The following is a 115,343-nucleotide window of genomic DNA, read 5'->3' as shown; positions in this document are numbered from 1 at the left end:
TAACAGCAGGTACCTGGCTGCTCGTACTGGGCTTATAAAAAGCTGGCTGGAGATAGCGCCGCAACTGATATAATTAGTGCAGTTGCTTTAGCACACCGGCTTTCAGGATAGCCACTGCGGCGGCGGCCTCTTTAGGTGTAAGATGCCCGAAACCTAATCTCATCGCGGATAAATTCTTATGCTGATACAATAAGGTTTTAGGTATAAAGAGATTATTTTTTGCACACTCTTTGCTGAGCTGCATGAGATTTACCGGTTGTTTCCATCGGGTCCATACGGCGAGGCCGCCTGCAGGTTTTTTAAATGCGATGTAGTCATCCAGTTGCTCGCTAAGAAGATCAGTGAAATGATCGCGGCGCTCCTGGTATACTTTCAGTGATTTTTTCAGGTATCGATGTATCTCTCCTTCTTCTATCATCTCTCCTAATACCTGCTCCATCAGCACATCTCCTTGTCTGTCTATAATGCCCAGGTGCTTACGCATCTCTATCATCAGGTCTTCCGGGGCAACGATAAAGCCTGTACGAAATCCTGGAGCCAGCGATTTTCCAAATGCTCCGATATAGATTACCATACCGTTTTTATCTGCGCTGGCTAAAGGTAATACGGGGCTTTTATCGTAGTGAAAGTCATAGTCATAGTCATCTTCCAGGATAACAAAGCCGAATTCCGCTGCCAGACTTAATAATTCCAATCTACGTGTAGCGCTGAGGGTTACTGTGGTAGGATAATGGTGATGCGGTGTGATATATAGCATTCGGATGGTGTGCTGCTCGCAGATTTTGCGCACCGCAGTTACATCGATGCCTTCTTCATCGATAGGTACCGGCATTATACGCGCCCCTGATTTCTGGAAAATCATATTTACAGAGAAGTAGCTCAAAGAGCCTACCAGTACAATATCTCCAGCCGATAACAATATTTCCGAAGTAATATATACACTCATCTCTGTACTCCTGGTAATGAGGATATTATCATTGGAGATATGTAGTCCGCGGGTGAGATTGAGGTAATTGGAAAGATGTCTTTTAAAGAATTCGCTACCATCGTGATTATAGTAGCCTAACTTTTTGTGGTTGCTTTTCCTTTTGAGGTTGGCGCTGTACAGGCTAGACAGGTGATCTACCTGTGTAAGGCGTATATCTGGCGTACCATCGTTGAAGACATATTCGCAGGAAGAATGTTCGAATGGATTATCTAGCAGGCTTGACTTACGGAAGGCGAAGCCGGTGGTTTTAGGGTAGGCATCCAGCTGTAGTGGCGCTGCTGTGCGAATTTTATGAGGTTTGGCCGCAGATTTTGCCAATACGAAGGTGCCGGTATTGGGTTTGGTTTCTACCCATCCCTGGGCGTCCAGTTCTTCGAAAACTGCTACGATGGTGTTACGATGAACATTGAGTAGTTCGCTGAAGCTGCGGGTGCCGGGCAGTTTGGCGCCTGTGGGCAGGTAGCCACGCTGGATCGCGTTGATCAATTGATTCGCGATCTGCAGATATACCGGGGTCGCTGAAGACCTGTCTATCTGGACAAAACTCTTATAAGGCACCGTTGCCGGACTACTCATTTCCCTGGATTTATGCTATATTTTTTATCACGCCGGCAAGATAACAAATAAACCGGACTAGCAACAATATAAAATCCGGCACATACCGACCATCCGGCAAGCGCTTACATTTGAATCGAAACTTAGTATCATATGTATCAGCTACTTCAAGGAATAGTAGGACAACCAGCCCTACACAGCAAATGGTTAAACACCCTGTCGTTTATGGAGAATGCAGGCGCCCGGAAGATCTCGGCCTGTGAGCATTCCTCGCTGGTAGACCTCATCCAGCTGAAACATGCCGCAGAAGAGCATAGACACGCCTTCTACCTGAAAAAACAAATCCTCAAACTAGATCCTGAAGCCTGTAAAACATACCAACGCCACGAATTGCTGGCACCGGACTATACCCGTTATTACCTGCAGCAGCTGGACATCCAGACCTGCCGCTACCTGAAACATCATTTCCGCCTTAGCGGCCCAGCACTGAAACATGCCGCCTACCTCTATGTCACCTATGCCATAGAAGTCAGGGCCGACGAGCTATACCCCGTATACCAGCAAGTGCTGGACGAAGCAAAAAGCAAAGTTATGGTAAGGTCCATCATCCTCGAAGAAGAAGGACACCTCGAAGAAATGATCCATCAGCTTCGGTTATTTAGTCCGCAATGGGAAATTCATGCCCAGCAAGTGCAGCAGCTGGAACAGCAACTGTTCGATTCATGGACCGCCGCCCTGGAAGCAGAAGTCAACATCTACGCATAAAAATATTAAAATCTATAAGGAAGCATGACAACAACAATCCGACATGACTGGACCAAAGCAGAGATCCAGGACATTTACAACCTGCCTTTAATGGAACTGGTTTATCGCGCCGCAACGGTGCATCGTGAATTTCATGCAGCAGATAAAGTACAGGTATGTACGCTTTTGTCCATAAAAACGGGCGGTTGCCCGGAAGATTGCTCCTATTGCGGGCAGGCAGCACGTTACCATACCGATATTAAAGTACAGGCACTACTGGCTACTGAAACCGTAATCGAACACGCGCAGAAAGCTAAAGACAACGGTTCTACGAGGTTCTGTATGGCAGCAGCCTGGCGGGAAGTACGCGACAACCGCGACTTTGACCGTGTCATCGACATGGTGAAGGGCGTTAATGAGTTGGGCATGGAAGTTTGCTGCACATTGGGATTGCTCACCGAAGAACAGGCCATACGCTTGCAGGAAGCAGGATTGCATGCATACAACCACAATATTGACACCTCTTCTGACTATTATAACGAAATCATTTCTACCCGAAATTTCGACAACAGGCTGAATACAATCAATAATGTTCGCAAAGCAGGTATCACCGTGTGTTCTGGTGGCATTATCGGTTTGGGCGAAACGCACGAAGATCGCATTTCCATGCTGCATACGCTGGCTACCATGCCTAAGCATCCAGAGTCGGTGCCGGTAAATGCGCTGGCACGCGTAAAAGGAACGCCGCTGGAAAACAATCCTAAAGTAGATAATTGGGATATGGTGCGTATGATCGCCACCGCACGTATTGTGATGCCAGGATCCGTAGTGCGCCTGAGCGCTGGCCGTATTGAAATGACGGAAGCAGAACAGGCCTGGTGTTTTATGGCAGGCGCTAATTCAATCTTCACCGGCGAGCGTCAAACCCTGCTGGTAACGCCTAATCCGGGTGTTTCAGAAGATATGCAAATGTTACAGACCTTAGGCTTGAAGCCGATGGAAAATAAAAAAGAAGTTAATCTCTGCTAAGGAGACACCTTCAAAACCCTTGCTACGCCTTTACTCAGCTGCTATTGAGTAAAGGCGTTTCTTTTTTTCTTCAATAGTGTTTGTGCCCGCTTGCATTTATGATACACATTACATTATATTTGTATCTTAGTCAACCAACTGTCAAGTGCTTTAACTACAATCTGTCCCTGTTAAATGTCAACGGATGAATCCTTTGAATGCAATTCGTTTTTCTAGTCATATCTGTAAAGGTGTATTCACTATCATGTATACACGAAAAAAAGAAGCACAACGTGTTGTTCCGCTAATAGATGAGTTAGAACATGCGCTGGGCCTGCAGCTCCCGCCAGCTGTCAGGAAAAAGGCCATCACCTGTCACTCGATCTTTGTGCCAATGGTGTGCGATCTGTTCACTGCATTGCATGGGCGTACCACAACCGAAGAAGAGAAAAATAGTATATTCTACTATTTTATTTGTAGCGGCCTATTTGATGATTTTGCAGATGATAAAACATTGACTGCTGCACAGCTTCGTGAGATCATGCTTCATCCGGCGAGTTATCAATGCAACACACCTGAAGAAAAAATTTTCGTGTACACAGGCCTGCGACTCAATAGTGTGGTTCGCAACAAAGCCAGCTATGAACAAGTATTAAAGCAGTTATTGACAGCGCAATTGGATTCTGGAAAACAATTCGACCCGGCTATATCAAACAGTGAATTAGAGGAGATCACCTTCAGCAAAGGCGGGAACTCTCTACAACTGGTTTATTACTACCTGAATATTCCAACTACAGCGGAAGAACGTCACTGCTGGTTCCTATTGGGCGCTATTATACAGCTCACCAATGATTTGTATGATATTTACAAAGATTTGCAGGCCGGCATTCAGACGCTTCCTAACAGGATGAAATCTGCTATCGACTTTCAACAGTATTTCAACAGTGTCGTATCAAAACTGGAAAATCATCTGCATAAACTACCGTATAAGCATAAACGAAAACATGCCTTTCACCTGGGACTTGCCTCCATTTGTTCTTTCGGGAATACCGCACTGGAGCACCTGATCGAACTACAGGCGGCCTCTGATAAACTGCCGGCATTGCACACGCTGCCCAGAAAAAGTTTAATTATAGATATGGAAAAGCCACGCAATATCTGGCGTTGCATGAAATACTCCTATCTGCGTACCAGCTACGCGCTACAAGAAACGAAGCCTATTGTGCTACCAGTGCAGAACCTTAGCTACGAGGAGCATGTTGCTTAAAAGAACAATGATCTAATATCTCTGATAATAAATTTAAAAAGCATTCTTTGTTAAACAAGGAATGCTTTTTGAATTTATAAAGAAATAGTGATTGATTAGTTTGTAACGCCGCCTGCTGGCGCCTCTTGCGGAAACCTGCGCGCCTGTACCTTATCGTATTCTTTCACGTAGTCGGGGTGTTCTGTTCCCATAAGTCGGTCCCATACACGGAAATACAGCCCATAATTCCCTTTAAACTTGCTATGGTGCAGGTTATGATGCACAGAAGAATTCAGCACCTCAAAAAGCACGCTGTGTCTGAATTTGCGCGGCATAATCTCATAGCCCAGATGCCCGTAAACATTAATAATAAAGCCCACAATGGTAAATAGTAGTACTGTCAGCGGATGCATAGGCATGATCATGGTGATCACCAATAGTACGCCACCTTCTGCAATGGCTTCCAGCAGATGGAAGCTGTAGGATGTCCAGGGAGATGGGTTTGTACTGCGATGATGTACCAGGTGGGTCAGATGAAAGAGTTTTTTATGATGCAATACGCGGTGCATCCAGTAGAAATAGGTATCATGTATCACCAGGCTAAGGGCCAGACTCACAAATATATACCAGATCGGATAGTCGTTGACGTTAGTATACAGTTGAGTATAGTTTTTCACGGGTGTAAACATAATGATCACCGAAATGACCGTGAATACCAGTGTGCTTTGTAATGAGTGCCATACTTCCCGGATGAAGTCCTTTTTGCTGGCGGCTTTCAGCTGTATTTTCCTGGAAGATAATTTCTTTGGAAAAAATAAATAGAAGATAAGAAACGGGATTCCTGCCAGCAGGAAGTAACGAATGGTGGATACGGTGAAAATCCTGACGATAGCTGCTATGATTGGTTCCATGCGCACATAAATTGGTTTGATCCAAAATTACAATGGCAGTGGCCTTATAGCGGTTAACAATGGATAATAAATCCGATTAACAAAAGTTAATTTTTTCGGCCTTTGTCTTGCAGGCGTTTTCTGATACGACTCAGGGAAACAGGTGTAACGCCCAGCATGGAGGCGATGTATTTGTCGGGTACCCGGTTCACAACATCAAAGCGACTTTCCAGCAGGCGCTGGTAGCGCTCTTCCGGTGATAGCATCACAAAGGATTCGATGTTTTCCAGTGCTTCCGAAAGCATTCTTTTAAGGAAGTATACACGTAGCGGTTCAAATTCGGGGCGTTCCCGCAGCGCGGCGTCCAGTTTATCATAATCGATTTCTACGAGGGTAACTGGCTCTAAAGCGCGGTAGATAAACCTGGCAGGCTTGTGATGAATGATGGTATCGTGAGAAGCGATGAATTGGCCCTCCCATCGCAGTAGCAGGGTAGCTTCGTCGCCATTGGGCTTGGTGGTATAGGCACGTATGATGCCTTTTTCAATAAATGCCAGCTTCCTGGAAGTATCACCTTCACGGATATACGCTTCCCCTTCTTCCAGTTTCACCTGATTGGTTAAAGCGAACAATGGCGCCATGTCGGAAGTCAACACGCCGTTTAATTCCTGCAGCAACGTTTGCAGCAGATTTATCGAAACAGACATTTACTTTTATTTAAGCGAGTGTAAATCTGCCGTCAAGATAATTTTTTTTTCTCGCAAAGCAGCATAAGCAGCAAAGACCTGCTTTTTGTTAATGATAAGCAGCTTATACTGCTTTGCGAGGCCGCCGAAGCTGAAATAAAAGGCCCAAGGCCTGTATCCCCGAACTTTGCGAGAATAACTTTACAGGATTTCCTTCAGGAACATCAGCGTATGTTGCCATGCTCTCTTCGCCATCACTTCATTATAGTCAGGAGAAGTAGGATTGGTAAAAGTATGTTTGGAATGTGCGTAGGTAATGATCTGCCAGTCGGCTTTACCTTCATTCATTTCAGTGATGAGGTTAGCCATATCTTCAGGTTTCACGCTGCCGTCATCAGCAGGATTTTCGATCAGCATTTTTGCGGAGATGGGGCCATTTTTACGATCAGCTGCTTTGGAGAGGCCACCATGTATAGACACGATACCCACTACCGGTAATTCGCCGCGGGCTGCTTCCAGTGCGCCGCTACCGCCAAAGCAATAACCTATTACCGCTACTTTTGTAGCGCCTTCTTTCTTCAACTGCTCTACTGCCGCGGCTATACGTTTTTGGTAAGTTTTATAGTCCTGCTTGTACTGGCTGGATAATTTGGATGCGCCGGCGTTATCGGTTGGCGCATTACCTACGCCGTATATATCGGCTACAAAGGCAATATAGCCCTGCTTTTCCAGCTCTGTAGCGGCATGTTTGGCCTCATCATCGATGCCCATCCAGGCCGGGAGAATGAGTACGCCAGGCAGCTTTTTGCCAGCATTGGAGGTTACCAGTCCACTTAATTTTTGGGATCCATCCGCATAGTTAACAGGTTTGAGGTTTTGAGCGGTGGCTGCTAACCCCGAAAATAATAAGGCCGTCATAAAAAAGAGCTTGTACATATTGATATGTTTATACAGGAAATTTACAAATGTTTATGGTCTTTTTAAGCCTCCTGTGCAAATTACTCCCAGATACAACCGTAAAACCTATCAACTGTTTAATTTCTTGACATTTCCTCCACTATAAAAAAATCCTTTGTGCAAATACTAATCATCTTTACAGATATAAGTATTTACACAAAGGACTATCATCTACCGTACCTGGCTAATTATTATTTTATTATTACAGGTGTGGCTGCATAAAATCCGGCAAAGGCCTTGTCAGTGGCAGCATTATCTGTTGGTAGTTGCTATAAATATAATCATGGATCTCAGTCATGCTATAATTGCTGGCACGATTGAAATGTACCATATAGGTTTGCGTGATGATATAAACAATGTCAGTGTTGGTGTAATTGTCGTATACCGGGAAGGGATCGTTATCCAGCTGTCCGAGGTTATAAGATTCAAAAGCATTAATAATCTCCTGATCAATAAATTTTGCCTTGGTCTTAGTAGACTCAGCTACCTCTCCATCTACAACGGGTCCCGGATCTATCGGTACTTCATCGGCGGATTGAAAAAACTGACACATTCTATATGAAAATGTTATACCATACAATCTATCACGAAATCCGCTTATATCCGTCGCTAACTTAGCATCAGGCAAAGCCATTGGCAACAGAATAATAGGTGACCCCGGATTATAAGTCTTCAGGTATTTAATGAAATCTTCCGCTAGTAGTTTCATATCTTGCTGATATATGGAATAACACGAATTTTCTGCACCGGCAAATGGCAGATCATCTACGGTAATCGTACCATTTGATTTACCCATTGCCCACAGATAATTACATACATCTGCCAGCTCCTGATGTATAATATCGTTATAAATACTATCAGCTTTTAAAGCTGACAACTGTTGATTGGATGGCAGACTAGAAATATTTAATTGGCGCATACGTCTCACACCATTTTTTATTTGCAATAAATGATCTTGTTGGAATTCAACAGTCATTGTATGCTGGCGCACAACATCATACACATCTCCTTCCAGATTAGTAGTAATCGTGGCGCTTTTTTTTCCGGCAGATAAACGCTGTAATTGCGGGTCGGCTGTTACCGCATCCCTTGTACATCCATTTAAAACAATAAGGGATAGACTAAGTAGTGCTACAGATATAAATTTCATAAATAGGTTTTGGTGAATAAAATGAAAAATTGGTTAACAATTCTGTTTTAACAAACAAAAAAATAATTGCTACAGGTAAGGTTATAAACAAACTTAACGTTTAAATTTCATCTCACAATACTAAAAAAATCACTGGATAAATTCTCCGCTGAAACGCAGGCTGCATATAGCAAAAAAACTATAGGCTGCTCAATAAAGAACAACCTGTAATCTATTTTTGAATATAAATATGGATGAATAAATTATTGCAAATCCCAGATACCTGCACTCCGTTCCAGGTTAATTAATGTTGCTGCATAATTGTACAGCGACTGATAATAACTCTGCTGGATATCGTTGTAGGTACGTTGTGCATTTAACACTTCCAGCAAAGAGGTTTCTCCACGTTTATAGCTGTATATCTTTCCTTCCAAAACCTTTGCGGCTTCAGTCATCAGGCCACTTCTATACTGCGAAACCTGCTTCTGTGCTGCCTCGTAGTTCATATATGCCTGCGTCACCTCTGTACTGATCTGCAGCAGCACCTGGTCGTACTGTGTTGCAGATTGCTGTATTGCATATCTCGCCGCTTTCAGCTCTCCCTTGTAGGCATTGGAGAATTTTAAAGGAATAGCAATACCCGCATTCACACTTTTATACATAGGCGTAGGCGCTATTTCGTTGGTAGACTCTCCATTATATTGATAACCGGCATTTACACCCAAATCTATTTTCCTGTTGGCCTTTGCCAGCTTCAGTGTTTTTTCTGCCACTGTTTTGTTTCCCTTTGCTGCTACTACGTCTGCACGGTTATTCTGTGCATTGTCAATCATATTCATCAAAGGAAAATTGCGGTTCAGGTGCTCAAAATCGCCGGTAGGAAATGCCAGCGTATCATGCTGTTCTTTACCCATAAAGAGATTGAGCTGCACCAGCGCCGTTTTCCAGTCGGCCTCGCCCTGGTACAGCGTATTCAGCAAGTTACCGGCTTCCAGCTTCGACTGGCGCGCATCCACTTCCATGATAGCGCCGAGTTTATATCTTATAGAATCCGCATCAGCCAACTGTTTCATGGTATGATATGAATCCAGCATTACCTTATACTGGCAGTACTGCTGCAAGGCACTATAATATGCCAGCGCAGCATCTGCGCGGAGGTTGCGAAAATAGTCCTGCAACAAGGCCTTGCTCAGGTCCGCCTGGCTTTTCGCCAATCCTATCCTGGCAGATCGTTTACCTCCCAATTCAAAAATATTACTGAGACCAGCATTATACCCACGCCCCAGGTGTAAACTTGCTTGTTGGTTGTCATAAACGCCTATCGACAATTCCGGATCAGGGAATACTTTTGCACTTTCAATTCCAGCGTCCGCAATACTGACATCATACTGTGTAGCAATGTATCCTAAATTCTGCTTCCCTACTTTATTGAGATACTGATCCAGCGCGAGATCCGTCCGTATAAAATTGGTATCCGTCTGCGCCTGCACTGCTAGCCCCATACTGGTTAGCAGCAATAGCAGGAACATTTTTTTATAGTGATTGTACATATTTCTAATCATTTTTAATGCGATGCAGTTTCTGCTGAAACATCGGTGTAATCAGCATTTCCCCATTTCTTTTCCAGCAGGTAATACAATGCTGGCAATACAAACAGTGTGATGGCAGTGGCTACAAAGAGACCATACACGATAACCGTAGCCAGCGGCCGCTGTACGTCTGAGCCTATGCCTGTGGCCAGTGATGCTGGTAATAGTCCGAGCGCCGCCACCGTGGCCGTCATCAGTACCGGCCTGAAACGGTGCTTCGCTCCTTCCGTTACTGCTGCTAATAATGCATATCCCTGCTTTCGCAAATCGTTGATATGTGATATCAGGATCACACCATTTTGTATGGCCACGCCGAACAAAGCGATGAAACCTACTGCTGAAGAGACATTCAGCGTCATACCTCTTACATTCAATGCCAGCATACCTCCAAACAATGCCAGTGGCACGATGCTCAGTATCAGGCCTGCCTGTCTGAATTTACCAAATGCGCCATACAGTAGCAGGAACATGATAGCCAATGCCAGTGGCACTATCACCGCTAATCTTGCATAAGCACGGTTCTGATTTTCGAACTGTCCGCCCCAAGCGATATGATATTTATCGTGGTCATACTTCACCTGGGTCTCTATTTTTTGCTGAGCTGCCTGCAAGAAGCTAGTGAGGTCAGTACCACGGAGGTTCAGCTTTACCGTAAGATGGCGCTTATTCATTTCTCTGGTGATAGTACTTTCACCAGTGGCTGTTCTGATGGTGGCCACCTGCGATAATGGGATCTTAGCGCCAGTAGAAGAGGTAAGCATCAGGTTAGCGATTTTCTCCGGCGTATTACGACTATCTTCATTATACCTGCAGATCACATCATATACTTTATTGCCTTCAAAAACCTGTGAGATGGCCTTCCCACCTATGGCTACTTCTATCAGCTCACTCACATCACTTACGTTTACCCCATACCGTGCCATCGCATCTCTGTCGGCAGAGATCTGTAATTGCGGCAATGGCGGTTCCTGGTCGATAGCCAGATCTGCAGAGCCTTTTACGGTTTTCAAGGTAGCTAGTACCCCTTCGGCTATACGACGCGTTTCACCGAAATCATCTCCATAAATCTTCACTACCAACTCACTATGCGCACCGGCAATCTTATCCATTACGCCATCAATCATAGGCTGACTGAAACCCACTGTATAACCAGGCATGGCTGCATATTCTTTTGCCAGATCATTGATCAGGTCTTCTTTGGTACGCCCATGCTTCCACTCTTTGTATGGTTTGATGCCAATACTACATTCAAAGTGAGAGGCTGTCCAGGGATCGGTGCCGTCATCGTTACGGCCTGCCTGCACCATCATATAGGTTACCTCCCCGTATTTCATGGTATGCGCACGCAAACTATCACTCATCTCTTTCGATTTCTCCAGCGATACACCAGGAGGCAGCTGCACCTGTACCCAGATGGAACCTTCATCCAGCGGAGGTAAGAAGTCTTTGCCAACAGTAACAGATAAAATGATGGCGCCTGTAAGTACTATGGCTAAAGGAATAAATACCTGCTTAGGCTTATTCATGATCTTACGGATACGACTATCGTAAAATTCCGTCAGCTTTTCCAGCCACTTATTATGAAAGAGCTTTCGCGGCTTGCGATATACGGCATAAGCCAATCCTGGAATTAGCAGCAAAGCAACTGCCAGCGCGCCCAGCAGCGCATAGCCTACTGTAAAGGCCATTGGTGTGAACAGCTTTTTCTCCACACGTTCAAAAGAAAACAGCGGCAGATAAGCAGTGATGATGATAATTGTAGAGAAGAGGATAGGCCTTGCTACCAGCGCTGCCCGCTGTCCTATTGTCAACTCTTGCAATTCTTCCTCAGGGTTATCTTCCCGCTTCTTCAAAATCGTTTCCATCATCACAATCGCGCCATCCACGATGATCCCAAAGTCAATAGCTCCAAGGGATAACAAGTTTGCCGGGATATGCGTGAAATGCATCAGTATAAAAGCAATCAGCAATGCCAATGGAATCGTAATCGCCACAATCAAAGCCCCGCGCCAGTTTCCGAGGAATACGATAAGCACGATAATAACCAGACTCATACCCTCTAACAGTGTATGCGATACCGTATCCAGTGTAGTATCCACCAGATTTGTTCTGTCGAGATAAGGGCGAATGGTAACGCCTTCCGGCAAGATATTTTTATTCAGATCTTCTACGGCATCATGGATGCCTTTCAGCACCACTGAAGGATTTTGGCCTTTCAGTAACAGCACAATACCTTCTACACCTTCACTATAATCCACTTTACGATCTGTATAGCTGAGTATACCTTTACGTTCGAGGTTACCGTATTTGAGGGTACCGATATCTTTCAGAAATACGGGCACTCCATTAACGGATTTCACAACCACATTTCCCAATCCTTCCAGTTTCTTTACCAATCCTATCCCACGTACTACATAGCCCAGGTCGCCACGTGTAAGCACACTACCACCAGCATTTGCGTTGTTATTGTTGATAGCTGTTTGTACATCTCCGAGCGATAAATTATACTGCTCCAGTTTGCGTGGGTCCAGCTCCACCTGGTATTGTGTGGTGATACCACCAAAGTTGGTCACATCGGCCACGCCCGGCACTTGCCTGATACGTGGAATAATGGTCCAGGTCTGTAGATCTGTTAACTGTCGCAGGTCATGATTTTTACTTTCAATGATATACCGATAGATTTCACCAATGGGCGATGTAAGCGGGTCCAGTCCTGGCTTTGCACCGTAAGGAAGATCCACGTCATTCAATCGCTCAGTGATCCTTTGTCTGGCCCAATAATCATCTATCCCATCTTCAAATACTATGGTGACGATGCTTAGTCCGAAAGTACTTTTGCTACGCATCACGTGCATGCCAGGCATACCGTTGAGCGCGCGTTCTACTGGGATGGTAATTTGCTGTTCTACTTCTTCTGCTGCGAGGCCAGGCACCTGTGTCACTACCTGGGAGGTAACGTCTGCAATGTCGGGGTAAGCTTCTACAGATAACTGTTTCCAGGAATAGTAGCCAAAAACGCCCAACAGTATGAATAGCGCGGCAAACAGCCAGCGCTTATGGATGGCGGTGAATATTAACTTTTTCATGTTCAGTACAGAAATTATTTAGCGTCCAGTAAATAGAACCCGCCAGAGGAAACAATTTTTTCGCCGGCGCTGAGGCCAGACTGAATAACCACGTGATCTCCAACAGTATTGCCTGTCACCACTTTGCGGCGTTGATATTTATGTGCGGCTACCTCCACAAAAACAAAGCTGGCATCATTCATTTGCAGCAACGCTTTAGTAGGGATCAGAATAGCCGTGGTAGGGGCGTCTACAAAATTCACGGTGACGTACATACCGGGTTTCAGCGTATGGTCGGTGTTATTGGCTGCTATCAATACTTCTACGCTACGAGTGGATTCATCCACGATTTCATTCACATGATATACTTTGCCTTTGATATGTTTTTCAGGGAGTGCCGCAATTTCAATATTACATTCATCCAGTTCATGAATAAAGCGGATATCTTTTTCTTTCACTTGTCCTGCTATCCATATTTTGGACAGATCAGCCACCGTGGCTACACTGGCGGCATCATCCTTGATGAACTGTCCTAATACCACCTTGTTTTCAATTACTTCGCCGTTTATGGGTGCGCGTACTACCAATGGCTGACCAAGAGAAAGCTTCTCTGGATCTGCTTTAAATAAACGGATACCTACAGCTGCATTTTCGTATTCCTTTTTCTCTACATCATAGGCTGTCTGGGCTTCTTCCAGGTCTTTCTGGGTACCCACACCATGTGCTACCAGATCTTGCTGGCGTTGCAGGTTTTTACGCGCTTGCTCTAGTTGTGATTTCTCCTGGAAGAATACCTTCTGTGCCTGAACAAAATCTGGAGAAGAGATTTCGAACAGCGGTGTTTCGGGAGTTGTTTTCATGCCCAGTCGCAGGTAAGAGCGTGTTACGCGGCCCTGGAAGGGAGGCGCTATTTCCGCGAACTGTGTGGGAATAGCTTTTACAGTACCGGCAGTAAACAGTTGCAGGCGATAGGGTGCTGCTTGCACAATCGTATCTTTTAGTTTACTCAGTAGGTTAGAGTTGAGCGGTAGCGTAATTGTATCCCCGCTTATAGTATAGGAAACAGCGTCATTACCGCCCTGGGTTTGTTGGCAGGAAGCGAAGGACAATACCATTCCTGCTCCCATACATAGCAGGACAATAGATTTCAAGCCATGCAGATGGATTTGTTTTACAACCATTGATTTAAATTTTACTCGCCTATGTATTTTATTGATTTGTGCAGATATACCAGCCTTGGTTAGTAATAAGGAATATGATAAAGTTGTAGGTGCATGATGGGTGGCATTAGGCTCCTGGCAAGGAGTAGCCAGGCTAATCCTCACAGGGAAGCTTTGTTTAATAATTGTTTACTATCCGAAAATTCGCTGTCCATTTTTCATTGATGCATTGCTTTAAATGCAGTGCAAAATTAAAATAGCCTCCCGAAGAGGCTATTAGAACGAGTATATAATGTTATTAGAAATTTATTAGAAGCGGATTCGTATATCCGTTATTGTTGGGGTACGGAGAAGACAGGTGTTTACCAGCAGTTATGTAACAAGATAATTGCCTGGTTTACATTAATTAACTGTAGAAAGATTTTCTACCAGGGAGATGTCAGCATTGGATTGCTTATGTTTTTTACCCCAGCTGCTAAGCTGCGCCCAGATAGGCACCAGCTCTCTGGCAATTGACGTTAGTTCATAATCTACCCTTGGTGGCACTTCAGCATATACGGTCCTTTTCACCAGCCCAGCTTTTTCCAGCTCTTTCAGTTGCAGGGCCAGCATCCTTTCTGTGATGCCGCTGATCTGTTTGCGTAGCTCGCTGAAACGCAGTTTTCTATGCTCCAGGTTACACAATATCAGCAATTTCCATCTCCCTCCTACCATACAAATCGCATAGGTAAGATCGCACTCTTTTAGATATTCTTCATTTATAATGTTGGTCGAGTTTTCCTTTCTTTTTCCCATTACTTACAAATTTGTTAGTACCATACAATCAGCTGTATACTACACAAAAGTAAAGATACCTCTATAATTTTGGGTCATCAATTTAAAACGAACCAATATGAACAAGATATTTTCACTACTGATAGGCATGATGATTAGCAGTGCGGCAATAGCGCAAACTAATACACTGGAAAAAAAACTGGATGATCTGTCTGCCAGGTTAATTAAAAATGAATCAGTTACAGGCATCAACGTACTGGTAATAAAAGATGGCAAAACAGCTTATAATAAAGCTTTTGGTTATGCAGACATTGACACCAAACGCCCTATGCGCACGGATGATATATTCCGCGTAGCTTCACAAACAAAGGCTATTACCAGCGTAGCTGTAATGATGCTTTGGGAAGAAGGCTACCTCCTGCTGGACGACCCTATCTCCAAATACATTCCTGCATTCAAAAATCCTAAGGTACTGGCTACTTACCAGGCGGCTGACACCAGCTTTACCACGGTTCCTGCCAATAGAGAAATCACTATCAGGGATTTGTTTAGGCATACCTCCGGCCTGAGTTATCCATTCTTTTCATCAGACCCACGGTTTAACGCTATTTACGCAAAATCAGGCACATCTACCGGCATCGGTAGCAAAGGGTTGTTAAAAGAACGGATAGACCTGCTAGCGCAGCAGCCACTTGTACATCAGCCAGGCGAAGCATTTACCTACGGACTAAGTACAGACGTCTTAGGCTACCTCGTGGAAGTAGTCAGCGGCATGCCGCTGGACGAATTCTTTCGTAAACGAATATTTGAACCGCTGGAAATGAAAGACACTTATTTCCTGCTGCCACAGGAAAAAGCGGGTCGCCTTGTAGCCGTAGTACAAAAAACGGATAAGGGCTGGACAAAAATAAACAACGCTATATACGAAGGCAACCCGGTGGAGTATCCACTAATAAAAGATACCTATTTCTCTGGTGGTGCGGGCTTAAGCACTACTACAGCGGATTATAGCCAATTTCTGCAAATGCTGTTAAACGGCGGCACCTACAAAGGCAAACGATTGCTTAGCAGTAGAACCATCGCCATGATGACCACCAATCAGCTTCCGGAAAAAACGATTGCACACGGCGATCCTGATACGCGCTTTGGACTTGGCTTTGAACTTGTAACACCAGACAACAAATTCAAACATGCAGAAAGCGTAGGTACCTTTTTCTGGGGCGGCGCATTTAATACCCAGTATTGGGTGGACCCCGCAGAGAAAATGATAGTGTTAGTATATACACAGGAATATCTGCCCGCCGACTTCTGGGAACTGCATATCCGCTACAGTGATGTTATCTATTCAAATCTTGATAAATAATAACGTAAACGCACAAACGGAAACATAGGATGAAAAAGTACGCTTATATTGGAAGTCTGGGCTTACTCGGCGTGATCACCACTGAATTCGGCGTGATAGGCATATTACCGCAGATAGCGGCGCATTATAACATCAGTATAGATAAAGCAGGTTTGCTGTTAAGCGTGTTTGCCTTAGTCATTGCACTCACTGGGCCGTTGATGACCTTACTGGCAGCAGGTTTCGACAGGAAAAAAATAATGCTGGCAGCTATTGGTTGCTTTCTGATTACCGGCATTGTCTCTTCTTTTTCTCCACCCTTCTGGCTATTGTTGCTGGTGCGTATTTTACCAGCCTTTTTACAACCGGTATATATTGCTACAGCTCTATCAGTGGCGGTATCCAAAGGTGATAAAGCAAACGAAAACGGATTGATGAGCATTGTTTTCAGCGGTGTAACCCTTGCAATGGTGACCACCGTGCCGCTGGCCACTTATATTGCCAGTATTTTCAGCTGGGAATATTCGTTTATGATACAAACGGCAGTGAGCCTTATTGCATGGGTAACTATTTACTTCGGAATGGAAAACATGCCGGTGAATGAAAAGAAATCTTACGGCAGCCAGCTAATGATATTAAAGCAGCCTACTTTTATTGTTAGTACACTGATGAATTTCTTTATGGTTTCCGGCTGGTTCTGTACCTACAGTTACTTTGCCGAATATCTCAACAAAGCAAAAGGCATGGACGACACCATGGTCAGTTACATGTTGTTTGTATTTGGTATCATTGGCGTAGTGGCCACCTGGATCGCTGGCAAGATGCTCAACAAAAATATTACCACTACCACCGCCTTTTTTCTGTCAGGCACGTTATTCATTCCTGTATTGCTGTATTACTCCAATGGCAATATGGCCGCCACTATTGCAGTAATCGGCTTATGGGGCTTCATGTATTCACCAGCATTTCTCAATGCTTCTACCTATATGATTTCCTCCGCACCACATGCACTGGAATTTGCCAACAGCCTGGCTACGTCCTTCGGCAATCTCGGTGTTACTTTGGGCACTACTGTTGGCGGATGGATCATCGCCAGCAAAGGCGTACAGTATACCCCGTGGATGACGATTGTTTTTGGAACTATGGCATTTGTGATGATACTGATACGTGCAGCGTTGGAAAACAAACAATCATATAGTGTGAAGGAGCCTTGCGCACAATAACGATTCAGGTAAACTGTTATAATAATATATTTCTCCCATTTAACCGGCCATGGTTTTCATTAAGAAAAACATGGCCGGTTTCTCATTTATATCCATATATTAATTTTAATAATAACAATAACCCTATGAAAAAACTTCGCACGGCACTGCCGTTCTGTATTGTTATGTCAATGTCTATATCTGCACTGGCACAGCATTTCACCGCTATTAAATCTGAACTTGAGCATGGAGACTACTGGCATAATTTTTACACATTGGGCAACGACAAGATAATTTGCCTGGAGTATGCCTCGCCACATAATGCTTTTAATTACAATAGAAATTTTGATCATAGCAATATGATTGTTCTTGATACGAATTTAAATGTGATCAAAGAAAAAGAAATACCGGAACTGGAGAAGAAAATCCTGCGTGCTTCATATCCTACAAGCGACAAACTTTATCTGGCTTATGAGGATAAAAATGATCAGATTAGCTTATATCAGATTAATGACAAGGATCATAGTGCTATATTGAAAGAAGATCTTTTTAAAGTTAGTGCTGACGATCGAAAAATGAGTGCTGGCGCATCTGATAACTATAAGTATTTCTTGTGTAAAAGCTACCAGAAAAAAGAAACAGGCACTTTCGACCTGGTAATATTTGATCAGGAAATGAAGATAAAAAAACAGATTACCTATCACGACAAACATTCCAAAGATGATATCGAAAATATCCAATATGATTTGAGTGATAACGGCACCTTTTATATCATAACCCATTATCGTCTTTCCAAAAAAGACAAGTTAAACGTAGAAATCACTACCATCAAAGATAAAAATGATATAAAAACGGTCTCCCTTCCCTCACTGAATGCCGACATTGACAGCCCACCTACCTGGAGATTAATCGATGATAAATATGTGATGATCGTTGAACGGTACAATAAGAAAGAGGTCTCCGGATATTTTATCGGACAGTATGATATCATCTCCAACAAAATGAGTGAAATTAAATCTGTCTCCTTGGAAAAACCTATTCCGGAAAACGCCTACTGGCGCTATCTCCATTATGGTAATGATGGCAGCATATACCTCTACTACGACATTATGACTGAAAAAAGATGGTTTACGAATAGTGGGCACTCAGGAACAGATTATTACAGTGCGGAGGCATTTGCATTTAAGATAAACCCCGATGGTAAAGTTGGCTGGCAGCATACTATTGTGAAGAATCAATTTGAACAGCAAGCTCACAATCACACTGGCTCTGTTATTACTATGGACAATGATGATATGTACATATTTTTCACAGACTGGCTGGATAATACCACCGTATCTAACCCGGACGACAAGAAAATACGCGAGCTGCAAATCATGAATAAGATGCCTAAAAGTGGTATAGCCTGCGTTTACATTAGTAAAGACGGCAAGGCAGAAAAAAAATTTGTTACAACTGATGAAACGGAAGCCCATCACTTAGCAATTGACGCTTACCGGGTTTCGAATGGGCAGCTGATTTACACTGCCTTCCAACAAAAAAACATAGGAAGATCTACTTATAAAATTGGAAAAATCAATTGGAAGAATTAAATGGTTCGATTTAAATAGATGGGAGATATTTCCAATGGCAGATAATATCCTTAGTAAGAGGTCTTAACTGGAAGTGCAGTTAAAAAAGTAAAAAGCGGGAGCCCGATCCCGCTTTTTCATTTATGACGCAAAGCTGTGCTATACTTTCAGCTGTGCTTCGTTCCAGGCATCCAGGTAACGCTCCAAAACATCCAGTGGCATACAGCCATATTTCAGGATGGCAGTGTGAAACGCTGGTACACTGAAACGATTTCCTTGTAATTGTTTATATTTTTCTTTTAGAGATTTAATTTTCAGCTCTCCAATTTTATAGGAAAGTGATTGACCCGGCCAAGCCATGTAGCGCTCAATTTCTGCGGTGGCGATCTCTTTACTGATAGACTCGTGGTCCATCATATACTGTATGGCCTGTGCTTTTGATAATTTCCCTGTATGTATACCCACGTCCACGACTAAACGAATAGCGCGGTGAATTTCATTATTTAACGCGCCCATTTTCTGGTAAGCATCGGTATAACATCCCAGGCTATCACCGAGCGACTCACAATACAATGCCCATCCTTCCATAAAAGCATATAAAGCATTCTGTTGCAGGAAAGCTGGCAGCCCGGCTTGTTCCTGCTGCAATGCAATCTGGTAGTGGTGTCCAGGGATCGCTTCATGTATAAACGTACATTCCAAACCATAAAACACAACATTGATCTTCGTAGCATCAGGCACCGGCACATAGAAAGTTCCGGGACGATGTTCTTTGAGATTGCCTTTTATGTAATAGGGCCCGCCCATCGCCGCCTCCTGAAAAGGATCTACCCTGCGGATCACAAAAGGCGTCTCAGGCTCATTTTCAAAAAAATTTCTTAAATGTGGTTGTATTTTCTGGTAGATAGCACGATAGGCATTCAACACCTCTTCCGGCTGCTTAAATGGCCTGAACTTCGGATCTGTGCGCAAAAAGTAGAAATACGCTGGTAATGTTCCCTGGAAGCCATTGATTCTTTTATTCTCTTCCATGGCCAGCGTAATCCTGTTTACCTCACTGATACCAAGGTTATAGATGGAATCCGGGCTCAGGGCTGCCGTTGTAGTATATTGCCTGATAAAATAGCGATAAAGACTATCGCCACCAGGCAGCGCATGCAGCCCCGGCTGATCCTGCGCATAAGGCAGGTAATCATTTTTCAGGTAATTAGCCAACGTATCATAAGAATGCAGGACATAAGCCGGAATAATTCGTTGGTACATGGCCGTTAGCCTCCGCTTGCTATCAGCAGAAAAGGATGCCGGAAATTTACGCACCGGCGCATAGAAAATGCATTTGGTGGTATCCTTCTCCGCGAGCGCTGTCATCTGCGGAATCATTTTGAGTACCAGGTCTTTTGGCAAGACCATACCCATTTTCTTTCCTTTCTCAAAATTAGCTAATGTCGTATCTGTCCAATCTTTGAATGCCATCATTCGTTTAGACCAATTCTCATAATCCTTTACAGTTGCAAAAGGCTGAGGACCATCTCCTGATCCAAACGAGGCCATATCCTTTGGTATAGCCGCAGTAAATTGGTTGAATGGTAAATATTCCAGGTGAAGGCTTAGTCCTTCGATATCCATATTCAGCATATATTCCAGGATATCATAGTATAGTTGGTCTGCTGCTGACAAAGAGGGCCTTTCAAATTTATGTAAGGATGTTAACGTAGATTGATAAAAAGCTTTGCGCGCCGCTATGAAACTGGCGGAACCCTCATTGGGCAGCAGATCGTCGTATTGATGGATACCATTGGCGGTTGCCTGAAACGGATTAAAGTAAGATTCTCTATCGTAGTATTTTTCAAATAACTGGTGCAAGGCAGCATTGGGTTGCTGCGCCAATAGCTTAACAGAAGCCATCGCAGCCAGCAGCAGGAAAATAAAGAAACGGATTACACTAATCATATTTTTCGCTTATACGTGACCGTGAATGGTGACGTTTCAGCAGCGAAATTATGGCGACGAGCATGCAAAAAATTGTACGATATTAACCTGGGCCAGAAATATCTCTATATTTTCTGATATTGTTTTGGCGTGATACCTGTGAGTCGTTTACAGGTTTTTATAAAGTGTGCCTGGTCAGCAAAACCGCAGTCATAGGCGATCTCGGTCAATGTCTGCTTTTGGGAGCGTATCATGGACAGCGCCTTTTCGATTTTTATTTTACGGAGATACTCTCCCAGCGTACATCCAAAATACCGGGGGAAATATCGGGAGATGGTAACAGGATGCAGATCTACTGCTGCTGCAAGGTCTGCAAGGCATAGTGGATTATTCCAGTTATCGTACATCGCCTCTTTCACTTTTTTGGTCCAGGCGGGATTCATATCCTGTTGAGCACCTACTGTACTGAGCAGATCAAGACAAAGCTGGTGAATAGACAAACTACTGCCTATAGTGTCGCTGAGATAATGTTCCGCCATAATAGTGACCAGCAAAGGGCGATTCCATTGAGCGTCGTCACTAAACATCCAGGATTCTTCCGGGATATTGATATTATATTTTGTAAAAAATTCTCTGGTAAATTCAAGATTAAATATTCTGGTACCAGCTAGATAATCTATGTTCTGGTGCGCTATGCCCGGGTAATAATATAAAGATGAGCCTGGTCGTTGAAGGTCAGGGCCTTTGCTGCGCATCTCTTTACTACCACCATTCAGGATATGCGAAAAATGGGGATTCTCGTGAAAGTGCCAGTCAGACACAGTTCCAGCCTCATAAAAATTTTCTGACGCAATGATTCCATCAAACAATTGTTGACGTACCGGTTCTCCAACGTAGGTTCCTGCTTCTAAAAGTATGGCTGAGCTGTTCTGCATTCACAACAAAATAAGCATTTTAAGGGAATTCATTAAATCCCCTTTTATGAAAAAGAACAGCTAACGGCAGGCCGTCAGCTGTTCCAAATTCTTATTCTCAGCGATTATTATTGTTGCTGCCAGGTGAATTTCTCCCATGGGCCAATGGCTTCGCGATTGGCGATCAATGGGTCAGCACCGGAATTTTCGGCAGAAATGTAACTGTTGTTTACAAACGCCTGGATACTGATAGTACCATCTGAGTTATTGATCCAGCGGAATTTTTCCCAGATGTTGATAGCACTACGATTGGCGATCATAGGAGAAGCGCCGGCATTATCTGCACACGCATAGCTGTTGTTAACAATCGCCTGTAGGGCAATAAGGCCATTTCCCGCGTCGATTACCTTGAATTTTTCCCAATCGCCTACAGCGGTGCGGTTAGCGATTAATGGAGAAGAGCCTCCATTTTCAGCGCATACAAACCTGCCGTTAATGCCTGCTTTTAAGGAGATGGTTTGTCCTATAGGAGCCAAGCCACCTGGATAGGTGCCAGGATAGGTAGTGATCAGTGCAATCTTGTCATAAAAGGTAAATGGACGGTCCGTATTGCTGGAACATGCAAGCATCCAGGAACCAGCAGATGGTGTAGTAGGCGTACCCAGGATCGGATTAGCACCAACGCCGCCATCACCTTCATTGCCACCGCTGCCACCGCAGCTGAATGACCTGTTCATATAGTCCGTATGACGGAAACCAATAGCATGGCCAATTTCATGGGCTATGGTTGTTGCGGCATCCGCACGATGCGAAGAGGCATTGTAATAGTAAGTATTCAAACGTATAGGGCTTGCTGGATTACCACCAGTTGGGAAACCGGCGCTATAGCCTAATACGTTACTTACCTCATAGAAAGAAATAATGCTGATTTCGGCAGCAGCAGCCGTAGTAACACGCTGGAAGCTCAAGGCCAGGTGTTGATCATTATACCTTGCCAACGCCTGATCAAAGGCAGTTTGCAGGTAGCTGTCGAATCCACCGTCAATGAATACACGAATAGTACGAGGAGTGGCAGTAACAAGATTATTGGTACTATAATGCTCCACCTTCACCTTCTTATTATCTTTCTCATTCGCCAGCGCATTGATCTGTTCTGGTGTCAGGAAGATATCGTATTCTACCAGGTATCCATCTTTGTACTTCATAACTCCTTCGCTGGTATCGAAGCCTGCTGTCTTGAGTTTGGCGATTACATCGTCTGGAACTTTAGCGATTTGCTTGTCGCCTTTGTTGCAGGAAAATAAAATTGCTAACAGAAATAGGGAGAGATAACAAAACAGTTTTTTCATTTTATGTAGATTTTGGGTTCTTTGCTACAGTAATTAGTTAGGGTACGCGAAACAATGCTACAATGTACTTTACCCAACTGCAGCCAGTAAGCAGGGAAAATAAACACCTATTCTTTACTACGGATTCCTGCTCATCAATCACAATTAAATATTTCTGTGTAAATTGTTTATCTATCCTATAAGGTCATCTCAATAAATAATAAAACAAATCGTCTCCATATATTTATTATGAAAATATTGATCATAGGGGCCAACGGTACCATTGGTAAAAAACTCACACCACAATTAGCCCGACAACATGACATCATCACCGCAGGTAGAAACAGTGGTGATATTCGCATGGATATTACATCTGAAGCATCTATTAAAGCCATGTTTGAGCAGGCAAAAGACATCGACGCTTGTATTTGCATTGCAGCATCCGGCCCATTAGATAACTTTTCAACACTTACCTCACAGCAGCTCCTGGAAGATTTTAATGGGAAATTATTTGGTCAGGTAAATATAGTTCTCATCGGTCAGCACTATCTGAATAACAATGGCTGCTTCACTTTAACCTCTGGCATATTTGCCGACATACCTTATAAAGGTGTTACTGGAGGCGCCATGACGAGCGGTGCATTGCATAGCTTTGTGTTGTCAGCAGCAATAGAGTTGCAGAGAGGACTACGAATAAATGTGGTGAGTCCTGGCATGGTGGAAGACTCCGCCGCAGCCTATGGCCATCTCTTCCCTGGCCTGAAACCTGTGTCCATGCAATCTTTGACTGATGCCTACCAGGAAAGCCTAAACGAAAAAATTACTGGTCAGATATTCAGGGTGTATTAAAATCATTCACTTCCATCAGCGCCGGTTGCAGCGTTGATAACAACGCTGCAACCCTTATAATTTGATTTGAAGATAATCTCAGGAATCCAGTTCTTTATGGGTACTGACAGCAATCCTGTTCCATCCATTAATAGCTACGATGGACATGATAATCTGCGCAATAGTATTATCATCAAAAGCTTTCTTAGCCTTCTGATAAGTTGCTTCAGTAAGACCTTGTTTACTTATCAATGTAATTTCCTCTGTCATTTCCAGTAAGATCTGTTCTTCTTCTGTAAACAGGTGAGTTTCTCTCCAGGCGCTTAAAACAAAGATCCTTTGTTGTGTTTCTCCTAATTGCAGCGCATCTTTGGTATGCATGTTCAAACAGTATGCACAACCATTGATTTGTGAAGCCCGGATTTTTATCAGGTGTTTTTGAATATCAGTGAGAGTGCTGGTTTTGAGGTAATTCTCCAGTATAATCATGCCTCTGTAAGCACCACTTTCTATTTCTTCAATTTTAATTCTCTGATCCATATTTTTATTTTTATCTGTTTTGAATCTGAGAACAAAGTTGATAAATGAAGGTTTAAAAAAACTTAAACTGGATTAAGAAATATGTTTCTTCCTGATTTTACTGAGATATTCTGGGGTAAATCCCAGGAAGGACGCTAATAAATACTGAGGAACCCTTTGCACAAAGGCCGGATATTGACGGATAAAGTGCTCAAATAATTCTTCGCGGGAGAATTCGTATAACAGCCTGATCCTATTTTGGGTGGCGGCATAAGCCCTTTGAAAAACCAGGTGAAAATAGCGCTCCAGTTCAGGGTACTGGCGCAATAAGCGCTCCTGGTTCCCCGCCGATAACACTACAACTTCTGTCTTTTCAATGGCCTGGATAGTATATTGTGACTTACCGCCTTTTGAAAAAGCGTCAAAATCAGTAGCCCACCAATTTTCCAGGGAGAAGTCCACCGTTTGTACGATACCGTTAGACTTTGTAAAACAGGTTTGTAGAAAGCCTTTGTTGATGAAAAATTTTTCTTTGCACAACGCCCCTTCGTTAATCAGAAATTCTTTCTTATCATAAGTCCGCGTTTCAAAGAATTCGGAGAGCGCTAACAATCGCTCTTCAGTGATGGGAATATATTGTTGGATGTGCGCATTCAGTTTATTCATATCATCAGCAAATGGAATGGGAATTTCCGAAGACTTTTCATACAAACCATATTTTTCAATGAAATTATTTTTCAGGCTCATAGGTCAGTTCTACCACGCCTGATTTAAAGACCTTGGTACCTGTTAGCTTTAAACCTATTCTGTGTTTTACATCTTCAAACAGAGGTTTGCCGGTTCCCAATACCACAGGGTGTACAGAAACTTTATAAACATCTATCAATCCTGCATGGATAAATGTTTTGATTAAACTTGCTCCACCATACAACCAGATATCTTTGCCACTTTGTTGTTTGATAGCAGCAACCTGTTGCTCGATGTCAGCACTAATGAATGTAGCTCGATTATCATGTCTTTGCTGGCGTGAAAAAACATATTTCTTTTTAGCGTGAATGCCTTGCCACATCTCCATTTCGGCCGGCGTAACATTACTTTGTGGTTGATAATTACCCCAGGCATCATAACTTACCCTGCCATAAAAGATGGTATCTACACTGTCAATAAATTGACCAAAATCCATGTCATCATCCATAATACACCAATCCACTTCTCCGTTTGGCCCTTCTATAAAACCATCTAAAGTTACTGCCAGGTTCAAAACTATTTTTCTCATTCGTTAGTCTTTTTTGCAAAGGTAAATATGAGCTTAGGATTATCTATTGGAAAAATGCGACAAAATCAAATCTCTGCTGGTGTAAGTCCGGTATGCCGTTTCATTTCATTGGTGAGATGCGCCTGATCATAAAAGCCACAATCGAAAGCTATATCAGATAAGCTTTTCCGGCGATGGTCGTTTATCATAGACAGGGCAGATTGAAAGCGGATAATATTGACGTATTCTTTAGGAGTTAAACCGATATGGGTTTTAAAAAGTCTTTCCAGTTGTCTGGTGGTGATGAAGTTTCTTTTAGCCATCTCGGAAATCTGTATATTTCCATTGCAGCGATGAATATCTTCCAGAACAGGCTGCAATGTTGGGTATACCACGTTTTTTCTCTCCCAAAAATATCTATTGAGATACCCATTTTTATCTGAAGATATCTTTCCGATATCCAATGAATGTCTTTTGTCAAATTCAACGGTGAGATTTGTCAACTCATGCTGTGGTACAAATTTGAAGAAAGATGAAAATGCAGCTGGTTTAAAGCATACCCCTATCAGATGTGTATCAGTAGCAATAAAGCTATCTTTAAAAGATGTCATAGCGCCGACTACGTATGTTTTCCCATGTTCCAGGATGGTATGGCCATTATCTGTTTTACAGGCATCGCCAGCATTGATAATAATTCCAGGGCAGCCATCCGGAAAGATGCGTTCCCATTGGCTATCACACGCTGATCCTTTTAGTTCCCAGAAGGAATGAATATAGGAAGATAGTTCAGGGCATGGATGCTGCGCATAATGCTTCATGATAAATGCTACAAATGGTTCACCTAAAAATAGGCAATTTAAAACTGCTACATGATGCTAAAATATTTCTTAAACCATGCTATTATTTTTCCATAAATAAAAATCGGATGTGGCAAATTTGTCATATAATTTTTCGTAGACAATCATATATTGCCGGATAATCTACCCGCAAAAATCCGCTCATGTTAAACGCAAAGAATTTACATATTCTATCTGTTTTAAAGAATCGCAATTATACACTTTACATCAGTGGAAAAACTATTTCACAGTTAGGCACCTGGATGCAGCGTACTGCGGTAGTTTGGGTGGTATACTCAATTACACATTCTTCTTTTTTGCTAGGCGTTACTGTTTTTGCGGAAACCTTTCCTTCCTTTCTGTTATCAATCATGGGTGGCGTGGCTGCTGATCGCTGGAACCGTTACAGGATCATACAAATTACGCAGATCATTTCGATGATACAATCGATCGTACTTGCTTTGCTGGTGATCTTCGGGCATCCGATTATCTGGCTTATTCTCACTCTCAGTATCATCCTGGGTATTGTCAATGCATTTGATATCCCGGCACGCCAAACCCTGCTGAACGATGTGGTGACAAACAAAGAAGATTTACCAAGTGCGATCTCTTTTTCGGCGGCCACCGCAAGTATAGCACAGCTCTTTGGCCCTGCGCTGGCGGGTATTGTACTTAATTCCTTTGGGGCATCTGTATGCTTTATAGGCAATGCAATTACTTTTCTTGCGGTTATTATTTCCTTGTACTTTATGGAATTACCTGCGTATGTCCCTAAGCAGACGGATAAAAAAGTAATGACAGATTTTAAAGAAGGATTCAGCTACATCGTAAATCACCCGAATATTGGGATGATCATTTTACGAATGAGTCTGATGAGCTTATTGGTATTACCTTTCAGCACTGTGTTGCCCGTGTTTGCCAAAGTAATTTTTAAGGGAGATGCATCTACATTTGGTTATATAAATAGTTTTATTGGAATAGGCGCAGTGGTGTGTACTGTTTATCTCACTACGCGTCGGCCAGATGCTAATATGAAGCGGATCTTATTGGCGACTACACTTTTACTCAGTATGGGATTAATCTTCTTTTCACAGGTAATGAATTTCCCATTGGCGATGTTCTTCATACTGCTGGCGGGCCTTGGCTCCGCAGCACAGTTTAATATATCTAATATCATTGTACAATCTGAGGCAGCTCCTGAGTTCCGCGGGAGAGCTATCAGCATATTCCTGATGGCAGCTTTTGGGATGATGCCGTTAGGTAGTCTGCTCATTGGGGTTGCAGCTGAACATATAGGCGCCCCGGTTACTGTTCTGGCAGCGGGGATTTTTGCTTTGGTAATTGCAGTGGTATTTGCGTATGTGGTAGGTAAAATGAAATCAAGCGAATCACAATATTGATTTTTTGTCTACTCAAAATGAAGGGTCTATTCATAATAATGAATAGATCCTTTTTATTAATTACTCCTTATCTTTATGCCATACTGTAGCAGCCCATATCAAAAACCAACTACCATTGTTTATGCTCACATTCAATCACAGAGGACACCTTGTTCCGAATACCAATATCAAGTCTACATTGACTGAATTTAGAATGCAATTTGTAAATAGTGTTTCCAGTGAGAAGAGAACAGAGTTATATAACAATTATCTAAGTTATTCAGAAGATTTGAAAAGGGTCATGAATGGATTCCACTTTTACAGTGGATCGATGGCTCCTTTGTCACCAAGGTACAAGAACCTAGTGATATTGACCTCGTTACTTTTATTGATGGCGCCATAATCGCAGGACTAGGAAACGCTTTAGACCCATTTAAATATCCCCAATCTTTAGATAAATATAATGTTGATGCTTATCTAATCCCCACTTATCCTCGTAACGATAAAAAGTATCCGCTTTTCATTGGAGATCAAATGTATTGGATGGACCATTTTGACAAAACCAGGAGAAGCCGGAACGGGCAAAAACACCCAGAGGGTTTTATAGAAATAATTTATTAAATTTGATAGTATGAACAAAATTGAATTAAATAGACTATTAGATCTGCTGGATGATATCAAAAAGATCGATTCTATGATAGTATTGCATCAAAGTCTTAATGATTCAAATTTCATGATCAGTCAATACCAAGAAAAGAAAATAAGACTTATTAGTAAATTTATAGATGAATTAATATCTCTGCCAGTACAGAGCGAACAAACCTTTTCTTTGATTCAACAAATCATTGGTAAATATTATCCTTCAATCAACGAAGGCGAGCCCCACTTTGATGAAGAAATATATCAATTATCCAAAGCAATATAACTGTAGCGTAGTCGCTTTGTCCTAAAATGTTGGCCCAACCTTAACAGTATCTTTTGCCATTTTACATATCACCTTTAGCGTACAAATATTTTTATCTTTTAGTCAGACTATCTCTGTCAATTGAGATAAATGTTGAATAGTATAATCAGGTTGCACAGGCAATTTATTCTGCTTATTACCGGGATTATACCAACAGGTAGCAATATTACTGGTAGCAGCGCCTGTAATATCCGCCTCCAGGCTATCACCAACGAATAATATTTCTTCACTTTTCAGTTTACTGCGATGCATAGCCTCTTCAAAAAAGCGGTTATCCGGCTTTTCAAAGCCGATATCATCTGATACATACAAATCAGCAAATGATTGGATTAGACCTGCTAATTTCAGGCGGCTTTGCTGCATAGCCAGGTAGCCATTAGAGGCCACGTATAATGGATATTTAGGATTTAAATACTGAACGACTTCCAGGGCCTGGGGTTCGAGGGAATATTCTTTATACAGATTTTGCATGTAGCTATCATTCATTTCCTTGGCAGAATGATGAATGTTTAGTCGTTCAAAAAATTGTCCAAATCTCGTATCAATTACCTCTTGTACTGATATTAAGCGTTGTTTTTGTTTTGCCCACAATGCCTGGTCCACCTCACAAAAAGTTTCGAAAATAGCATCGGTCAACAATAACTCCTGTGTTTCAAAAGCTTTTGTCAAAGCTGATTTACTGGAAGATTTAAAGTTTAGCAAAGTATCGTCTACATCGAAGAAAATCGCTTTGTACATAGTTAAAAGTTCGAATATTACCGCACGTCAGTACTTAGTACTACTAAATGAGCTGCAATTTACACTAAGAAAGCTTATTCTTATGGACTTTGTCAGAAACCTAATATCTGATAAATGATTTCAGTATTTAGGTTAATCAACATGACAGCGCATAGATTGTTGTTGCTATCTATGCCCAGCATGCAGTTTTTAGTAATCTGATATGTTTTGGAAGGTTGTTCATTCCACAAAAAAATTAATGATTTATCTGAGCGTAGAATGCTAATAGGTTTGGAAATCTCTAATTCACTATCTTCTTCAATATAACATTCATAAAACTCATCTCCACCTAAGAAATCATTAGCACCCAATTTAACTGATCCTTCTATTATATTAACTACTGCAAGCTCATATAGCTTTCTTGTACGCGTATAAAAGCTGAATTCAATAAAATTATTTTCAGCTAAATTCCTTGCATATATGGTATTACTTATAATTGGAGTCTTAAAAAACTTTATTATTACTGGAATAGGGTTTAATGAAGTATATGGAATAAATTCATTAAATGGTTCGCAAACAATTTTATTAAAATATAACTGCATTATTTATTTAAATATAGTAGTGAATTTCGGTCAAACGCCTGTTCAACTTGCCATGTAGAGAAATTAGGCAACACAATTAGCAGAAGTTGTTATCTCTATTTTTGATTAATTCTTATTATTTGGTCTCATTGAGGACATGCTGCAAGAATTCACGAATATCCATCTCATTGTGCAAGTAAATATCTGGCTCCTCTCTAAGATCCAATCCCTCAATAAATATAATCGCCTCCCATAAAATAGCTTCTTTCTCCGGTGGGTAATATACCAGCCTTCCATTATCAGCAGCCTGCATTAGGTTAAAAGCCCAGACAGAAGCATCATCCCTTGAGATATCTGATTTTAATAATCTTTCTAATATTTCATTTACTTTTTTAATACTGAGTTCCATAAGTAATCGGGATGCGTTTCCAATTTCGGGAAAATGATACAGGTTTCAAATGGGCATAAAAAAAGGAAACAACCATTTCTGATTGTTTCCTTTTCTGCGGAGAGACGTTTCAAACTTTCGACCCTTTTTGCTAAAGATTTAGGTAAAATCACGGCTTTTATTGACCAATATTGCCGGGAAAAGCCGGAATGGGAATTAACCACTAAAACTAAATAACCGACAGGAGACGAAGGTTGTTTTCCAAGTTTGATTTAAAAAATGGTGAAAATATTTTATATATTTATGACAATTACAATATTAATAAAAATGTCACCAGCGGAAATACAACAGTATCCTGAATCCTTCAACTTTAATTTACTTGAGCATGTAACCATCGACGAAATCAAGAATTTGTTACAAATAAGTAATATAGAACTGAGAACCATAAAAGATTTTGAAGGAAATATTACCAGCTATCTATGTCATTGGGACTTTCACCGAAAACTCACAATCAAAATAGAAAGAGAATTAGTTAGCCTCATCAAGAATGATAGAACTATCTCTTTGGACCTTTCAAGATGTTCGTCAAATGGAAAATACGGCCCATACAACCTGTTTACTATTACAGCATATGAGCCTTCAGAAGAAATTAGCGAAAGTGGTGAATGGGAAACTTCAGATCAATACTCAGAGTTTAACGGATACAATGGATGGTCAGATGATGATATCTACGATGCATTTGAAGGAGATCCGGAAAACACCTGGAATGTCGATTAACTAATTGACAAGTACCCATATGAAAAAATCACAACATAATTTGATTGTGATTTTTTCTCAACGGAGCTGGCAAAAAACGGTCAAGTTCATCATCACTAAAAGTAAGTTCATCATTTTTTTGGAGCGCATTCTGTGCCATTGAATATGCCTTACCAAAAGTACGGGGAGAACCCTTGTAGGTTTTAGATAGCCTTCCTTGTAATTCATCCCTTTTATTCCGGATATCCTCAACCGTTACCAGTCTCGCCTTAACATCTGTCAATAAGGATAGATACTGCTCCCTCACATCCAATAATTCCAATGCAGCAGTGGCATGTTTTTGTATAGTTTCACCCAAATTGTACTCCTTCAAGAAACTTGTTAACCCAAATTGTAATGCCGACAGCACTGTACTAAGAAGCAAAGCCCATTCTTGTCCTTTGAAAACCCGAACTAGTAGCCCAGTGGTAATCAGAGCTGATAATATAATCTGGAAATTTTTAATCCGGTTATTTCTCTTGGTCAATAAATCAGCACACTTTTCCTGTGTTTTATGAGAATACACGACCTTCCCATAGTTTTCTCTAAGTTGAGATTCCAGTATCTCAAATTCATTAGCTTGGAAACTTTGTTCCATAAATATCTCTCCATTTAACTTTAGCGGTGGTCGGAAATTTTGTTTCTTTATCGATAGCTTCTAAAGCAATATTATAACATTGTTTAGCTTTATACGAAAAGTTCCCAGTTCTCCATACATATTGTCTTCCTCCTGGACTTAACCAGTATTGCTGCTCGCTTTGCTCCGCAAGGAATTTAAAAAAATCCCGGCTCATGTAATCATAGTAAAGAAATGATCTATCTCGATGCCCCCAATTTCCCATAAAATTATAGGCTAATGTATCAATCAAAAGTCCTCCCATCGGCACATTCCAATTATCTTTCCATGCTCTCGCCATTCTCGCAAGCCTCTTTAAGTTATTATTCCATAAGATGTTTTTATCACGAATTTCAGAGATTTCAGGTTTAGGATTGGTAACCTTCCAACTTCCACCATTATTTGAATCTGGATACGTAAATGTTCCGGAAGTATTTAGGAACGCAGGAACAATTTCAAATCTGATTCCGTCAGTAAAATTTACTACAATTACCTGTCCGTCTGCTTTTAAAGAAGATGGATAAGTAGTTTCAACTGATGCCTTTACTACTTGCAGTAAAGCGGATTGACCATTATTTGTATAGGCATTATATTTCTCGTAAACAGAATATGGCAACTGAAAAATCATATCAATATCACTAACATGAATATCAGTATCTCGCCCATAAGAACCAACATACCAACTATGGGCTATTTCTGAATCAGTAGTCCAAAAATCCTTGTTTAGTTGTTTGGTCATTCGTCTGTAGCGGTAAGCAATTGTTTTCACAGTTTCATCAGACATTCTTAGATTGTTGTTGAAGGTTTCAAACCAAATGGATACACTCATAACTGTAAATAAGTTTTAGTTATTGGCAAAGAACCAAATAAGTTACCAAACTCATAAAGGATGTCAGATTTACTTAAATATAATATTATATTAATGTTAAACAAAATAAATATGTCATAATGACAATATATTTCAAAAATAATGAATATCAAAATAACCTTTCAAATATCTCCATCTCCCCGCCCTGGTTAAACCTCCCCATCTGAACCGCTCTCCCCTTTTCCGGCACCTCAATAACACTATCAACGTCATGCTGGAAGGCATTCTCACCTCTAAAATTCCCTTGTTTGGTAGACTGGAATACAAAAATGAACGACTTGGAAGGGTATTTTCCTTTTAGTTGGCGTAAATCATCTGAGGTCAATCCAAGCCTGTTAACGCTATCAAGGAAAATGAAATCAAAATTATCAAGATTGGATGGCAGCTCACCAGTAACATAAAGGTTAGGGTGTTTAATACCTTCACTATTCAACTTTTCTTGGAGCGTGTAATCCAGACCTTCTTCCTTAGCGACATACAGCACCTTACCATGATTTCTGGCTAAGTAGGCGGCAAAATCAACAGAGAGGTAGGACTTTCCCATCTTAGGCTTACCAAAGATCATCACAGAAAAATTCCGGGAAGGATCACCAATAAGATCCCGCCACTTTCCAGTAAAACCTAACGTATCAAACTTCATTTTTACGAAATCCATGCTGCTTAACACGGTTTCTGGTGGAAGCGCATCTCCTAAATCACTATCCTGACCAACCCCGTTCAAGCCATCATGACGCTTTTTCTTATTACCACATCCACAACTACAACCATTCAAAGCCCCCTGAATACCGTTTAGCAGTGCATGGTGGATTTGTACAGTATCACTTTTGCCAGCGGTTTTAATAAAGGTTCTGAGAGATTCCAGTAATCGTTTCATCCGGGTGATGTATGGATCATTAGGAGTGATTTTTTGATCCTTGATGGCTCCGGCAATCAGGTTATATAGCTTCGTTGCCTTCTCTTTTGTAATATGCTTACCCTGTATACCAACGTATCTTTTCATATAGGCAACAGACAACCTTACCTTTTCGGAACCAGCGATTTTCATCAATTCAGACAACTTGGAGGCGTTAATTTCAATGGAAACAGTAGTCTTCATTTTATTATACACCCTGACAAGATTACTCTGAATATAGTTAATATACTCAGCATAGGCAGAAGTCTTGCGGATACGCTTTTCAATAATTGCTCTCTGGAGAGCATTTATGAAATTAAGAATTTGGGAATCGGTTTTGGTTTTACCATGCAGAAGTACATACCGCTTAATAAATCTCAGTTCCTCCACCACCCTTTCTACTGGTTTAACATCTTGGACGCTCACGGGGATAGGCTTTTGAGGTGCAGGCGCAACTTTCCGGGTCTTCACAGTTTTCACTTTACGACCGGACTTATTTTTGGAGGAAGATTTCACTCCACCATTCTCAGACAATATTTCATTGTATACCTTCTCTAAGGGAAAGACAAAACTCACCTTTTCTCCTTTAATAGCATCTATGTGAATTTTATTATTATTGATATGCGCATCATAGTTTCCATTAGCTACCCCCAAATGACTTTTATTAAGAGAAATCAGGCTATCTCCCTTTAATACATAAGCACTGATTAATTTCTTTGCCGCATCCAATGCGACAGCTTCACTAACAGGTATCAACTTTGGAGCCACCACTTTTTGTTTAGCAGACTTCTTCGGCTTCATAAAAACAGAAATGTTATGAAGATACTTATCTACGGCAGCACGAATATCCTTATCGGAGTGATAGTATGACCAGGTGGTATAGTTTTCAGTTACCTCTTTTACAAAATCATATGCTTCCTTTAGATTCACAGGCAAATCACTCACTGGGATGTCCTTAACTGCTTTAAAATAGTTTTCAATAGTAAACATAGGGAACATATTATTTTTCACTACTCATTTTTAAGCTAATAGCCTTTGCTTTAAGAGATAGCAACTTCATTTTATTGATCGTTACCACTTCATCTTTTGGGGGATACAATTTATAAATCATTGCAGCTATGATTGCATCTGATTGTGCCAAAAGTGGCAAAAAACGTTCTTTCGTAGCCGTATCCGATTCTTCCAACACCTCCAATGCGTTAATCATTTGCTCAATCGAAGCCTGTAAGGTATCCGGTAGATCATTAACCCCAATACCAGCATTCGTTAGCTGTTCAACATAATGGAAGCTGTATATTGATTGAATCATCCTTCTAAGAATTAATCGTTTCAGCCAATTGCTTTATAGTAGATTCTATATCAGCAATCGCTTCCTGTTCAGAAAAAATACGACCCATATAAATACGATTTGGAGCCAATTTAGCAGAAGCTGTATATGTAGAATTCTCAATGGTCGCCTTAAGGTTGTTTCTATGGTTGAAGCCGTACCCCATATCATCAGGCACGGTAGCATTAAAGTGTTCATAAGTACTAACAACCCCCTTAAATCCATCGTAACGATAAAACCTGGGATCGGAACTTAATAAGGCCAACAAATTAACATCAATACTTTCGTCAAAATTCTTAATAGGTACAATGGAAGCAAAAACCGATTTTTTAAAATTATCCGGTGATGTGCCTACAACAATGCTTATTTTAGTACTAATATGCGCGTGTTCCAATAGCTGCGCAACTATGATAGCACTTACCCCACTGTATATAAAATCGTCAGCATCTACTTCAGATGATCCGCCAATAGAAAGATATATTTCAACAGATCTTTTTTCACGATCTCTTTTAGGAAAGTAAGCATAGACATTCTTACTGGTAGTTCTTATTTTCGGCATACCATTATCCTGTTGTTCCCAACGCTCAATAACTTCAGTACCATCAGAAATTAAGCTATACTTATTTTTTACTTTTCGCACAGCAGATGAATCAACTACCAGATCGTGTATCAGACTATAATATTCTTTTAACCGGAACATACCCATTGCAGCCCTATCAAAAATAAACACGCCCAGCCCCATTGCATTGAAATTGACTTTTTTGGATTTTATCTGTTGTCTTACATTTACCGTAACCTTATCGTTTACCTTATTGTATATCTTATCAATCAATGCCGGGTTCTTAAATGTCGTAATACCAGATTTCAACTCTTCATATGTTGTTCCTTTGCCAAACCACGATGGCTGATACATTATCACATCCTTAATCACTTTCTCAGAAAACGCCTGTCGTTGATGCTTATTACGATTGAGATGATCCATAGATTCATTTACCCATGCCTGATACTCCAATAGATTTTTAAAATCATCTTTAATAAATGCCTGTAACATTAGAATACCATTTTGGAAGTGGGAAAATCACGATACTCATAATGACCAAACAGCTCATTGTATCGAATTTTGTCTTTAATATTCTTTTGCTGTACTTCTGTAAACGTGGAAATATAGCTATCCACAGCACTTTTTAACGTTTTCCCATCGTTAGCCTGTACCCCATCTTTCCCTTTATCTTTTATTCTCAACATTTCAAGATTATAAGCATCCCTGGCATTTTGCATAAACCGGAGTGATAGCTGCGCCTCGTATTTCAGCTCATCGATGACAGACCGAATTTTATCACAAATACTCCATACCATGTCATTATGAAGTATATCTCTTTCAATGACTGGATTCTTACTAATAAAATATACACTACCAGAGAACCTGTCTAATAAGGACAAATCCTGCTTATTATTAGCACCATAAGTAATACTTTCCTTATCTGGATAGATGTTACCTGTTGCGATACAGGCAAAATCTTCATGTTTCGGAAAACTCTCCTTTCGTGCGTTAAAAATAATTGCACCGGAAACCTTCGTTTTAGCCAGAGCATCATTTAGCAATCCGGCGGTATTAGGGTCTATTTTGGGCAGCTCATCTAATATGAGTACATACCCCTTAGACCAAGCCTCAATGAGCTTACCTTCAGTAAAACCATCCATCGTTTGCCCTCCAATAATCTCTACAGGGGCTGTCCATTGGGAGCAGTTAATGGTAATATACTGTCTGCCCAAAGCCATTTTGGCAATGAGGTTTTCTGCTAAATACGTTTTCCCAGTACCAGCACCACCCACAAGAAAAACATTATTGCCAAGCATAACATCATCAACAACCCTCTGAAAGTCGGCAATTTCTGGTTTCTTAAACGGAGCAGTTTTTGTTTTGGGGAAATCATACTTAATTAAAACAGGGCTGGATGATACCCGTTTCTGTAGATCCTCATCTAAATCAGATAATCGAATTTTAACCCTCTTTAATGTTTCAGCAATTGCATCCCGCAGTGAATCATTATTAACATTTAGAGCAGGAATAGTATGTTGTTTTAATGCCTCAAATAAATTGGTAAATGCCATTTCAACATCATCGCTACCATTCTTTGATTTAGACCGGCTTACTTTTTTGATTGCAGGTTCTTCAACAAGAACCTCGCTCTCTGTTTCCAATTCAATTTGCTCAGTTAGGAGTTTATCCAATGCTAAAGCAGTGGTATTTTCAGTAGTAAATCCATTGCTAAGTTTCTCAATCATCCCATACCTTTTTTGGGTATCTGCATCCTGATTACTGATAAGATGTTTATATTTTACAATACTATACATGCCAAATTATTTAAAATCCAATACAGCAATATCGCTTTGTAATGCCCATGCCCTTTGTCGAAACTGATGTAACTTTGAAAGCTGAACTCCATTTAAAGGACGTTGTTTACGTTTACGGGCAATCTCTAACCTCAGTTTCAGCAGTTCCAGTTCTGCCTCGGCTTCCAGTTCCAATAAAGCTGTTGCTTCTTGTGATACTGGCAATCGATTATTACCAGGTAAATTGGGAGAAGGTTCTATTCGATTATTGTTGGTATTTATATTGGGAGATGTTCCATCCTGATTAATTACAACAAGACGAACATTAACATGGGTAGATTTAAAAGCATCCTTAAATGCCTCTGTTATAGTATCACTTACATAAGCATTCTTTTCACGTAATAATTCTCTAAACGCTGTTTCCTTTTTAAAACCTCTAAAAAAAACACCCTCACCAGCAATAGCTACCAAACGTCCACCCGTCTTTAACAAACTCAGTGCATGAGTAATGTGATCCGCGTCCTGCCCATTTTCAAAAGGAGGATTCATTAATATGCGGTCGAACTTAGCGTCTTCGGATTTCAGATTTAAGAAATCTCTGTTCAATAATGTAAAGCCCTTTAATTGCAGTATTTCACGTAAGGTTGAATTTATTTCACAAGCATAGAGATTTGAACCAGGTATTGCCAAATAAGTCGATATAGCCTCCAAAATATCACCCTTTCCTGCGGATGGATCGATAATCTGATGTTCTGGCTCTAATTCCGCTACCTCTATCATATGTTTAATCAATTCCGCTGGTGAAGGAAAAAAGCCCGGAATATCTTCGCTAAATGCCTTCATTTCCAGCTCCCTAATCTTTGCTTCATTTGCAGGAGGGAGTAAAACCTGATTAGTAGACGAATACGCTTCAAGCAACAGTTTCTTTTGTTCCTCGGCTTCTGCCCACTGTTCTATATTTCCAATTTTTAATCGATGTAAATATTCCTCGTTACGTTCGTACACCTCAGATAATTTCCAATTAAATTGTATTGCATTGGCATATTTATTTAGCAGATACACCTGATTTCTCGAACGGATATTTTGTAAAAAAGGAAACTTTTCAATACTCCCATCTCTATGAGCGTTTGCCAGTGCAAATAATATATGCTGAATCTCCCGGAGCCTGTAACCCTCCTCCCTTAAACCTGCTGCTATTCTTAGCCGTCTGGCTGTCGGTCTTTGTTTTGAGATAGCAGAATGGATCTTCCTTTCAATTTCATCTTTCATATTATCCGCCAACTGCTGCAATTTTTCGGCAATTGCGGTACTATCTAATAAAGAAGGTTCTCCAGGTTCATCATCTGAATCAACAGCTTTATTGAAATATTTCTTAAAATAAAGTTGTCCTGAACTTATCAGATCATTTACAGAGTATGCACGTTCCAGATATTCCTTAGAATAAAAATTTTTTGGAGAATCTGTTTTCACCCATAACTCAGTACGATCACGTAATTGATTATATTCATGGTAACTCCGAATTAAAGCCCAAAAGTTCTGCTTTACATATTGGGTAGTATCAACCTCCACTTCTTCAGTCATCCACTTCTCTGCCAGTTCGCGGGATTTTTCAGTGTCATAGGCGTACCACATCGTCTGCTTCTCTGAAAACTGGAATCCATGTTGTTTTAATTTTTCACGAACCGGCTCTGTTGGCCTTGCAGTACCGAATCGAATTTCAATCCCATCTGGAGCTTTCTTTCCTGCTTTGGTTGTCCGGTTAGTATTGAAGGTAACGACAGGCATCTGCTTTTCAATAGTGCCCAAATCATCTGGCAAAAAAGAATGAGCAGCATCGGCAGCATGACTATCAGGAAGGTTGCCAAAATACTGATAGGCATTACCGTGAACCTCAATATGGATATGCTGTTGAATGCTGCTCATTATTTAAATAGAATTTGGGTTATGGAAGAATCCTTTTACCTAATCTCCTGTGTCGTTCAATTATAGCCACTTGTAAAGCCTTCGGCAGATTCTTTTTTTGCAAAGCAGTCAGGCGAAATGTACCTTCCGGGCCATTTAGGCATCCTCTAGCTTTTCGCTTCTTCTTAGCAATTTTACCATCGTGACTTAAAATGCTACCAGCTTTTCGGCTACCTTTTGTACTGAGTAAATGTCCAGCTTCACTAATGTGATAAGGAGGTTTGCAACTACCGGAGAACGATTTTCTGACTTTTTTCTTTTTCATAGTTTTCAAATTAATGAGGGTTGGATAAAACAGTTTTTATTTCAGTTAATAATTGGCTCTGATAATCCTGTTTACTGTGGGTGGCATTATTCTGCGAACGCAAATCATTAACAGTAGTATCAATGGTTGATAGTTTATTCGTCTGTGCTTTCAGCTCATTAAGTATGTCAGCAGAAATGGTTTTTATTAATCCCAAAGTGACATTCATATCGTTTAATACATTCAGAACGGCAACCTGCTTATTCAGGGCATTTTCATTAGTCGCTTTAAGGTCTGCCAATACATGATTCGCACCTGTTAGTTGCAGAGATTGTGCTTTCATTTCAGTTGTCTGTTCCTGCACCTGGCTAATCAACCTATCCTCATTCTCCTTAGCTTCCATCAGGCGATTACCAATGGAAACAAGTGCATTCACCTGTAACTGTTGAAAATTAAGATCAATCTGAAAGGAACTATACCACAGATTGAATAACTGTTTTATTTCTACTAGCTGATCTATTTGAACCTGTTGCTTTATCAACGCTTCAACTTCATATTGATTTGCATGGTCGCTCATATGAGCAATAGTATCCCTGAGAGCAGCTACATCAACCAGATTAGCCGGAACAGTGACATCAGACAGTTTGATAAGGGTTTCATTAAAAGCGCCTTCACCAATACTAATTTTGACAGTATCCTGTCTGACAACTTCAATGGTCTTGATTTGATGTTTAGCAAGATTCAATACACTACTATCAGTCACCAACCGAATAAAAGCCCCATAGCTGTAAATCTGAATACTCATAACTATTTATTTTTTTCGATTTCCATAAGTACCAGCTCACCAAGAACAGCACCGACAAAGGCACCCACCATTAGAAATGGCACCTCAGATTTACCTTTTGATTGTGCATACCAATAAAACACCAATGAGCTAAGTAAGGTAGTAGTAGCAATAACAGTCCTTTCTCTACTTTTCATAAACCTTTATTTAATTCCGTGGAGTACAAAGAGGCTACTGGCAGCAACAATTATCCCAACAAACCCCCTTTTTCTTTTCAGCCTATTTATAGTTTTTTGCTGTGCAGTATTCTCAATCAAAAGTTCTTCCTGCCGAACTATTACTTTACTATAGCTGATTTTCAAACTATCGTAGTGTTCCTGTTGTATCCCAATGATACTATCCTTCAATAGTACCCTACACTCAAAATCCTTTACCACTTCTTCAAATAAACTATCCTTAACTATGTTTGACGATATAAGTACCTGACACCTGGTTGCAAGACTATCACAGATAAGCAATTTTAAGTCTACATCGCTAGTTTCATTTTGATATTTTATTAAGCTGTCAACTACCTGTTTATGAGAACGATTTTCAATCTTTAACTTATTCAGTACTGATTGTGTCTCATTAATCCTACGTTGTAATGCGCTATTAATGAGATTTATTGAATCAATGCTTTCATTCTTTGCTTTTTCCTGCCTAACTAAATTACTCAGCAGTACAGATGGCTCATATTTGGCTACTGGATCAGAAGACGTTCTATCGTAAGCGATAAAATTTGACGCCCAAAATATACCTGCTACTGCTACAGAAATAATGAGTATAAGGAGCCACCATTTCAATTTATTTTGTTTCATAGGAAAAGAATTGGGAGGTTAAACAGATTATGAGGGTAGTTGATCGTTGGAAGGTGGAATATTTACAACTTTCTTTTCAAAGGAATAACCGAATGTACCACCCGCAATTAAACTGGCGAAGGTGAAAAACATACTTTCTGGAATCTCCTTACCGAAGAATTGTTGCCCTATCCAGCTAATAACCAATGCTACCAATAACACGGCTATTACAAGTTCCCGCAAACTATAGCTGCCGTTCTTATCTTTCAAAAGCTGTTGAAAAAAAGGAATTAAGGTTTTCATCAGGACGTATTTTTTTTGATTATGCGATAAGTAATAAATGACATACCAGCGGCGAGCAACACACCAACAAGACTAAGCGTCAATTTTTTTTTGAAATGACTTTTCCCATATTATCAAATGCTGGAAGGCTACCATCTGGCAATCCTGCTAAAAGCGTATACGTAAAGCTATTCCCGTACATACTTTTATGACGTTCGGCCAATTGCAGAAAAAGTGAAAAATCATCGGCATTAGAAAAAACCTGACAACCGGCAGAATAACTATCAATAGTCTTTGTTGTTCCTGTTGCTAATGCACGATGAATATTTATCCCAAACAATCCAGTCTCCTGCTTTCCTGTCTCATAATCTGGCTTTCCATCTCTATTGAAATCCCGGATAACCGTTACCGGTCTTACCTGAACAAGTGCCAGATATTTACCTCTATGCATCCCTAAAGCATGGCTACCTATATATTGTCCGGGTTTCAGGATAGCAGCTCCCTGGGCGTTCATAGGATTCTTCAACCAGTAGGTTCCCGGATCAGTAGTAGCTACCCAACTATAAGCAGTTGCTTTTCCACTACTATCGGTGAATAATACATTTATACTATCCTTAAATACATTTGGAATGGCGGTATTATGTCGGATACCGATAATATTCAGTTCAAATGGGCGCGTGACTACCCTGTACCCTTGTTGCGCAAGGGCTTGCTGTAATACTGTTTCCATAAAATTTAATATTTAGTGAATAATTCAGGCAGGAGTGACTTTAATAGAAAAAGGTTTCTATAGGAAGGTAATCGTCTCCCTATCCAATGAGGCATATGTTGCAAAAGCCAGTGGTTAGCCATCAGAATAGGGCGGCAGGAAATATTGTAAAAGTCAGCCGCATAAGTAATTTTCGCATCAGGATGATCTATCCATAAATCCAGCAGTAAGGAAAAAAGGGCCATACTATTCATTGCATAACGATCACTACCCACAAACACCACATCAATACATCCATCATTCCCTATCAGTTTCTTCATAGGAATTTTCTTCCCACTAACTGTAATGATAAAGTGAAAGTTTTTTTTACTATGATAGTTAAACTCCGCCCATTCATTGATCGGTTTAACATGCACAATTATATACCGGATTAAAAACTCCTGTGTTTTCATGGTATCGGCATTTAGGAAGTGATAGGGTTACAAGTATTTAATACTTTTGGTCGTTACAAGAAAGTACCTGCCATTATTTTCAAAAAGAGTATAATCGAGCTTTCTCGCAACTTCAGCTCCTAACACCATCATAGCTGGAACATTAACGCTTTCTTTTACATTTATCCAGACATTTGTTGGCTCTATTGTCACCAGAGATTTACCATCAAAGCCATCCAAAGACCATTTGCTACCATCATATTTGAGGCCCATTCTGATAAACTCATAACGGATCTGTTGTTTTTGGGCTTCATTGGTGAATGTACCGAGTAGCCCATTTACTAAAGTTTGGCGAACACCTCTTAGTCTATTCTGAGAAAAAGCAGCGCTGATCTCCTTATATTCCTCTTTCGTATTTATTTGCTTTAGCAAACTAAGTACAGTGTTGAAATTCGCTGCTATTGCAGCAGTTAACAGTTTCCCTGCTAAGGCCGATTTATCAGTACTAGTAGTACCTCCCTGAACGATTACATTATACATGCTTTCATCAATAGTAGAGGGTAATCCTGATTTTTGTAACGCTGCAATAGTTTCAGATCCGAAGTCACCGTCAGCTCCAAATTTTGGTAAAATGGATTTTCCATATTTAGAAATGAGGGCTTGCTGCAAATTCTTGACCAACGCACCTTTACTGCCTTTTTTAAGGGGAAATCCAACGGTACTAGCTGATGATTTCGCGCTACTACCCGTACTTGTACTTCCGCTACTGGCTGTCTTTGGAACCGTAATTGGTGTAACATAGGCTGGAGGAATATCAATGCTATTGCCGGGAGTTTGGACAATAGTGCCAGATGAGCTATTGGGTTGTAAGATGCTTTTCATATCAAATCCTCCAGATGTAGCTCCCTTGCGTTTCTTATAGTACTGCCATCCCAAATAACATAAAATACCAGTCGCCCCTACCGCAAGCGCGGTTAGCACGATATTACCTTTCCCTTTTCTCTTCACTGGTTGTTTGCGGGTAGAGGACGACCTGGTATTGTTGGCATTTTTGCCTTTGGTTTTCATAGGAGAATATCTTGTTATGGTTTATCAGTAATTATTTTCATCATGGAACCATACTCCCAGAATTCAAGCTCACTCATTAATTCAGCACTAAGACCTGTTCCATATGTTTGCATGTAGACAGCTTCCACTTGTTGATAAGCAGCTTTAGATGGAATTTCCAGAAAAACAGCTTTGATAGCATCTTCGTCGGTTCCGGGAAATGGCCCATAGTAGATATTGAAAGCGGCATTCAGCCGTTTAGCCCAGGATAAATATTGCTCATATCCAATCTGGTATGCGTCAGCATTAGTAACCTTATCTGGTTTGGCGACAATAATGGCTATGATTTCGTTAAACTCCGTTGATTTTAACTCATCCTGCATATCCCGCATTAAAGTGCGGTTATATAACCGATTATAGGAAGTCATAACCTGAACGAATACCTCTTTACTTGAAACATCCCTGATGGCCTGTCGCAAGGCATTTTTATCTGTACCCCACCATCCATCATTTTCAAACGCCATCTTGATTTGTTTGGCTATCGCAGCAGAACTACCACCCTCATACGCCTTTTGTTCCTCACTGTTTGCTTTTGATTTCAATATCAGTTTTCGGCCAATAACAACAGCTCCGCCCAACAGTATTATGCCAATTAATCCATACGTTAGTTTTTCCCGTGGTGTAAGAGATTCTGTTTGTTGCATGACCAGAAATAATTAAATAGGAAAAGAGAGCTGTAATAATCTAAGCACTATACGCCCAAATATTTTTTAGCCAGTGCCAATTTCAGTGGGTCACTTTTCACCACATACGCCAACTTTGTAAGCTCTTTTACATTAAGATGTTGCGCCAGTATTGCAAGTGCGGCAACTTTTTCTGTAGCATCTTTTTCCAATAATGCTGAAATACGTATGTTATAATTATAATCCTTCATAATATTTAGATTGAAGTGTGAATAATAAAACTACTTTAAGCTGCTTGTAAGCCTAAAAAGGGCATTACCGAATCAATTTTTTCAGGAGATGCGACTAATGAATCCATGATAGAAAAGACGGCAATCATTTGTTGTTCATTAAAGCGACCCTGCATTTCCGATATTAATGAAAGCCGGTTTTTTGTTTCCTCATCAAGCATTACGCTTTCAGATGCTTTTTCAAAGGTCACCGGAGTAGGTACTTCAGCAGGAGCAGGAATTGCATTATCTTCGGCCAAATCTGTACCTAACAACCCAGCCAATACCTGACCACCGGGAATTCTTGACACATGTTGTTTCACCAACGTTTTCAGCACAACACTGGCTACCTCTCCAAGCGACACAGCATGGGCATAACGCTTATCTTCCATTTCCTTAATCCGCTTCTGCAAAATATCAGCGTATTCTTCTGCTTCCGTTAATTGTGTCTTTGTGACTACCAATTGCTCCTTTAAGCGGTTTAGCTCATATTCTTTTTCTCGCTCATCCAACTTCTGAGCTATCAACTGATCTATTTCTCCAAGTCCATTTGCAGGTGTTGTTACCGGAGTAGAACTATCTCCATTCAGACTAAAAGAATGTCGGGTATTTCGGTTTGCATTTGGATTGATATAAACAAGGATACTGAGGTTCCGACTATTTTCAGTTATTTCCTGCTCATATTCTTCAAATTCATCCATATTATCGGTACGGGGAACAACCTTAAATCCATCTACCATAATTTCAAATTCCTTTGGACGCCCCTTTTCTGCTTCCCTTTGCAGATAACGTTTAATAACGTCAACTTTCCGCTGTTCAAACTTTTCTGTTATTAGCATGATCGTTGTTTTGGATAATTATTTGTATAAATTGAATATGCTGTAAATGGCTGGCATAATTCTCCACTTCAATAATACCCTGGTGTTCATACTGCAATTCATTTGCATAATCCACAGTCAGATCGTAGATCCCAAAACCACTTTGCACACGTACCATTACAGGTGGATTCACCAGCAGAAAAAAATGTACATCTGCCTGTATAGTAATTTTCACTTTGGGCCTTAATACATAATGGCGAAGACGTATAATATAGTCGTTACCAAACCCTAACTCCGCCATCCTACCCCTGATATATTCTTGTGCAAGTGCAGTATTCATAATGACTTTTTGGTAGTCCAGAGAGTTATACTAATTCGGTATTTAACATCCTTGTTCAAACCTTTCCCCAACGTGTCTTTATAATTACCATAAAAGTTGTTACAAGGTGGCAACTGTATTACTTCTGCACTCATTACTCCCCGTTGGGCAATTCCATTGGTAAGCAATGCCGTTTCTCTAATAAAACCAGCCTGATATGCTTTCAATCCCAAATCCCCTTTCAATGCAACAGCAGGTTCAAGTTTTACAATGCTGTTGTAGCAATCATTCGTTCTGCCGGTAGATTGAAATTGCAGCGAACCAATTTGCCCAGTAGCTCCGATAGGTGGAACATCAATTAATTGAACACTATTCATTATACCATAAATAGCTGTTGTATGCCGGGGGATATTGAGCTGAAAGTACTGTTGCTCTCCTGCACGAGTTATCACTAGCGTATGTATAATAATCTCAGTATTCATATTTCAACCTGTTCACAATCGAGATAAACACTAACCCGATAGGGTTCAAAATTCATCCTTGTATCATTAATATCCTGGTAGGAGACTTTTACAATACCATTGCCCACAGGTAGATTCCCTGTATTATAGTACCGTAAATTTGGAGAAACATTGATGCCAGTCATAAGCAACTTACTTTCATAATTCTCAGGGAAAACCTCCTGCTTATTAACTTCGATCTTCTGACTGCCTCTATAATAAAGCAGATCTTCTTTATCTGATGTTAGCAATATCCCTTTAATAAAAGTGATGTTCTTATCCAGCTCAAAAGATTGAGAAAACACCTTATCAGGAGATGTTATAGAAATATCAAATCGCTTTTTTACAATGCTGCTCATAATAATTTTTTTAAAGAAACACAGCAGGTGGACACCTGCCGTCATTGATTGACTATCCCTTTCATGGATGGAATTATGGAGTTGTAATGGTTCCGTGCAATCCCGCATATATATAAGTATTAGCGGGAACTCCATCGGTACTACCCAAATCAATTGTTAGCTCAATCAAAACATCATCAACAATCAACCTGGGATTAGATAATTTATAGTAGCCTAATGGCACATAATTATAGTTCTGAGTACGAAACACGTAGTTGCTTGTCTCTGGTACTATCTGCTTTTTATTGTACTTCAGATTGAACTCACCGTTCAGTAACGCAGGAAAATTTTCCAAACCTTTGTACTCAGCGGCTATGATTTTATCCTTTGTAGAATCAGCCGCAGTACCAGCCAGTAAGATAACTCCGCTAACCAGCAACGCCTGATTCTTGGGCAATTTCGCATTGCTGATGTTACGCAAACCAACTTCTTTATCGTCCTGCGTCTCCCACATTTTAATGGTTTTGCTGTTGACCGGCTTAATTGAATAAATGCAGGTATCCGCAAGCCGGAGATCTCCTTTCACCAAAGCCTCTTTGATAGAAGCAGGTAATTCAGCAAAGAACTTTTCCATTTCAGCACGGGAGCCTTTACTTGGCGCACCTGTATTTGATAGCTTATTAATGGTACGCTGGCGTTTCAAAGGATTCATACGCCTTAATTCTCCAATAATCTCATCACCTTCAGGGCCATCAAGCCCCAGTAAAGCACCCTGATTATTGTATTCTTCGATAGCTGCAAGTCCGTCTAGTCCTAACATAGTATAAGGTTTTAATTTTTTGTGAGGTATAGTAATTAAAGATTGTAGTCTGAAATATCTGAAAGGTCAGCGAGCGATCCCTGTAAACTTGGCAATCCATCTTCTTCTGTTCCAATGTTTCCTCCACTCATCTGTAATCTGGCCATTGCACTGTTCTCAATCTGTTCTTCAACACTATCCAGAGCAGCCAAACCAGACACCTCATTGGCATAGTTGAAGTATTGTAAATCACCGAATCCCGTTACAGAGGTACTTTCGGATTTCTTTTTCAAAAATTTATCTAAATACAGTTTCTCAGAGAACGTGTCTTTAAAGGCTATCATGCGATCTTTCACTCCATCCATACCGGAATCGATTCCATTAACTGTCTTCGTTTGAAAACCATTCGCTGCCATCATTCCTACACCCAGTGAACTGACTAAACGATTACCTATGTAATGCCCGACCCCAGTTACTCCTATTCCGGCTACCAGAGAAGGTTTTCCAATTGCAGAACCGATTAAACCACCTCCGATTACGCCAATGAACAGATCTTTAGCAGTTTCAATAAGGGTATTCTTTGCACTGCCCTTAGTTGGTAAGCCTTCCGCCATTGACATGAAGTAACTACGCTCCGCCTTTCTTTGATATGTATTTTTATTCTTTGACATAGTGATATTTTTTATAAGGAATAGGAAGTATTACATCAATTCAATATTATTTTTCCTTTTTTTATGATGGTGCCTCTTTTTTGGCACTCCTTGCAAGCCATTACGCGTCGGTGGGTGATTAGAAGTCTTCATCAATTTCATTCCAATGGCGATAGCAGCGAGACTACCCACGCCTATGACCGTAGGTAACAGCCACTTCTTATTTTTTTGCCAGAAGCCTTCCTGTGGTGTATTGGTAGTATCATCATTCACAACTCCATTCGTGCGTTCCATCACAGCGGCTTCACTTGTTGATGGGATCATTGTATTTGAAGTTGTTGCCTCTGAAGCAGGAGTAAGTTCAGTGGTATTGTCGCTAGCCCTGCTACTATAAGTAGATACCGCAAATGATGCAGAACTCTCTGGTTCAATTGAATTGCCTGGTAATAACGCAGGAGAAGAAGTTGATCCAGGCGTTTGTGTAATTTCTTTATCTGCTGCCGAAGTCTCACCTTCAGAAAAATCTTCCGATCCTTTTTGGCCGCCTCCAAAAATATTTCCAATACCCTTTATTATTTTCGCAATGGCTGCTACAGCAGCAGAAGCAGCAGCTATCGCCGCACCAGTCACAGGTTCTCCCAACTCACCGAATCCCTCAAAACCATCCATCCCTCTAACATTTTCATCATAATATATATCTGTACCCAACAATGCAGATAATGGTGTATTACTATCCATATACATTACAGAAAGATCACTATCCAGAAATCCGAAACCAGAAAGAGCTACCTCTTTATTCTTGTTTCCTTTCCCCTTCAGAATCGCCTTCTTCAAGTTCTTAGGATTTCCACCAGCACCTTCAAAAATGTTCTCTAGCTTTTCTCTGACTTTGACAAGTTTATCGTACTTATCCTTAATGATGCCTCGTTTGGTTGCTTCCTCTGGTGATAGGTAAGCATATTTTATACGGCTGGCAACTTTGAAAAGGTTCAATTTCATGGCCGCTAAAAATCCATTACGAAGCAATACTGTGGCGGGGTTTATCTTATTAATTTTGTTGAGTACCTTGCGAAAAAAACCACGTTTCTTTTTTTTGGGTTTTGCGCCCAGCTCTCCCATGTCATCATCCCCTCCTTCAAATACAATGTCATTTCCCCTATCGCCCAGCCCAGCCCCATGTATACCGTCTAAATATTGTAGATTCATAGAAATGTCTTTTTTTTCAGAATATGGTACTTCATTATCAAAATGGTCTGTTACACAATCAATAATTATCATTTTCCCATTATCAGGTACAATCGGATAAATGTGCTGAAAGTGATCCCGTCTGTATTTAGTTATCCGTAACTTATGAGGTATGTTCAAATTGGTAAGGATACTACTAATGAACGTACTATAACAGTCGCAATCAACGCCAGTCTTTCTATCATGCCAGGTTCTCCTCGGACTTCTGATTTGTTCAAGTCCGTCATCATCCCTTTTATAAGCCACATTCTTGTAAACGAAATTCCAAATGTTACGACAGGTAGTATATACAGTTGGAGCTGAAAGTTCCTTAGCGATTTTTTGGGTTTGAGGCAGTGTCTTTAATACCACCTTGTGAATAAACGCAATTGTATCATCCAATGTCGCATTAACCTGAATTGTCTTATCCCTATTCATGGCAGCAGGAAAAAGGAAATCGTATTCCTGACCTGAATTAATCTGTCGTTTTGTTACAGCTTCCATCGTTACTATTTTTTCAAAGTAATTTCCTTTTTGTCTTCATATGGAATTTTTGACCAGCCAAGATCAATAGTGGTAAGTGTTTGCACAGTAAGTACAATTGACTGCTTATTATTCAGGGTTTTGATTATATCATAAGCAACAGAAAAAAAACTAAGCGGAGGCATTTCAACCATTATCTCATTTATCACCACCTGTCCATACGCGGGAATCCTAATATCCTTATTGATAACCTGACTACTTCCTAGCAAGGTTCCTTTATGTGTAATCTTTACATAAGGAAATTTTACACTAAATGCAGCAGCAGTAGGATTTTTGAGAACAGCGTCAATACGTATAGTCAACCCTGTCAGGCTTAGTGTATGAATATTCGCATTGGGTATTACTTCCAACTGAACGGATGCTCGACGTATTCTGGCGAAGTAGCTAAACACAGCTACAACGCCAGCCCCGATAGCAGTACCCATAATGATCTTATTCAGGGTAGCCATTTTCATTTTTTTTAAATTTTCTACTACGGATACGGTTAGTACGTGCTTTGATCTCCTGCTGTTTTCTCCGACGTTCAAAGTATTCACCGGCCATTTTAAAAGCAAGCCAGACAGCACCTCCAGCAGCCGCTTTAAGCGCATATTCAAAAAGTCCTGTAACATCAACATTCGCTAACAGAATCGTTCCAGGTAGCAATACATTATTAATTGCCCCTGTATAGTGTGTGGTGTCTGTTCTCATTTTTTACGTTTTAGATGATTACTGTGTTTGACAATGTAAAGATGCAACGCTTCAAAAAACTCGTTTCCAGGTTTGAGCAGAATTATGTCAGATATAGTCATACATTTTCTGATTCTGCATAACATTATTCTCCATCAACGACCTGACCTTCAGGAATACCCAATTTTTCCAGGATCGTTTTAACTTGCCTAACAGTGAAATACCGGCCACGTCTCTTTCCAATATCTCCTAAAAATGGTTCAATCCATTTCTTAAATGTCCGGTCACTAATTCTATATGTAAGGGCCAGTTCATGCAGGGAATAACCACGCATCTCAATTAGGAATTTTTTCGGTGTAGGTAGCATAGGATATATTATTTAGAAGTTATACATAGCATAATGACATTATTCCAAAGTTGCAAGAGATCATATTCCCGAAGCTGTAACAACTTTCGGCTACACTTTACTAAATGCTCATCAGATGGATCAATTGTATATTTCCAATAAGCTGTTGCAAATACACGCAACCCTTGTTGATAATTGCGAATTTCTAATCGTTTCAATGCAATCTGCTGATACATAGAAAGAGTATCTGTAAATCCATTTTCATACCCAGGATGAAACCAAATAGAAGGAAGATCTATCCAACGTGCAGGATCTTTTTGTACCATCCTATAGGTAAGAAGTAACCGTTCGCAAATCATAATGAACGATCTTCTTCGATCAGGCATAGGCATAGTATACATTGCTTCTTTCAGACTATAACGAGCATCGGTTACTTCCTTATGTGAAAGTCTGCTATGCTGCCATAGTATGCTGTATGCCAGCAACCAACTGGATTCGACTGCCTTGTGATCTGTAGACGGATGAGGGATTATTTTTGCCATATGTTTCATTTATTGAAACACAAAGATTAGACAGCTTAAAAAAACACTTTCCAGTTTAGGAACAGTTAGGCTTAAACAGGAACAATAATTCTAAAATTTTCCGATATTTTCTGAATTCCAAAACCACAGAGCTTATCAAAAATTGAATTCTTATTGATTCCAGAACGAAATCGGAATGATTTCCGAATAGTTTCACATTGATTCAAGATAATTTTACAGCCTTTGATGTCGCATTTGTAATACTCCATCCATTTTTTTTTCAAAAAACATAGATACTTAATAGAGGTTTTTTGGAAAAAAACCGTAATGTTAATAAGCACTATATTCAGTTAACCTATTTTCTATGTTATATATCCAATGTCAAACACCAATGAACGTTAAATACAGCATCCATTCATTATGTTGTAAAAAACACCACAAATCTCTTTACCCAATTAACCCTCATAATCTTTCATTCTCCTATTAAATACTGTACATAAACATAACGCACCCAATTTCAACTGTACTTTCTGCATTCAGATAGCGCATAAACCCATGACAACCTGAGCAAATTCTTGTAACCCATAACGTATTCATATGAAAGCACCTTTCACGATCAAAATTCGTGGTAAAATCAAACATACCTCCAATAATATGCCCGGTAAATACGACAGAAACATTCTTTTAAATATCCCTTTTGGGGTAACCCGAAAACTAATTGTACACAATAAAATTTCGATGTATATTCAATCATATTCAACAAAAGAATTTTGGATTGAAACATACTCTATAAATGCAAAGATTGAAACAACATTAGACTGCATTGTAGTCAAGCCCCACATAGGTTTCCATCACCAGTTGTCTGGAAATATCATCTGTCAACTACAAGGAGATAAAGTTCCCTTTGTTTTCCAACAGAAACATCATGCAGCAGCTTTCATTCCATCTGGCAAACATAAAATCACATTCAGACCAGGTCAGTACATTTACTTCTTTTTTGTTCTTAAATCGACATACTATAAAAGGCTATCCAAAGAATATCCTGTTCTGATCCCATTAGTTAAAAGTCTTAATGAAAATAGCTATCACCTTGAAATCCTGCAAACTTGCAGAATTGATTCAGGAGTAATCAAACTGATAAAGCAATTGGAGCAATGCAATAAAACAGGCATTGCATTAGATACTTCAATACTTAGTATTATTCAGGATTTCATAGCTAAGTATACTGAACAGATAAACACAGGCATTTCTATACCGAATAAAACAACACCAGAAATCATTCAGGAAGTAAAGGAATATATAATTAGTACTGTCGCTAAGGGGCCGCGACAAAGCATCGATGCAATTGCCAGCAAACATTACATTTCACCCAAAACATTAACTAGAGAATTTTCAAAAACATTTGGCTTGTCAATAAAAAAATATAAGATTCAGGAAAGAATGAAGGTTGCAAAGAATATGCTCAAACAGGGAAGTTCCATACAAGAACTGGCAAATCAATTAGGGTATAGTACGGTTTTCAATTTTCGCAGGGCATATTACAAACATTTTAGTCACTGGCCAGAAGAACGCAAAAAATAAATTGATTCTCAATACAATCCGCACATTCATCCTGTTTTGAGCAAAGAAAATGTCCGTTTTGGAGTAAAAAATATTCTCAACTTCATATTGCATGACGGTGATTAAATCAAAGTAACTGTAGAATAAATAACCTCGGACAACACAAATGTATATGCCAAAGCTCCACAACGACACTGTCGCTAAATCACCCCTGCTTTTTATTCATCATTAAATCAATTTAACATGACAAAAAAAATCGCCACCCCAATTATTGCCGCTATGGCTTCTCTTATGTTGTTCATTGGAACAACAGCCTTCACCAACAATCCAATCAAGCATAAAAAAACAGTGACTACCACAACAACCAAAAAGAGTAGAGCTACCATGTATACTTTTTATTACAATGGCTCATCTTTCACAGTTAATGATGTTCAGAATCCAACCAAGTGGACGTATACTAGCAACAGTAGCCTTTGCGATGGAACAGACGAACAGGCTTGCAGAATACAAGTACCTGCAACATATGTGGATAACCCAACAACAGCACCAACTTTAAAATCAACTGTAAATATACAGGCTGCTTTAAATAGTAGTACCTCTACAGCTTATGTAGTTTCGACAGCGGCTGGTGCAAGTGGTGTAATATCAAACTCACTCCATTAACGAAAAAAAAGAAGCTGAATATCTTTTATATTCAGCTTCTTAGGTTTTCATGGGTCTTTCATCAGGATATAATAATCAATTCTGTAGTATGCCGGAAATCGAAATAATATCTACCGGCAGTGGGAGTGCATAAAATTCTGAATTGGGTAATAATTGAACTTCCTCACCCTCAATATTTCGTTTCATAATAATCGACCTCCCTTCCATATTCAGCCGTTTAACATCAATCCATCTTAATCCACGCATTAACAACTCCTTTCTTCTCTCTGTCATTATTCTATTAATTGCCTCGTCCATATTGGATGCAGTATGTATAGGATATACGGCAGTATTCTTCCATCTCATCTTTAACAACGTATTTAGATCATTCATTGCCTCATTTATTCTATTCAGACGGGCATTACATTCAGACCTTATAAGATACATTTCATCAATAGCAATCCCACTAAACAAAATGTTTACACTGGAGGCATAACTGCCTTTAAATTGAGGGTAACCGCCTGCTATTTTAAAGAAAGCTATTCTCCTAAGATCATCCTCGGCAAAAGAACTGTATAAGGTGGTATCAACCCTCCCTCTTGCTGGCACATGGACAGAGAAACTGGTATTCATCTCTGTATAGAATAAGATTTCCTTATTGAATCTTTTAAAAGGAAGGCCTACCCCCACATTACCATTAATATCTGCATCATCATTGTAATCCATCAATGTAGCCTTTAGCTGTAATACAGAATCAGCATAGGCACCGGCCTCGTTATACCTTCCCATAGATAAATAGGTGCGTGCAAGCAAACCATAAGCCGCAGTCTTAGATGGGCGAAAAGGATGATTTGAATTATCCGGCAATAAAGTAACCGCTTCCTTCGCATCTTCAATGATTCTATCATATGTCTTTAAGACTGATTCCCGAAAAGAAGCAACATTAAAATCAGTACCTAATCGTAAGACTATACCTAAGTCCGATGCTGCTGATTTCTCATCATATGCCTTCGCATAAGTCCAGGATAACCATAAGAAATAATATGCCCTGTAAAACAATGCTGCTCCTTTAATATTTTCCCATTGACTTACATTAAATCCGGTTTTCGGAATCTTTTGAATGGCTTCCAAGCATACATTGGCATTATATATAGGCAAATAACATTTTGACCAGTCATTTCCGAAAGTATAATCAAACTGCTGCCAGGTATAATATTTTTGATTTCCTGCTGTCAGTGCCTTGAATGTAGATGAGGGCAAAAAATAATCATCAGAAGAGGTTTCTCCATATGAAGGCGTAACTGTTGTATTCATTACTCCAGCATCATCTAAAATGCCCTGTAAGTCTGTCAGGTTGCTCGGTACTACCAAAGAGGCATCCGGTTTTTTTTCGAGGTACTTATTACAAGAAACACTAAATACAGTAATTATAAGCAGGGGTGATAATATCTTATATTTAAATATGTAGTTCATAAATATCAATTTATTATTTTATACTAGCTCTGATCCCTATAGCATATTGTTTAGAAGGAGGTAAAGAGGAACCATAATCAGGATCACCCCCCACTTTATTTGCTTTCCATATTACTCCAATGTTAGCAACATTGGCATAGATTTCAAATTTAGAAAATGGTGTTCTGCTAGGTATTTGGGGAATTGTATAATCTATGCTTGCATATTGGAATCGGATGTTGTCCGCCTTGATGACATTAACATCAGATGAAAGATAGAAAGCATCCCTGTTAATATCGACAGGATAGTTAAAAGAAGGGATATTAGTAAATGCCTCATCACCCGGATGTTGCCATCTTTTTTCGTAGTCTCCATGTCCAATACCATTATTAATAAGTGAATTATAAGAAATTGAAGGTTTAAATGTGTAGTAACCTAGCTTGTATGTAATAGCTACAGAAAGAGTGAGCTGCTTATAACTGAAAGTATTTGTCAATGAACCAAAATACACGGGGGTTGCGGAGCCAATATATCTAACACTTCCCCCGTCCATTCCTTTCAAATTGGATTCAGAAATGATAGCAGCGTAATTGGTACTTTTCTCACCATTCAAATATCCTTGCGGATTACCATTATTGTCAATACCACCCCATTTATAAGCAGCTATAGCGTATAGAGGCCTTCCTACAACGGGAAACATATTATTACCCCCTCCAACTATAGATGCAATATTATTGCTACCTTTTCCGAAATATGCTGTTGTCTTACTTACATTGTAGTTAAATAACAAACCTGTATTCCACCTAAATGATCCGGTCAAATTTTCACTCTGCAACATCATATCAATGCCCCGACTTACAGTACTACCGACATTTTTTACGATAGCATTCTGGTAACCCCATGTGGTATAATCATAGGGGGCCGTTCCATATAAATCAGTTCCTTTTTTGTTATAATATTCCACACTACCAGAAAGAGATTCCTTTTTTAGCTTAAAATCAATTCTTATATTCAGTTGCCTTAATTGCTCCCATCTCAGTTCAGGGTTATTTAAGGTTGTGATTCGGGTAGTTCCAAAACCAGTTGTCACATTGGTGCCATATGCAGCTACAGGTAGTGCTGTTCGGCTCAGGTCTATATTTCCACTATACCCCCATGTAGCAGAAAGTTTGAGATAAGACAATAATGGAAATGTGTAAAAAGATTCCTCAGACACATTCCATCCAAAACCAGTTGACCACAATGGCTTCCATTTATCATTCGTTTTAACTCCAAAACTGTTGGAACCATCCCGTCTTATACTTGAAGTAAGCGTATACTTTTTCCTGTAAGCGTACATTAAGTTCCCATAAACAGATATAAACCGGTGAGTGGTATTTGATAACTTTGGAACGGTAGCAATATTTTCAAAATTACCAGTTATCAGGTTCGGATAAGTATTTACAAAATCAATACTACCATACGTAAGAGGATCTTCCGAATACCCCCAATAACTTTTGCCATCAGTAGTTTGTTTTGCTTCACGAATTTCTGTTCCAGCAATTATATTCAAATCATGGTTAACCCAAGCCTTGTTATAGTTTAACTGCCCCCTTATTGTCTGCGATTCTAAATTGGTTGTACCTACAGTTCTGATACCACCTATAGGAACAATGTTCTTCACAGTATTATTGTCTCTATCTATTTGACTATAGGTATTGATAATATTCCGGGTATAATAACTTTCAATATCAGCCAGATTGTCATTCGTGGTTTGTTGCCTTTGATACTGATATTTCAAATCTATATCCAATCCCTTACCAAACCTGTATTGTATTCCTGTAGAATAAAACAGTTCTTGAATATTAGTTGATTGGATATTATGTTTGTAATCCTCAAGAGGATAATATTTCCAACTTAACAGTTTTCCAGTTCCTACTTCATCAGTATAAGCATCCCTGTATGTCAATCCTACTGACAAAGGATCTCCTTTATTATCCGCAAACTTTAAATAAGTTGGCTGTCTACCGTTAACTATAATACTGCCATAGGTAGGCCGACCAGAATAATCAGTACTATTAGTATAAAGCGCTCCAACATTTACAAAAAGATTCCTGACAGGATTATAACTATTATCCAGCTTTACATTAATCTTATTGAATCTTGCATATACCTCACTCAAACTATTTTCATATGCTATTGCCAGAGAATAGGAATTCTTATCAGCTCCACCTCTAATATTCACAGCGTATTGTTGTGTTACAGGATTAGTATAAAAATGATGCAGATATTCACTTCTGCTATCGATCTGCTTTAAAGCATCAATTTGAATACTGGAATCTAATGCAGTCATCACACCATTCCTTCTATTCAGCAATATTTCAATAGCAGGTGTAAGCGCACGATATGGCTCAACACTAATCTGATTGTCGAAGTACCCGTTATTGAATAGATATTGCTCCACATCAATATAATCCGAAGATGACATTTGAGATAATGCAAAGAGATTAGGTTTTTGCCTTATGATAACATTAGAGTTAATATCTATAGACAATTTCTGATTAAACTTTCCCTTCTTGGTAGTTATTACTATCACTCCATTCCCTGCTCTCGCACCCCAAATACTTGCTGCTGCTGCATCCTTCAATACTGTAACACTTTCAATAAGATTAGGATCTATATTGTTTATATCACCCTCATATATGTAATTATCCAAAACAATTAATGGATCAAGCGGCCCATTAATTGTACCTAACCCTCTGATAGAAATATTTGTTTTGTTCTGCGGGTTAGTGTTACTCTTTCCGATATTAAACCATAGTCCACTTGTTGTTCCATCAAGTCGTTGTAAAATGTTAGTACCAACTTGACGACTTAGTATTTTGCTACTTAACACAACTACTGATCCATTAACCTCATTCGGTTTTACTGATTGGTAGCCGGTGTTTACAACTACTTCATCCAGTTCAGTGCTAATAATATGAAGCATTACAGATACAGTAGAGCTATGTTCATCTATTCGTATTAGCCTGGGGGCATACCCGATATGAGATATTTTAAGTGTATCCGGTAGTTTTGTAACAGATACGCTGAAGTTACCATTTGCATCTGTTACAGCTTTTGTTCTGCTACCAATAGCAAATACAGTAACAGTTGAAAGTGCCTTATTATTTTCAGTTAACACCTTACCTGAGATCAATTTGGAAGGTATATGCTGTGCATTACAGGTGAGTACAGAAAAGAATAAAATAAGTATTTTAAAAAGTGGCTTCATGTTCTTGGTTTTTTAGTTTTAAAATTGTGCTGCATTAATTCCACTTATACATTAGAGTAGCCTTAGTATTGGACAGCATCCGTTCGATGTTTTCTTTTGTTAATTCGGTTGATGATGTTATTGCCTTTACCGTCTGATCTACACCAATCCATACAAGATGCGGGAGGTACGTATGAGGAAATAATTGTCGAGACACAACATCCGACACTACTATCGGTAGCTGTAAGGGAGCGACATGGTTAGAATTCCATTTATCAACAAAGGCAGTAACCTTCCTCATACTGTCACCTGTACCAACTATGCTATTAATCAGTAAAATTTGAATGGAATTATTATATGCTTGTTGCAAAGAATCACTTATTGGAAATTTGCGAATGCAGGAACTGCACCAGGTAGCCCAAAAGTCGAGTATTACAAGTCTGCCCTTAAAGTCAGACAAATGAGCAGACGTAGTTTTATAATTAATGACCTGTTCAAAAAGTATATCGGGAATCGTATCACCTATGGCTAATGGTTTAATCGAATCACAAGCACTTTCATAAACAGGAGCAAGCGGTATTAAGTATTTTGCTTTTACTGTGTTGGCTAATAGGCATAGCAATGCCATTAAGCAATAATGAAGTTTCATTGCAGATTAAGATTTTAGTAAAAAAATGTTGTTGGGTTGATTGTATTGCTAGTTAAAAGAAAAGCCTCCAATACAAAATGTATCGAAGGGTTTTATCCCATTGTAACAGGTTAACACTTGAAATTTGCATTCAACCAATTACTTTGATAACAAACAATATCATACAGGATTTTTGGGCTTTTTAGCCCAATTAATCTGAGACAAACCGATATAACTGTGAAATGTAAACACACCAGATAATGAACTGGTATTTTGGCTGAAACTGAAAAGTGTAAAGGGCATAGAACTTACATTTTCATTTATAAATGCAAGTCTCCAATTGAAGGGGGTAAACGCTCTGAGTAAAAATAGAACTGGAACCTGCCTTGCTTTATCTCAGACTGGCTCTGACAGAAGCCACCGTTCGGAAACGGCCACGTAGATAAGGACAAAAGCAGGCCCAATCCTATTGTAATATAGGAATTGAAGCCCACTTGTTACCTCACACGTGTTGAACTGTCAGATTCGTCTGGTGAGAGACTTATTGAGCAAATTAATATTGGGTGTATTACAACCCTGATATTCTGAAATGAAAGTTAAGTAAAAAAAACCAAATGTGAACTAACATCCCATTTTTATTTTTCCATACATCCGCATATTTCAAACAAAAAAATGGGTTTTGAAGTAGAGTATGATAAAGAAATGGAGGATTTGGGTCTATGTATCAAGGAGTTAAGAAAACATAAAGGCTGGACACAGCAGCAGCTTGCTGTAAAAGTTAGCCTTAGTAGGGAGCATATTGGTCATATTGAGGGAGCCAAAGGAGATATTAAGTTTGAAACCCTGGTCAAACTAGCTACTGTTTTTGAGATTGAAGTCTCAGCTTTGTTTAATGGTCAGGGAATGGGTCACTTACCTACATCAAATTATCTAGCAATAGAAAATAGGCTTATAACTGAAAAACAATTATTAGGTAATCGTATTTTGCAAATCAGCAAACATCGGGGGCTTGACATACAGGAGTTAAGCATCTTAACCAAAATCGATTATAGCGATACCTTTAAGTATTTAAATGGCGAGAAGAATATGGAGTTGAGAACTATATTCAAGTTTGCAACTGCTTTGGAAGTTGGCATAAAAGATTTATTCAATTATAACAACTCTCTTCCAGATAATAGTATTTATGTCGGCAAGACTTAAGATTGTAATACAAAATATTCAATATCCCTATTATTCAACCAATCAATTTCCCCAATGAAATTCAAATCTCTATTATTTCATTATTCATTCGTCATTATCATTTTCTGTCCATTTCTTACTGTAGCTCAAAATCCACTTTCTCCCAAAGACAGTCTTTACAAACATTTTGATGCCATTAAAAACAGCTACAATTGCTCAGATGACAGCTACAAAGTAGTTTCAGAAGATGCCATAAGGACAATTATCCGTCGTGATTTTTCTTATCTCGTATTGAATCGGGACCAGGGGGCTGCAACAACTGGTACTGGATTTACGCTTGATTTAGGATCAGACAATACAGTAGCTACATACAACATTTCATTTATGAATGGTGCTGAACGGAAGCTACGTAAGTCAGCCGCACCCATGCCCCCAGCTAAGTGGATTCTCTCTGGCTCTATAGGAGCCGGCTATAGCAATAGCATTGGGAGCCTTTTCAGCAATACTAAGGCTAATCCGCAAGCTAGTATATCTACTAAACTTTCAATTATCCTCAGAGCTGGCCCGAAAAACTTACCAACTTATTGCAAATCGGTTATTCCTATATCTCAACAATATATTGAGCAACTAAAAACAACAGGCTATATTCAAATGATCAAGTATGGCAATTTAAAAACTGACTTAGCATCTAAACAAGCAGACCGCCTTCGATTTGAACAAGCTATTAAACCTCTACCAGATAGCTCACCAGTATTGCCCATATTACTAGATAGTCTTAATAAGACAAATGAAGAAATCACTTCAATTCTTCAGCAAATTGCCGATGCACCACCTAGCGCATTAGCGATAATTACTTCTTTAAATGATTCACTAATTTCCTATGAAGTCAAAAATATAAAATGGAATAAACAAACTATCTATTGGCTTGATTTCAGTTTTGGATATAATATCGGTAGTTATAACCTATTTGACGATGTTACCTCATTTAAAAATAGTGATACAACTTCCAAGAAAAATAATTTTGGAGTTGCGTGGCTCGGAATCATGAATTGGAAAAAACAATTGTTCTATTGGAAATTGGGATATAGAAATACTTCGGCCAGCAATATCGACAATGCAAGTTCTTACACACTCGATGAATCAGCAGTTTATAACAATGGATCAAGTGTAAAAAAAATTGGTGAATCTATAAATGCTTATAAACTTTCCGAAACAGGGAGCTATGCAACCTACCGTCAACATATTATGGAGGGAGATGGGATGTATATGTTTTGTCGCAACTTACTAGGCATACATATTTTTGGGGACTTAGGATTTAGCTATAAAACCGATCTCTATACTACAACCGGTGTTCTTAACGGTGGTATCGGATTTGTTTTTACTGTATACGATCAGAGTAAGGAAAAAGCCAAAGTAAATATTGAACCATTTTTCAAGTTGAAAGATGTAAATGGGCAAACTCCTCTTAGTAATACATATGACACCTGGGAACGTTTTACTTTTGGTATAAAAGCTGGTCTTCCTTTCAATCGCCTCATATTGTAATTAAATATAATATCAAACCAAATGTAAACGGTCTATCCAAAAGGGTAGACCGTTTACATTTAGCATTTATAACATTTACTTTAATCCTTCTGAAGAATCTCATCAAGACTTACTCCATAATATTCACACAAATCCCATAAAAAACCAAGCCTTACATGCGGATAACCACCTGCTTCTAATTTCCACAACTGGAAACTGGTAATACCCATTCCTTCAGCAGCACCAGATATACTTTGACCACATTTCTTTCTGACAAGGCGTATCCTTTCCCCTAATCTTTTGATAAGTTTCCTATACTTTACTTCATCTTTTTTCATGCTGACTGATTTTTATCCTCCGGCTCTTGGGCCTCCATAGTATTTTCTACTCTTTGTAGATTTTTGGGAGGCGTTTTCCTAATATCAATAAGGCCAACGGCTTCTACAAGTTTATCCAGTGCGATTTTGGCCTGTAAAATATTAACATCTTCTATGTCACCTCCCTTTAAAGAAGTATAAGGTGTCAAACCAGCATGTAATAAAATATGCAACATATTACGCCATTCAAATAACGTATGGGTTCTGAATATCCTACCAAATACTTTATAAGGATTTTTAAATTCCTTCTTCGATAAGTTACGAGGAAAATAATCCCAGGCATCGTACGAGTCATATCCACCAAAAAACAAAGTAGCGTCCATTAAATTGATTGCTTCCTCACCTTTTTCGATTAACAAAACGGATGGACATTCCGAATTATCCTTTTCCTTTAAGTAATAGGCAGCATCCATGATGTTTAGAAGACGTTCATAGAACCACAGTAAGTCATTAGGATCTTTGAACGGCTTCGTACTCACAAAGCTCCTAAACCAGCCGTTAAGAATCCCCCGCGCTCTAGGAAGCGGGTACATATCACAAAATATTGCGACTGCCTTATAGGGATCTTCCGCCGTACTTGCAAAAACGTCTTGTGGCAATGTACCACGAAAATCTAAGTTAGAAATTAGCATAGTTCTTTTGTAAATTTTACAGATATGGAGTTACATTATAGCAATGGCCAGGATAAGCGGTTATTATTTTCCCCCCGGCATCAGTCACAATAACAATAGTCGTAATGGGTGCATTAAGCCTGTCTAAACCGATGATCTTACCGGCATCAATTATACGCTGGTAATGAAGTGTACCGGGAATCGGTGTCGCCTCTGTCTCGTAACCTAAGCGCAAAAAAGAAAGAATTTCAATTACGGGTATCGTAAACTTGCTCGATCCTGGGTTACGTAGTATTTTGTAATAATGCCTTTCAAGTATATGAGCTAAAGAGGTTACCGGCAGGTGGTAAGTTCTACGATACAGCTTCTTTCTCTCCTTAAATTGTGCTTGCAACAGAGCTGTTGTTATTAGTTTGTTTAACCACCCCTGTGTGTCACTGAGCATAAAAATCAATTTTATCCATTCGGCTTCATTAAATGGAGGGCTGTTAATAGGAAGCTCCCCTTGTCTGCTATCGGAACCAGCAGGTAAATCAAAAGCTGGAGAACCGGATGGCATATTAGTTGTCTCTGTAGCGTTTTGTGAATTGTTATCTTCCATTTGCAATAAAGTTTGTTATTAGAAGCAAATTTCAGAGATCGAAAATGCTACGATATGTCCTAAATGAGTATTTTAGTTAAAAAAGTGACTTTTTATATGGTAAATTATCGGTTCCGGGATTTGCTCATCTGAAAAAAAACGTATATACTGCCTCCTGATTTATCTAGCTTATAGATGTAAATAAATATTAATATGTCAAACACTATTCATCAGGGAAAAAATGTAAAGCGTTTCCGGGAAATGCTAGGAATAAAGCAAGACGCTTTAGCATTTGAGTTAGGCGATGACTGGAATCAACGTAAAATATCCCTGTTAGAAAGTAAAGAAACAATAGAGGATAATATCTTGGAAAAGGTTGCCAAAGTGCTAAAAGTTCCGGTTGAGGCAATTCAGAATTTTGATGAAGAAACTGCTTTTATTAACATTCAAAATAATTATGCAGGCTCACATACTAAAGGCAACAACAACGTTGTAACAGCCAACTATTATGGCGATGATGCTGAAACCAAAGAGCTTTTAATTCAACTTAGCCAAAACTTATTACAGCTCACCGAGAAAGTCACATCATTGATTAATAAAATGTAAACGATTAAAGAATTTATGAAAAGGCTTCTGCATTGCAGGAGCCTTTTTGAAAATATGAAATAACCAAAAATGAAAAAATTCTCTTAAAATAGCTTTATAACTCGCTTCTGTCACAGATTTACATTTTAACCCATTTTCAATTTCTGCATTGTCACTAAAATCATGTAACCCATCAGCATAAATTCTGTATTACTACCCTATGATTTATCAATTGAACTCCCTTGAAAAATGGGTAAGATTCGACATTCATCCTGAGATAATCTTACAGCGACTAACCGATACGAATTTAAAAAATCATATTTCTTTCGCCCATTCAGAAAAGGAAATCGCATGTACTTATTTCCTGAATAAAGCAATAGGAAAAGAGCCTGTCATAACAATGAAATTCATTTACGCTCACCAGGTCGGCATTAATTCAATTACCGATTTGATTGCTACGTATATCCATTCAACGGAATACCAATTAACAAAGGAAATAGTTACATTTTATTTGAAGATATGCTCAATCCTGGAAGACCTATTACAGTTCATTCACCAACATCTACCCGAATACTTTGATACTAACATCGCTATTAGCTATTACAATGCTAGGCAATCCCGATCAGATTTAAGGAAGAAAATTTCATCACTTCATCCAATTTTAGAAAACGCTACAATGGATAATATTTTGTTTCGTGTGGTATTACAACCATTCAGACAGTTTTTGGAGGAAGACAGTCATATTACTTATCGTGAATTAGAATATTTAATGAAACTATCCAGCAGCCTCAAAGATCTGCTAGACGCGGATGATAGTATAGATTTGACATTTGAATGCCATATCATTCTATTACAACTAAATTTCAATTCTCCACGATTTGTTCTGCATTATAGTTACTGGTTGAATATCCAAATCTCACAGATTCCAGAAAGAAAAAAACAACTAGACAAACTTTCATGGTATATTAATTCCATTGAGCAAACAAGATATGACCCTGACTTCTTTTTCAACCCTAAACTACCCTCACTGAGAGAGCAATTACTTCAATCCATTCGTAACACTCATCAATATTTATTTACTGAGGAAATTATTAAAAGCAAGGACGTAGTAAGTCCAATAGTCAGGAACAAAACACAGGATAAAATACGTCTATCTATATCCATGCCGGTACTTGCATTAATCATAAAAGTAATGGTGAAAGCTGGCATTATTCTTAACGAGAACAGGTCTGAGATTTTTAGAGTTGTCGTAAATAATTTTACCACCCAAAAATCTGATAGTATCTCCTATGGAAGCCTGAAAAGAAAATCCAACAAAACACCGGCTTCAGCTTATTTAGATCTCCAAAAAACCTTTGCTAAAATGACTGGATTACTAAAAGAATTATAATACGATTTCCTCAAACAAAAAATACTGAGCCAACAAATTCATTTTCAACAACATAGAGGGTACCGGTACCCTTTGGGGGCTTTTCTTGTGTATTAAATTTAATTTAATTCATATCGTACTTAGCACTAACCCATTAAAGCCTATCCTCATGAATCATTTTGCTTTAAAACCCTACAGTCCCAAGACTTTATCAAAATTTTATGGTGTTTGCGATAAAACCCTAAAGAAATGGTTACAACCATTTAAAAATGAAATCGGTGAAAAAAAGGGCCATTACTACACTGTTGTTCAGGTCAAAATAATATTGGAGAAAATTGGAGTACCGGGAACATATTCAGAATAACTCTCTATAGAAAACATTTTTGAGCAACTGTCGTAATTATTTAACTCAACATGGCACAATACTGAACAAATCTGGAAAGCGAGTTTTCCAGATTTGTCATATTGCGGAAAACATTTACCCTATGAATAAACTAACCCTCACACATAAGGATAAGAAAAACATTTTTGCTATTAACCCCAAAAATGAACCTCTTACTCCTGATAAACTTAGGGAACTAACCAGCATAGAAATTAATGATGAAAAAGCAACAGAAATTATTCATTCTATAAGGCTGTTTTGTAAGCTGTTATATGACTTCTCGGTTAACAGAAACAAGGAGCTTAATATTGATAGTCAACTAATAAATGAAACCCAATACCATGACCAACAAAATAAAGCAGCATGACAGAAAAACTTGCACTATTTAATCAATTTGGTATAAAACAACAACATACTAAACCTCTTTTAGACACTCTTTATGTAGTAACATTATCCAGAGTATCTACAAAGAAACAAACGGATGGATTAAGCCTGGAGAACCAGAACAAATATTTTGATGAACATGCAGAAAGAACCGGTAAAATCATTGTAGCTAGATTTGGCGGCACACATGAAAGTGCCAAAACAGACGACAGAAAAGAGTTTAAAAAGATGCTAGATTTTGTTAAAAAGAACAATAAAAGCAGCCCTCAAAAGATCAGTGAGATTTGGGTATATATGACCGACCGCTTTAGCCGTACAGGTGTAGGTGGGATGGGGATAGCTGAGGAACTAAGGGTAAAATATGGTATTGCCCTATATTCACTTGCCCAACCAACCAATGTTAAGGATGAAAGTGGGATTTTCAGTCAGAATATGCAATTTCTCATGAGTAACTATGAGAATAAATTGAGAAGAAAAAGAATGATTGATGGGATGACCGCAAAATTTGAAAAAGGAGAATGGGTTACCAGACTTCCTTTCGGTTATTCTGTTGTCAAACAGAATAAAGTAAGAAAGATCGTAGTAAATGAAGTCGGTAAAAAGTTAAGATACGCTTTTGTTTGGAAGGGTGAGGGGATGAAAAATGAAGAAATTATTCAAAGGCTCAAAGGACTGGGTTTAAAAATGTACCCGCAACTACTAACAAAAATTTTCAAGAAACCATTCTATTGTGGGTTGATTAATCATGGTTTATTGGATGGTAGAGTTATTGAAGGAAATCATGAGAAATTAATTAGCCCTGATTTATTTTTAAAAATCAATGAAGTACATCAGAGTTCACCCGGTTATGGTGTACCTCATGAAAGAGAAAATAAATACCTCCCTTTAAAGGTTCATGTTAAATGTGGCACCTGCAAACAACCTATTACAGGCTATGCCAGGAAAAAGAAAACCCAAAAGACCATCCGTATCATCTATTATTACAAATGCAGAACCACGGGTTGCAGCTTTCACAAGAATGCAGATGCCTTACATGAACTCTACAAGACTGAACTAAAAAAATATTTCGTTAAAGAGCAGCTTCTACCTGCTGTATACTATGAACTGGCAAACTATTACAACGAGGCGACCAAAGACAGAATGGATCAAAAATCTGGCTTAACAGCCCAATTAACAGAAATAAATAAGAAGATCGAATCCATTGAAGAAAAATATTATGCGCTTGGAGAAATGGGTCAAGAAACATTCCATAAATACCATGACCGCTATTGTGAAGAAAGGCAGCAAATCACCAAACTTTTACAAGAATGTCAAAACAGCATTTCGACCCTTTCTGAAAGTGTATACGAAGCCGTTACCTTTAGCAGCAAACTCAGTATGATATGGGAATCCAGCGATGTTGGTGTTCAGGAAACCCTTCAAAATCTGCTATTTCCTGATGGTTTATTATTTATTCAGGAAAATCAGTCATTTCGACCCCTTAAATTAAATTTTATCATTCAGCTCATCGAGCTACAGGCGGGCAATACAGACGAAAAAGGAAAGGGGATAAATCATCTTAGTGATGATTTATCCCCTTCTGCGGAGAGTCAGGGATTCGAACCCCGGGACCTGTTACAGTCAACAGTTTTCAAGACTGCCGCAATCGACCGCTCTGCCAACTCTCCTGATGGAGCGCAAAGGTATGAAACGAATCGATATCTCCAAAATAATTTTAAAAAATATTCTAAAATCCGCTATCACACTGCTTTGCGCTTCAAAACTAAGGATGTACGAACCAGGCCATTTATCTAATTCCTGTCTATTTTGTGGGTCTTCTTATATAGCTATGACTGATTCATCTCTCTTTCCTCCTGGCCCGTACTTCCTGAGTATCTTATTTCCAACCACCACCAAGGGAACGGTATAAGTCTACCATCGCAGACAAACGCTCCCTATCTATGCTGGCCTGATTCAATTCTGATTCCAGTGACCTGCTCTGTGCTGTAATCACCTCCAGGTAGTTAGCCATTCCACTGCGGAACAACATCTGCGCCTGGTTGATAGCCTGCTGTGTTGTTTGTACCTGCGCTGCCACCAATTCCTGACGCACCTTCACTTTATCCAACTTCACCAATGCATCACTCACCTCACCAATAGCATACAATGCCGATTGTCTGAAAGTAATCGCTGCCTGGTCACGTTCTATCCTGGCTACCTCTAATTGCGTTTTTAAAGCCCTTTTCTGGAAGATCGGCTGCGTAAGCCCTCCTGCCACTGTTCCAAACAAAGAAGCCGGAATAGTGAACCAATTGCTGGTTTTAAAGGCATTCAGACCGCCACTACCTGTAATAGTCAGCTGTGGGTACATATTCCCCTGCGCTGCACCTACTCTCGCATTAGCCGCTACCAATCCCATCTCACTAGCCCTTACATCCGGACGACGACTAATCATATCCGCTGGAATACCTGTAGGTAAGCTCTCCGGCACCACGAAATCACGCAGCTTACGGTCACGAGCCACCTTACCTGGCAGTTCTCCTGTCAAAATCTGAATAGCATTCTCCTGGATCGCAATAGCCTGCTCCAACTGAGGTACCAGCAAAGCAGCTGTCTGCTGCTGTGATAAAGCCTGCTGAATCGCCAGCTCTGTCACTTCACCCGCCGCCTTCTGCAAACGCATCACCTTCACAATAGTATCGCTGAGCGCCACATTTTTTTGTGCCACTTCCAACTGCTTATCCAGCATCAATAAATTGAAATAACTATTGGCAATGCCTGAAACAATACTGGTCTGCACGGCATGCGCTCCTTCGTAAGTCTGCAGATAACTGGCCAAAGCCGCTTCTTTCTGACGACGGATCTTACCCCAGATATCTATCTCCCAGGACATATTCACGCCCAGTGTATAATCTTCGATATGATCACCTAAACCGAAGTTGGTCATACTAACTCCATTCAAACTATTCTTTGATGGGAAGCTGGTAGATGCACTCACATTACCGGTAAAAGACGGCGCCCAGGCCACTTTCGCTTGCTTCAGATATTGCTGCGAAGCATCCACTCTCTTCATGGCCAGCTGCAAATCCAGGTTACCCTTCACCGCTCTATCAATCAATGCCTGTAATACCGGATCTGTAAAAAATTGTCTCCATTCCATCCCTGCAATGCTGCTGTCTGAAGGCGCCGCACCATTAAATTGTGCAGGCAGCGCCATCGGGGGCCGCTCATAATTGCGACCCACCCGACATGCTGCTAAACCTACAACTAAAGACATCAAGATGAAATATGGTTTGATATTTAAACTTTTCATTTTCTTTTTTCTTAGCGAAATAGATAATTAATATACCAGCTCTGCCTCTTCTTCCTCTACATGCGCCACATTTTTCTTACGGCTCACTTTCTCCTGCAGGAACTGGAAAATTACAAACAGCACAGGTATAATGAATATCCCGAGGACCACCCCGGTAAACATACCACCTACTGTACTCCAGCCTATTGAATGATTGCCTTTGGCAGATGCACCTTGTGTAAAAATTAATGGCAACATACCAACAATAAAGGCAAAGGATGTCATCAATATTGGACGAAGACGAAGCTGTGCTGCTTCCAAAGCCGCCTGAACAAGCTTATAGCCCGCCTTTCTCCGTTGTATCGCAAACTCCACAATCAGGATCGCATTTTTAGCCAATAATCCTATCAACATGATCATACCTATTTGTACGTAGATATTTCCCTCTATACCGCTCAGGCCAATGAAACTATATACTCCTAATATACCCGTAGGTACGGTGAGGATTACCGCCAGTGGCAGGATATAGCTTTCATACTGTGCAGCCAGCAGGAAGAATACAAACAATACGCTCAAAAAAAACACGAACGCAGTTTGGTTTCCAGCTCTTATCTCTTCTCTCGTAATACCTGTAAACTCATAGGCATATCCTTGTGGCAATGCCTTTTTCGATACTTCTTCAATGGCTTTAATTACATCACCGGTACTATAACCTGGTTTGGGGGTAGCGTTAATGGTAACAGCAGTATACAGGTTGTTTCTTGTAACTGTTTCTGGACCATATACACGTGTGAATTTGGCTACTGTACTTACCGGTACCATCGTACCCAGGTTGTTTTTTACATAAATAGCATCCAGCGAACTTTTATCCATCCGGTACGAAACATCGGCCTGCGCCATTACACGACTATATTTCCCGAAACGGTTAAAGTCTGAAACGAAACTACTACCATAATATGTTTGCAGCGTACTCAACAAATCACCAACGGATACACCCAATTGTTTCACTTTTACCTCATCGATATCAATGGTGTATTGTGGGTTACCTGTATTAAAAGTAGTGAACGCATTTGCCACTTCCGGCCGCTGACTTAATGCACCAACAAAACCCCATGCTGTTCCTGCCAATTTCTCCAGCGATCCGTTTGTTCTGTCCTGCAACATCATCTCAACTCCACTCACGTTACCAAAACCTTGTATGGTTGGGAAACCAACAAAGAAAGTCAAGGCATCATGTACTTGTGTTGATTTGCCTAACAAACCACCAGCAATAGCAGTCGGGTCTTTTATAGCTCCTCTCTCCTTACGATCTTTTAACCTTACGAATATCGCAGCATTAGGGGAAGCGTTCGCATTTGTTACGAAGTTCATCCCATTTGCAGCCCATACATCGCTCACACCCTCATCGTGCATCACAATTTTACTAATCTGGCTTGTTGCATTCTCCGTTCTGCTAAGTGAACTACCGGGAGGTGTTTGGGTAATACCAACTACGAATCCCTGGTCCTCGTCCGGAATAAACCCGGTAGGTGTTGTTTTAATCAGCCAAACTGTAGCCACCACCACAAGCAATAATCCGGTAATGGCCACCCATCTGTTCTTCAGCAGAAACTTGATGCTCCGTATATATCTTGCCGTCATGGCATTAAAAGCGGTATTAAACGCATCGAAGAAGCGGGCACCAAAACCTTTTTTCTTTCCACCTTCGCCTATGTGCTGGTTCTTTAAGAATAAAGCACATAACGCCGGACTTAACGTCAACGCATTCACCGCAGAAATAAAGATGGCTATAGCCAGTGTAAAGGCGAATTGTTTATAGAAGACGCCTGCAGGGCCCTGTACAAAACTCACTGGTATAAACACTGCTGCCATTACCAATGTGATAGAGACAATCGCACCGGATATCTCACTCATCGTTTTAACGGTTGCCTCTCTTGCCGGCAAATGCTCTCGTTCCATCGTTGAGTGTACGGCCTCTACCACCACAATGGCGTCATCCACCACAATACCAATAGCCAGTACCAATGCAAACAAGGTAAGCAAGTTAATACTGAAGCCGAATAATTGCAGGAAGAAGAAGGTACCTATAATCGAAACAGGAACCGCAATTACCGGGATCAATGTAGAACGAAAATCCTGCAGGAAAATGAACACCACGATGGCCACAAGGATGAACGCAATGATCAGTGTTTCTTTTACCTGATCAATAGATGCATCCAAAAACTCCTTCGAGTTATACATGATCTTAAACTTCATACCTCCTGGTAACGCCTTGTCAAATTCTCCAATCTGTCTTTCCAGTTCGGTAAGAATTTCATTGGCATTGGAACCTGGTGTCTGCACAATACCAAAACCAGTAGCCGGTTTGCCATCCAGCAAATTCGAAGCAGTATAAGTATAGCCTCCCAATTCAATCCTGGCCAAATCTTTCAGGCGAAGAACGGAACCATCGTTCTTTGCCTTAATCACCATGTTTTCATACTCTTCCGGCTTATTTAACTTTCCCTTGTATTTAATAATATACTCGAAAGATTCTTTACTACTTTGTCCCAAACGTCCTGGTGCAGCTTCTACGTTCTGATCTCTGATCGCATTCATCACTTCTGCTGTAGAAAGATTGTTAGCAACAAGCCTGTCAGGTTTCAACCAGATACGCATTGAATAATCTTTCGAACCAAATGGCTGTACCTGTGCCACTCCTGGTATACGCTGTAACTGGGGGATGATATTAATCCTTGCATAGTTATTTAAGAACAGTTCGTTATACTTAACACTGTCCTCACTATATAACGCCACAAACATCAGGAAGCTACTCTGTACTTTCTGTGTAGAAAGCCCGGCTTGTAATACTTCCGGAGGCAGCTGGCTATTCGCTTTAGATACGCGGTTTTGTACGTTTACTGCCGCAATATCAGGATTCGTTCCCTGTTTGAAAAAAACGGTCAGGATGTAGCTACCATCGTTGTTGGAGTTGGAGGTCATGTACGTCATGTTCTCCACACCATTTACCGATTCTTCTATCGGGGTAGCAACTGTACGGGATATCACCTCCCCGTTGGCGCCTGGATAATTGGCTATCACCTGTACAGATGGCGGCGCAATCTCAGGAAATAAAGCCGTAGGCAAGGTGAATAAAGCCAACCCTCCCAGTATAACCAATATGATAGAAATAACCGTAGATAATACCGGCCTTTCAATAAATCGTTTTAACATAAATAACAATTATGGTTGCGGTATGTCCGCACGAGCACAAACAGTGCATGTGTGTAATAACACTGCCTGTGTCGCAATTTGAATAATGTTTTGTGTAAACGCTCTTAACACTGGCGTGCTTTCACGCTTATTATTTTAAAGCAGTGGCTTTGTTTTCAGCAAACTGTCTACAGATACCATCTGCGGCTGAATAACAACACCATCTTTTAAACCACCCATCATCATGGTAGACTGAGAAGATAATACAATCTTATCTCCCTCCTTTACGCCATCAGTAACAAAATAATAATTAGACGTTTTGCCGGAAATGGTAAGTGGTTTTGTAACGATTTTATTACTATCGGCCACGGTATAAACGAATACTTTGTCCTGCAATTCAAACGTGGCTTCCTGAGGAACTACCAATGCAGCAGCATGTAAAGTAGGTACCCTGACTTTACCAGTACTGCCACTTCTAAGCACGCCCTGCGCATTAGGGAAGCTGGCGCGTAAACTAATTGCACCAATAGTTTTGTCAAACTGACCTTCCACTATTTCAACTTTTCCTTTTTCAGGATAAACACTGCCATCTGCCAGGATTAATTCTACCGGTGGCATTCCTTTTACTTTTTCAGCAAAAGTATTACCTGGATATTTTTCCTTGAATTTGAGAAAATCTGTTTCACTGAAAGAAAAATAAATACGCATATCCTTTACTTCAGAAATAGTAGTCAATGCGCCTGTCATTCCTCTGCTAACAAGGCTTCCTGTTTTAAAGGGAATACTACCAACATAACCATCGCTGGGTGCACTAATATTGGTGAACCCAAGGTTGATACGGGCAGCTTCCACCTGGGCCTGCGCCTGGGCAACATTCGCTTTCGCAGAATTGTAACTTGCTTCGGCAGATTTTAACTGAACATCCGATACCACATTATTACTCAGTAGCGGTTTCAATTTATCAACGTTGATTTTTGCATTCTCCAATGCCGCTGTTGCAGCTTGCAGATTTGCAGTAGCAGTGTTGAGTTGCTCTACATATGGTCTTCTGTCTATCGAGAAAAGTGTTTGACCTTTTCTAACGTAAGCTCCTTCATCTACTGAAATATTCGTTAGGTAACCATCTACCTGTGGTCTTATTTCCACGTCACGTGTTCCTTCTATCGAAGCAGGAAAATCCTGGAACGTGGTAGCTGGTAATGCAACTGCTTTAATTACCGGCAACGCTGCTGGTGGCGGTGCCTCATTTTTTGCCTGTGATGTGCTACAGGCAGACAATACCGAAAGAACAAAAAAACTATAAAGTAAGCCTGCCGGCAATGTTGTTAATGTTGATTTCAATGGTTTCATTCTACATTTTTTTTGACGACTAAAAATAAAATCCCCCGTTGCGACACAGGCCAATAAAAGGCAGCCTTGCTTCGCAGCAATCCATATCAATGAAAGCAATCGGGCGTGAGAATACAGCAGACAATTGCATAGCAATACACCTGTGACGTGCATAAACTTTACGGGCACAAAGTTTATACATCGAGCGCAAAACTATCACGTACGCAGAACTATCTCAGTAATAAGTATAGTTATACGAACAAGTACAGCAATATGTTACTCCTGTAAATGAATTAATTAAGCAATTCTGAAGATGTGCGGTTTTTCCGCTAACAAATTTTCATGGCTTTCAATTTTTAAATGACGTACGGGCAGCGTCATTATTTTAATTTCACGATGCAAAAATAGAAAATTATAAATCTAAATGATTTAAATTTTTACGGGTTTAATTGTACTTTTCACGGCTTTCTCGTTGAAACACTGCTGGAGTTTGTCCGGTATGCTTCTTAAAAAATCGGTTGAAATAGGCGTCGTCCTCAAAATTCAGATGCGAGGCAATCTGCTTCACAGAGTGCTCTCCCCAATACAGTAGCCGCTTTGCTTCCAATATACGCTTCTCATCAATCACGTATTTCGCATTTCTCCCCATCAGGGCTTTTACAGTATCGTTGAGATGTCCGGGTGTCACAAATAACATTTCAGCATAATCTGAAACCTGTGGTTTTACGCGATAATGCTGATCTACCAGCACCTTAAACTGACGAGCCATATTATATTGGCTGCTTTCTACATTCAGCCAGATCTTGTCCGACTCCCTGGTAACTGGTTCGGATATACGACCACATGCTATAATAAATGCATTCAACAGGTTACGGATAATTTCTTCTCTCCGGATTCGGCTACTCTCATATTCCCGTTCTATCATACGTGCATATGAGAGTAACTCCTCCAGTTGTTCTTCATTCAAGGGAATAACCCCAGAACCAAAAATACAACGCCAGCAACTCACCACTCCCAACAACTCCGACGCAAGGAATTCTTCTGTAAAATAGATACAGATAGCCTCACAGTCTGGCGACATACGATGCAAATGCACCTGATCTGGCTCCATCAACATCACTGCGGGCGCAGTGACTTCATGCTGCCTGAAATCCACCGACTGATGAATACTACCTTTTATTATTATATCTATACTATAGCCTGTGTGTCGATGTGGTGTGGCAAATTCTTCCGCAACAGGATTAACTCCTGTCATCCTGCACATCAGGAAAGGAAAATCATCTGCACAATCTTCCAAACGATAAACGGGTATTTGCTGCGGTTTGCTGGCTACTTCCATCTTTGATCTTTTTTATTGGTTTCCCTCTTCGGTAATTTTTTCCTGGACAACCACCAGGTCACTCAACTTAACATTGATAGGGATTTTACCTAATTGTACGATCGCACGTTTATCACGGATCTCGATTAGTTTACCTACCTGCCTGTTAGTGAGGATCTTCACCTGGTCGCCTACCTGAGCATTTCCGCCCACTTCCTGGAACTTGTCCTGTACTTTCTTATCTAACTTTTCGTTGATCTGTTTCTCTCGACGGCGGAACAACAATATCTCTGCCTGCTTCATCACTTTCTCGCGGTCGTCATTCTTCTCTGCACGCTTCCATTCCACCACGATTTGTTTCAGCTTACGCTCCATATCTTTCAGATACTGCAGATCATCTTCCTTGATCTTATTCTGCAATTTCAGAAAAGTTATCTGTTGATTCTTGCGTTCCTTATCCGCCAGGATCTCATATTCTTTCTTCAGCCTTTCATTCTCCTTCAACAATTTCTGCAGATCTTTCTCTTTAACTTCTACTTTCTGCAAATCCTGTTCTGCTTTATTAAGCAGCTTATCCAGCTGAAAATGACCTTCGTCCACCAGTTTCTTGGCCCTGTTGATCAGGGATGGATGAAGCCCGATACGCTGCGCAATCGAAAACGTATAGGAGCTTCCTGGTTTGCCAACGATCAGTTTATACATCGGTAACAGGTTCTCTTCATCAAAGCCCATGGCCCCGTTGATGATACCTTTTACTTTGTTGGCCATCACTTTCAGGTTCAGATAGTGCGTGGTAACAATACCAAACGCATGTTTCTTCGCCAGTTCTTCCATGATAACCTCCGCAAAAGCACCACCCAGGTTAGGGTCAGAACCACTACCTAATTCATCGATAAAGAACAATGTTCTGCCATTGGCATTTTCCATGAAATATTTCATGTTTTTAAGATGAGAAGAGTAAGTACTCAACTCAAATTCCAATGACTGGGTATCCCCAATATGAATCATCAACTGTTTGAAGATGCCTAATTGGGAAGTTGGGTGCACCGGCACCAGCAAGCCTGCCTGCAGCATCAGCTGTATCAGTCCTACCGTTTTCAGTGTCACAGTTTTACCACCGGCATTCGGTCCGCTGATCACCAGGATATGGTTATCCTTGTCCAGCGTGATATTTACCGGGATGGTCGGCTTACTGTTTTTGCGATTATATAACAGCAATAACGGGTGATAAGCCTGTACAAGATGTACTTCTGCATGTGGCATCAGCATCGGGAAGTTACCGTCCATATCCAGTGCCAACTTAGCTTTCGCACGAATAAAGTCGTATATCCCCAATACATCATGATAACTATTCAGTAAACCACTGTAGTTGGCCAGGTTAGCGGTCAGCTGCTTGAGTATACGGTATACTTCTCTGCTTTCTTCGCGTTCCAATGCCTGTACTTCACTGTTGAGTTCAATGGTATCTTCCGGCTCCAGGAAAGTGGTTTTTCCTGTATCAGATTCACCATGGATAATACCTTTTACCTGACGTTTATATTCTGCGTAAATGGCTACCACACGGCGTCCGTTGAGGAAGGCCTCTTGCTGATCGGCAAGGTAATTCGACTTATGCAGTTTCTGCAAAATACGGTCAAATGCCTTGCGTAATTCGGTACGTTTACGGTACAGCGACATACGGATTTTGGCCAGGTCCTGGCTCGCATTGTCTCTTACCTGTCCTACCTCATCCACCACATCATCAATCAGCGCAGTGATTTTTTTCTCGTAGTACGTATCCTTGATTACTTCATGTAAACCGCTGTATTGCAGCTTACGGTCGTGGTCAAAGAATCGTGTAATGCTATGCATACTCTCCGCCAATCTGCGGATTTGTATGACTTGTTCTCCAGATAAAACAGCTCCCTGAATGGAAAGTAAGCGTAACTCCGTCTTCAGGTTCAACACAAAATCATTCGGAAAATGTTCTTGCAGAAGTGTGAGCTGTTTATATTCGTGCGCCTGTTGTAAGGCTGTTCTGACATAATCTATATGCGTATGCAGTCGGAGTTCTGAAGCCATTTGCTTACCAAGCTCCGTTTTACAGTGCTCCGAGAGAAGCTCCTGTACTTTATCAAATTCCAACTGCATTGGCGCAGATTCAGGAAAGTATTTCAATTTAATCTTCGTTTAATCATCATTAGACCATCCATCCAACATGCTGCTACTCACGTCGGTTGATAGTCTGTAAATTCATTTACAATTTCAGTTTGCTTAATAGGATAAAAGACTGCGGCAGCTGGCCCGGCAACAAACGGGTAGGGGGCATCCCTTTACATTCTTAGTCAAAAAGAATGTTAAAGTTACTGAACTTGTGGTTCTTTTGTATCATTTTACACGTAAATAAAATTTACGTTATGATTTTTGGGCCGCTATATCGTCTTACATTTATATTAGTTCATCGCCAGTAAATTTAATTTTATGCGAAAATACTTGTTATTCATTCTACTGCTTACTACGGCGCTCTCTGCCTGCGCTCAAAATAAAAAAGCTAAAACTGCTGCTAAAGAAAAAGTCAACGAAGATATGGAATTAAAAAATAATCCAAAACTGCAAACAGCAACTTTTGGTGCAGGATGTTTCTGGTGTTCGGAAGCGCAGTTCCAAACATTGGACGGTGTAGTAAAGATTGAATCCGGATTTTCCGGAGGTACAGTGCCAAATCCTTCCTACGAACAGGTCAGTGAAGGAACAACTGGCCATGCAGAAGTAATCGAAGTTACTTACGACACCACTAAAATCAGCTACGATGAGCTACTGCAGGCATTTTGGGTGAGTCACGACCCTACCCAGCTAAACCGCCAGGGAAATGATGTAGGTACCCAATATCGTTCTGTCATCTTCTATCATAATGAGGAACAAAAAGAAAAAGCAGAATATTACAAAAAGAAACTGCAGGAATCTGGCGCCTGGGATAAACCTATTGTTACCGAAATAGCCCCTTTTAAAGAATTTTATAAAGCAGAAGATTATCATCAGAATTATTATAATCAGAATGGTTCTCAGCCATATTGCTACTTTGTAATTAAGCCAAAACTGGAAAAATTTAAAAAAGTATTCGCTGAACACCTCAAGAAGCAGTAAATATTTCGGGAGTAATCCCGAAATGTTTTATTATCTTCCATATGTTATAAAAACTGATATTCCATTAATGAGCACTGTAAAAGACCTTGCCTCAACCGCATGTCCATACTGCGGCAGTAATGATGTTATTCGCGCTATACCAGAACAAAACAGCTCAGACGCCGCTATTCTCGTCTGTAATCATTGCCAGCGCGTGGTAATGCCTGGCCACTCTTCCAACGCTAGCCGTAAAGCAATCGCCGAACAAACCATCGATCTCTGTCTGTCGCACGGTATTATCCACGGTATTAAATATTATCTTACCGAAAACAACAAATTACCAGGCCGGCAAATTGATTTACTCCAGGCTAAACAGGATGTAGAAAGTCTCCTGGCTGCCAGAGGCCTTTCACATGCTGTCAAAAAGCCTAACAAAAACGGTTGTGTAGTAACACTAATCGTGCTGGTACTGGTTGTGGCATCCATCATTTACTTCTTTACCACCCACCACTAATTTCGGTAAGCGCGACTTTATTCGTATCTTCGTACTGTAATATCTTGAATTACAGAATGAATAACGGCAGATTTCCCATATCATTGCATATTCTTACCCTGCTAGCCAGGGCAGAAGGGGAATTATTGTCTTCAGATCTCATTGCCGGCAGTATCAATTGTAACCCTGTACTGGTACGTAAAGAGATCAGTAATCTACGGAACCATGGCCTAATAGAAAGCAAAGAAGGGAAAAACGGTGGCGCCACGCTCGCCAAACCAGCCGAAACCATCCTGCTCGCTGACATCTATAATGCCGTCAAACAATCTTCCCTACTCGGAAACAGCCGAAATCTGCCCAATCCGGACTGCGCAGTAGGAAAACAGATAAACCTTCATCTAGATAACCTTTATGCTGAGGTTGAAGACGCACTTATAGGTAAATTACAGCATATCTCACTGGCCGACTTCAGCCGCCAGTTTGAATAAACCTTTCCTTTCCTCAACTGTATTTATTTACAGCGGCATTTAAACTAACTGACCATGAAACTGATTTACGTTATGGACCCTTATTGTGGCTGGTGTTATGCAATGAGTGAACAAATCAATATAATGGCAACCCATTTCGCAGATCAGCTGCCACTTCATGTGCTGCCAGCTGGTATGTGGGCAGGACATAATACCCAACGCCAATCCCGGCAGCTCATCTCCCAAATAAAATCATATGATATAAAAATCGCTGAACGTAGCGGCGTAAAGTTTTCTGCAGCCTATAACCAATATCTGCAAGATCCGTCCCGCATCCTCGACAGCGAGATCCCTTCCAGAGCCATCGTCACCACCGCAAACAACTGGCCAGAACAAACCCTGGCATTTATGCATGAAATTCAATATGCCCGTTATATATTGGGAAAAGATCTGAATGATACAATTACTTATCAAGACATCGCCCTCTCCTTAAATATTTCGCCTGAGGTCTTTACCGAACAATTCAACAGCGCCGCCACCAAAGCGAAAACAAAAGAGACTTTTGCGCTGGCAGATAAATATGCCCACAACTACCCCACCTTACTTCTGCTCCGCAATGGTAAAACAACCATCATCGACCAGGGGTATACGCAGGCATCTCTCCTGATAAAAACAATAGAACATAAGCTGCATGCCGCTTATAATATACACCTGAACTAAGGTCGCCTGCACAACGTTATTATTTCATATAAAGAGAAATATAACGCATGGATTTACACGATCTGAAAAATATCAGCGATAGTTTTATTAATACAGACGAAATGCCGGTGATGTTCATCGGACATGGAAATCCCATGAATGGCATTAGTGACAATGCTTTCACAAAAGCGTTGGGGAATATGAGCAAATCACTACCTATGACACCCCACGCCATCCTGGTAATTTCTGCACACTGGCTCACAAACGGTACACATGTACTGGTATCGATACAACCTAAAACAATTCATGATTTCGGTGGATTCCCGGAAGCCTTGTACCAGGTACAATATCCAGCGCCCGGCGCACCTGAACTAGCCATAGAAACGGGTAAACTTATTACCAGCACCACCGTCGTGGAAGATAATCACTGGGGCCTGGATCATGGCGCCTGGACTATATTAAGGCATATGTATCCTGCAGCGGATATACCTGTATACCAGTTAAGTATCGACTATCATCAACCACCAGAATATCATTATAAACTAGCAGCAGAGCTGAAAGCCTTACGTAAAAAAGGAGTACTGATCATTGGCAGTGGAAATATCGTTCATAATCTTTATGAGATTGTCTTTTCGCTGCATGCTAAGCCCTTCGACTGGGCCATTAGTTTTGATGAAACGGTGAAAAAGAAATTACAGCAAGGCGCCTTTGATGACCTTATTCACTATCAGCGCCTTGGCCAGGAGGCAGCATTATCCATTCCTACCAATGATCATTATCTGCCAATGATATATACACTTGGTTTGATAAATAAAGGAGAAGATATCCGTTTTACTTACGAAGAAATCCAAAATGCCAGCATCAGTATGAGATGCTTCGAAACGGTATAACCCTAATCACTCCAACGTCTTCAAACTCTTTGCTGGATTTGCCAGTGCTGATTTCCAGGCATAAAAACTGACCGTCAACAAAGCCAGCAATAATACTGATACCGCGGTGATAATAAATACGCCCAATCCCGGCTCAATATGATATGCAAAGTGCTGCAACCAACTATTCATCATCCACACAGACACCGGCACGGCTATCAAAATGGCCACCACAAGGAGTTTCAGATAATCTTGTGAGAGTAACCCTACAATACTGAAAGTAGAAGCACCCAAAACTTTACGTACACCAATTTCTTTTATACGCTGCGAAGCCATAAATGCTGCGAGTCCTAATAAACCCAGGCAAGCAATAAATAATGCCAGCATCGTAAATATCATGAAAAGCTTTTCCTGCCTCCGTTCCGCTACATATTGCTTCGCGAAATTCTGATCCAGGAAAGCATAAGAGAAATCATGTTCTTTATCGAAATCTTTAAATACACTTTCTATGTGTTTCAATGCACCTGGGATATCATCTTTACTGATCTTTACATAGATATTGTCTTCCATCGTTTGCTGTGGCGCCATTTCCAACACTAGTGGCGCTATTTTATGCTGGAGAGAATATGTATGAAAATCTTTTACCACACCTATTACATAGCATGTCACCCGTGTGCCTTTGTTATCAATTTTCAGTTCTACTCTTTTACCTAAAGGGTCTTTCCAGCCCATTTTCTGAACCAGGGTTTCATTTACGATAACAGTATTATATCTATCAGCATTACCTGTATCAGAAAAATTCCTGCCGCTGGCCATTTTGATATCCATTGTTTTCACAAAGTCTGCATCCACAAATAAATTCTGTGCAAGCAAGCTAGCTTCGGATATTTTGCCATCTTTTTCAAAAAAATATCCGTGAGAGCCTATATCATTTGCACCCATAGGATTACTGGCAGCAGCAACGTTAAGCACCAGCTTATTATTCAAGAGTTGTTGCTTGATGGCTGGAATGCGATATCGGGAAGCTTCTGAAGGCAGATGAAAGGACAATGTCTGATCAGCATTAAATCCTAAATTGGTATGCATCACATATTGCAACTGGCGGTATGCTACTACGGCACTTGCAGCTAGCATGATAGCAGCGCTGAACTGAAATATAACCAGTCCTTTTCTGAAGATACCATGAGAACGACTGCCAGTAAAGCCTTTCAGTGAAGTCACCGGTCTGAAGCCAGATATTACTAATGCCGGATATAATCCTGCTAATAGACTGGTAGCAAAAATGATTGATATGATAGCTAGCCATGACTTCATGACGCCAAAATCCCAAAGTGTAAAAATGGTTCCCGTGATTTCGTTAAAATATGGTAATGACAACCACACGATACCGATTGCGATGATACCAGCTACAGTTACCATCACCAGTGATTCTGCGAGGAACATGCCGGCAACCTGCCATCTGAAAGACCCCAGGACTTTCCGCAGACCAACTTCTTTCATGCGCAAGGTTGCTCTGGCTGTTGCCAGGTTCATATAATTGATGCAGGCAATAAGCAAAATCAATATGGCAGCGGAAAGGAAGATATATACATAGGTGATATTTCCATTGGGACCTAATTCATAATCCAGGTTTGAATGCAGATGAATGTCGTGAAGCGGTTGTAATAGCATGTGGTAACTAACGCCATCGCCCATATGATCTTTAAGATAGCGATCATAAAATCCGCCCAGCTTCGTTTCAAGGGTATGTACAGCGGCTCCTTGCTTCAGGAGGAGATAGGTATACAGATTGAAATTTTGCCAGCCGTCAGCGTCAAATCCAGCGGGCAAGGGCCTCACCGCTTGGAATTGTATATGCGAATTGCCAGGCAGATCTTCGATAACGCCCGTAATACGACAAACATTTGGGGCTCCCGCGATGATCGTTTTTCCTATTGCATTATCAGGAGTCCCAAAAAGTTTGACAGCTGTTTCACGCGTGATCACCATTGCATCTGGTGTAGTAAGCGCATCGGCAGCAGTGCCAGCAATAAAGCGATACTTAAAAATTTGGAAGAAGTCCGGATCTGTGAAAAATACCGCAGGTAGCTCAAATCTTTTGTTGTTCACTTCAAAGGTTCCTCCCCCATCAGACAAAACACGGGTCATCGATTCTACTTCCTCATAATCACGCTGCAACACAGGCCCAAAGGGCGCGGAGGTAACCGCTACATTCATATTACCTCCAGACCAACTGACAGTATTTACCGCACGGTAGATACGTTGTTGCTCCGGAAGAAAATTTTCATAGCTCGTTTCATGCTGTACATATAGTAATAACAACCAACAAGCAGCCAGGCCAACAGCCAGACCAGCAATATTGATCAGCGTAAACAGCTTATATCTTGTAAGATTACGCCAGGCGATGGTGATGTAGTTGCGAAACATGGGGATGTTATTTTTATATCTATCCTATTACATCCGTTATGCCAGCTTCTTCTCTATTTAAAATCAAACCTAAGAACATACAAACAAAAAATTATATGTTCATTTTAGAACAATACCTGTACGATTATAAGCGATCAGACTTCAGAAATTCACCTTCCTGCTGTACCACCTGGTTTTCGATATTCGCTGTAATGGATTTCAGCATATCTGCTTTCATCTCTTCAGTCATTCTACTAAAGCCAAACATCTTAGCGATAAATGGCAGCGTAGCTTCTGGCTGGATGGCGATGGCATTACGGACAACTTTTTCCAGCGCCACGCCTACTTCTTCTACAGCAATATAATTCACTTTGCGGGCGGAGGCAGGCAGTTCACTACGGTCACGCACCAACGGAGATGGCAAATCTACATGCCATAAAAACTGTCCTTTTATTTTGATACGCTTGCCTGCGTCAGCATGGCGCACCGCATGTCGCAATACTTCTCGAATACGAGGACCAACGCGGGTAACGCCTGCTGCTTCCACCATTCTGCGCGCTACCTCATCGAAGTGAACAGGACTTTCTACCTCTACCACCTGTTGAATCCAGCTACATAATAAGCCAATAGGCGCCTGATGTAATTCCTGTTCCTTGATGTCTTCCGGCAGCGTGGCTACTTTATAAAGAAATGTTTCTTCTTCTTCAATAGCTACCGCTTCACGTTCCATCTCTAAGTCTTGCAGCACAACCTCTTCTTCTTTATCAGCCGAAACCCTTGCCTGCTTGGCTTCTTCAATGACTTGTATCAGTCTTGCCAATTCTGCTTCCGGATGATGGAACCAATCAGTACTCCATATGCGATGGATACGCCATCCCATATTTTCGAGTACTTGCTGGCGTAATCTATCTCTATCCCGCGCTGACCTTGCGCTGTGATAGGCAGCACCATCGCATTCTATGCCCAGCAAATATCTGCCTGGATGCATAGGGTCTACAATGGCGAGATCGATATAAAAACCTTTGGCGCCTACCTGTTTACGTACGGTATAACCGCTGGCCGTCAGCATGGCTGCTACATTTTCTTCAAAGGGGCTATCGGCTGGCTTTGATGTTTCTTCTGTGTAATTCAGGCGGCCATACTGTGCGAAATACAGAAAGTTCTTCAGCGCCTTAATACCAAAGCTTTGTGTCCTGTTCAGGTCTATGTCATCAGCGCTGATATTAGTAAATACTTCACAGCGGAATTTAGCACGGGTAATCAATACATTGAGACGTCGTTCACCCCCTTCATTGTTCAGTGGTCCGAAAGACATAGCCACATAACCTTCTTCTGTACGACCATAACCTATTGAGATATAGATTACATCACGTTCATCGCCCTGTACGTTTTCCAGGTTTTTTATGAAGAATGGTTCGTCCGCGTGGCTGCTGAAGAAACCTTCCAGTTCAGGATGCGCTTTTCTCTTCAACTCAATTGCATCACTGATTGCCTGCCGTTGGGAGGTACTGAACGCTACTACGCCCAGACTTTGTTTAGAACAGCTTTTCGCATGTTCGATAACGGCTTCGGCTACACGTTCTGCTTCTTTTGGATTGGTACGTGTATTTCCTCTGTCGTAATATGTTTCAGGAAGATGATGAAACACAAGCCCTGCTTTATCTTTTGTACCTGGTCCCGGGAATATCACCAGTTTATTATCATAAAACTCGTGGTTAGACAAGGTAATTAGGGATTCGTGGCGGCTTCGGTAATGCCAGCGGAGCATACGTTGTGGCGCGCCCTGTGCATCACAGAGTCCCAGTATACTTTGCATATCCGCGGTTACGTTTTCCTCATCATCATTGTCTTTATTCAGTGTATCGAAGAAGGAAGTTGGTGGCAACTGTTTGGTATCACCTACAACGACCAATTGCTTACCACGTAAGATGGCCCCCAATGCGTCTACCGGGCGTACCTGGCTGGCCTCATCGAAAATCACCAGGTCAAAGTCTACCGCATCTGGCGGCAGAAAATTCGCAATAGACATTGGGCTCATCATGAATACAGGTTTAATGGCCTGTATTGCCCAGCCTGCCGCCTGCATCAGCTTGCGGATAGGCATATGTCTTGCTTTTTTATTAAACTCTGTTTTGAGAATATTTACCTGACCGCCAGCATCTGCTTTAGGCATCTGTTCCCAATGCTGTAAAGCTGCGCGCACGCGGTTGTATTGCAGCTGCAACATGTCCAGGCGTTGGAATTGCTTCACGAGCTCTTCATGAGAAGACCTGCTAAAGCGCCTGAGTTCAGGCTTCGTTTTCACGGCTTCGCTGATCAAATGTTCGTACCAGCTACGCAGTAATGCGGTTTTCAGCCATTTTCCGGCTTCGGGCCATTCCAGGGAAGCGTTGATGAGACAGTCCAGGCTTTCCTGTGTAGCCGTTGCCGTTATATTATTCCAGGAGATAAGATATTTTATCTCAGGAAGTTTTTGTAACCAGGTATTCAATTGTTCCAATTGCCTAGCCAGGAGCTTATCCACCGAGCTTGCCGGCATTGCGAGCGCCTGAAGCATTTCTTGTTGCTGGGAGGCAGCCTGCTGCAGTCTTTGACGCAAAACTGCTTCATCTTTAAGTGCTAGCACAGGATCTGCCTGGCGGGAAAGACAATCAAGAATTTCTTTACTCAGTGTGCCTGCATCTATTCGTTTATGTATTTCCGTTAGATAGGCCGTTGCATTTTCCAGCAGTTCCCAGTTGGATTTCAATCTATCCCAACGACTACCAAACAAGGTTTCAGCCAGGGTATTATCATTCTTTACGATGGATTCCAGTCTGCGGAACACCATGATATCGTCTACATATTGTAGGCGAAGGGTGTTATCATCTGGCAATCCTTGTTTGCACAAGGCCCCTAATCTCTTCTTACTTCTACGGTAGCTGCCGATGAGGAACTTATACCATTTCTCACCATGGGCCAGCAGGTCTTGTCGAACCTCCAGCAGGTCCTGTTCCCAGGCTTCGGGAATTAATATATCCTGATAAGATTGCTGTAATGCTACTGCTGCCTGTCCGGCTTGCAACAATTCATGAATCGCCGATTCCTGGTGAATCCAGCCAGAATTAGCGGCCTTCATGCCTTTAATATCGGGTTGAGCTGCTATTACCTGGCAGATGTCTGCCTGTTGTGCAATCGCCACTTCACTTTGAGGGGCTGATAACTGAAGATGGTTAGCGACTTCAGTTGAGTCCTGTATCAGTGACTGGACTGCCAGTATGCTTCGTTGTAAAATATCTTTTACACGGTCTTGTTCATGTGGCAGCAGGCTATGGAGCTGCGATCCATAGAACGGTGATGCCGCTGGTATACCAATTTCATTGAGACAGGCTTGTATACGTTCAGCTAGTGCAGTGGCTTTATTGGCGGCCGACATATCCCAGTTGCTGATATCGGGAATGGATATACGGGGAAGATCGACCTCTTTAATTTGTTCTTTGAGTTGCAGCAGATTACCTATAACTTGCTGCGAAGTAAGGCCACTGTTTTGCACCTGCGTATTGATACCGATACAATAATCATTTAGTTCTGCTCTGGTTTTTTCCAGGAGTTCTAACTCTGTCTGCAGTTTGCCAGCAGTAGGTTTGCCTAGTTCCAGTACTTTTTTCAGTTCCTGGTGCAGGGTCTTCTTATTTGCTTTATGACTATGTAGTTCAAGGCAGGCTTCTCCGAGATAAATATTATCCAGCCTACGTTTTACGACTTCCAATGCCGCCAGTTTTTCCGCTACGAAAAGAACTTTTTTCCCTCTACCGATGGCATCAGCGATGATATTGGTGATGGTCTGTGATTTACCGGTTCCTGGAGGGCCCTGGATTACGAGGTTGCGCCCTTCCTGAACGGCCAACATGGCCAGGATTTGGGAGCTATCTGCATCTACGACCTGAAACAGGTTATTCGCGTTGGTTTCCGTATCGATGAAACTCTCTTCGGATATTTCCGAAGGTTCATGCGTGAAGCCGTTGCCAAAGAGGCTACTAATGACCGGGTGTTCTTCAGGTGATTGTCCTTCGGGCCAATTGGCGGCATCCAGATCATTATAGATCATGAATTTCCCAAAGGAGAAGAATCCCAGTTCAACGGCATCAGGAATTACTTCCCATCTTTCAAAATCTGCGACGGCTGCTGCAACGCTTTGTAGGTAAGCATTTATATCAACATCTTCGGTATCAGGCAGTTCTGGTATGCTAATACCAAAATCTGTCTTCATTTTCGCTTGAAGGGAGATATTCTCTCCAACTTCTTCCAGCGTATATTTTAATCGAAACCTTTCACCTACGTTGCTACGATCCAGTGATACCGGGATTAGTATTAGTGGTGCTAGTCTTGCCTCCTGGCTGCTATCACTTTCATACCACTGGAGCATTCCCAGGGCGATATAAAGGATATTAACCCCTTGTTCTTCAAGATTTGTTCTTGCAGCATAGTAGGTATTCAGCAGTTTATGCTGAAGGGTAGCATTATTTTCGTTAGTTTGAAGTTTCGTATCAGTGTAGCCATCTTTCAGGGCTGCTGTGGTAGCCTCTGTAGGAGGTTCCGGTGGCAGTTCCTGTTGCGCTAATTCCTTAGCTGTCCTGCCGCTGAAGGTCATACTTTTGCCTTCTTTTACGAGCAGATTATAGATGGCAGCGGATTGCTCTTGCACAATATGCAATCCTTTACCTGTGGGTAACTTGTAATTTAACAAAGGATTTCTGAGGCCCAGATCCAGTAATTCTTTACGGGAAGCTTCGAGCCTGGCTAATATACTTCCGGTCATAACAGCAGTGAGAAACTGTAAATTTAAAGTTTATTTCCTAAAACGCTGAAGGATATACGGGAAGTATGTAGGTAATCTCAATGAATGGTAAAAATTAGTTTATTTCCCATCGAAAATCAGTTGTTCCCGAACAGTTTGTTGGCCTTTGGGCGCCAGTTATTCTAAATTTAATAGCCGATATAAGAGAATAGTGATACACAGGATCCATCATTTTCCTCCTGATACGTTTGGTTAAATGCGTAATAATGATTTTTTCGAATATTCGAGGTAAATAAAACATAGGTTCAATTATTTAGGCTGCAAAAGAAACTCACAGACAAGGAATACCGCCTTACTAAAAACAACCAGGAAAAATGAGACCGAAAAATAAAATTTCATTTCATTGTATATTAGCTCCAAATCTTTCATGGCGTTTCCCATCATCACCATTTAATAGGCCCAAACATAAGCAGCAAAACGCTTCTCAGTTATATCAATGACAAATTCAGGATTATAAAATGATTTCATGGGTAACAAACCTATTTCATGGGCATAATGCCAATAAGAGAAAGCGCTACATTTTCTGCTTATATCTTATCGGTTCATCATCTCCCAATGGATAATATTTATACTCATCAAAATCTTCTACAGTAAATCCGGCTTCTTCATATTCTGGCCAGAGTACGATCCATGGCTCGCAGATACGCCAGGTATCAGTAAACCTTATTGGACGCTGATCATACTTACTCGTCTTATTTCCCATCCCCCTTAATAAATTCATCCGCCAGGTAAGCGAATAATGATGCCTTGGATTAAGCATATTCTTTTTTATCTTCTTCGTGAGGTAATTCCGTAATGGTTTTTCAATAATCCTGGTTATAAGATCCATCTTACAAATTTTTAAAATTGTTCAAAAAACAGACTGAGCAAAAATGCCGCACTACCTATAACTCCTGTCACAAATGAGTACAAATAGTATTTACCTTTTCTCTTTACTATATTTTCAATATCCATTGTTATATATGACAGTTCAGTGATGTAGCTTTCTAATAGCACAGCGTCTATTTCCTGCGTTAAAGGAATCTCACAGCCAATAACCTTTTGATGCAATTCCTTTTTACAGAAGTAATGGTAATTGACAGGATTCGGCAACAACGTATCTGTTTCAGGAAATACCATCGAAATAGCAAATAAAATAGAAGCAAAAAAGGATATAACAAAAATGATAAACAACAGGAAAACAGTAACTGGTAAATGCTTCCCCTGTAGGACGTCTCTGGTAATTGGTACAGCAGAAATAGTCAAGGCAGAATAAATAATCATTAATGTGGAAATATTCTTCACCAGGAGCTGATAGGCCGCTACATACTCCGCAAATCGCTTCTCCGTGACCTCAATGATATAATCCTTGTTATAAAATGATTTCATGGGGAACAAACTTTAGTGTTTCAAAAGTAGGTACTCTTTTTATTTCAACCTTATCCAGTTTGTTCAACAGATGAATGATCTGTTCATTATTATTCGTGGAAAATTGTAATTAAAATAATCGTATACTCACGATAATTGATGACCGAATTATCCAGGCCTTGTACACTATCCAAATCATTTGAAATATTAACCCAAACTAATTATTGCCAAAATTGTAACTTTCCAATAAACGAATACAACATGAATGCATATCCTGATGAAATAACAAACTTCCATCAAACACTTGACAGCCTTAAAGGAATCAACGACGTTTGCAGCGGAATAGATAACCTGGAAGATGTAAAAAGCACAAACCTAAATGATCCCGCATATGCCCACCTTCCTATAGCTACTCTGATAAGAACCAAAGGTGGCCTCCCCAATGAAGTAATGCTTCAGTTCGAATTCACCATCGACAAATCACCCGAAAGCCTCCTGTCCCTGGAATTTATCTCCTGGTTTATCCGCGACCAGGCACGAGGTAGCAACCCAATGCAACTACGTACTTTTGCATTGCCTCCGCAGACACCCAATGGCACTCAGTTAGGACAAACACTTAAATTTCATATCGATCTGTTTATTGAAAATGCACCAGATTCGTTACAACCTATATTAGACCAGATAGCCACTATAAATAATACACTAACAACCTTTATCCGATTATATAATATACCAACTAAAAACTAACCCAATACCGTGAAGAAACTATTTACCCTGGCAGGTTCGATGCTATTTACAATTATCTCTATTGCACAAACGAAAATTACCGTCACCTATAATTATAGCGGCACTGTCAGCAAATATCCATTTGAAATGCAACTGCGTATTCCCCGCTCCACTGATACGTTGGAAGGAGAATATTTCTATCTGAAAAGTGGCATCGGTGCTAAATTAGACCTGCATGGAATTAAAAAATCCACCGACTCACTCCTGCTCACTGAAACAAATTTTCGGATACGCGATACAAATGATAAATTCCTCGTTACCGGATATTTTCAACTAAAAGGATCTGATACCATTTCCGGAACCTGGAAAAATGAAAAAACCGGCGCCATACTTCCTGTTGCCCTTCGCATGCGCGAAAAAATAAACTCATTTCTCCCAGATAACTATAACTTCAAAATAAAAACCTCTAAAGGCAACATGAAAGATGCCGGTATGCATGATCGTGCATACACAAAAATAAATCAACTGGATATCTACTTCCAGCAAAAACTTATTCAGACAATAGCCGGCCTTGATGAATGCCTGAGTGACAACCTGCCAGAAGTAATAATGGAAGACCTCAATTTCGACGGATACCTCGATTTGAAAGTGCCCATCTACTTCCCTGAACGAACCAAATACGATGGTTCATTCTTATACTTTATCTTTAATAAATCAACCGGCAAATTTGATAAAAACCAGCAATTAATTGATCTGGAATACCTCACCTTCGATCCGGTTAAAAAAGAGGTATACCGCTACGATGAAGGATCTGATGGCTTTATCACCAACTACTACAAATGGAAAGACGGTAAAGTCTATTTAGCCAGAACAGAAAAAGAAAACTAATTTCTTCCTCCACATAACGCCATTAAAATATCAAACTATGTTACAGCTATACAAGGAAAGCTTATGGAAACAATTTGGTGCAAGTATTGACATGCTCACCAATGCTATCAACGCCTATCCCGAAAACATTTGGGAAAAAGAGAAAAAGTTTTTCTATATCTCCTATCATGTTGCCATTTTCCTGGATTACTACCTGCAAATTCCGGCAGCGCCACTTTCCTCACCGCTTCCTTTCACACTTAGTGACGTAATTCCTGTAGATGGCATCGACGATATCGTTCCTGACAGTATATACACCAAGACCGAAATACTTACATACCTACAAACCAGTAGACAAAAATGCCATGACCTCATCATGCATATGACAGAAACAGATTTTGCCCAGCAATGGGTTGAAATAGATGGCAATAAGGTGATGCCGGTACTGGAACTACTATTTTATAATATGCGCCATGTTCAGCATCACGCGGCACAACTCAATATGCTACTCAGAAAACAGACAGGTGATGCGCCAAACTGGGTCAGGGCTGCCAGGGAATGATACTATTCTCCCCATTCATACCGATAATTTCGATGGTCATTGAATAAGCAATAGGAATTTAATAAATTAGAGTAGCTATTGAAAATAGCCCAAGGATTCCACCATCGAAAAGTGAACAAATGAAAAGAAGAAAGTTTCTCCGGCAATCCAGTCTGGCAGCTGCTGGATTGCTAACCTTGCAACTCCCGCGCATAGGCTTTGCCCGGCAGCCATACCATGGGGTTTTGAACCCAGTCCATAACATCCCTGCCATCAAAAATATTGATCCTGCCTGGTTACAAACTCTCTATAAAAGAGGGCATCCTACCACCTACAGTAAACAGCAAAACGAATTACAATATATCGGGATGCCCGCCGGTGGACTTCATACAGGCACTGTCTACATGGGAGGCGATGGAAGGCTATGGCTATGGGGTATCTATAACGATGAAAGAGAAGGTGTTGATCCTAAAACACTATCCTGGTATGACGGTCATACTGAAAGGACCATCCGCAACCGCGATGGCGCCAGCTATCTGGAGCCTGCAATTGCCGCAAATAAAAGAGTACTGGAACAAGGATTTGCCATACAGATCAAACAAGGCACTCATACATGGCTAAAAGAATTAAAAGAAGAAGACTGGCAACAAGTCACCTTTGAAGCCACCTATCCTACTGCTCTCATTCGTTTTAGCGACCCAAACTGCCCGGTAGATGTAATCATGCATGCAGGAGGATTATTCATTCCACTAGATGCAGACAATAGTGCCCTGCCTGCAACTATTTTTGATATCAATATCCAAAATAAAACCACAGAAGCACTCGATGTCAATATCTGTGGCTGGTTCGAAAATGGGGCCAGAAAAATGACCGCAAAACCCAGCGAAGGCATCAAACGTAATACAGTCCTGGCTTCTAAAACTGGAATCCTCTCTACTTTTCAATATGCAACAGGCGTTCCTAATCACCCAGATGATGGTTCTACCTGCATTACCTGCATCGGTGACAACATCATCATGAATACGAATGCAGATATATGGCCCGTTACAAACAGACTTTTTTCTTCCGAAAATAAAACAACAGATAAACCGGCGGATGAAATATTAGTTGCTGCTATAAGTACTGCCACTACTACAATTGAGGCTAACAAAGCACTTCAGATACAATATGCATTGACCTGGCATTTTAACCATCCCCTTAAATCAATCAGTAAAGTTAAAGATGCCCAGGAAGGTTACTATTATGGCAGCAGATTTCAGAACGCCGGAGAAGTAGCAACGTATATACATCAGCATTTCAACACACTTTGGAGTAACACCTTATTATGGAAGGAAACATTTTATGATTCCACCTTACCTTTCTGGTTCCTGGAAAGAACTTTTCTTAACATAGGCACTCTCGCCACTGCCAATACCTATCGTTTTAAATCCGGCCGCTTCTGGGGCTGGGAAGGGGTCAACTCCTGTGCAGGTACCTGCACGCACGTCTGGCAATACGCGCAAACAGTTGGCCGAATTTTTCCATCACTGGAAAGAGATACCCGCCAACATACGGATCTGGGAATTGCCATGGATAAAAATGGCGGAATCATATTTCGCGCAGAATATGAAAACAGACCTGCTATAGATGGCCAGGCTGGTACCATTCTACGCATTTATCGGGAGCATCTGATGAACGCCGACAATAGCTTTCTGGCAGCCAACTGGACACAGATAAAAAAAACGGTAATATTCATGCTGGCGCAAGACAAAAACAACGACGGCATGACAGATACACCAATGGAAAATACACTGGATGCTGTGTGGGAAGGCGAAATATCATGGATTGTTGGACTTTGCATCGCTGCTGCCAAAGCTGCACAGCTAATGGCCGAAGAAATGAAGGACAGTGCTTTTGCAAAACAATGCAAAGAATATGCTGACAACGGCGGAACTAATATGTCTAAATACCTCTTTAACGGTGAATATTTTATTCATCGCCCGGATGCCGTGCAAGGCCGCAAGAAATTAGGCAGTTACAATACTTGTCATATCGACCAGGTATATGGTCAGAGCTGGGCATGGCAGGTAGGTCTTGGGAGATTGTGGGATAAAGAACAAACTTTGGCGGCACTCCGCGCACTCTGGAAATATAATTTCACTACCAACGTTGGGCCATATATCAAAACACATATCGGTGGCCGGCCGTATGCATTGGATGGAGAAGCTGGCATGATCATGAACACCAACCCACACAATGAAGCTAACCCTTATGGAGAAGATGTCACCTGGCAGTTAGGTTATTTTCATGAATGCATGTCTGGATTCGAACACCAGGTCGCCAGTCATATGATGGCAGAAGGGATGACAGATGAAGCACTGATTCTTACCAGGGCTATACATGACAGATATCATGGTGCTAAACGCAACCCATTCAATGAAATTGAATGCAGTGATCACTATGCTCGCGCAATGGCCAGCTATGGTACTTTCATTACCGCCTGTGGTTATGAATATCATGGGCCCAAAGGCATACTGAAATTCAAGCCCGCCTTCAGTGGTAATGATTTTCGCGCACCTTTCACCACAGCTGAAGGATGGGGTACTTTCTCTCAGCTGCTTGCCAAAGACAAAGCCAAACATACTGTTGCCCTGAAATACGGCGTTTTAAAATTGAATACGCTTAACCTGGATACCAGCACAGTTAATACAATAAAGCAGGTCAATGTAAAAATAGACAACAGGGAAATAAATGTTTCCTGGAAACAACACGAGCAGCAACTGATCATTCATTTCCCTGCAGCTATTCAATTGGCCGTCAATGAAGTATTGACGGTAGCATCAGCGAGTTAATTTTATCGGTGAGATAGGAAATAATTAATAGTGAAAACACTATTAATTATTTCCTAACAACTTCTTCTTTTGTTGATTATACTCTTCCTGTGTAAGCACACCATCGTCCAGCAGCTTTTTTAGCTTTGTTAATTCATCTGCAACACTAACAGCTGGCTTATTGTCTACCGTGGCAGTCAGGCCTTTTCCTTTGGGCTTATATTCATCAGGAACGGTTAGTTCGCCCGTAGCAATTGCATTCTCCACATCAATTTCATAATTCCGCATTGCCCATCCAAATTTTGCATAGTAGACATATCCATGCTTTCTATCGCCTCTTGCTTCTATCGCTTTAATTTTGAACACTAATCCTGATTGACTGCGAGGCAATGCATTTGCCTGGTTGGCAAGCCCCTGATAACCTGAAGTAGAATGATAAGCGAAGAAAGAAGCGGCGTTAACTCTTATGAATTTAAAATCACCATCTGGCATGGAACCTACGCCCATTTTCACTTCCTGACCTCTGGCCAATGTAAATCCAGAAGTAGTAAACAATGTGTCATTCTCTATCTTGGGTAATAGAGAACCACCATCCTGCGCATAACCGGCAACAGCAATCATTGAACAGCAACAGACAAAAAACAAGTTTCTTTTCATATTCAAATTGGAGTTTAAGGGAAACAATTTCTATGGTTAATTAAAAGTGTACGTATTGAATTCAAAACAGCACATACATCCAGCCTTTTCAGCCAGTGTAATAGCAGAGAATTAATTGCTTGAGGAGATGCTTGGGTTGGAGTAAAAAAAAGACGCAATTAGTAAATTGCGTCTTTGAATTTTGTGTCCCGGATTGGATTCGAACCAATGACCTACTGCTTAGAAGGCAATATAGCCAGCATACCGATGACACATCAAACTGCTAAAGATCTTTTTAAAAGTTATTTTTATTTATAATACAAATACATTATTGCTTTTAATGCCAACTTTTATATCAACCTTCTTTTTTCTGCTGTAACTCTTGCTCAACAAGCATTACAGGTATTTTCAAAGTATCAATAACAGAAGGTTGTTCTACCTGTTTTAGAATCATCTCATTAGATAATCCAAACAGCCAATTCAAATCAACAGAATATAATTCCGCTGCTCCTAATATCATTTCTTTGGTGAAGCCTTGTGAACCATCTCTGTATCTTGTCAAGTTGTTACGACCGGCACCAATTTTTGTTAGATAGTCTCGTATGTTTTTTTTTCTTTACCCGTCGAAACAAGCCAGTCTCCAAGCTGCAGTATACGTTGATCTGAGATGAACATTTTCTTACTCATAAATTAATTTATTTGAATCTGGCACCCCCCTGTGTAGCTGCTTGGGTTCCCTGTACCCTTACGTATTGTACCTGATTCTGCTATTACTGTACCATCCAACTTTTTTATGCGCAGCTTCCATTGGTCAGAGTTAGGGTGTTGAGCATCCAAGAAAGCACCGGCTCCTTTTTTTACATAGGCGTGAATACTATATTCACCAGGTCCATTGATCTTCCAATCAGTCATGCCCGTGCGCGTTGTCGCATTGGCGTCGGTGTAGCTTACTGAATCAAACGGATCATGTGCATTAGAAGATACTTCATAGATTATCTCAACTAAGGCTGGAGTAGCGTCCTTCTTACCACATGATAAGCTTAAAAGAAAAAAAAAGAGTACAGATAATTTTTTCATTGGGGATACAGTTTATATAAAGGAAAATGGTCTATAACTGATTTATCTTGAATATTTTATGCATCTAATCTTATAAACTATCAAAACACCTTTTATTTCTGTTCATTTTGTTCAGTCTATTCATTTTTGTTCAGGTTTTCTTGTGGATTTTGTACGCATCTTATTTGCGTACTTCAATTTTAAATATCAACCTTCTTTTTCTGCTGTAACTCTTGCTCAACAAGCATTACAGCCATTTTCAAAGTATCAATAACAGAAGGTTGTTCTACCTGTTTTAGAATCATCTGAGTAGACAATCCAAACAGCCAATTCAGATCAACACCATATAACTCAGCAACCCTTAACATCATTTCCTTCGTGAAGCCCTGTGAACCATCTCTATATCTTGTCAAGTTATTACGGCCGGCACCTATCCTCGTCAGAAAATCACGTATGTTTTTTTCTTTACCTGTTGATACAAGCCAATCCCCAAGCTGCAGTATTCGCTGATCTGAGATGAACATTTTCTTACTCATAGTTAGTTTATTTGTGCCTGGCATCCTCCTGTATAGGCACTTGGGTTCCCCGTACCCTTACGTATTGTACCGGACTCGGCTATTACAGTACCATCTAACTTTTTAATGCGCAGCTTCCATTGATCTGAATTTGGATGCTGTGCTTGTAAAAAAGCACCTGCTCCTTTCTTTACAAATCCATGTCGTTTGAAGGTCCCTGATTCGGACAAACTCCATTTGACAAATCCATCGGGGGTATTAGCTTTGATATCATTATAGGACACATAATCAAATGCCACATTGGTATGAGATTCCACTTCGAATATTACTTCAACATTATTACTCGATTTATCATCATTTGACTTGCTACAGGATAAGAAAATGAAAAAAAAACTGATAACATATAATTTTTTCATGGGGATATAGTTTAATTAGTAGGAATGGCTGATAACGTTTTAATCTTGAATACTTTATAACTCACATGCGTACACCCATCAATTTATAAATGTGAAACTCTGTTCATTTTGTTCATTCCGTTCAGTTTTGTTCAGATTTGTTGGTGGATTTTGTACGCACCTTATTTGCGTACTTGCAGAGTAAATTCGTCAAGAGTTGAAAATGTATAACTGTTAACCAAATTATCCGTATACCCAAACGTCATTGTCATGAAAAAGAAGAAAAAACGCCACAATAAACCCAAAAAGATTAAGGTGTTAGACGTCCATGCCTTAGATCAGCTAAAATTTTTATACTATCAGTCTTTAGTTCGTCAAGAATTCTCTCATAAACGTCATCCAGGGTCCCAGGAGCCTTCTTAACATCTATTTCGTAACTAGCTAAGAACATTGCAAATTTTCTTTCTAGGGCAACTATTTTAGCTCTCTCCCAATTTAAAGGATCATCTTGCTGAAACGGATTCTTGATTTCCGCAACATTCTTTCCTTTTTTTGTTTTACGTGATGCCAGATAGGCTATTTTATATTCTTCTGGCATCATCTCCTTTTCCACTAGATCATGCATCGGGATCTTAAAGAACTCTGAGAACTTTTGTAACAATTCTACTGGAACACTTCGCCCTTGTTCATATTTTACTAGTGAAGGTCTCGGAATCTTGAGTTTATCAGCCAGTTGTTCTTGCGTCAACCCCCTCTGCTGACGCAGCCAAACTAAATTCCTGTTAATTATTTGCTGCTCCATTTAAATAAATTTCAATGTTCCTTTTGTTCTTTTTGTAAAGATCTAAATTTTACAATTTGTTCCATTTGTTACAAAAGTTCCCATACATTTGTACTGTTGATGCAAAATTATAGCCTAAGTTTTAAACTATAAATAGTAAATGTACGCAAAAGTTACAAATGTTATTCCGAGGAAAAGCAAGCAGGAGAAACTCCAGGAACGGGCAGCCGCTAAGGAGGAATTAGCAAAAGTAATTGAGCACGGTGATGTAATGGAGATATACAACCAAATGAACATACTTGCAGAAAAGGATAGATCCCTTAAGAGAATATCTTACTGGACTGTATACCATACTTTAAAGATAGACTCTTCTACGTGGTCACCTCGGGTTATTGAATATGCACGATTATATACTGCTGAGAAATTGAAACGCAATGAAGAACGGGCCTCTCAGGAATGAAAAAAATATTATCAATGCAATACAACAGAGGACAGAGTACATAAAGACACTCCTCGCATTGATTGAAAAAGAGACTTCACTTTTAGTAGCTGACGGGGAGCGTTTTTACGCTTCCTCCTCATCTACCAAAGAAAAGCCAAATGATCTCTCAGATGAAGCACGGCAACGCTTGACAGATAAGCGTTTGAGTAAAATAAAATTCACTTGACCCTTAAACGTATTCTTTATGGAAACATATATCAGCTTCTTACTTTGGATACAGAAATTCATTTTCATGCCTGCTTTAGCAGCTGCTGCTATATACTTATTAAGATTGCTTGTACCTATTTTTTTTAGAGATGTATGCTGCAAAACAGTATCCATTGGGGTTAGTATATCCCGGCGCTACTCTTGGCGCCGGCTTTTAAATCGAAAATTAAACTCAAAATATAAGAATAAGTGTGTGTATAAAGACTCTGAAGCAGTTGACTATCACCCATTTATTTAGGCCATATCAGAAAAAAACCATTTCATAATCTTTTGGGGTTAACAACAACAGAAAAACTTCCGGCGGATTGTCTCTACTCTCTGCCTTCAATTTGAAAACAAAACAACAATATGGAAAACGAAGAGATAGAAGTGATAGACGAAGAACCAGAGCCAGAAGACGAAGAGTCTTACCGGCAATGGCAACGCAAACAGCGTGTAGAAAAAGACCTTGAGAAGAGACAAGAGCGGTCGCAGTACTACGATTAACACACAGGTTTAGGAGCAATGGCAAACCGGCTGACTCCAAATCAGCAATTCCAGGTTCGACCCCTGGCACCTGTGCCAAACAACGCTTTTTTCATAATTCACTAACCAGCTGCGATTTGCGGCATGCCACTGTCATGCCTATACGTAGCTTAAAACGAAAAGCATATGCATATACGTGATCCTGGTAACTGGCCTGACTTTCCGATAGAATCGGAATTTGACTAAACACTTATTAGGGAATGTCAAGTTTGGGCTGGCGGCGATCCTTGGGCGTTTCGACCGTCAGCTTTTCAAAGATCATTATGAGTAGAAACAAACAGTACGAACTGATTACAGGTATCGTCTACATAATTCGCCTGCTGGCTCTTATCGCCTTCATAATGGCAATACTTCGAGCATGTAATCAATTCTCTCATCAATAAAAAAGGGCACCGGCGGCTACCGGTACCCATGGCAAAAAGCCAATCAGTAATTGACTTCAAAAACAAAAATATGGAAAATAATCAACTCACCACAAAACAACAGCTGCAGGTATTACTGGATAATGCCACCTTCATTGGTACTGTCATTGAGAATATTTTGGTATCCGAGCGATTCATCGAGTTATACCAGGTTGTTAATGGTATCCGTCACCGTAGGACAGCAGAAGCCTTCTATGAAACAGAAAAATACCATTTCCTAAAGCTAGTGCAAGGTAATGACAACTTACAACAATGTACAAAGTTGTCTTTGTACGGCGTATTCATGGATGTCGCTGTGTCTGGGCTATCCTTCGACCCTACAATGAAGCATGTTTATATTGTTCCATACAACGTAAATAGCGGTACCAAAAATGAGCCAGTTTGGGAAAAGCGTGCCAGTTTACAAATTTCTGGTTATGGGGAACTACTTCTGCGGACTCTCCAAGGACAGGTTAAGTATACAGACAGCCCTGTGGTTGTGTATGAAGGCGATCACTTCAAATATGGCAACATGAACGGGCAATCCATCCTTGAACATGTGGCCACGATTCCGCGTACTTCCAATAATATTATTGCTGCATATATCCGCATAGTTCGACACGATGATACTGCAGACTATAAGGTAATGGCCCGTGAAGATATCGATCGATTAAAGAAATTCAGCAAAGACCCTAACAGCAAGGCCTGGACTGATGGCTTTCACGGGATGGTTGAAGCTAAGATTATTAAGCATGCATTCAAAAACTATCCGAAAGTCCGAGTTGGAGAATTCACCAAACTTTCCAGCGATATCGTTGATGCGGAGCCAACTCCTGAAATGGGTTTCGATTACGGCCTTGGCCAAGATCCAGTAAAGGATATGCAACGCCTTCCAGAAGCAACTGGGTCCTATGTACCTGCATATGTGGTAACACCAGCCGAAAAGCTACCGGCTTCACATAAAGCTGATCCTGTCAATGACTTCATAAACAGTGAAAGTACAAAACCGGATTACGTTGCCGCTCCTACTCCGACCAACTCTGCACTGGATTTCTAATCACTAACCTCAAAAGCATATCATGATGGAAACTACAAACGAAATTCAAGTCTACGAAAACGCCGTTGAAACTTTCAGGGGCGGTAGTGCAGTGCTGGCCGGCAACCAAGCAATCGTATCAAGAGCATTGGCCGCCGGTCAAAGTCTACTTGCCAGTATTAAGGACAATGGTGGTAAACTCGATAAAGAGCTGGACGAACTGTCCAATCATTATCTGGCGAAGGTTAACACCCGTAAAAAAGAACTGGATGAAGCCAGAAAGCCGATTACACAGCTAATGGATATGCTGAAGAAGATGTTTACTTGTGAAGAAGCTAAGCTGGATATTACTGCTGCTGGTACCATACCCTACCAGATACAACAATACCGCAATGCTTATGCAAAGGAATTGGCGGAAGCAGAAAGGAAGCGCCAGCTGGAGGCAGATCGACGCGCGACTATTGCCAGAGAGGAGGTGGCTTTGCGTGCAGAAATTGAAAAGCAGCTTAGCGACTATTTTAATAACCACCTGCTATCAATTAAGCAGCAGATGCATTCCGCATTCTCCACAATTACCTTAGAGGATTACGATAAGCGTGCTGATGGCCTTCGTAGCATGCAACCAGCTTACAAGAAGGATCATTATGAATCCTTCACACCAACTGTAACCTTGCGGTTACTCACTACCGAAAAATACCAGGAGATTCTTGGATCAGTTCATACCGCTGTTAAGCGCGACCAACTTGCCGCTGAGTATACAGCACAGGTTGGTGAACTACAGCGCTACTTAGTTGACCGCCTTCCATCAAAGAAAGCTGAACTGGAAGCCATGGCCACCGCCGCAACTGAAGAATTGGAACGTATGGAAAAGGAACGACAAGAACGTGAGGCAGCTGAGAAGCAAAAGATTGAGGCAGATGCTGCAGCGGCACAGCAAAAGGCTGAACAAGAAATCGCCCTGCAAAAATCGGCTGACGAAACGGTTGTGATGTTCGATCAGGCAGCTGCTGTAGCTGAATCATCGCCGGCATCAAAATCTCGACAAGGTTTTGAAATTACGGTTTCCCATGCTGCTGGATACGTACAGATCTTTCAGCACTGGTTTGAGAATGAGGGAAAGAATATCCCCCTGGATAAAATGGGCAACACTAAGCTGGACCAGATGAAGGCCTGGTGCGAGAAACATGCACATAAAACAGGAGAAATCATTTCCTCTCAGTACCTCCGTTATGAACCTACTTATAAAGCTGTAAACCGCAAATAGATGAAGGATCCATACTATGGCCGTCCAGAGGTCAGCAACAGCGATTTATCGGAGATCAAAAAGTACTGGCAACCACAACAAGTCACCTATGATCTTGAACAGGCCTATAAGTTCGGTACTCTCATCGACTGCATGATCACAGAGCCAGATAAGATTGACTATTTCCAGTATACCTGCGCCGGTGTCCAGTATACATCTGCAGATTTCATCCGTGCGGAGTCAATGAAGAAAGCATTCTATCGGGATCCTCTCTGTGTGGCAATGGCCAATCAGTCCCAGTATCAGAAGGTTAGCATAAGGAAGAACTTCCCCATTATGTACGGGGGCTTTGTGTTCACCTTGGATGTTAGATGCAAATGGGATCTATTCATTGATAATTGTATGGTTCCTTCCGGGGATATCAAGTCCACCACCGCCACTACTCAAAAGCAGTTCGAGGCAGCTGTAAGATACTTTGATTATGACCGGCAACGCGCTTGGTACATGGATATAGAAGGTAGGGATAAAGATATTCTGATCGGTATCAGCAAAGTGAATTACAAAGTCTTTAAAGTGCCGATCGTTCGCGGCAGTGAACTGTACTTATCCGGACGTGAAAAATATGAAGAACTCGCATTCAAATACTGGTACCTCTTCGGAGATGTACATAATATCAGAAGAGCAGCGTAGCGCTTTCAGTAGTTCCATCATATATGCAAACAAAGGCGAACCTCTGACGATGGTAGCCGATCATGTCGATGTATGGATTGTGTAGGATCGTCACGGGAATCGCTTTCCAGTCAACACCAAGTACATTATTAACCTTCAAAAAATCAATACAGTTAAATGGGAAAACAAAACAAACAACCTATAGCTGAAGTATCTGTTCACCAGCCATCACAGAGAGTACTAGACAGGCTACTTCACTATGAAGAAGCATCTTTTGAGCATAAGGATATTGAAATCAAATCCGGTAATCTGAAAGATGGCATGTTCTGTCATTATAGCTATGAGCATACTGTTCAGGCGAATACCACTAATAACCTTTCCTGTAAATCACAGGTGCCTGTTCATGAAGATTTGATTGCTGCATTCAAACTTTTCAACGTTCACTTGGCTGTAATCTGTGAAGAGATTAATCCAGATGATATTCCAGCTATAGATAATCTACCTAAGTTAGATACAAAGCTGACTTATGAAGATCCGGCACAGGATCCCCTAGCTAAAATGCTTGACTGTTTCAGTGTATCATCTTTCCGTATCGCTGCCAACGGCGAAAATGAAGGCGTTATATTGTCTGGACTCAAACGCCTTTCTACTGGTGAATATGTCAAGCTGGAAACTCCAGTCACTAAATTTCAATCTGATTATGCCTTCACCCATGAATTGAGACTGGCAGTATTTGATGTATTAACCGAAATCGAAGAGTACATGAAGGGCAAACAAGCCCCTCCACGCCAGACAGAGCTTGACTTTGAAACACAGGAATCTGACATTAACGACGAAGCATTTTAAACTATGCAGAAAATTGGACAGCCAACAATTGAGATTTCAACATTACCAGAGCTTCAGTATGAACTGCCATTAAAGGCCACTTTAAGGCCTTACCAGGAACAGGGTATTGCTAGAGGCATGGAACTGCGTCGGGTAATGATAGGCGACGAACAAGGACTTGGTAAAACTTTACAGAGCATCGGCACCGTCGTTGGCATTGAGGCTGCATTAAAGCAAAATGCTTTCCCGTGCTTAGTGATTTGTCCATCCTCAACCAAAATCAACTGGAAACGAGAGTGGGAAAAATTTAGTAACAAGAAGGCAATGGTGCTGGATGACAAGTCAAAAAACACCTGGCACCAGTATTGGAATATTGGAATGATTGATGTTTTCATTGTTAACTATGAAAGCCTAAAGAAATTCTTTGTACTCAGTATGCCTGAAGTTAAGAAAGGCCAACCCTTCCGCAGCACAGATATTCAGATGAAGTCCACGATTGACCTTTTCAAATCGGTCATCGTGGATGAGTCTCAACGGTGTAAAGACGCTACCACTCTTCAAAGTAAACTGGTTCTTCGTATCTGTCACCAAAAAGAAAACGTCATATGCCTATCAGGTACACCAGTGGTAAATAAGCCGGCAGATCTATTCCCTCAACTGGCCATTATGGGTCATGCTGGAACATTTGGTGGCAAAAAACACTTCCTGGACCGGTATTGTGAAGGTGGACGTGGTGCTAACAATCTGAAAGAATTAAACTTTCTACTCAATAAGCATTGTTTTTTCCGTCGTGAAAAAAAGGATGTAGCGAAGGATCTACCTGAAAAAACCAGGCGGGGAATTATATGCGACATTACCAATCGAGATGAGTATGATAGAATGCGAGTAAATGCGGAAAGAGAGCTGGCTGCCATGGGATTATCATTGGAGGATATAAAAAGCTTTAAAAATGCTGAAGCCATTCAATTGGTAATGAAGTTGATGGCTATATCAGCCAAAGGCAAGATTGAAGCAGCCAAGGAATATATTGACTCAGTTGTTGAATGTGGTGAAAAGATAATCGTTTTCTGTCGTACTATAGAAACAGTTTCTACACTAAAGAAAATTTACCCAAAAGCAGTAACAGTTACAGGATCAGATGATATGCAAACTAGACAGAAGCATATTGACTCCTTTCAGAATGATCCTAATTGCCTGGTTATAATCGTCAACCACAAAGCTGGCGGCGTAGGAATAACTCTAACTGCCGCCAGCCGCGAAGTTTTCGTTGAATGGCCATGGACCTACTCGGATTGTGTTCAATGTGAGGATAGAGCGCATCGTATTGGTCAAAAAAACAATGTTGATGTAGCATACCTCATTGGAAAAGACACTGTGGACGAGGATCGTTATGAAGCTGTAATGGAGAAGATGCATATTGGCAACACTATCACCGGCGCTACTGACAGAATGGAAATGGAAATGATTGACAAAACTTCTAACCTATTCAATTCTTAGCATATGGATACAGAACTTGACATTTTAAAGAAAAAGTTTTCTCGACTGCTGGAGCTTACCCGCAAAACTCGCGGACATCAGAAAGAATATTTTAAATACCGTGCAAAATCTGATCTGGAAAAAGCCAAAATCTGGGAACGCCAACTGGATCAGTTTATCAAAGATGAAGTGATCATCATGCAAAACAAACAACAGGATTTATTTAAATAACTATGGCAAGAATTGCAGAACCAGGAATATCCTATTATGCCATGAAGGTGGCTCACATTCGTGATCCTAAGGTTCGGCTTATCATCAATGAATTTGGAGAGAAAGGTTACTGGATCTGGCAGTGTATCCTTGCCAGCGCATACGAAAATAAAGGGTATTACTTCGATTTAAAAGATAGAGAGGCTATGGAATTATTTGCCACAGAGGTTTGCAGAACGCGGGTGTCTGTGGTGGACGAAGTTATCACCGGGTTGATCCGCCGTTCCCTATTCGATAAGGGGGTAGCTGATACGTTCGGAGTTCTTTCCAGCAAAGCCATGCAAGAAGTATATATCGACGCAACAGCGGAGCGCCGTCGTAAAGGTACCAAGGTTGAGATTATCAGTGACTATTTCTTACTCTCTGTCGATGAAAAAAGATCCTGGAATAATGTGGTTTTCACAGAAGAAAGTAGAGCAAAAACAATTGTTCCGCGGAACAATTCAAATAATCCGCGGAACAATGATATAAATCCGCGGAACTATCCGCAAAGTAAAGAAGAGAAAAGTAAAGAAGAAAAAACTAAAGGCAAAAAGCCTTCGGCACCAGAGGTGCCGGCAGATAGTACTGTTTTGAGTTTGGAACAACAGTACAAGCTGGTTGATAACAACAGCAAGGAACTGGTTTTCCGCTTCATCAGAGATAACAACCCTCAGTTTATCCAGCCTTATGTTGATTTCTGGAATCTTTTCGCCAAAGAGTACGACGTACCTGCGGTTACTACCATCAACAAAGCCAGGAAGAAACATTTCTCGGTGCGGATAAAAGAAGACCAGTTTGAGCTAGTGGAGATTATCCGAAAGGCAAAGACCTCTCAGTTCCTGCTCACCAGCAAATGGTTTACGTTCGACTGGCTGATTAAAAATGATTTAAACTACCTGAAAGTATTGGAGGGCCACTATGACAACAAGCAACAACAGATATCAGAACAGGCCGCAAACACAACCTACGCGGCAGAAAGGGCAAGAATTGAGGAGAGGACGCGATCACTATCACAACGATGATTCGCCATCGCTTTCACTGGGTTTTCTGCCACCACAGCAAACTTCTATGGAAAAAGCAATTTTAGGCGCTATCCTGTTGGAAAAAGATGCATTTGATACTGTATCTGAAATACTCAGACCTGAAGCCTTCTACGTAGAAGCTCACAGCAAGATCTTTGCCTGTATGCAGGCAATGGCTGGTAATGTGCCACTGGATATCATGACCTTAATGGAGGCGATGAAAAAACGCGGAGAGCTGGAATCCATCGGCGGTCCTTTTGTACTTATGGAGCTTACCAATGATGTTGTGTCATCCGCTAACATTGAGGCCCATGCCCGTATAGTGCAGCAAAAGTATATGCAGCGTGAATTGATTCGCATTTCTGGTGAAATTCTTAAAGATGCATATCGCGACACCACGGATATTTTTGATCTATTGGATGCCGCTGAAACTAAACTGATGGCGATTACCTCCAACATACATAAGGGAGTAATGAAGACTGCCCAACAGCTTTATGACAAGGAACTGAAAGAGCTGCAGTTGCGTATGGACATCAAAGAAGAAATCACTGGCGTACCATCTGGATTTACTGCCTTAGACTCCCTTACTTATGGTTGGCAACCTACTGACCTGATCATCATCGCAGCGCGTCCTTCTGTTGGTAAAACGGCATTTGCTCTGAGCCTGGCACGAAATGCGGCATTGAATCCTATCAAACCAACTGGTGTTGCTTTATTTATGTTGGAAATGTCCAATACGCAGGTAATGCAACGACTGATTTCAGCTGAGTCTGAAATACCACTGGATTCAATTCGTCGAGGCAAAACCAACTTGGGAGAATTGAGGGAGCTAGCTGAAAAATGTGAATCAACTCTAAGGCAGGCACCTATGTTTCTGGATGATACTCCCGCACTCAACATTTTCGAATTACGTGCGAAATGTCGTCGCTTGGTGCTGAAGTATAACGTAGGAATCATTATCATCGACTACCTGCAACTAATGTCTGGTACTGGTGACAGGACAGGCAACAGAGAACAGGAGATATCAAAAATTTCCAGAGACCTCAAAGCCCTCGCCAAAGAACTGCGGGTACCAGTAATAGCTTTATCGCAGCTTTCGCGAGATGTTGAAAAGCGTGGTGCAGGTATACCAATGCTTTCCGATCTCCGTGAATCCGGGGCCATAGAGCAGGACGCTGACATGGTAATGTTTCTTTATCGTCCGGATTACCAGAAAGAACCCCATGAAATAGACCCATCTATCCGTGGTGATGTAAACTTAAAAATAGCAAAACACCGCAATGGTCAACTGGATACCATTGCCCTCAAATCCAAACTATCCATCCAGAAATTTTACGACATCGATCCATTACCTGGACCAATGTCAGCGCCAAAGCTTATTCCACTAAAGGAGGCGAAAGCCAGGTATGAACCGCCAGCAATGGAAGATGACGAGGACGAATTACCTTTTTAAAACTTAACATCATGAAAGAACGACCAATATTATTCAGCACGGACATGGTGCGGGCCCTTCTCGCTGGAAAGAAAACGCAAACTAGAAGACTTACTGGGTTGGAACTGATGAATGAAGCGCCTAACTCCTGGGCAAGTATTGGCATTAAGTCAGATAATGGTATACTTAAACAGGTATTCTTCAAGAATGGCAAATACACTGCTGTTAAATGTCCTTATGGTGAACCTGGTGATATTCTATGGGTGCGGGAACGTTTTGCACGATATGAAAAAGTTCCGATGTATGGCTCCATTTCAGGTTACCTATATGCTGATGGTACTCAGAATTACCCATCAGACGCATTGGTTCTTCCTGGGAATGGATATATACCATATGCAGTTAAATGGAGACCGTCCATCCATATGCCAAAAGAAGCTGCCCGTATCTACCTACAGGTGACAGATAGAAGAGTAGATCGTATACAAGATATCATTGAGAATGATGCAATTGCCGAAGGTATTAATGAAGTAATGGGTGGTTATCAAAATTACACTGCATTGTATCGAGACGCACTCAATCCTATCCACTCATTTAAATCACTTATTGAAAAAATACATGGCAAGGAACTATGGCTGCAAAATCCATGGGTATGGGTGGTATCCTTCCGCATGCTTTCAACTACCGGCAAACCTGATAAATTCCCGCTGTTATGCGAGGTGTTATAAAGCTATACCTGAATAATCGCTTCAAAACATTGGAGAGCTACAAATCTACCTCTCACCGTCGTGATATCATTGGTAGATGGATAGAAGACTTCCGGTTGTATCAGAAAAAACATTACATCACAATTATTCCAGATGAAAGCACCACGAATGACTTTACAACAGTTAAAACAGACAAAGGTCGCCACCATCAACCAGGATATAATAACAGCCTTACAGCAGCCAGGGAAAAAGAAGCAGAAAATACCTGTGGGAGACTGCAAACAAGTACAGTGGATGTGGGAGCAGCTGGCCATCTGGTCACGCCTGACAGGCATAGAAGTCATAAAGGAGTATAGGTTCCATCCAGTTCGGAAATTTCGTTTCGATTTTGCCGTACCTGATCTGAAAATCGGTATCGAATATGAAGGGCTCATGTCTGAAAAGTCTGGCCATACCACCCTCACCGGCTATACGAAGGATACAGAAAAATACAATCTGGCTGCTGCTGAGGGTTGGCGTGCTATCCGGTTTACCGTAAAGAATTATATACAAGTTATTGAACAGTTAGAAAAATTGATATCCGATGAGCGAAATAAGAATATGTAGTGTATCAGGAGGAAAGGATTCTACTGCATTGTACTGTCTTATGGTAGAATATTATGGCCATGATTTTGTGCCTGTCTTCGCTGACACTGGAAACGAACATCCTGTTACCTTAAACTACATAAAGAATCTTCATATCATGGCCGATGGGCCAGAAGTGAAGATTGTCAATGCAGACTTCAGCGAGAAATTAAGAGACAAGAAACTGAATCCATCAGGGAACACGTTCTTAGACTTAATGCTGTGGAAAGGCCGCGCTCCAAGCTCTAAAGCTCAGTTCTGCACTGAATGGCTTAAACTATGGCCGCTTAGTCAATTCCTGTGGCAGTATAGTAATGATCATCGACCAATAGTAATGCATATTGGCATTCGTGCAGGAGAAAGCGTAAGTAGAGCTAAGCGACAGCCATTTGCATGGAATAACTATTTCTCCTGTATGGAAGTTCTACCGATGCTGTATTCTTCGGAAAAGGAAGTATTTGATTTGCTAAAAGAAAAAGGTGTGCCTCCGAATCCTCTTTATACAATCGGTGGTATGAACAGAGTTGGTTGTTATCCCTGTATTCATGCCAATAAGAGTCAGCTGCGACGGCTGGAAAGCTGGGCTTGGGAAAAGCTGGAATACTGGGAAAATAAATTGGGCAGCTCCTGGTTTCCTTCTGGGATATTACCAGGTAGACCACCAGGAGAAATACCCCGAATCGCTGATGTACGCGAATGGTCGAAAACCCTTCGCGGTGGAATAAAATACGACCTGTTTGCCACCACAGACCAACGCGATGTACCTTCTTGTATGGGTACATGGGGCATATGTGAATAATTATTACACTTAAAAACTCATAGAAGATGTATAGACCAACAGCTAAAGGATACTTCTCTGGATGTGGAGGCATGGAAATAGGTCTGATGCAGGCAGGTATCCGCATGATTCAGTCCATGGACCTCGACAAAGAGGCTACCACATGCATGACGCAGAACCAGCATTATTTCAGCCATACTGTTCTTACAGCAGACATTAAGGATCTGACTGTGAAGGAACAACCGAAAACAGATATCATCGTAGGAACTTACCCATGTACCAAATATAGCACTGCTGCAGATATAAATGGTACACGCACAGGAGATGATTTGTTTCTTCATTTTTTCCGGCACATTGCTATAGAGCAACCGGAAGTCTATATTGTAGAAAACGTGCCAGGCATGAGAAAGTTCCCCGTAGTTATGGAAGCTATGACTCAGCTGCCAGATTACTTTTTGAATATCTTCTGTCCTGTTAATGCTAGCAAATGGTTACCACAACACAGGAAGCGTCTGATACTGGTAGGTACGCGAAGGCCATGCTTTCTTTCTGAGCCGGCACAAACAATCACACCAAGTATAATGGATATTCTGGAGCCAGAACCTAACATCATCTTGCCAGATTATGTCGTTTCTAGGATTCGCGGAGATTACAGAGATAAGCCAATAATTGTGGATCCTGATGATCCACAAGCCATTGCACCAACATGTGTTGCCCACTACTCAAAAGACCAGGGTACAAGGATGATAGTTGATAGACGCTCTCCTTATGGGTTACGTCCATTTACTATCAGAGAGTATGCACGATTGCAAGGATTTCCAGACGACTTCTACTTTCCAGAAAAATTGAGTTCTTACAGATTAATTGGGAATGCGGTCGCTGTGCCAATGGGCCGTTGGATAGGTCAGGAAGCAATGAAATATTTTAATTAATATCCTCCATTTTCTGCATAATGCTCTAGGCCGATTGTCTGTGGATAAGTTACAGGTATAGAAAACTTAATCCTAGATACAACATTATGATCACTGGCCTTTTCCAATGAACCACCTGCCATAAAAATTGAGGCTATAGAAAGTTTGCCATCTACCTCTTTCTTATCAGAGTTAGACACAGTAACAGCTATGTCAAATTCTATATTATTTGATTGCCTAGTAGTATAATCGGTATTGTTTATTGAGCCTGGATGGTTTTTTTCTCTAATTTCCTTCTGAGCCTCTGCAATCCCTTGGAATATTTCTAATAATGAAGCCTTGACGAAGTCTTTTACGTCCATAAGTTTTTTTTCAAATATAACAAATTTTAACCGGCCAGGCGGTACCTGGTGGTAAACAAAATGAAAGCAGAAGAAGCAAGAAAATTAGCTCTTGAATTGGAAAGTGAAACATCCAGATACAATGATGTTATTGCTAAAATTAAAACCTTGGCAGAAAATGGTCATTTCAGATTGATAACCCCATATCCTGGTAGAGATGTCATCGACAGACTTTGCAAAGATGGATACTTATGTTTCGATGGAGCTCCGACAATTAGTAACCATGCTGTTATTTCCTGGTAAAATTTTAAACCCAAATCAGTTAGGTGATATCTGGAATTTAAAGATAGGCAAGTAAGTAAAGAAAAGTTCTGATATCACCTGAGATGAAGAATCGAATGATGATAAATAGTTACGGTTTCCCGTAAAATATTTCCCAATAATTAAAGTCAATTACACCAAAAATAATTATGAAAAAGATTGTAAGGTGGTTGTCCTCCAAAACTGGCGTAGAGACTGAGATCAAAGCGCAGGAAAGGGCAAGAATCATGAACAGCCTGATGTCGGTATCCAATAGGTATTACAGCAGTGTAAAATATCGCCCCGTATCGCAAATGATGTACTTTATAAGTCAAAGCCTGGAGATTGATCCAGAAACAGGTGAGATTGTTTTAGCCAAGGTTATGGAAACGCTCCTTTCATCAGATTAAAAAATCAAATCTTTGAAGCATTATTTAATCAATTAATATCTTAGGATAAACTTTGAGATAAATTTTAGTCTTGCACAATCTTTAGGATAAAATACAGTGTGATATTATAGATAATAGCATAATATTATTATCATTTGGATTTTTGTTGAATTTATCCGTACCTTTGCAGCCATAACACAAAAAAACGATTCTCAAAGTGAAAATAATATTCTCAAAATGAATATGTTATGTTTATTTTGAGCAATAAATACAAAATTTAATTTGTATTCTTCCAAATTATGATTAATTTTTGGCCATATTATTTTCACTATTGCAGTAAAGTGTTCATGCCTGGTTTGTTTTGTTGTATCTAAATCTTATTCTATGGTCTAATAGAATTACAAAGTGTTGGCACAATTCCGTACACACAAATAATATTATTTACATACTGAAAATAAAAAAGCCCTGGTTGTTGAAGCAACCAGGGCTGGAAAGCCATAAATAAAGCTTCCTTAGTTGGAATGGTGAAAAAAACTAATGATGAATTTTACCAAGTTGAAGATTGGCAAAATCACCTTTGTTAAAACCTCCCAGGCGACCTTTAAAAGGTTGCGATTTTTCAAATCCTGTATGTGGGTTTTATTTTCCACAACAGTATGATCTACAAGAGGCCTTCTGACAACACTCTTTTTAGATCTGTCTTTCTTGGGGTGTTTTTTCTGTTTTTTTCTCATTTATTGATCAGGACTTTAGATGTCCTTTCTCTTTGACCCGGATAGCAAAGCCATCCGGGTTTTTTAATCTTATTTAAACAGAATCTACTTGTCAATGATCTTCTCATCAGAATTTCCGCTCCTGAATATTGCGTCGGCGCAACAGTCGTGCACATGATATACAAATACGTATAAATACATATTTATAATCGCACGCACCTGATGTGCCTTTCCTAAGAAATTTTAGGGATTTATACTGATTCGTTAGACATGCAGGAGGTTAACCTAGCAAAACGAACAGTGCAAAACGAAGGTACGGTGATTTGCTCGAATTCACAAAATCCGCCTACTACTTTCGCAATAGCGCTAACATCTATATAAATATCATCATTTGTATTTCCATCATAAACACATGATTAGATTAGAAATGACAACATATGCAATTTTTATATACTTTAAATAAAAGGTTCACTTCGAACAATTTAATGATATATAGAACCAAATATGATTGTATATTAATTTAGTATTACATATTGATATTTATAAATATAAATCTAATCCTACCCATTCTTTCAACCCCTTCCAGATCCACTTCATTTCATATTTATTTTGCAAATGTAAAATGAATTTATCTTCAGACATATTTTAGTTTCCAACAGGTGTTGAAAAAGTGTGTGAGTATTATCAAACAATAGAATGGCAAAGGCTTTGAGCTGATTTTAGGTTTCGTAAACCTAATTTTTTGAGGTTACAATTATACTTCTAAATATTATTATATTTCAACATGCAATGTTTCTAAACATTTGAAAATCAACAACAAAAGAAGTAATGCCATATTTATTCCGAAGTGTGAATAACTGTGCATAGCTGTTGGCATCTACCATGAAAAAGACAAATTCGTACATAAAAAAAGCGCCATCAGCTCGTGACGGCGCTTACTTGAGGGTTGTTACCGGTAAACTAACCTGGCATTTTGGGGATTACCTGTAAATTTCCACCTGCTGATGGTTCATGGTCGCAGACAAGAATATGGCAACGGCTATATTTGTCTGACATTATCCGCATCAGATAAGATTCTTCGCTCTCTTTAACAGAATCGGCGTGGTGGTAATAAAAAACATACCTGTTAACCAGGATCATATTAAAGGCTTGAGGTGGTGGTACATCCTTCAGATACTGCAATTTGTACTCAGATACCTCAACAGCCCTCTCCCCTTTTTTCATAGGCTGTGTATTACTTGGGCTGAGGATAACACTGGATATGTTTGCAGTGTCGCTTTCCCGTAATGATACATTCAATTCAGTACTGTTTGCCTTCGGCATCCACAGGCAGTATAAACATACTACTACAACTAACATGGCTGATACTACCATTGAGAACCGGCTGATGAAGATATTCATAGAATGATGAGTTTAATCAAAGGCCACCCAGTGGCTAATCCAGGTGGCCGTAGGTATAAAATGGATATGGCTATGCTTGGGAAGGTAATTGTACAGTAAAGGAAATCGTGTTTTGGTGAGTGGTTGCCTCTATCCTACCGTTGATTTGTGAGCATAACCTTCGACACGTCGCGAGCCCTATACCATATCCAGGAATGGAATTATCGAGTCGGACGTAAGGCTTAAATATCATGTCCAGGTATTCTTCAGGCATGTTCACACAGCTGTTCGTTAACGTTATTGCCAGCTGATCGTCGATCGTCCGAACATTCGCAATAATAGTACTTGCCTCGGGGCTGTATTTAACAGCGTTAGTAATCAGATTTTCCAGCACCAAATCCAGCCTGGCCGAATCAGTGCAGATATGCACACTATCAGGAATCATTAGTTCAGATTCAAAGTGGCGGCCAGTTCTTTGGGCAAGGATTTCATATGAGTGAAGGCGTTTCTTAATGTAGGTACGGACAGGGATATCCTCCATTTCAATCTTCTCAGATTCAACCTGGGAAAATTGATAGATTGTTTTACTTAGTCTTTGCAGTGTCTGAATGCGGAACTGAATGTTATCAACAAATTCCAGGACACTGGCAGGGTCATCCCGTTGCACCAGCTCATTCAGCGTAATTATCGAATTAAAATTTGAAAGTAAATCGTGGCTCCAGGATGCCATCATAAAAAGTAGCTGGTCCGTAGTGACCGCAGGGGCAACTGTTTGGGTTTCAGATGCTACCAATGGAAGACAATCTTGCTGCATTCGGTTCTGTTTTTGAGGTGTATTAATAGAACCGCGCATAAAAAAAATAGTGCGCGGGACTCAATCCTTCACGCTATAGGCCGCTAAACCACCAAGCGATATAGAAAAGAGCCCGCGCACAATATGTTACGCGGGCCTCGTCGCTGGATGACTCGTAGCTCGTGGTTTAGCGGCCTCGCTACATAGTCACCGGCAACGATGCCGATGCAATTCAATCAACAGAATTTGCAAAGATAAACGAATATAATGCTTTTTTACAAAATCAAGTCGATCGACTGGATTTTAAGAAGCGTGGTTCACTGATTTTTAAAGGTGGACGAAAAAAAGCAAATATTACGACGAATAGGAGTCACTATCCAAGCTATCCGCAAAGGAAAAGGGATGACTCAAGTAGACCTTGAAATCGCTACCGGTATTGCGAATCAGGACATCTCTGCTATTGAAAGAGGGCTGGTTGATCTACATTTTATTACCCTCGCTAGAATCGCCAAAGGTTTAAAAGTTCAGGTAAGTGACCTGTACTATATCGATTACTCAGAAGACGGAGATACTAAATAATTTAGTATTTTTGTTTCATGGACGTAAAATTGGGTGATATCTTTGCAGTTGTTGCAGGTAATTGTTGTTATCTTGAGGCAATCTATTATAACGGTGAAATGGTTTTAAAAAGCCTTATTCAACGAAGTACCCCACCGTTTCCTACACCGTCTGATTTCCGCCCTGATGACCTGGTTTTCAAAGGTAACTGCTATAAAAATCCTGAACTTCGCGAACTGTATAAGTGTGTAATGGAGGTTAACAAGTGGATCCATTACCAGCAGTACTTTAAAATTCCTCAAACAGCTCTATATAAGCAAGCTTTAGAAGTCTGGGAATCAAATGTTCGAAAAATTCCCGATGGTAGCCCATTAAAGTCTGAGTACTATTACTATTTAAGAATGAAAAAATTGTGATTTCCTACCGATGTCTTACGGCAGTGCTATTGAATTGCCAAAAAACACTTAATTAAAGTTGATTTACTTTTTTTAAGTAAATTTGTTCAAAATGGCACAATGGCACGGATAAAAAAAGGGGAAAGACGCACCACTGAACAAATCCAGGAAGCTTTTCTTAAAGCCTTCGAAGACACCGGTAATATTACCCTTGCCTGCAAAAAAGCCCGATTACCTCGTCGAACCTTCTATAATTGGCTTTCATCAGCTGATACCAATAAATCCTTCCTCACTTCATTTGAAAATTCGCGAATAATGGCCATAGGTGGCCTGGAGGATGAGGCGCACCGGCGTG

The 115,343-nt window shown here is 40.5% G+C and carries 120 protein-coding genes, 3 tRNA genes and 1 pseudogene (2 of these 124 running past the window's edge); 50 read left to right on the top strand and 74 right to left on the bottom strand.

The window, feature by feature from the left end; genetic code table 11:
• Positions 1–73, top strand: partial view of a phosphotransferase enzyme family protein gene (locus tag ACE38W_RS01155; RefSeq protein WP_375828385.1) — the end only. Its footprint begins 932 nt before the window's first position; the window shows 73 of its 1,005 coding nt (coding positions 933–1,005); its start codon lies off the left edge, out of view; its stop codon occupies positions 71–73.
• Here ACE38W_RS01155 and ACE38W_RS01150 read toward each other — a convergent pair whose 3' ends face one another.
• Positions 74–1,564, bottom strand: a complete 1,491-nt coding sequence (locus ACE38W_RS01150; RefSeq protein WP_375828384.1) for a PLP-dependent aminotransferase family protein — start codon at positions 1,562–1,564, stop codon at positions 74–76.
• A gap of 132 nt (positions 1,565–1,696) precedes the next feature.
• On the opposite strand from ACE38W_RS01150, the gene ACE38W_RS01145 reads away from it, so the two are divergent.
• The 3 genes from ACE38W_RS01145 (at position 1,697) to ACE38W_RS01135 (ending at position 4,562) form a co-directional block, all read left to right on the top strand.
• Complete coding sequence (locus ACE38W_RS01145; protein WP_375828383.1) at positions 1,697–2,308, top strand: hypothetical protein; 612 nt, start codon at positions 1,697–1,699, stop codon at positions 2,306–2,308.
• Between the two features lie 24 nt (positions 2,309–2,332).
• A complete protein-coding gene (gene bioB / locus ACE38W_RS01140) occupies positions 2,333–3,316 on the top strand; it encodes a biotin synthase BioB (RefSeq protein WP_375828382.1) in 984 nt (327 codons plus the stop codon).
• 244 nt (positions 3,317–3,560) lie between these two features.
• Positions 3,561–4,562: a hypothetical protein gene (locus tag ACE38W_RS01135; protein WP_375828381.1), complete on the top strand. Its 1,002-nt coding sequence runs from the start codon at positions 3,561–3,563 to the stop codon at positions 4,560–4,562.
• Positions 4,563–4,657: 95 nt separating this feature from the next.
• Here ACE38W_RS01135 and ACE38W_RS01130 read toward each other — a convergent pair whose 3' ends face one another.
• The 8 genes from ACE38W_RS01130 to ACE38W_RS01095 form a co-directional block, all read right to left on the bottom strand.
• Positions 4,658–5,452, bottom strand: coding sequence for a sterol desaturase family protein (locus tag ACE38W_RS01130; protein WP_375828380.1), 795 nt, complete (start codon positions 5,450–5,452; stop codon positions 4,658–4,660).
• 86 nt (positions 5,453–5,538) lie between these two features.
• Positions 5,539–6,138, bottom strand: a complete 600-nt coding sequence (locus ACE38W_RS01125; protein WP_375828379.1) for a Crp/Fnr family transcriptional regulator — start codon at positions 6,136–6,138, stop codon at positions 5,539–5,541.
• Positions 6,139–6,318: 180 nt separating this feature from the next.
• Positions 6,319–7,053 (bottom strand): dienelactone hydrolase family protein, encoded by a 735-nt coding sequence (locus ACE38W_RS01120; protein ID WP_375828378.1) that lies wholly within the window; start codon positions 7,051–7,053, stop codon positions 6,319–6,321.
• Positions 7,054–7,276: 223 nt separating this feature from the next.
• Positions 7,277–8,224 carry a hypothetical protein gene (locus ACE38W_RS01115; protein WP_375828377.1) on the bottom strand — a complete coding sequence of 316 codons (948 nt, stop codon included), beginning with the start codon at positions 8,222–8,224 and terminating at the stop codon, positions 7,277–7,279.
• A 242-nt stretch (positions 8,225–8,466) separates the two neighbouring features.
• Positions 8,467–9,753, bottom strand: a complete 1,287-nt coding sequence (locus ACE38W_RS01110) for a TolC family protein (RefSeq protein WP_375828376.1) — start codon at positions 9,751–9,753, stop codon at positions 8,467–8,469.
• A gap of 14 nt (positions 9,754–9,767) precedes the next feature.
• A complete protein-coding gene (locus tag ACE38W_RS01105; RefSeq protein WP_375828375.1) occupies positions 9,768–12,878 on the bottom strand; it encodes an efflux RND transporter permease subunit in 3,111 nt (1,036 codons plus the stop codon).
• 14 nt (positions 12,879–12,892) lie between these two features.
• Complete coding sequence (locus tag ACE38W_RS01100; RefSeq protein ID WP_375828374.1) at positions 12,893–14,038, bottom strand: efflux RND transporter periplasmic adaptor subunit; 1,146 nt, start codon at positions 14,036–14,038, stop codon at positions 12,893–12,895.
• A 381-nt stretch (positions 14,039–14,419) separates the two neighbouring features.
• The gene (locus ACE38W_RS01095; protein WP_375828373.1) at positions 14,420–14,812 is read right to left on the bottom strand and encodes a winged helix-turn-helix transcriptional regulator; all 393 of its coding nucleotides are present in this window, start codon (positions 14,810–14,812) and stop codon (positions 14,420–14,422) included.
• A 97-nt stretch (positions 14,813–14,909) separates the two neighbouring features.
• On the opposite strand from ACE38W_RS01095, the gene ACE38W_RS01090 reads away from it, so the two are divergent.
• The 3 genes from ACE38W_RS01090 to ACE38W_RS01080 all read left to right on the top strand — a co-directional run bounded on the left by ACE38W_RS01090 (position 14,910) and on the right by ACE38W_RS01080 (position 18,927).
• Positions 14,910–16,154: a serine hydrolase domain-containing protein gene (locus tag ACE38W_RS01090; protein WP_375828372.1), complete on the top strand. Its 1,245-nt coding sequence runs from the start codon at positions 14,910–14,912 to the stop codon at positions 16,152–16,154.
• Between the two features lie 29 nt (positions 16,155–16,183).
• The gene (locus ACE38W_RS01085; protein ID WP_375828371.1) at positions 16,184–17,356 is read left to right on the top strand and encodes an MFS transporter; all 1,173 of its coding nucleotides are present in this window, start codon (positions 16,184–16,186) and stop codon (positions 17,354–17,356) included.
• Between the two features lie 125 nt (positions 17,357–17,481).
• Positions 17,482–18,927, top strand: a complete 1,446-nt coding sequence (locus tag ACE38W_RS01080; protein WP_375828370.1) for a hypothetical protein — start codon at positions 17,482–17,484, stop codon at positions 18,925–18,927.
• Between the two features lie 138 nt (positions 18,928–19,065).
• Here the strand turns inward: ACE38W_RS01080 and ACE38W_RS01075 are convergent, their stop codons facing one another.
• The 3 genes from ACE38W_RS01075 to ACE38W_RS01065 all read right to left on the bottom strand — a co-directional run bounded on the left by ACE38W_RS01075 (position 19,066) and on the right by ACE38W_RS01065 (position 23,098).
• Positions 19,066–20,856 carry a DUF885 family protein gene (locus ACE38W_RS01075; protein WP_375828369.1) on the bottom strand — a complete coding sequence of 597 codons (1,791 nt, stop codon included), beginning with the start codon at positions 20,854–20,856 and terminating at the stop codon, positions 19,066–19,068.
• 104 nt (positions 20,857–20,960) lie between these two features.
• A complete protein-coding gene (locus ACE38W_RS01070; protein ID WP_375828368.1) occupies positions 20,961–21,770 on the bottom strand; it encodes a helix-turn-helix domain-containing protein in 810 nt (269 codons plus the stop codon).
• A gap of 107 nt (positions 21,771–21,877) precedes the next feature.
• Positions 21,878–23,098 (bottom strand): M57 family metalloprotease, encoded by a 1,221-nt coding sequence (locus tag ACE38W_RS01065; protein ID WP_375828367.1) that lies wholly within the window; start codon positions 23,096–23,098, stop codon positions 21,878–21,880.
• A gap of 228 nt (positions 23,099–23,326) precedes the next feature.
• On the opposite strand from ACE38W_RS01065, the gene ACE38W_RS01060 reads away from it, so the two are divergent.
• On the top strand, positions 23,327–23,926 hold the full coding sequence (locus ACE38W_RS01060; protein ID WP_375828366.1) for a short chain dehydrogenase: 600 nt from the start codon (positions 23,327–23,329) through the stop codon (positions 23,924–23,926).
• Between the two features lie 78 nt (positions 23,927–24,004).
• Here ACE38W_RS01060 and ACE38W_RS01055 read toward each other — a convergent pair whose 3' ends face one another.
• The 4 genes from ACE38W_RS01055 to ACE38W_RS01040 form a co-directional block, all read right to left on the bottom strand.
• Entirely contained in the window at positions 24,005–24,445 is a 441-nt protein-coding gene (locus tag ACE38W_RS01055; RefSeq protein WP_375828365.1) for a carboxymuconolactone decarboxylase family protein, read from the bottom strand.
• Positions 24,446–24,517: 72 nt separating this feature from the next.
• Positions 24,518–25,171 carry a Crp/Fnr family transcriptional regulator gene (locus ACE38W_RS01050; protein ID WP_375828364.1) on the bottom strand — a complete coding sequence of 218 codons (654 nt, stop codon included), beginning with the start codon at positions 25,169–25,171 and terminating at the stop codon, positions 24,518–24,520.
• Entirely contained in the window at positions 25,155–25,700 is a 546-nt protein-coding gene (locus ACE38W_RS01045) for a dihydrofolate reductase family protein (protein ID WP_375828363.1), read from the bottom strand. The genes ACE38W_RS01050 and ACE38W_RS01045 overlap by 17 nt, the downstream gene beginning before the upstream one ends.
• Before the next feature lie 65 nt (positions 25,701–25,765).
• Positions 25,766–26,497 (bottom strand): DUF6597 domain-containing transcriptional factor, encoded by a 732-nt coding sequence (locus ACE38W_RS01040; RefSeq protein WP_375828362.1) that lies wholly within the window; start codon positions 26,495–26,497, stop codon positions 25,766–25,768.
• A 182-nt stretch (positions 26,498–26,679) separates the two neighbouring features.
• Here ACE38W_RS01040 and ACE38W_RS01035 point away from each other — a divergent pair, with 182 nt between their 5' ends.
• The 3 genes from ACE38W_RS01035 (at position 26,680) to ACE38W_RS01025 (ending at position 28,819) form a co-directional block, all read left to right on the top strand.
• Positions 26,680–27,915: an MFS transporter gene (locus ACE38W_RS01035; protein WP_375828361.1), complete on the top strand. Its 1,236-nt coding sequence runs from the start codon at positions 26,680–26,682 to the stop codon at positions 27,913–27,915.
• A gap of 288 nt (positions 27,916–28,203) precedes the next feature.
• On the top strand, positions 28,204–28,515 hold the full coding sequence (locus ACE38W_RS01030; RefSeq protein WP_375828905.1) for a DUF6932 family protein: 312 nt from the start codon (positions 28,204–28,206) through the stop codon (positions 28,513–28,515).
• A gap of 10 nt (positions 28,516–28,525) precedes the next feature.
• Positions 28,526–28,819 (top strand): hypothetical protein, encoded by a 294-nt coding sequence (locus ACE38W_RS01025; RefSeq protein WP_375828360.1) that lies wholly within the window; start codon positions 28,526–28,528, stop codon positions 28,817–28,819.
• A gap of 102 nt (positions 28,820–28,921) precedes the next feature.
• Here ACE38W_RS01025 and ACE38W_RS01020 read toward each other — a convergent pair whose 3' ends face one another.
• The 3 genes from ACE38W_RS01020 to ACE38W_RS01010 form a co-directional block, all read right to left on the bottom strand.
• Positions 28,922–29,596 carry a YjjG family noncanonical pyrimidine nucleotidase gene (locus ACE38W_RS01020; protein WP_375828359.1) on the bottom strand — a complete coding sequence of 225 codons (675 nt, stop codon included), beginning with the start codon at positions 29,594–29,596 and terminating at the stop codon, positions 28,922–28,924.
• Positions 29,597–29,688: 92 nt separating this feature from the next.
• On the bottom strand, positions 29,689–30,177 hold the full coding sequence (locus tag ACE38W_RS01015; RefSeq protein ID WP_375828358.1) for a hypothetical protein: 489 nt from the start codon (positions 30,175–30,177) through the stop codon (positions 29,689–29,691).
• A 115-nt stretch (positions 30,178–30,292) separates the two neighbouring features.
• Entirely contained in the window at positions 30,293–30,565 is a 273-nt protein-coding gene (locus tag ACE38W_RS01010) for a hypothetical protein (protein WP_375828357.1), read from the bottom strand.
• A 306-nt stretch (positions 30,566–30,871) separates the two neighbouring features.
• Between ACE38W_RS01010 and ACE38W_RS01005 the strand changes: the two genes are divergently transcribed.
• On the top strand, positions 30,872–31,321 hold the full coding sequence (locus ACE38W_RS01005) for a hypothetical protein (RefSeq protein WP_375828356.1): 450 nt from the start codon (positions 30,872–30,874) through the stop codon (positions 31,319–31,321).
• A 28-nt stretch (positions 31,322–31,349) separates the two neighbouring features.
• Here the strand turns inward: ACE38W_RS01005 and ACE38W_RS01000 are convergent, their stop codons facing one another.
• From ACE38W_RS01000 to ACE38W_RS00865, 28 genes are all read right to left on the bottom strand, one after another.
• A complete protein-coding gene (locus ACE38W_RS01000) occupies positions 31,350–31,937 on the bottom strand; it encodes an SLATT domain-containing protein (protein ID WP_375828355.1) in 588 nt (195 codons plus the stop codon).
• On the bottom strand, positions 31,915–32,784 hold the full coding sequence (locus tag ACE38W_RS00995; protein WP_375828354.1) for a hypothetical protein: 870 nt from the start codon (positions 32,782–32,784) through the stop codon (positions 31,915–31,917). Before ACE38W_RS00995 ends, ACE38W_RS01000 begins: the two co-directional genes overlap by 23 nt.
• Before the next feature lie 148 nt (positions 32,785–32,932).
• Positions 32,933–34,705 (bottom strand): hypothetical protein, encoded by a 1,773-nt coding sequence (locus ACE38W_RS00990; protein WP_375828353.1) that lies wholly within the window; start codon positions 34,703–34,705, stop codon positions 32,933–32,935.
• 10 nt (positions 34,706–34,715) lie between these two features.
• Entirely contained in the window at positions 34,716–35,024 is a 309-nt protein-coding gene (locus ACE38W_RS00985; RefSeq protein WP_375828352.1) for a hypothetical protein, read from the bottom strand.
• A 4-nt stretch (positions 35,025–35,028) separates the two neighbouring features.
• Complete coding sequence (locus ACE38W_RS00980) at positions 35,029–36,093, bottom strand: hypothetical protein (RefSeq protein WP_375828351.1); 1,065 nt, start codon at positions 36,091–36,093, stop codon at positions 35,029–35,031.
• Entirely contained in the window at positions 36,093–37,397 is a 1,305-nt protein-coding gene (locus tag ACE38W_RS00975; RefSeq protein WP_375828350.1) for an AAA family ATPase, read from the bottom strand. Before ACE38W_RS00975 ends, ACE38W_RS00980 begins: the two co-directional genes overlap by 1 nt.
• Positions 37,398–37,403: 6 nt before the next feature.
• The gene (locus ACE38W_RS00970) at positions 37,404–39,299 is read right to left on the bottom strand and encodes a methyltransferase (protein WP_375828349.1); all 1,896 of its coding nucleotides are present in this window, start codon (positions 39,297–39,299) and stop codon (positions 37,404–37,406) included.
• A gap of 19 nt (positions 39,300–39,318) precedes the next feature.
• On the bottom strand, positions 39,319–39,603 hold the full coding sequence (locus ACE38W_RS00965) for a hypothetical protein (protein ID WP_375828348.1): 285 nt from the start codon (positions 39,601–39,603) through the stop codon (positions 39,319–39,321).
• Between the two features lie 10 nt (positions 39,604–39,613).
• Positions 39,614–40,387: a hypothetical protein gene (locus ACE38W_RS00960; protein WP_375828347.1), complete on the bottom strand. Its 774-nt coding sequence runs from the start codon at positions 40,385–40,387 to the stop codon at positions 39,614–39,616.
• Positions 40,388–40,389: 2 nt separating this feature from the next.
• Positions 40,390–40,563 (bottom strand): hypothetical protein, encoded by a 174-nt coding sequence (locus ACE38W_RS00955; protein ID WP_375828346.1) that lies wholly within the window; start codon positions 40,561–40,563, stop codon positions 40,390–40,392.
• 6 nt (positions 40,564–40,569) lie between these two features.
• Positions 40,570–41,223 carry a hypothetical protein gene (locus ACE38W_RS00950; protein ID WP_375828345.1) on the bottom strand — a complete coding sequence of 218 codons (654 nt, stop codon included), beginning with the start codon at positions 41,221–41,223 and terminating at the stop codon, positions 40,570–40,572.
• A gap of 27 nt (positions 41,224–41,250) precedes the next feature.
• Positions 41,251–41,505, bottom strand: coding sequence for a hypothetical protein (locus ACE38W_RS00945; RefSeq protein WP_375828344.1), 255 nt, complete (start codon positions 41,503–41,505; stop codon positions 41,251–41,253).
• A 79-nt stretch (positions 41,506–41,584) separates the two neighbouring features.
• Positions 41,585–42,214 (bottom strand): hypothetical protein, encoded by a 630-nt coding sequence (locus ACE38W_RS00940; protein ID WP_375828343.1) that lies wholly within the window; start codon positions 42,212–42,214, stop codon positions 41,585–41,587.
• 5 nt (positions 42,215–42,219) lie between these two features.
• Complete coding sequence (locus ACE38W_RS00935; protein ID WP_375828342.1) at positions 42,220–42,645, bottom strand: hypothetical protein; 426 nt, start codon at positions 42,643–42,645, stop codon at positions 42,220–42,222.
• A 27-nt stretch (positions 42,646–42,672) separates the two neighbouring features.
• Complete coding sequence (locus tag ACE38W_RS00930) at positions 42,673–43,692, bottom strand: peptidoglycan-binding protein (protein ID WP_375828341.1); 1,020 nt, start codon at positions 43,690–43,692, stop codon at positions 42,673–42,675.
• 14 nt (positions 43,693–43,706) lie between these two features.
• Positions 43,707–44,375: a hypothetical protein gene (locus ACE38W_RS00925; protein ID WP_375828340.1), complete on the bottom strand. Its 669-nt coding sequence runs from the start codon at positions 44,373–44,375 to the stop codon at positions 43,707–43,709.
• Between the two features lie 47 nt (positions 44,376–44,422).
• Entirely contained in the window at positions 44,423–44,605 is a 183-nt protein-coding gene (locus tag ACE38W_RS00920; RefSeq protein WP_375828339.1) for a hypothetical protein, read from the bottom strand.
• 35 nt (positions 44,606–44,640) lie between these two features.
• Positions 44,641–45,462 carry a hypothetical protein gene (locus ACE38W_RS00915; RefSeq protein WP_375828338.1) on the bottom strand — a complete coding sequence of 274 codons (822 nt, stop codon included), beginning with the start codon at positions 45,460–45,462 and terminating at the stop codon, positions 44,641–44,643.
• Positions 45,440–45,781, bottom strand: coding sequence for a hypothetical protein (locus tag ACE38W_RS00910; RefSeq protein WP_375828337.1), 342 nt, complete (start codon positions 45,779–45,781; stop codon positions 45,440–45,442). Before ACE38W_RS00910 ends, ACE38W_RS00915 begins: the two co-directional genes overlap by 23 nt.
• Entirely contained in the window at positions 45,778–46,242 is a 465-nt protein-coding gene (locus tag ACE38W_RS00905) for a hypothetical protein (RefSeq protein WP_375828336.1), read from the bottom strand. The genes ACE38W_RS00910 and ACE38W_RS00905 overlap by 4 nt, the downstream gene beginning before the upstream one ends.
• Entirely contained in the window at positions 46,239–46,619 is a 381-nt protein-coding gene (locus ACE38W_RS00900) for a hypothetical protein (RefSeq protein WP_375828335.1), read from the bottom strand. Before ACE38W_RS00900 ends, ACE38W_RS00905 begins: the two co-directional genes overlap by 4 nt.
• Before the next feature lie 73 nt (positions 46,620–46,692).
• A complete protein-coding gene (locus ACE38W_RS00895) occupies positions 46,693–47,418 on the bottom strand; it encodes a hypothetical protein (protein ID WP_375828334.1) in 726 nt (241 codons plus the stop codon).
• A gap of 35 nt (positions 47,419–47,453) precedes the next feature.
• Positions 47,454–48,068 carry a hypothetical protein gene (locus ACE38W_RS00890; protein WP_375828333.1) on the bottom strand — a complete coding sequence of 205 codons (615 nt, stop codon included), beginning with the start codon at positions 48,066–48,068 and terminating at the stop codon, positions 47,454–47,456.
• A 30-nt stretch (positions 48,069–48,098) separates the two neighbouring features.
• Positions 48,099–49,775 carry a transglutaminase-like domain-containing protein gene (locus tag ACE38W_RS00885; RefSeq protein ID WP_375828332.1) on the bottom strand — a complete coding sequence of 559 codons (1,677 nt, stop codon included), beginning with the start codon at positions 49,773–49,775 and terminating at the stop codon, positions 48,099–48,101.
• A gap of 5 nt (positions 49,776–49,780) precedes the next feature.
• Positions 49,781–50,263, bottom strand: coding sequence for a hypothetical protein (locus tag ACE38W_RS00880; RefSeq protein ID WP_375828331.1), 483 nt, complete (start codon positions 50,261–50,263; stop codon positions 49,781–49,783).
• Positions 50,247–50,504, bottom strand: a complete 258-nt coding sequence (locus tag ACE38W_RS00875; protein ID WP_375828330.1) for a hypothetical protein — start codon at positions 50,502–50,504, stop codon at positions 50,247–50,249. Before ACE38W_RS00875 ends, ACE38W_RS00880 begins: the two co-directional genes overlap by 17 nt.
• A gap of 124 nt (positions 50,505–50,628) precedes the next feature.
• Complete coding sequence (locus ACE38W_RS00870; protein WP_375828328.1) at positions 50,629–50,850, bottom strand: hypothetical protein; 222 nt, start codon at positions 50,848–50,850, stop codon at positions 50,629–50,631.
• 8 nt (positions 50,851–50,858) lie between these two features.
• Positions 50,859–51,371, bottom strand: coding sequence for a hypothetical protein (locus ACE38W_RS00865; RefSeq protein ID WP_375828326.1), 513 nt, complete (start codon positions 51,369–51,371; stop codon positions 50,859–50,861).
• A 576-nt stretch (positions 51,372–51,947) separates the two neighbouring features.
• Between ACE38W_RS00865 and ACE38W_RS00860 the strand changes: the two genes are divergently transcribed.
• Both ACE38W_RS00860 and ACE38W_RS00855 read left to right on the top strand, forming a co-directional pair.
• The gene (locus tag ACE38W_RS00860) at positions 51,948–52,931 is read left to right on the top strand and encodes a helix-turn-helix domain-containing protein (protein ID WP_375828325.1); all 984 of its coding nucleotides are present in this window, start codon (positions 51,948–51,950) and stop codon (positions 52,929–52,931) included.
• 222 nt (positions 52,932–53,153) lie between these two features.
• Entirely contained in the window at positions 53,154–53,573 is a 420-nt protein-coding gene (locus ACE38W_RS00855) for a hypothetical protein (RefSeq protein ID WP_375828323.1), read from the top strand.
• A gap of 75 nt (positions 53,574–53,648) precedes the next feature.
• On the opposite strand, the gene ACE38W_RS00850 is transcribed toward ACE38W_RS00855, so the two are convergent.
• Genes ACE38W_RS00850 through ACE38W_RS00840 form a run of 3 tightly spaced genes read right to left on the bottom strand, consistent with a single transcriptional unit; the run spans position 53,649 to position 58,885 of the window.
• A complete protein-coding gene (locus ACE38W_RS00850; protein ID WP_375828322.1) occupies positions 53,649–55,025 on the bottom strand; it encodes a RagB/SusD family nutrient uptake outer membrane protein in 1,377 nt (458 codons plus the stop codon).
• Between the two features lie 13 nt (positions 55,026–55,038).
• A complete protein-coding gene (locus tag ACE38W_RS00845) occupies positions 55,039–58,257 on the bottom strand; it encodes a SusC/RagA family TonB-linked outer membrane protein (RefSeq protein WP_375828320.1) in 3,219 nt (1,072 codons plus the stop codon).
• Between the two features lie 34 nt (positions 58,258–58,291).
• The gene (locus ACE38W_RS00840; protein WP_375828318.1) at positions 58,292–58,885 is read right to left on the bottom strand and encodes a TlpA family protein disulfide reductase; all 594 of its coding nucleotides are present in this window, start codon (positions 58,883–58,885) and stop codon (positions 58,292–58,294) included.
• Between the two features lie 651 nt (positions 58,886–59,536).
• Between ACE38W_RS00840 and ACE38W_RS00835 the strand changes: the two genes are divergently transcribed.
• Positions 59,537–60,064 carry a helix-turn-helix domain-containing protein gene (locus ACE38W_RS00835; protein ID WP_375828317.1) on the top strand — a complete coding sequence of 176 codons (528 nt, stop codon included), beginning with the start codon at positions 59,537–59,539 and terminating at the stop codon, positions 60,062–60,064.
• A gap of 54 nt (positions 60,065–60,118) precedes the next feature.
• On the top strand, positions 60,119–61,588 hold the full coding sequence (locus ACE38W_RS00830) for a hypothetical protein (RefSeq protein ID WP_375828316.1): 1,470 nt from the start codon (positions 60,119–60,121) through the stop codon (positions 61,586–61,588).
• Positions 61,589–61,668: 80 nt separating this feature from the next.
• Here the strand turns inward: ACE38W_RS00830 and ACE38W_RS00825 are convergent, their stop codons facing one another.
• Genes ACE38W_RS00825 through ACE38W_RS00815 form a run of 3 tightly spaced genes read right to left on the bottom strand, consistent with a single transcriptional unit; the run spans position 61,669 to position 63,156 of the window.
• Positions 61,669–61,905 (bottom strand): helix-turn-helix domain-containing protein, encoded by a 237-nt coding sequence (locus ACE38W_RS00825; RefSeq protein ID WP_375828314.1) that lies wholly within the window; start codon positions 61,903–61,905, stop codon positions 61,669–61,671.
• Complete coding sequence (locus ACE38W_RS00820; RefSeq protein ID WP_375828313.1) at positions 61,902–62,576, bottom strand: hypothetical protein; 675 nt, start codon at positions 62,574–62,576, stop codon at positions 61,902–61,904. Before ACE38W_RS00820 ends, ACE38W_RS00825 begins: the two co-directional genes overlap by 4 nt.
• 16 nt (positions 62,577–62,592) lie before the next feature.
• A complete protein-coding gene (locus ACE38W_RS00815; protein WP_375828311.1) occupies positions 62,593–63,156 on the bottom strand; it encodes a hypothetical protein in 564 nt (187 codons plus the stop codon).
• A gap of 192 nt (positions 63,157–63,348) precedes the next feature.
• Here ACE38W_RS00815 and ACE38W_RS00810 point away from each other — a divergent pair, with 192 nt between their 5' ends.
• The 5 genes and pseudogenes from ACE38W_RS00810 to ACE38W_RS00790 form a co-directional block, all read left to right on the top strand.
• A complete protein-coding gene (locus tag ACE38W_RS00810) occupies positions 63,349–63,741 on the top strand; it encodes a helix-turn-helix domain-containing protein (protein WP_375828309.1) in 393 nt (130 codons plus the stop codon).
• A gap of 199 nt (positions 63,742–63,940) precedes the next feature.
• Entirely contained in the window at positions 63,941–65,110 is a 1,170-nt protein-coding gene (locus ACE38W_RS00805; protein WP_375828308.1) for a hypothetical protein, read from the top strand.
• 148 nt (positions 65,111–65,258) lie between these two features.
• Positions 65,259–65,453, top strand: coding sequence for a hypothetical protein (locus ACE38W_RS00800; protein WP_375828306.1), 195 nt, complete (start codon positions 65,259–65,261; stop codon positions 65,451–65,453).
• Between the two features lie 121 nt (positions 65,454–65,574).
• On the top strand, positions 65,575–65,838 hold the full coding sequence (locus ACE38W_RS00795; protein WP_375828305.1) for a hypothetical protein: 264 nt from the start codon (positions 65,575–65,577) through the stop codon (positions 65,836–65,838).
• Positions 65,835–66,668: pseudogene (locus ACE38W_RS00790) on the top strand (recombinase family protein); the annotation flags it as partial. The gene ACE38W_RS00795 and the pseudogene ACE38W_RS00790, both read left to right, overlap by 4 nt.
• Positions 66,669–67,437: 769 nt before the next feature.
• Here ACE38W_RS00790 and ACE38W_RS00785 read toward each other — a convergent pair.
• From ACE38W_RS00785 to ACE38W_RS00760, 6 genes are all read right to left on the bottom strand, one after another.
• Positions 67,438–67,522 (bottom strand) — tRNA-Ser (locus tag ACE38W_RS00785).
• Between the two features lie 209 nt (positions 67,523–67,731).
• On the bottom strand, positions 67,732–69,111 hold the full coding sequence (locus ACE38W_RS00780; RefSeq protein ID WP_375828303.1) for an efflux transporter outer membrane subunit: 1,380 nt from the start codon (positions 69,109–69,111) through the stop codon (positions 67,732–67,734).
• Positions 69,112–69,174: 63 nt separating this feature from the next.
• Positions 69,175–72,339 (bottom strand): efflux RND transporter permease subunit, encoded by a 3,165-nt coding sequence (locus tag ACE38W_RS00775; protein ID WP_375828302.1) that lies wholly within the window; start codon positions 72,337–72,339, stop codon positions 69,175–69,177.
• Positions 72,340–72,474: 135 nt separating this feature from the next.
• Positions 72,475–73,668 carry an efflux RND transporter periplasmic adaptor subunit gene (locus tag ACE38W_RS00770; RefSeq protein WP_375828301.1) on the bottom strand — a complete coding sequence of 398 codons (1,194 nt, stop codon included), beginning with the start codon at positions 73,666–73,668 and terminating at the stop codon, positions 72,475–72,477.
• Between the two features lie 424 nt (positions 73,669–74,092).
• Entirely contained in the window at positions 74,093–74,986 is an 894-nt protein-coding gene (locus tag ACE38W_RS00765) for a helix-turn-helix domain-containing protein (RefSeq protein ID WP_375828300.1), read from the bottom strand.
• Positions 74,987–74,998: 12 nt separating this feature from the next.
• A complete protein-coding gene (locus ACE38W_RS00760; RefSeq protein ID WP_375828298.1) occupies positions 74,999–77,122 on the bottom strand; it encodes an endonuclease MutS2 in 2,124 nt (707 codons plus the stop codon).
• 303 nt (positions 77,123–77,425) lie between these two features.
• Between ACE38W_RS00760 and msrA the strand changes: the two genes are divergently transcribed.
• The 5 genes from msrA to ygiD all read left to right on the top strand — a co-directional run bounded on the left by msrA (position 77,426) and on the right by ygiD (position 80,616).
• The gene (gene msrA, locus ACE38W_RS00755; RefSeq protein ID WP_375828297.1) at positions 77,426–78,088 is read left to right on the top strand and encodes a peptide-methionine (S)-S-oxide reductase MsrA; all 663 of its coding nucleotides are present in this window, start codon (positions 77,426–77,428) and stop codon (positions 78,086–78,088) included.
• Positions 78,089–78,155: 67 nt separating this feature from the next.
• Positions 78,156–78,581 carry a hypothetical protein gene (locus ACE38W_RS00750; RefSeq protein ID WP_375828296.1) on the top strand — a complete coding sequence of 142 codons (426 nt, stop codon included), beginning with the start codon at positions 78,156–78,158 and terminating at the stop codon, positions 78,579–78,581.
• 56 nt (positions 78,582–78,637) lie between these two features.
• Positions 78,638–79,048, top strand: coding sequence for an RrF2 family transcriptional regulator (locus tag ACE38W_RS00745; protein WP_375828295.1), 411 nt, complete (start codon positions 78,638–78,640; stop codon positions 79,046–79,048).
• A gap of 54 nt (positions 79,049–79,102) precedes the next feature.
• Positions 79,103–79,747, top strand: a complete 645-nt coding sequence (locus ACE38W_RS00740) for a DsbA family protein (RefSeq protein ID WP_375828294.1) — start codon at positions 79,103–79,105, stop codon at positions 79,745–79,747.
• Between the two features lie 47 nt (positions 79,748–79,794).
• Positions 79,795–80,616, top strand: coding sequence for a 4,5-DOPA dioxygenase extradiol (ygiD, locus tag ACE38W_RS00735; protein WP_375828293.1), 822 nt, complete (start codon positions 79,795–79,797; stop codon positions 80,614–80,616).
• 6 nt (positions 80,617–80,622) lie between these two features.
• On the opposite strand, the gene ACE38W_RS00730 is transcribed toward ygiD, so the two are convergent.
• From ACE38W_RS00730 to ACE38W_RS00715, 4 genes are all read right to left on the bottom strand, one after another.
• Complete coding sequence (locus ACE38W_RS00730) at positions 80,623–83,022, bottom strand: ABC transporter permease (RefSeq protein WP_375828291.1); 2,400 nt, start codon at positions 83,020–83,022, stop codon at positions 80,623–80,625.
• 124 nt (positions 83,023–83,146) lie between these two features.
• The gene (locus ACE38W_RS00725) at positions 83,147–87,799 is read right to left on the bottom strand and encodes a DUF3320 domain-containing protein (protein ID WP_375828290.1); all 4,653 of its coding nucleotides are present in this window, start codon (positions 87,797–87,799) and stop codon (positions 83,147–83,149) included.
• A gap of 553 nt (positions 87,800–88,352) precedes the next feature.
• A complete protein-coding gene (locus ACE38W_RS00720; protein ID WP_375828289.1) occupies positions 88,353–88,667 on the bottom strand; it encodes a hypothetical protein in 315 nt (104 codons plus the stop codon).
• Positions 88,668–88,678: 11 nt separating this feature from the next.
• The gene (locus tag ACE38W_RS00715) at positions 88,679–89,206 is read right to left on the bottom strand and encodes a hypothetical protein (protein WP_375828288.1); all 528 of its coding nucleotides are present in this window, start codon (positions 89,204–89,206) and stop codon (positions 88,679–88,681) included.
• A gap of 240 nt (positions 89,207–89,446) precedes the next feature.
• Here ACE38W_RS00715 and ACE38W_RS00710 point away from each other — a divergent pair, with 240 nt between their 5' ends.
• From ACE38W_RS00710 to ACE38W_RS00695, 4 genes are all read left to right on the top strand, one after another.
• Positions 89,447–89,932 (top strand): hypothetical protein, encoded by a 486-nt coding sequence (locus ACE38W_RS00710; protein WP_375828286.1) that lies wholly within the window; start codon positions 89,447–89,449, stop codon positions 89,930–89,932.
• Positions 89,933–89,941: 9 nt separating this feature from the next.
• On the top strand, positions 89,942–90,799 hold the full coding sequence (locus tag ACE38W_RS00705) for an XAC2610-related protein (protein ID WP_375828285.1): 858 nt from the start codon (positions 89,942–89,944) through the stop codon (positions 90,797–90,799).
• A gap of 37 nt (positions 90,800–90,836) precedes the next feature.
• The gene (locus ACE38W_RS00700; RefSeq protein ID WP_375828284.1) at positions 90,837–91,340 is read left to right on the top strand and encodes a DinB family protein; all 504 of its coding nucleotides are present in this window, start codon (positions 90,837–90,839) and stop codon (positions 91,338–91,340) included.
• A gap of 119 nt (positions 91,341–91,459) precedes the next feature.
• Entirely contained in the window at positions 91,460–94,150 is a 2,691-nt protein-coding gene (locus ACE38W_RS00695) for a GH116 family glycosyl-hydrolase (RefSeq protein WP_375828283.1), read from the top strand.
• 42 nt (positions 94,151–94,192) lie between these two features.
• Here the strand turns inward: ACE38W_RS00695 and ACE38W_RS00690 are convergent, their stop codons facing one another.
• The 7 genes from ACE38W_RS00690 to ACE38W_RS00660 all read right to left on the bottom strand — a co-directional run bounded on the left by ACE38W_RS00690 (position 94,193) and on the right by ACE38W_RS00660 (position 97,533).
• Positions 94,193–94,786 carry an SHOCT domain-containing protein gene (locus ACE38W_RS00690; protein WP_375828281.1) on the bottom strand — a complete coding sequence of 198 codons (594 nt, stop codon included), beginning with the start codon at positions 94,784–94,786 and terminating at the stop codon, positions 94,193–94,195.
• A gap of 184 nt (positions 94,787–94,970) precedes the next feature.
• Positions 94,971–95,037 (bottom strand) — tRNA-OTHER (locus tag ACE38W_RS00685).
• A gap of 83 nt (positions 95,038–95,120) precedes the next feature.
• Positions 95,121–95,327 (bottom strand): hypothetical protein, encoded by a 207-nt coding sequence (locus ACE38W_RS00680; RefSeq protein ID WP_375828280.1) that lies wholly within the window; start codon positions 95,325–95,327, stop codon positions 95,121–95,123.
• 128 nt (positions 95,328–95,455) lie between these two features.
• A complete protein-coding gene (locus ACE38W_RS00675; protein WP_375828278.1) occupies positions 95,456–95,842 on the bottom strand; it encodes a hypothetical protein in 387 nt (128 codons plus the stop codon).
• A gap of 179 nt (positions 95,843–96,021) precedes the next feature.
• Complete coding sequence (locus ACE38W_RS00670) at positions 96,022–96,357, bottom strand: hypothetical protein (protein ID WP_375828277.1); 336 nt, start codon at positions 96,355–96,357, stop codon at positions 96,022–96,024.
• Positions 96,358–96,359: 2 nt separating this feature from the next.
• The gene (locus tag ACE38W_RS00665) at positions 96,360–96,752 is read right to left on the bottom strand and encodes a hypothetical protein (RefSeq protein WP_375828276.1); all 393 of its coding nucleotides are present in this window, start codon (positions 96,750–96,752) and stop codon (positions 96,360–96,362) included.
• A 289-nt stretch (positions 96,753–97,041) separates the two neighbouring features.
• Positions 97,042–97,533 (bottom strand): helix-turn-helix domain-containing protein, encoded by a 492-nt coding sequence (locus ACE38W_RS00660; RefSeq protein ID WP_375828275.1) that lies wholly within the window; start codon positions 97,531–97,533, stop codon positions 97,042–97,044.
• Positions 97,534–97,672: 139 nt separating this feature from the next.
• On the opposite strand from ACE38W_RS00660, the gene ACE38W_RS00655 reads away from it, so the two are divergent.
• Complete coding sequence (locus ACE38W_RS00655; protein ID WP_375828273.1) at positions 97,673–97,972, top strand: hypothetical protein; 300 nt, start codon at positions 97,673–97,675, stop codon at positions 97,970–97,972.
• A gap of 105 nt (positions 97,973–98,077) precedes the next feature.
• Here the strand turns inward: ACE38W_RS00655 and ACE38W_RS00650 are convergent, their stop codons facing one another.
• Entirely contained in the window at positions 98,078–98,335 is a 258-nt protein-coding gene (locus tag ACE38W_RS00650) for a hypothetical protein (RefSeq protein ID WP_375828272.1), read from the bottom strand.
• 234 nt (positions 98,336–98,569) lie between these two features.
• On the opposite strand from ACE38W_RS00650, the gene ACE38W_RS00645 reads away from it, so the two are divergent.
• From ACE38W_RS00645 to ACE38W_RS00580, 14 genes are all read left to right on the top strand, one after another.
• Positions 98,570–98,707, top strand: coding sequence for a hypothetical protein (locus ACE38W_RS00645; RefSeq protein WP_375828271.1), 138 nt, complete (start codon positions 98,570–98,572; stop codon positions 98,705–98,707).
• 3 nt (positions 98,708–98,710) lie between these two features.
• A tRNA-Trp gene (locus ACE38W_RS00640) sits at positions 98,711–98,785 on the top strand.
• A gap of 414 nt (positions 98,786–99,199) precedes the next feature.
• On the top strand, positions 99,200–100,204 hold the full coding sequence (locus ACE38W_RS00635; RefSeq protein ID WP_375828270.1) for a recombinase RecT: 1,005 nt from the start codon (positions 99,200–99,202) through the stop codon (positions 100,202–100,204).
• A gap of 22 nt (positions 100,205–100,226) precedes the next feature.
• Positions 100,227–101,447, top strand: a complete 1,221-nt coding sequence (locus tag ACE38W_RS00630) for a hypothetical protein (protein ID WP_375828269.1) — start codon at positions 100,227–100,229, stop codon at positions 101,445–101,447.
• Positions 101,448–102,116, top strand: coding sequence for a hypothetical protein (locus ACE38W_RS00625; RefSeq protein WP_375828268.1), 669 nt, complete (start codon positions 101,448–101,450; stop codon positions 102,114–102,116).
• Positions 102,117–102,272: 156 nt separating this feature from the next.
• Positions 102,273–102,941 carry a hypothetical protein gene (locus ACE38W_RS00620; protein ID WP_375828267.1) on the top strand — a complete coding sequence of 223 codons (669 nt, stop codon included), beginning with the start codon at positions 102,273–102,275 and terminating at the stop codon, positions 102,939–102,941.
• A gap of 3 nt (positions 102,942–102,944) precedes the next feature.
• Positions 102,945–104,417, top strand: a complete 1,473-nt coding sequence (locus ACE38W_RS00615; RefSeq protein WP_375828265.1) for a DEAD/DEAH box helicase — start codon at positions 102,945–102,947, stop codon at positions 104,415–104,417.
• Positions 104,418–104,420: 3 nt separating this feature from the next.
• Entirely contained in the window at positions 104,421–104,627 is a 207-nt protein-coding gene (locus ACE38W_RS00610; RefSeq protein WP_375828264.1) for a hypothetical protein, read from the top strand.
• Positions 104,628–104,629: 2 nt separating this feature from the next.
• On the top strand, positions 104,630–105,670 hold the full coding sequence (locus ACE38W_RS00605) for a DUF4373 domain-containing protein (RefSeq protein WP_375828262.1): 1,041 nt from the start codon (positions 104,630–104,632) through the stop codon (positions 105,668–105,670).
• Positions 105,567–107,123, top strand: coding sequence for a replicative DNA helicase (dnaB, locus tag ACE38W_RS00600; protein WP_375828261.1), 1,557 nt, complete (start codon positions 105,567–105,569; stop codon positions 107,121–107,123). Before ACE38W_RS00605 ends, dnaB begins: the two co-directional genes overlap by 104 nt.
• Positions 107,124–107,134: 11 nt before the next feature.
• Positions 107,135–107,827, top strand: a complete 693-nt coding sequence (locus tag ACE38W_RS00595) for a hypothetical protein (protein ID WP_375828260.1) — start codon at positions 107,135–107,137, stop codon at positions 107,825–107,827.
• Positions 107,828–107,959: 132 nt separating this feature from the next.
• Positions 107,960–108,412, top strand: coding sequence for a hypothetical protein (locus ACE38W_RS00590; RefSeq protein WP_375828259.1), 453 nt, complete (start codon positions 107,960–107,962; stop codon positions 108,410–108,412).
• Complete coding sequence (locus ACE38W_RS00585) at positions 108,390–109,229, top strand: phosphoadenosine phosphosulfate reductase family protein (protein ID WP_375828257.1); 840 nt, start codon at positions 108,390–108,392, stop codon at positions 109,227–109,229. The genes ACE38W_RS00590 and ACE38W_RS00585 overlap by 23 nt, the downstream gene beginning before the upstream one ends.
• Before the next feature lie 26 nt (positions 109,230–109,255).
• Positions 109,256–110,140, top strand: a complete 885-nt coding sequence (locus tag ACE38W_RS00580; protein ID WP_375828256.1) for a DNA cytosine methyltransferase — start codon at positions 109,256–109,258, stop codon at positions 110,138–110,140.
• On the opposite strand, the gene ACE38W_RS00575 is transcribed toward ACE38W_RS00580, so the two are convergent.
• On the bottom strand, positions 110,137–110,481 hold the full coding sequence (locus ACE38W_RS00575; protein WP_375828254.1) for a hypothetical protein: 345 nt from the start codon (positions 110,479–110,481) through the stop codon (positions 110,137–110,139). The genes ACE38W_RS00580 and ACE38W_RS00575 overlap by 4 nt on opposite strands.
• Positions 110,482–110,541: 60 nt before the next feature.
• On the opposite strand from ACE38W_RS00575, the gene ACE38W_RS00570 reads away from it, so the two are divergent.
• Positions 110,542–110,763 (top strand): hypothetical protein, encoded by a 222-nt coding sequence (locus ACE38W_RS00570; protein WP_375828252.1) that lies wholly within the window; start codon positions 110,542–110,544, stop codon positions 110,761–110,763.
• A 167-nt stretch (positions 110,764–110,930) separates the two neighbouring features.
• Positions 110,931–111,170 (top strand): hypothetical protein, encoded by a 240-nt coding sequence (locus ACE38W_RS00565; RefSeq protein ID WP_375828251.1) that lies wholly within the window; start codon positions 110,931–110,933, stop codon positions 111,168–111,170.
• A gap of 1,652 nt (positions 111,171–112,822) precedes the next feature.
• Here ACE38W_RS00565 and ACE38W_RS00560 read toward each other — a convergent pair.
• Together ACE38W_RS00560 and ACE38W_RS00555 are read right to left on the bottom strand one after the other, a co-directional pair.
• Positions 112,823–113,263, bottom strand: coding sequence for a hypothetical protein (locus tag ACE38W_RS00560; RefSeq protein WP_375828250.1), 441 nt, complete (start codon positions 113,261–113,263; stop codon positions 112,823–112,825).
• Between the two features lie 70 nt (positions 113,264–113,333).
• Entirely contained in the window at positions 113,334–114,056 is a 723-nt protein-coding gene (locus ACE38W_RS00555) for a sensor histidine kinase (protein ID WP_375828249.1), read from the bottom strand.
• Positions 114,057–114,368: 312 nt separating this feature from the next.
• Here ACE38W_RS00555 and ACE38W_RS00550 point away from each other — a divergent pair, with 312 nt between their 5' ends.
• The 3 genes from ACE38W_RS00550 to ACE38W_RS00540 all read left to right on the top strand — a co-directional run.
• Complete coding sequence (locus tag ACE38W_RS00550) at positions 114,369–114,614, top strand: helix-turn-helix domain-containing protein (protein ID WP_375828248.1); 246 nt, start codon at positions 114,369–114,371, stop codon at positions 114,612–114,614.
• A 17-nt stretch (positions 114,615–114,631) separates the two neighbouring features.
• On the top strand, positions 114,632–115,009 hold the full coding sequence (locus tag ACE38W_RS00545; protein WP_375828247.1) for a hypothetical protein: 378 nt from the start codon (positions 114,632–114,634) through the stop codon (positions 115,007–115,009).
• Positions 115,010–115,108: 99 nt separating this feature from the next.
• On the top strand, positions 115,109–115,343 hold the 5' portion of the coding sequence (locus ACE38W_RS00540; RefSeq protein WP_375828246.1) for a hypothetical protein. 230 nt of this gene lie beyond the right edge of the window; only the first 235 of its 465 coding nucleotides appear in the window; its start codon is at positions 115,109–115,111; the stop codon falls past the right edge of the window.

Origin of the sequence: Chitinophaga sp. Hz27, from assembly GCF_042263525.1 — a bacterium.
GTDB lineage: Bacteria > Bacteroidota > Bacteroidia > Chitinophagales > Chitinophagaceae > Chitinophaga.
Note: the sequence above shows the minus strand (reverse complement) of the source record. Positions and strands in the feature narration are given on the sequence as shown.

Bases quoted from the DNA above. Each gene is read 5' to 3' on its own strand.
- ACE38W_RS01150 (WP_375828384.1), bottom strand. From the start codon at position 1,564: ATGAGTAGTCCGGCAACGGTGCCTTATAAGAGTTTTGTCCAGATAGAC.
- ACE38W_RS01145 (WP_375828383.1), top strand. From the start codon at position 1,697: ATGTATCAGCTACTTCAAGGAATAGTAGGACAACCAGCCCTACACAGC.
- bioB (WP_375828382.1), top strand. From the start codon at position 2,333: ATGACAACAACAATCCGACATGACTGGACCAAAGCAGAGATCCAGGAC.
- ACE38W_RS01135 (WP_375828381.1), top strand. From the start codon at position 3,561: ATGTATACACGAAAAAAAGAAGCACAACGTGTTGTTCCGCTAATAGAT.
- ACE38W_RS01130 (WP_375828380.1), bottom strand. From the start codon at position 5,452: ATGGAACCAATCATAGCAGCTATCGTCAGGATTTTCACCGTATCCACC.
- ACE38W_RS01125 (WP_375828379.1), bottom strand. From the start codon at position 6,138: ATGTCTGTTTCGATAAATCTGCTGCAAACGTTGCTGCAGGAATTAAAC.
- ACE38W_RS01120 (WP_375828378.1), bottom strand. From the start codon at position 7,053: ATGTACAAGCTCTTTTTTATGACGGCCTTATTATTTTCGGGGTTAGCA.
- ACE38W_RS01115 (WP_375828377.1), bottom strand. From the start codon at position 8,224: ATGAAATTTATATCTGTAGCACTACTTAGTCTATCCCTTATTGTTTTA.
- ACE38W_RS01110 (WP_375828376.1), bottom strand. From the start codon at position 9,753: ATGTACAATCACTATAAAAAAATGTTCCTGCTATTGCTGCTAACCAGT.
- ACE38W_RS01105 (WP_375828375.1), bottom strand. From the start codon at position 12,878: ATGAAAAAGTTAATATTCACCGCCATCCATAAGCGCTGGCTGTTTGCC.
- ACE38W_RS01100 (WP_375828374.1), bottom strand. From the start codon at position 14,038: ATGGTTGTAAAACAAATCCATCTGCATGGCTTGAAATCTATTGTCCTG.
- ACE38W_RS01095 (WP_375828373.1), bottom strand. From the start codon at position 14,812: ATGGGAAAAAGAAAGGAAAACTCGACCAACATTATAAATGAAGAATAT.
- ACE38W_RS01090 (WP_375828372.1), top strand. From the start codon at position 14,910: ATGAACAAGATATTTTCACTACTGATAGGCATGATGATTAGCAGTGCG.
- ACE38W_RS01085 (WP_375828371.1), top strand. From the start codon at position 16,184: ATGAAAAAGTACGCTTATATTGGAAGTCTGGGCTTACTCGGCGTGATC.
- ACE38W_RS01080 (WP_375828370.1), top strand. From the start codon at position 17,482: ATGAAAAAACTTCGCACGGCACTGCCGTTCTGTATTGTTATGTCAATG.
- ACE38W_RS01075 (WP_375828369.1), bottom strand. From the start codon at position 20,856: ATGATTAGTGTAATCCGTTTCTTTATTTTCCTGCTGCTGGCTGCGATG.
- ACE38W_RS01070 (WP_375828368.1), bottom strand. From the start codon at position 21,770: ATGCAGAACAGCTCAGCCATACTTTTAGAAGCAGGAACCTACGTTGGA.
- ACE38W_RS01065 (WP_375828367.1), bottom strand. From the start codon at position 23,098: ATGAAAAAACTGTTTTGTTATCTCTCCCTATTTCTGTTAGCAATTTTA.
- ACE38W_RS01060 (WP_375828366.1), top strand. From the start codon at position 23,327: ATGAAAATATTGATCATAGGGGCCAACGGTACCATTGGTAAAAAACTC.
- ACE38W_RS01055 (WP_375828365.1), bottom strand. From the start codon at position 24,445: ATGGATCAGAGAATTAAAATTGAAGAAATAGAAAGTGGTGCTTACAGA.
- ACE38W_RS01050 (WP_375828364.1), bottom strand. From the start codon at position 25,171: ATGAGCCTGAAAAATAATTTCATTGAAAAATATGGTTTGTATGAAAAG.
- ACE38W_RS01045 (WP_375828363.1), bottom strand. From the start codon at position 25,700: ATGAGAAAAATAGTTTTGAACCTGGCAGTAACTTTAGATGGTTTTATA.
- ACE38W_RS01040 (WP_375828362.1), bottom strand. From the start codon at position 26,497: ATGAAGCATTATGCGCAGCATCCATGCCCTGAACTATCTTCCTATATT.
- ACE38W_RS01035 (WP_375828361.1), top strand. From the start codon at position 26,680: ATGTTAAACGCAAAGAATTTACATATTCTATCTGTTTTAAAGAATCGC.
- ACE38W_RS01025 (WP_375828360.1), top strand. From the start codon at position 28,526: ATGAACAAAATTGAATTAAATAGACTATTAGATCTGCTGGATGATATC.
- ACE38W_RS01020 (WP_375828359.1), bottom strand. From the start codon at position 29,596: ATGTACAAAGCGATTTTCTTCGATGTAGACGATACTTTGCTAAACTTT.
- ACE38W_RS01015 (WP_375828358.1), bottom strand. From the start codon at position 30,177: ATGCAGTTATATTTTAATAAAATTGTTTGCGAACCATTTAATGAATTT.
- ACE38W_RS01010 (WP_375828357.1), bottom strand. From the start codon at position 30,565: ATGGAACTCAGTATTAAAAAAGTAAATGAAATATTAGAAAGATTATTA.
- ACE38W_RS01005 (WP_375828356.1), top strand. From the start codon at position 30,872: ATGTCACCAGCGGAAATACAACAGTATCCTGAATCCTTCAACTTTAAT.
- ACE38W_RS01000 (WP_375828355.1), bottom strand. From the start codon at position 31,937: ATGGAACAAAGTTTCCAAGCTAATGAATTTGAGATACTGGAATCTCAA.
- ACE38W_RS00995 (WP_375828354.1), bottom strand. From the start codon at position 32,784: ATGAGTGTATCCATTTGGTTTGAAACCTTCAACAACAATCTAAGAATG.
- ACE38W_RS00990 (WP_375828353.1), bottom strand. From the start codon at position 34,705: ATGTTTACTATTGAAAACTATTTTAAAGCAGTTAAGGACATCCCAGTG.
- ACE38W_RS00985 (WP_375828352.1), bottom strand. From the start codon at position 35,024: ATGATTCAATCAATATACAGCTTCCATTATGTTGAACAGCTAACGAAT.
- ACE38W_RS00980 (WP_375828351.1), bottom strand. From the start codon at position 36,093: ATGTTACAGGCATTTATTAAAGATGATTTTAAAAATCTATTGGAGTAT.
- ACE38W_RS00975 (WP_375828350.1), bottom strand. From the start codon at position 37,397: ATGTATAGTATTGTAAAATATAAACATCTTATCAGTAATCAGGATGCA.
- ACE38W_RS00970 (WP_375828349.1), bottom strand. From the start codon at position 39,299: ATGAGCAGCATTCAACAGCATATCCATATTGAGGTTCACGGTAATGCC.
- ACE38W_RS00965 (WP_375828348.1), bottom strand. From the start codon at position 39,603: ATGAAAAAGAAAAAAGTCAGAAAATCGTTCTCCGGTAGTTGCAAACCT.
- ACE38W_RS00960 (WP_375828347.1), bottom strand. From the start codon at position 40,387: ATGAGTATTCAGATTTACAGCTATGGGGCTTTTATTCGGTTGGTGACT.
- ACE38W_RS00955 (WP_375828346.1), bottom strand. From the start codon at position 40,563: ATGAAAAGTAGAGAAAGGACTGTTATTGCTACTACTACCTTACTTAGC.
- ACE38W_RS00950 (WP_375828345.1), bottom strand. From the start codon at position 41,223: ATGAAACAAAATAAATTGAAATGGTGGCTCCTTATACTCATTATTTCT.
- ACE38W_RS00945 (WP_375828344.1), bottom strand. From the start codon at position 41,505: ATGAAAACCTTAATTCCTTTTTTTCAACAGCTTTTGAAAGATAAGAAC.
- ACE38W_RS00940 (WP_375828343.1), bottom strand. From the start codon at position 42,214: ATGGAAACAGTATTACAGCAAGCCCTTGCGCAACAAGGGTACAGGGTA.
- ACE38W_RS00935 (WP_375828342.1), bottom strand. From the start codon at position 42,645: ATGAAAACACAGGAGTTTTTAATCCGGTATATAATTGTGCATGTTAAA.
- ACE38W_RS00930 (WP_375828341.1), bottom strand. From the start codon at position 43,692: ATGAAAACCAAAGGCAAAAATGCCAACAATACCAGGTCGTCCTCTACC.
- ACE38W_RS00925 (WP_375828340.1), bottom strand. From the start codon at position 44,375: ATGCAACAAACAGAATCTCTTACACCACGGGAAAAACTAACGTATGGA.
- ACE38W_RS00920 (WP_375828339.1), bottom strand. From the start codon at position 44,605: ATGAAGGATTATAATTATAACATACGTATTTCAGCATTATTGGAAAAA.
- ACE38W_RS00915 (WP_375828338.1), bottom strand. From the start codon at position 45,462: ATGCTAATAACAGAAAAGTTTGAACAGCGGAAAGTTGACGTTATTAAA.
- ACE38W_RS00910 (WP_375828337.1), bottom strand. From the start codon at position 45,781: ATGAATACTGCACTTGCACAAGAATATATCAGGGGTAGGATGGCGGAG.
- ACE38W_RS00905 (WP_375828336.1), bottom strand. From the start codon at position 46,242: ATGAATACTGAGATTATTATACATACGCTAGTGATAACTCGTGCAGGA.
- ACE38W_RS00900 (WP_375828335.1), bottom strand. From the start codon at position 46,619: ATGAGCAGCATTGTAAAAAAGCGATTTGATATTTCTATAACATCTCCT.
- ACE38W_RS00895 (WP_375828334.1), bottom strand. From the start codon at position 47,418: ATGTTAGGACTAGACGGACTTGCAGCTATCGAAGAATACAATAATCAG.
- ACE38W_RS00890 (WP_375828333.1), bottom strand. From the start codon at position 48,068: ATGTCAAAGAATAAAAATACATATCAAAGAAAGGCGGAGCGTAGTTAC.
- ACE38W_RS00885 (WP_375828332.1), bottom strand. From the start codon at position 49,775: ATGGAAGCTGTAACAAAACGACAGATTAATTCAGGTCAGGAATACGAT.
- ACE38W_RS00880 (WP_375828331.1), bottom strand. From the start codon at position 50,263: ATGGCTACCCTGAATAAGATCATTATGGGTACTGCTATCGGGGCTGGC.
- ACE38W_RS00875 (WP_375828330.1), bottom strand. From the start codon at position 50,504: ATGAGAACAGACACCACACACTATACAGGGGCAATTAATAATGTATTG.
- ACE38W_RS00870 (WP_375828328.1), bottom strand. From the start codon at position 50,850: ATGCTACCTACACCGAAAAAATTCCTAATTGAGATGCGTGGTTATTCC.
- ACE38W_RS00865 (WP_375828326.1), bottom strand. From the start codon at position 51,371: ATGGCAAAAATAATCCCTCATCCGTCTACAGATCACAAGGCAGTCGAA.
- ACE38W_RS00860 (WP_375828325.1), top strand. From the start codon at position 51,948: ATGAAAGCACCTTTCACGATCAAAATTCGTGGTAAAATCAAACATACC.
- ACE38W_RS00855 (WP_375828323.1), top strand. From the start codon at position 53,154: ATGACAAAAAAAATCGCCACCCCAATTATTGCCGCTATGGCTTCTCTT.
- ACE38W_RS00850 (WP_375828322.1), bottom strand. From the start codon at position 55,025: ATGAACTACATATTTAAATATAAGATATTATCACCCCTGCTTATAATT.
- ACE38W_RS00845 (WP_375828320.1), bottom strand. From the start codon at position 58,257: ATGAAGCCACTTTTTAAAATACTTATTTTATTCTTTTCTGTACTCACC.
- ACE38W_RS00840 (WP_375828318.1), bottom strand. From the start codon at position 58,885: ATGAAACTTCATTATTGCTTAATGGCATTGCTATGCCTATTAGCCAAC.
- ACE38W_RS00835 (WP_375828317.1), top strand. From the start codon at position 59,537: ATGGGTTTTGAAGTAGAGTATGATAAAGAAATGGAGGATTTGGGTCTA.
- ACE38W_RS00830 (WP_375828316.1), top strand. From the start codon at position 60,119: ATGAAATTCAAATCTCTATTATTTCATTATTCATTCGTCATTATCATT.
- ACE38W_RS00825 (WP_375828314.1), bottom strand. From the start codon at position 61,905: ATGAAAAAAGATGAAGTAAAGTATAGGAAACTTATCAAAAGATTAGGG.
- ACE38W_RS00820 (WP_375828313.1), bottom strand. From the start codon at position 62,576: ATGCTAATTTCTAACTTAGATTTTCGTGGTACATTGCCACAAGACGTT.
- ACE38W_RS00815 (WP_375828311.1), bottom strand. From the start codon at position 63,156: ATGGAAGATAACAATTCACAAAACGCTACAGAGACAACTAATATGCCA.
- ACE38W_RS00810 (WP_375828309.1), top strand. From the start codon at position 63,349: ATGTCAAACACTATTCATCAGGGAAAAAATGTAAAGCGTTTCCGGGAA.
- ACE38W_RS00805 (WP_375828308.1), top strand. From the start codon at position 63,941: ATGATTTATCAATTGAACTCCCTTGAAAAATGGGTAAGATTCGACATT.
- ACE38W_RS00800 (WP_375828306.1), top strand. From the start codon at position 65,259: ATGAATCATTTTGCTTTAAAACCCTACAGTCCCAAGACTTTATCAAAA.
- ACE38W_RS00795 (WP_375828305.1), top strand. From the start codon at position 65,575: ATGAATAAACTAACCCTCACACATAAGGATAAGAAAAACATTTTTGCT.
- ACE38W_RS00780 (WP_375828303.1), bottom strand. From the start codon at position 69,111: ATGTCTTTAGTTGTAGGTTTAGCAGCATGTCGGGTGGGTCGCAATTAT.
- ACE38W_RS00775 (WP_375828302.1), bottom strand. From the start codon at position 72,339: ATGTTAAAACGATTTATTGAAAGGCCGGTATTATCTACGGTTATTTCT.
- ACE38W_RS00770 (WP_375828301.1), bottom strand. From the start codon at position 73,668: ATGAAACCATTGAAATCAACATTAACAACATTGCCGGCAGGCTTACTT.
- ACE38W_RS00765 (WP_375828300.1), bottom strand. From the start codon at position 74,986: ATGGAAGTAGCCAGCAAACCGCAGCAAATACCCGTTTATCGTTTGGAA.
- msrA (WP_375828297.1), top strand. From the start codon at position 77,426: ATGCGAAAATACTTGTTATTCATTCTACTGCTTACTACGGCGCTCTCT.
- ACE38W_RS00750 (WP_375828296.1), top strand. From the start codon at position 78,156: ATGAGCACTGTAAAAGACCTTGCCTCAACCGCATGTCCATACTGCGGC.
- ACE38W_RS00745 (WP_375828295.1), top strand. From the start codon at position 78,638: ATGAATAACGGCAGATTTCCCATATCATTGCATATTCTTACCCTGCTA.
- ACE38W_RS00740 (WP_375828294.1), top strand. From the start codon at position 79,103: ATGAAACTGATTTACGTTATGGACCCTTATTGTGGCTGGTGTTATGCA.
- ygiD (WP_375828293.1), top strand. From the start codon at position 79,795: ATGGATTTACACGATCTGAAAAATATCAGCGATAGTTTTATTAATACA.
- ACE38W_RS00730 (WP_375828291.1), bottom strand. From the start codon at position 83,022: ATGTTTCGCAACTACATCACCATCGCCTGGCGTAATCTTACAAGATAT.
- ACE38W_RS00725 (WP_375828290.1), bottom strand. From the start codon at position 87,799: ATGACCGGAAGTATATTAGCCAGGCTCGAAGCTTCCCGTAAAGAATTA.
- ACE38W_RS00720 (WP_375828289.1), bottom strand. From the start codon at position 88,667: ATGGATCTTATAACCAGGATTATTGAAAAACCATTACGGAATTACCTC.
- ACE38W_RS00715 (WP_375828288.1), bottom strand. From the start codon at position 89,206: ATGAAATCATTTTATAACAAGGATTATATCATTGAGGTCACGGAGAAG.
- ACE38W_RS00710 (WP_375828286.1), top strand. From the start codon at position 89,447: ATGAATGCATATCCTGATGAAATAACAAACTTCCATCAAACACTTGAC.
- ACE38W_RS00700 (WP_375828284.1), top strand. From the start codon at position 90,837: ATGTTACAGCTATACAAGGAAAGCTTATGGAAACAATTTGGTGCAAGT.
- ACE38W_RS00695 (WP_375828283.1), top strand. From the start codon at position 91,460: ATGAAAAGAAGAAAGTTTCTCCGGCAATCCAGTCTGGCAGCTGCTGGA.
- ACE38W_RS00690 (WP_375828281.1), bottom strand. From the start codon at position 94,786: ATGAAAAGAAACTTGTTTTTTGTCTGTTGCTGTTCAATGATTGCTGTT.
- ACE38W_RS00675 (WP_375828278.1), bottom strand. From the start codon at position 95,842: ATGAAAAAATTATCTGTACTCTTTTTTTTTCTTTTAAGCTTATCATGT.
- ACE38W_RS00670 (WP_375828277.1), bottom strand. From the start codon at position 96,357: ATGAGTAAGAAAATGTTCATCTCAGATCAGCGAATACTGCAGCTTGGG.
- ACE38W_RS00665 (WP_375828276.1), bottom strand. From the start codon at position 96,752: ATGAAAAAATTATATGTTATCAGTTTTTTTTTCATTTTCTTATCCTGT.
- ACE38W_RS00660 (WP_375828275.1), bottom strand. From the start codon at position 97,533: ATGGAGCAGCAAATAATTAACAGGAATTTAGTTTGGCTGCGTCAGCAG.
- ACE38W_RS00655 (WP_375828273.1), top strand. From the start codon at position 97,673: ATGTACGCAAAAGTTACAAATGTTATTCCGAGGAAAAGCAAGCAGGAG.
- ACE38W_RS00650 (WP_375828272.1), bottom strand. From the start codon at position 98,335: ATGGATACTGTTTTGCAGCATACATCTCTAAAAAAAATAGGTACAAGC.
- ACE38W_RS00645 (WP_375828271.1), top strand. From the start codon at position 98,570: ATGGAAAACGAAGAGATAGAAGTGATAGACGAAGAACCAGAGCCAGAA.
- ACE38W_RS00635 (WP_375828270.1), top strand. From the start codon at position 99,200: ATGGAAAATAATCAACTCACCACAAAACAACAGCTGCAGGTATTACTG.
- ACE38W_RS00630 (WP_375828269.1), top strand. From the start codon at position 100,227: ATGATGGAAACTACAAACGAAATTCAAGTCTACGAAAACGCCGTTGAA.
- ACE38W_RS00625 (WP_375828268.1), top strand. From the start codon at position 101,448: ATGAAGGATCCATACTATGGCCGTCCAGAGGTCAGCAACAGCGATTTA.
- ACE38W_RS00620 (WP_375828267.1), top strand. From the start codon at position 102,273: ATGGGAAAACAAAACAAACAACCTATAGCTGAAGTATCTGTTCACCAG.
- ACE38W_RS00615 (WP_375828265.1), top strand. From the start codon at position 102,945: ATGCAGAAAATTGGACAGCCAACAATTGAGATTTCAACATTACCAGAG.
- ACE38W_RS00610 (WP_375828264.1), top strand. From the start codon at position 104,421: ATGGATACAGAACTTGACATTTTAAAGAAAAAGTTTTCTCGACTGCTG.
- ACE38W_RS00605 (WP_375828262.1), top strand. From the start codon at position 104,630: ATGGCAAGAATTGCAGAACCAGGAATATCCTATTATGCCATGAAGGTG.
- dnaB (WP_375828261.1), top strand. From the start codon at position 105,567: ATGACAACAAGCAACAACAGATATCAGAACAGGCCGCAAACACAACCT.
- ACE38W_RS00595 (WP_375828260.1), top strand. From the start codon at position 107,135: ATGAAAGAACGACCAATATTATTCAGCACGGACATGGTGCGGGCCCTT.
- ACE38W_RS00590 (WP_375828259.1), top strand. From the start codon at position 107,960: ATGAAAGCACCACGAATGACTTTACAACAGTTAAAACAGACAAAGGTC.
- ACE38W_RS00585 (WP_375828257.1), top strand. From the start codon at position 108,390: ATGAGCGAAATAAGAATATGTAGTGTATCAGGAGGAAAGGATTCTACT.
- ACE38W_RS00580 (WP_375828256.1), top strand. From the start codon at position 109,256: ATGTATAGACCAACAGCTAAAGGATACTTCTCTGGATGTGGAGGCATG.
- ACE38W_RS00575 (WP_375828254.1), bottom strand. From the start codon at position 110,481: ATGGACGTAAAAGACTTCGTCAAGGCTTCATTATTAGAAATATTCCAA.
- ACE38W_RS00570 (WP_375828252.1), top strand. From the start codon at position 110,542: ATGAAAGCAGAAGAAGCAAGAAAATTAGCTCTTGAATTGGAAAGTGAA.
- ACE38W_RS00565 (WP_375828251.1), top strand. From the start codon at position 110,931: ATGAAAAAGATTGTAAGGTGGTTGTCCTCCAAAACTGGCGTAGAGACT.
- ACE38W_RS00560 (WP_375828250.1), bottom strand. From the start codon at position 113,263: ATGAATATCTTCATCAGCCGGTTCTCAATGGTAGTATCAGCCATGTTA.
- ACE38W_RS00555 (WP_375828249.1), bottom strand. From the start codon at position 114,056: ATGCAGCAAGATTGTCTTCCATTGGTAGCATCTGAAACCCAAACAGTT.
- ACE38W_RS00545 (WP_375828247.1), top strand. From the start codon at position 114,632: ATGGACGTAAAATTGGGTGATATCTTTGCAGTTGTTGCAGGTAATTGT.